At 63.0% G+C, this 112,150-nt stretch carries 109 protein-coding genes and 1 tRNA gene (2 of these 110 only partly in view); 36 read left to right on the top strand and 74 right to left on the bottom strand.

Annotated features, from left to right (window positions below; all coding sequences use genetic code 11):
- From OCA5_RS09285 to OCA5_RS09275, 3 genes are all read right to left on the bottom strand, one after another.
- Positions 1-271, bottom strand: the 5' portion of a protein-coding gene (locus OCA5_RS09285; RefSeq protein ID WP_012563329.1) for a Crp/Fnr family transcriptional regulator. It extends 395 nt beyond the left edge of the window; the window shows 271 of its 666 coding nt (coding positions 1-271); it begins with the start codon at positions 269-271; its stop codon lies beyond the left edge, outside the window.
- 97 nt (positions 272-368) lie between these two features.
- Entirely contained in the window at positions 369-1,193 is an 825-nt protein-coding gene (locus OCA5_RS09280; RefSeq protein ID WP_012563330.1) for an MBL fold metallo-hydrolase, read from the bottom strand.
- Between the two features lie 187 nt (positions 1,194-1,380).
- Positions 1,381-1,578: a hypothetical protein gene (locus OCA5_RS09275; protein ID WP_012563332.1), complete on the bottom strand. Its 198-nt coding sequence runs from the start codon at positions 1,576-1,578 to the stop codon at positions 1,381-1,383.
- 150 nt (positions 1,579-1,728) lie between these two features.
- Between OCA5_RS09275 and OCA5_RS09270 the strand changes: the two genes are divergently transcribed.
- Positions 1,729-1,953: a hypothetical protein gene (locus tag OCA5_RS09270; protein ID WP_012563333.1), complete on the top strand. Its 225-nt coding sequence runs from the start codon at positions 1,729-1,731 to the stop codon at positions 1,951-1,953.
- Positions 1,954-1,999: 46 nt separating this feature from the next.
- Here OCA5_RS09270 and OCA5_RS09265 read toward each other — a convergent pair whose 3' ends face one another.
- Positions 2,000-2,707 (bottom strand): ribonuclease activity regulator RraA, encoded by a 708-nt coding sequence (locus OCA5_RS09265; RefSeq protein ID WP_012563334.1) that lies wholly within the window; start codon positions 2,705-2,707, stop codon positions 2,000-2,002.
- Positions 2,708-2,863: 156 nt separating this feature from the next.
- Here OCA5_RS09265 and pxpB point away from each other — a divergent pair, with 156 nt between their 5' ends.
- From pxpB to rimO, 4 genes are all read left to right on the top strand, one after another.
- Positions 2,864-3,595 (top strand): 5-oxoprolinase subunit PxpB, encoded by a 732-nt coding sequence (pxpB, locus tag OCA5_RS09260; RefSeq protein ID WP_012563335.1) that lies wholly within the window; start codon positions 2,864-2,866, stop codon positions 3,593-3,595.
- On the top strand, positions 3,592-4,533 hold the full coding sequence (locus tag OCA5_RS09255) for a 5-oxoprolinase subunit C family protein (RefSeq protein WP_012563336.1): 942 nt from the start codon (positions 3,592-3,594) through the stop codon (positions 4,531-4,533). The genes pxpB and OCA5_RS09255 overlap by 4 nt, the downstream gene beginning before the upstream one ends.
- Positions 4,530-5,300 (top strand): LamB/YcsF family protein, encoded by a 771-nt coding sequence (locus OCA5_RS09250; RefSeq protein WP_012563337.1) that lies wholly within the window; start codon positions 4,530-4,532, stop codon positions 5,298-5,300. Before OCA5_RS09255 ends, OCA5_RS09250 begins: the two co-directional genes overlap by 4 nt.
- 131 nt (positions 5,301-5,431) lie before the next feature.
- Positions 5,432-6,754, top strand: a complete 1,323-nt coding sequence (gene rimO / locus OCA5_RS09245; RefSeq protein ID WP_012563338.1) for a 30S ribosomal protein S12 methylthiotransferase RimO — start codon at positions 5,432-5,434, stop codon at positions 6,752-6,754.
- Between the two features lie 116 nt (positions 6,755-6,870).
- Here the strand turns inward: rimO and OCA5_RS09240 are convergent, their stop codons facing one another.
- From OCA5_RS09240 to pcsA, 3 genes are read right to left on the bottom strand one after another with little or no spacing between them, the layout of a single operon-like run.
- Positions 6,871-7,845, bottom strand: coding sequence for a quinone oxidoreductase family protein (locus OCA5_RS09240; RefSeq protein ID WP_012563339.1), 975 nt, complete (start codon positions 7,843-7,845; stop codon positions 6,871-6,873).
- Positions 7,846-7,897: 52 nt separating this feature from the next.
- Positions 7,898-8,653, bottom strand: coding sequence for a TerC family protein (locus tag OCA5_RS09235; RefSeq protein ID WP_012563340.1), 756 nt, complete (start codon positions 8,651-8,653; stop codon positions 7,898-7,900).
- The gene (pcsA, locus tag OCA5_RS09230; RefSeq protein ID WP_013913084.1) at positions 8,650-9,390 is read right to left on the bottom strand and encodes a phosphatidylcholine synthase; all 741 of its coding nucleotides are present in this window, start codon (positions 9,388-9,390) and stop codon (positions 8,650-8,652) included. Before pcsA ends, OCA5_RS09235 begins: the two co-directional genes overlap by 4 nt.
- 110 nt (positions 9,391-9,500) lie before the next feature.
- Between pcsA and OCA5_RS09225 the strand changes: the two genes are divergently transcribed.
- Positions 9,501-10,694, top strand: a complete 1,194-nt coding sequence (locus OCA5_RS09225) for a UbiH/UbiF family hydroxylase (RefSeq protein ID WP_193372381.1) — start codon at positions 9,501-9,503, stop codon at positions 10,692-10,694.
- Positions 10,695-10,764: 70 nt separating this feature from the next.
- Positions 10,765-11,094: a heat shock protein HspQ gene (gene hspQ, locus OCA5_RS09220; RefSeq protein WP_012563343.1), complete on the top strand. Its 330-nt coding sequence runs from the start codon at positions 10,765-10,767 to the stop codon at positions 11,092-11,094.
- Positions 11,095-11,133: 39 nt separating this feature from the next.
- Here the strand turns inward: hspQ and OCA5_RS09215 are convergent, their stop codons facing one another.
- Together OCA5_RS09215 and OCA5_RS09210 are read right to left on the bottom strand one after the other, a co-directional pair.
- Complete coding sequence (locus tag OCA5_RS09215) at positions 11,134-13,401, bottom strand: TonB-dependent receptor (RefSeq protein ID WP_012563344.1); 2,268 nt, start codon at positions 13,399-13,401, stop codon at positions 11,134-11,136.
- 271 nt (positions 13,402-13,672) lie between these two features.
- Entirely contained in the window at positions 13,673-14,440 is a 768-nt protein-coding gene (locus OCA5_RS09210) for an invasion associated locus B family protein (protein ID WP_013913081.1), read from the bottom strand.
- 253 nt (positions 14,441-14,693) lie between these two features.
- On the opposite strand from OCA5_RS09210, the gene OCA5_RS09205 reads away from it, so the two are divergent.
- The 4 genes from OCA5_RS09205 (at position 14,694) to OCA5_RS09190 (ending at position 19,870) form a co-directional block, all read left to right on the top strand.
- Complete coding sequence (locus OCA5_RS09205) at positions 14,694-16,493, top strand: extracellular solute-binding protein (protein WP_012563346.1); 1,800 nt, start codon at positions 14,694-14,696, stop codon at positions 16,491-16,493.
- 49 nt (positions 16,494-16,542) lie between these two features.
- The gene (locus tag OCA5_RS09200) at positions 16,543-18,024 is read left to right on the top strand and encodes a class I adenylate-forming enzyme family protein (RefSeq protein WP_013913080.1); all 1,482 of its coding nucleotides are present in this window, start codon (positions 16,543-16,545) and stop codon (positions 18,022-18,024) included.
- Between the two features lie 98 nt (positions 18,025-18,122).
- Positions 18,123-19,358 (top strand): GGDEF domain-containing protein, encoded by a 1,236-nt coding sequence (locus OCA5_RS09195; RefSeq protein WP_012563348.1) that lies wholly within the window; start codon positions 18,123-18,125, stop codon positions 19,356-19,358.
- 77 nt (positions 19,359-19,435) lie between these two features.
- A complete protein-coding gene (locus OCA5_RS09190; protein ID WP_012563349.1) occupies positions 19,436-19,870 on the top strand; it encodes a PRC-barrel domain-containing protein in 435 nt (144 codons plus the stop codon).
- A gap of 54 nt (positions 19,871-19,924) precedes the next feature.
- Here OCA5_RS09190 and mfd read toward each other — a convergent pair whose 3' ends face one another.
- Together mfd and OCA5_RS09180 are read right to left on the bottom strand one after the other, a co-directional pair.
- The gene (gene mfd, locus OCA5_RS09185) at positions 19,925-23,440 is read right to left on the bottom strand and encodes a transcription-repair coupling factor (RefSeq protein WP_012563350.1); all 3,516 of its coding nucleotides are present in this window, start codon (positions 23,438-23,440) and stop codon (positions 19,925-19,927) included.
- Entirely contained in the window at positions 23,437-23,727 is a 291-nt protein-coding gene (locus tag OCA5_RS09180; RefSeq protein ID WP_013913078.1) for an FAD assembly factor SdhE, read from the bottom strand. The genes mfd and OCA5_RS09180 overlap by 4 nt, the downstream gene beginning before the upstream one ends.
- Positions 23,728-24,008: 281 nt before the next feature.
- On the opposite strand from OCA5_RS09180, the gene recG reads away from it, so the two are divergent.
- Entirely contained in the window at positions 24,009-26,123 is a 2,115-nt protein-coding gene (gene recG, locus OCA5_RS09175; RefSeq protein ID WP_012563353.1) for an ATP-dependent DNA helicase RecG, read from the top strand.
- A 6-nt stretch (positions 26,124-26,129) separates the two neighbouring features.
- Here recG and OCA5_RS09170 read toward each other — a convergent pair whose 3' ends face one another.
- The 4 genes from OCA5_RS09170 to glmU all read right to left on the bottom strand — a co-directional run bounded on the left by OCA5_RS09170 (position 26,130) and on the right by glmU (position 30,684).
- Positions 26,130-26,489 (bottom strand): hypothetical protein, encoded by a 360-nt coding sequence (locus tag OCA5_RS09170; protein WP_012563354.1) that lies wholly within the window; start codon positions 26,487-26,489, stop codon positions 26,130-26,132.
- Positions 26,490-27,257, bottom strand: coding sequence for a DUF502 domain-containing protein (locus OCA5_RS09165; protein WP_012563355.1), 768 nt, complete (start codon positions 27,255-27,257; stop codon positions 26,490-26,492).
- Positions 27,258-27,363: 106 nt separating this feature from the next.
- Positions 27,364-29,190: a glutamine--fructose-6-phosphate transaminase (isomerizing) gene (glmS, locus tag OCA5_RS09160; RefSeq protein ID WP_012563356.1), complete on the bottom strand. Its 1,827-nt coding sequence runs from the start codon at positions 29,188-29,190 to the stop codon at positions 27,364-27,366.
- 138 nt (positions 29,191-29,328) lie between these two features.
- Positions 29,329-30,684 carry a bifunctional UDP-N-acetylglucosamine diphosphorylase/glucosamine-1-phosphate N-acetyltransferase GlmU gene (gene glmU / locus OCA5_RS09155; protein ID WP_012563357.1) on the bottom strand — a complete coding sequence of 452 codons (1,356 nt, stop codon included), beginning with the start codon at positions 30,682-30,684 and terminating at the stop codon, positions 29,329-29,331.
- Positions 30,685-30,874: 190 nt separating this feature from the next.
- Between glmU and OCA5_RS09150 the strand changes: the two genes are divergently transcribed.
- Both OCA5_RS09150 and OCA5_RS09145 read left to right on the top strand, forming a co-directional pair.
- Positions 30,875-32,032: a hypothetical protein gene (locus OCA5_RS09150; protein WP_012563358.1), complete on the top strand. Its 1,158-nt coding sequence runs from the start codon at positions 30,875-30,877 to the stop codon at positions 32,030-32,032.
- Between the two features lie 73 nt (positions 32,033-32,105).
- Positions 32,106-32,561, top strand: a complete 456-nt coding sequence (locus OCA5_RS09145; protein WP_013913076.1) for a hypothetical protein — start codon at positions 32,106-32,108, stop codon at positions 32,559-32,561.
- Here OCA5_RS09145 and OCA5_RS09140 read toward each other — a convergent pair.
- Positions 32,509-34,137, bottom strand: a complete 1,629-nt coding sequence (locus OCA5_RS09140) for a glycoside hydrolase family 17 protein (protein WP_012563359.1) — start codon at positions 34,135-34,137, stop codon at positions 32,509-32,511. The genes OCA5_RS09145 and OCA5_RS09140 overlap by 53 nt on opposite strands.
- Before the next feature lie 277 nt (positions 34,138-34,414).
- Here OCA5_RS09140 and OCA5_RS09135 point away from each other — a divergent pair, with 277 nt between their 5' ends.
- A complete protein-coding gene (locus OCA5_RS09135; protein WP_012563360.1) occupies positions 34,415-34,957 on the top strand; it encodes a hypothetical protein in 543 nt (180 codons plus the stop codon).
- A gap of 175 nt (positions 34,958-35,132) precedes the next feature.
- Positions 35,133-37,787 (top strand): glycosyltransferase, encoded by a 2,655-nt coding sequence (locus OCA5_RS09130; protein ID WP_012563361.1) that lies wholly within the window; start codon positions 35,133-35,135, stop codon positions 37,785-37,787.
- A 75-nt stretch (positions 37,788-37,862) separates the two neighbouring features.
- Here OCA5_RS09130 and OCA5_RS09125 read toward each other — a convergent pair whose 3' ends face one another.
- The 4 genes from OCA5_RS09125 to cysK all read right to left on the bottom strand — a co-directional run bounded on the left by OCA5_RS09125 (position 37,863) and on the right by cysK (position 41,281).
- On the bottom strand, positions 37,863-38,132 hold the full coding sequence (locus OCA5_RS09125) for a hypothetical protein (protein WP_012563362.1): 270 nt from the start codon (positions 38,130-38,132) through the stop codon (positions 37,863-37,865).
- A 286-nt stretch (positions 38,133-38,418) separates the two neighbouring features.
- Positions 38,419-38,494, bottom strand: a tRNA-Lys gene (locus OCA5_RS09120).
- A gap of 140 nt (positions 38,495-38,634) precedes the next feature.
- A complete protein-coding gene (locus tag OCA5_RS09115) occupies positions 38,635-40,050 on the bottom strand; it encodes a methyl-accepting chemotaxis protein (protein ID WP_012563363.1) in 1,416 nt (471 codons plus the stop codon).
- A gap of 250 nt (positions 40,051-40,300) precedes the next feature.
- Complete coding sequence (gene cysK / locus OCA5_RS09110) at positions 40,301-41,281, bottom strand: cysteine synthase A (RefSeq protein ID WP_012563364.1); 981 nt, start codon at positions 41,279-41,281, stop codon at positions 40,301-40,303.
- 197 nt (positions 41,282-41,478) lie between these two features.
- Between cysK and OCA5_RS18770 the strand changes: the two genes are divergently transcribed.
- Positions 41,479-41,724 carry a hypothetical protein gene (locus OCA5_RS18770; protein ID WP_013913075.1) on the top strand — a complete coding sequence of 82 codons (246 nt, stop codon included), beginning with the start codon at positions 41,479-41,481 and terminating at the stop codon, positions 41,722-41,724.
- Here the strand turns inward: OCA5_RS18770 and tgt are convergent.
- The 5 genes from tgt to coaD form a co-directional block, all read right to left on the bottom strand.
- Positions 41,721-42,854 carry a tRNA guanosine(34) transglycosylase Tgt gene (gene tgt / locus OCA5_RS09105; RefSeq protein ID WP_012563366.1) on the bottom strand — a complete coding sequence of 378 codons (1,134 nt, stop codon included), beginning with the start codon at positions 42,852-42,854 and terminating at the stop codon, positions 41,721-41,723. The genes OCA5_RS18770 and tgt overlap by 4 nt on opposite strands.
- Entirely contained in the window at positions 42,851-43,936 is a 1,086-nt protein-coding gene (gene queA, locus OCA5_RS09100; protein ID WP_012563367.1) for a tRNA preQ1(34) S-adenosylmethionine ribosyltransferase-isomerase QueA, read from the bottom strand. The genes tgt and queA overlap by 4 nt, the downstream gene beginning before the upstream one ends.
- 115 nt (positions 43,937-44,051) lie before the next feature.
- Complete coding sequence (locus tag OCA5_RS09095; protein ID WP_012563368.1) at positions 44,052-44,516, bottom strand: peptidylprolyl isomerase; 465 nt, start codon at positions 44,514-44,516, stop codon at positions 44,052-44,054.
- 60 nt (positions 44,517-44,576) lie between these two features.
- A complete protein-coding gene (locus tag OCA5_RS09090; RefSeq protein ID WP_013913074.1) occupies positions 44,577-45,119 on the bottom strand; it encodes a peptidylprolyl isomerase in 543 nt (180 codons plus the stop codon).
- Positions 45,120-45,214: 95 nt separating this feature from the next.
- Complete coding sequence (coaD, locus tag OCA5_RS09085; RefSeq protein ID WP_012563370.1) at positions 45,215-45,712, bottom strand: pantetheine-phosphate adenylyltransferase; 498 nt, start codon at positions 45,710-45,712, stop codon at positions 45,215-45,217.
- A 169-nt stretch (positions 45,713-45,881) separates the two neighbouring features.
- Between coaD and OCA5_RS09080 the strand changes: the two genes are divergently transcribed.
- Entirely contained in the window at positions 45,882-46,157 is a 276-nt protein-coding gene (locus tag OCA5_RS09080; protein WP_012563371.1) for a hypothetical protein, read from the top strand.
- A 3-nt stretch (positions 46,158-46,160) separates the two neighbouring features.
- Here the strand turns inward: OCA5_RS09080 and gyrA are convergent, their stop codons facing one another.
- Entirely contained in the window at positions 46,161-48,878 is a 2,718-nt protein-coding gene (gene gyrA / locus OCA5_RS09075) for a DNA gyrase subunit A (RefSeq protein WP_012563372.1), read from the bottom strand.
- A gap of 282 nt (positions 48,879-49,160) precedes the next feature.
- On the opposite strand from gyrA, the gene OCA5_RS09070 reads away from it, so the two are divergent.
- The gene (locus OCA5_RS09070; protein WP_012563373.1) at positions 49,161-49,784 is read left to right on the top strand and encodes a MarC family protein; all 624 of its coding nucleotides are present in this window, start codon (positions 49,161-49,163) and stop codon (positions 49,782-49,784) included.
- A 20-nt stretch (positions 49,785-49,804) separates the two neighbouring features.
- On the opposite strand, the gene OCA5_RS09065 is transcribed toward OCA5_RS09070, so the two are convergent.
- The gene (locus OCA5_RS09065) at positions 49,805-50,287 is read right to left on the bottom strand and encodes a single-stranded DNA-binding protein (RefSeq protein ID WP_012563374.1); all 483 of its coding nucleotides are present in this window, start codon (positions 50,285-50,287) and stop codon (positions 49,805-49,807) included.
- Between the two features lie 471 nt (positions 50,288-50,758).
- Between OCA5_RS09065 and OCA5_RS09060 the strand changes: the two genes are divergently transcribed.
- Together OCA5_RS09060 and uvrA are read left to right on the top strand one after the other, a co-directional pair.
- Positions 50,759-51,469, top strand: coding sequence for an outer membrane protein (locus OCA5_RS09060; protein ID WP_013913073.1), 711 nt, complete (start codon positions 50,759-50,761; stop codon positions 51,467-51,469).
- 275 nt (positions 51,470-51,744) lie between these two features.
- Positions 51,745-54,723 (top strand): excinuclease ABC subunit UvrA, encoded by a 2,979-nt coding sequence (gene uvrA, locus OCA5_RS09055; protein WP_012563377.1) that lies wholly within the window; start codon positions 51,745-51,747, stop codon positions 54,721-54,723.
- Between the two features lie 84 nt (positions 54,724-54,807).
- Here uvrA and OCA5_RS09050 read toward each other — a convergent pair whose 3' ends face one another.
- Complete coding sequence (locus tag OCA5_RS09050; RefSeq protein ID WP_013913072.1) at positions 54,808-55,215, bottom strand: SPW repeat domain-containing protein; 408 nt, start codon at positions 55,213-55,215, stop codon at positions 54,808-54,810.
- A 226-nt stretch (positions 55,216-55,441) separates the two neighbouring features.
- Here OCA5_RS09050 and OCA5_RS09045 point away from each other — a divergent pair, with 226 nt between their 5' ends.
- The gene (locus tag OCA5_RS09045; protein ID WP_012563379.1) at positions 55,442-55,720 is read left to right on the top strand and encodes a GNAT family N-acetyltransferase; all 279 of its coding nucleotides are present in this window, start codon (positions 55,442-55,444) and stop codon (positions 55,718-55,720) included.
- 136 nt (positions 55,721-55,856) lie between these two features.
- Positions 55,857-56,141 carry a GNAT family N-acetyltransferase gene (locus OCA5_RS09040; protein WP_013913071.1) on the top strand — a complete coding sequence of 95 codons (285 nt, stop codon included), beginning with the start codon at positions 55,857-55,859 and terminating at the stop codon, positions 56,139-56,141.
- A gap of 173 nt (positions 56,142-56,314) precedes the next feature.
- Here the strand turns inward: OCA5_RS09040 and OCA5_RS09035 are convergent, their stop codons facing one another.
- The 3 genes from OCA5_RS09035 to OCA5_RS09025 all read right to left on the bottom strand — a co-directional run bounded on the left by OCA5_RS09035 (position 56,315) and on the right by OCA5_RS09025 (position 58,516).
- Positions 56,315-57,100: a fumarylacetoacetate hydrolase family protein gene (locus OCA5_RS09035; RefSeq protein WP_012563381.1), complete on the bottom strand. Its 786-nt coding sequence runs from the start codon at positions 57,098-57,100 to the stop codon at positions 56,315-56,317.
- Between the two features lie 253 nt (positions 57,101-57,353).
- A complete protein-coding gene (locus OCA5_RS09030) occupies positions 57,354-57,887 on the bottom strand; it encodes an isochorismatase family protein (protein WP_012563382.1) in 534 nt (177 codons plus the stop codon).
- Entirely contained in the window at positions 57,881-58,516 is a 636-nt protein-coding gene (locus OCA5_RS09025) for a TetR/AcrR family transcriptional regulator (protein ID WP_012563383.1), read from the bottom strand. Before OCA5_RS09025 ends, OCA5_RS09030 begins: the two co-directional genes overlap by 7 nt.
- Before the next feature lie 136 nt (positions 58,517-58,652).
- On the opposite strand from OCA5_RS09025, the gene OCA5_RS09020 reads away from it, so the two are divergent.
- A complete protein-coding gene (locus tag OCA5_RS09020) occupies positions 58,653-60,203 on the top strand; it encodes a 4-hydroxyphenylacetate 3-hydroxylase family protein (protein WP_012563384.1) in 1,551 nt (516 codons plus the stop codon).
- Positions 60,204-60,447: 244 nt separating this feature from the next.
- Here the strand turns inward: OCA5_RS09020 and OCA5_RS09015 are convergent, their stop codons facing one another.
- Positions 60,448-60,813 carry a DUF3597 domain-containing protein gene (locus tag OCA5_RS09015; RefSeq protein WP_012563385.1) on the bottom strand — a complete coding sequence of 122 codons (366 nt, stop codon included), beginning with the start codon at positions 60,811-60,813 and terminating at the stop codon, positions 60,448-60,450.
- 306 nt (positions 60,814-61,119) lie between these two features.
- Here OCA5_RS09015 and OCA5_RS09010 point away from each other — a divergent pair, with 306 nt between their 5' ends.
- The 4 genes from OCA5_RS09010 (at position 61,120) to trmFO (ending at position 65,028) form a co-directional block, all read left to right on the top strand.
- On the top strand, positions 61,120-62,025 hold the full coding sequence (locus tag OCA5_RS09010) for a DUF2189 domain-containing protein (RefSeq protein WP_012563386.1): 906 nt from the start codon (positions 61,120-61,122) through the stop codon (positions 62,023-62,025).
- Between the two features lie 92 nt (positions 62,026-62,117).
- The gene (locus OCA5_RS09005; protein WP_012563387.1) at positions 62,118-62,678 is read left to right on the top strand and encodes a type 1 glutamine amidotransferase domain-containing protein; all 561 of its coding nucleotides are present in this window, start codon (positions 62,118-62,120) and stop codon (positions 62,676-62,678) included.
- Between the two features lie 602 nt (positions 62,679-63,280).
- The gene (locus tag OCA5_RS18765; RefSeq protein WP_012563388.1) at positions 63,281-63,451 is read left to right on the top strand and encodes a DUF1127 domain-containing protein; all 171 of its coding nucleotides are present in this window, start codon (positions 63,281-63,283) and stop codon (positions 63,449-63,451) included.
- A 143-nt stretch (positions 63,452-63,594) separates the two neighbouring features.
- A complete protein-coding gene (trmFO, locus tag OCA5_RS09000; protein ID WP_012563389.1) occupies positions 63,595-65,028 on the top strand; it encodes a methylenetetrahydrofolate--tRNA-(uracil(54)-C(5))-methyltransferase (FADH(2)-oxidizing) TrmFO in 1,434 nt (477 codons plus the stop codon).
- 121 nt (positions 65,029-65,149) lie between these two features.
- On the opposite strand, the gene OCA5_RS08995 is transcribed toward trmFO, so the two are convergent.
- Genes OCA5_RS08995 through yajC form a run of 5 tightly spaced genes read right to left on the bottom strand, consistent with a single transcriptional unit; the run spans position 65,150 to position 69,411 of the window.
- Positions 65,150-66,016: a phytoene/squalene synthase family protein gene (locus OCA5_RS08995; protein ID WP_012563390.1), complete on the bottom strand. Its 867-nt coding sequence runs from the start codon at positions 66,014-66,016 to the stop codon at positions 65,150-65,152.
- The gene (locus OCA5_RS08990; protein ID WP_012563391.1) at positions 66,013-66,396 is read right to left on the bottom strand and encodes an Mth938-like domain-containing protein; all 384 of its coding nucleotides are present in this window, start codon (positions 66,394-66,396) and stop codon (positions 66,013-66,015) included. Before OCA5_RS08990 ends, OCA5_RS08995 begins: the two co-directional genes overlap by 4 nt.
- Entirely contained in the window at positions 66,393-67,415 is a 1,023-nt protein-coding gene (gene secF, locus OCA5_RS08985; protein ID WP_012563392.1) for a protein translocase subunit SecF, read from the bottom strand. Before secF ends, OCA5_RS08990 begins: the two co-directional genes overlap by 4 nt.
- A gap of 12 nt (positions 67,416-67,427) precedes the next feature.
- Positions 67,428-69,026, bottom strand: coding sequence for a protein translocase subunit SecD (secD, locus tag OCA5_RS08980; protein ID WP_012563393.1), 1,599 nt, complete (start codon positions 69,024-69,026; stop codon positions 67,428-67,430).
- A 43-nt stretch (positions 69,027-69,069) separates the two neighbouring features.
- Positions 69,070-69,411 (bottom strand): preprotein translocase subunit YajC, encoded by a 342-nt coding sequence (gene yajC / locus OCA5_RS08975; RefSeq protein ID WP_012563394.1) that lies wholly within the window; start codon positions 69,409-69,411, stop codon positions 69,070-69,072.
- Positions 69,412-69,602: 191 nt separating this feature from the next.
- Here yajC and OCA5_RS08970 point away from each other — a divergent pair, with 191 nt between their 5' ends.
- The gene (locus OCA5_RS08970) at positions 69,603-70,598 is read left to right on the top strand and encodes an ATP-binding protein (protein ID WP_012563395.1); all 996 of its coding nucleotides are present in this window, start codon (positions 69,603-69,605) and stop codon (positions 70,596-70,598) included.
- Positions 70,599-70,656: 58 nt separating this feature from the next.
- Here OCA5_RS08970 and OCA5_RS08965 read toward each other — a convergent pair whose 3' ends face one another.
- Positions 70,657-70,899, bottom strand: coding sequence for a hypothetical protein (locus OCA5_RS08965; protein WP_012563396.1), 243 nt, complete (start codon positions 70,897-70,899; stop codon positions 70,657-70,659).
- Between OCA5_RS08965 and OCA5_RS19385 the strand changes: the two genes are divergently transcribed.
- Entirely contained in the window at positions 70,898-71,119 is a 222-nt protein-coding gene (locus tag OCA5_RS19385; protein ID WP_193372354.1) for a hypothetical protein, read from the top strand. The two genes, OCA5_RS08965 and OCA5_RS19385, sit on opposite strands and share 2 nt — an antisense overlap.
- Before the next feature lie 120 nt (positions 71,120-71,239).
- On the opposite strand, the gene OCA5_RS08955 is transcribed toward OCA5_RS19385, so the two are convergent.
- Together OCA5_RS08955 and OCA5_RS08950 are read right to left on the bottom strand one after the other, a co-directional pair.
- A complete protein-coding gene (locus OCA5_RS08955) occupies positions 71,240-72,568 on the bottom strand; it encodes a peptidoglycan DD-metalloendopeptidase family protein (protein ID WP_012563399.1) in 1,329 nt (442 codons plus the stop codon).
- A gap of 186 nt (positions 72,569-72,754) precedes the next feature.
- Positions 72,755-73,408, bottom strand: a complete 654-nt coding sequence (locus OCA5_RS08950; protein WP_012563400.1) for a protein-L-isoaspartate(D-aspartate) O-methyltransferase — start codon at positions 73,406-73,408, stop codon at positions 72,755-72,757.
- Between the two features lie 162 nt (positions 73,409-73,570).
- Here OCA5_RS08950 and OCA5_RS08945 point away from each other — a divergent pair, with 162 nt between their 5' ends.
- A complete protein-coding gene (locus tag OCA5_RS08945) occupies positions 73,571-73,948 on the top strand; it encodes a response regulator (RefSeq protein ID WP_012563401.1) in 378 nt (125 codons plus the stop codon).
- 27 nt (positions 73,949-73,975) lie between these two features.
- Here OCA5_RS08945 and surE read toward each other — a convergent pair whose 3' ends face one another.
- From surE to OCA5_RS08885, 12 genes are all read right to left on the bottom strand, one after another.
- On the bottom strand, positions 73,976-74,752 hold the full coding sequence (gene surE / locus OCA5_RS08940; RefSeq protein ID WP_012563402.1) for a 5'/3'-nucleotidase SurE: 777 nt from the start codon (positions 74,750-74,752) through the stop codon (positions 73,976-73,978).
- 123 nt (positions 74,753-74,875) lie between these two features.
- Positions 74,876-76,195, bottom strand: coding sequence for a serine--tRNA ligase (gene serS, locus OCA5_RS08935; RefSeq protein ID WP_012563403.1), 1,320 nt, complete (start codon positions 76,193-76,195; stop codon positions 74,876-74,878).
- A gap of 236 nt (positions 76,196-76,431) precedes the next feature.
- Entirely contained in the window at positions 76,432-77,280 is an 849-nt protein-coding gene (gene tatC / locus OCA5_RS08930) for a twin-arginine translocase subunit TatC (RefSeq protein WP_012563404.1), read from the bottom strand.
- Complete coding sequence (gene tatB / locus OCA5_RS08925; protein ID WP_012563405.1) at positions 77,277-77,786, bottom strand: Sec-independent protein translocase protein TatB; 510 nt, start codon at positions 77,784-77,786, stop codon at positions 77,277-77,279. The genes tatC and tatB overlap by 4 nt, the downstream gene beginning before the upstream one ends.
- Positions 77,787-77,838: 52 nt before the next feature.
- Positions 77,839-78,075 (bottom strand): twin-arginine translocase TatA/TatE family subunit, encoded by a 237-nt coding sequence (locus tag OCA5_RS08920; RefSeq protein ID WP_012563406.1) that lies wholly within the window; start codon positions 78,073-78,075, stop codon positions 77,839-77,841.
- A gap of 172 nt (positions 78,076-78,247) precedes the next feature.
- Positions 78,248-80,026 (bottom strand): redoxin family protein, encoded by a 1,779-nt coding sequence (locus OCA5_RS08915; protein WP_012563407.1) that lies wholly within the window; start codon positions 80,024-80,026, stop codon positions 78,248-78,250.
- 145 nt (positions 80,027-80,171) lie between these two features.
- On the bottom strand, positions 80,172-81,029 hold the full coding sequence (gene scpB / locus OCA5_RS08910) for an SMC-Scp complex subunit ScpB (RefSeq protein ID WP_012563408.1): 858 nt from the start codon (positions 81,027-81,029) through the stop codon (positions 80,172-80,174).
- Between the two features lie 21 nt (positions 81,030-81,050).
- Positions 81,051-81,884: a segregation and condensation protein A gene (locus OCA5_RS08905; RefSeq protein ID WP_012563409.1), complete on the bottom strand. Its 834-nt coding sequence runs from the start codon at positions 81,882-81,884 to the stop codon at positions 81,051-81,053.
- Positions 81,881-82,903: a beta-N-acetylhexosaminidase gene (nagZ, locus tag OCA5_RS08900; RefSeq protein ID WP_012563410.1), complete on the bottom strand. Its 1,023-nt coding sequence runs from the start codon at positions 82,901-82,903 to the stop codon at positions 81,881-81,883. Before nagZ ends, OCA5_RS08905 begins: the two co-directional genes overlap by 4 nt.
- Positions 82,904-82,950: 47 nt before the next feature.
- Positions 82,951-84,561 carry an SPOR domain-containing protein gene (locus OCA5_RS08895; protein ID WP_012563411.1) on the bottom strand — a complete coding sequence of 537 codons (1,611 nt, stop codon included), beginning with the start codon at positions 84,559-84,561 and terminating at the stop codon, positions 82,951-82,953.
- Between the two features lie 107 nt (positions 84,562-84,668).
- Complete coding sequence (gene argS, locus OCA5_RS08890) at positions 84,669-86,462, bottom strand: arginine--tRNA ligase (protein WP_012563412.1); 1,794 nt, start codon at positions 86,460-86,462, stop codon at positions 84,669-84,671.
- Between the two features lie 50 nt (positions 86,463-86,512).
- A complete protein-coding gene (locus tag OCA5_RS08885) occupies positions 86,513-87,721 on the bottom strand; it encodes a deoxyguanosinetriphosphate triphosphohydrolase (protein WP_012563413.1) in 1,209 nt (402 codons plus the stop codon).
- A 93-nt stretch (positions 87,722-87,814) separates the two neighbouring features.
- Here OCA5_RS08885 and erpA point away from each other — a divergent pair, with 93 nt between their 5' ends.
- Both erpA and xth read left to right on the top strand, forming a co-directional pair.
- Positions 87,815-88,144: an iron-sulfur cluster insertion protein ErpA gene (gene erpA / locus OCA5_RS08880; RefSeq protein ID WP_012563414.1), complete on the top strand. Its 330-nt coding sequence runs from the start codon at positions 87,815-87,817 to the stop codon at positions 88,142-88,144.
- 8 nt (positions 88,145-88,152) lie between these two features.
- Positions 88,153-88,935 (top strand): exodeoxyribonuclease III, encoded by a 783-nt coding sequence (xth, locus tag OCA5_RS08875; protein ID WP_012563415.1) that lies wholly within the window; start codon positions 88,153-88,155, stop codon positions 88,933-88,935.
- A gap of 84 nt (positions 88,936-89,019) precedes the next feature.
- Here the strand turns inward: xth and OCA5_RS08870 are convergent, their stop codons facing one another.
- Together OCA5_RS08870 and ilvD are read right to left on the bottom strand one after the other, a co-directional pair.
- On the bottom strand, positions 89,020-89,847 hold the full coding sequence (locus OCA5_RS08870; protein WP_012563416.1) for a tetratricopeptide repeat protein: 828 nt from the start codon (positions 89,845-89,847) through the stop codon (positions 89,020-89,022).
- Complete coding sequence (gene ilvD / locus OCA5_RS08865; RefSeq protein WP_012563417.1) at positions 89,834-91,558, bottom strand: dihydroxy-acid dehydratase; 1,725 nt, start codon at positions 91,556-91,558, stop codon at positions 89,834-89,836. Before ilvD ends, OCA5_RS08870 begins: the two co-directional genes overlap by 14 nt.
- 365 nt (positions 91,559-91,923) lie before the next feature.
- Between ilvD and OCA5_RS19135 the strand changes: the two genes are divergently transcribed.
- Positions 91,924-92,208, top strand: coding sequence for a hypothetical protein (locus OCA5_RS19135; protein ID WP_151202190.1), 285 nt, complete (start codon positions 91,924-91,926; stop codon positions 92,206-92,208).
- Complete coding sequence (locus tag OCA5_RS08860) at positions 92,102-92,749, top strand: outer membrane protein (protein WP_013913068.1); 648 nt, start codon at positions 92,102-92,104, stop codon at positions 92,747-92,749. The genes OCA5_RS19135 and OCA5_RS08860 overlap by 107 nt, the downstream gene beginning before the upstream one ends.
- A 207-nt stretch (positions 92,750-92,956) precedes the next feature.
- On the opposite strand, the gene lpdA is transcribed toward OCA5_RS08860, so the two are convergent.
- The 11 genes from lpdA to eno all read right to left on the bottom strand — a co-directional run bounded on the left by lpdA (position 92,957) and on the right by eno (position 104,781).
- On the bottom strand, positions 92,957-94,378 hold the full coding sequence (gene lpdA, locus OCA5_RS08855) for a dihydrolipoyl dehydrogenase (RefSeq protein ID WP_012563420.1): 1,422 nt from the start codon (positions 94,376-94,378) through the stop codon (positions 92,957-92,959).
- A 91-nt stretch (positions 94,379-94,469) separates the two neighbouring features.
- Entirely contained in the window at positions 94,470-95,312 is an 843-nt protein-coding gene (locus OCA5_RS08850) for an SGNH/GDSL hydrolase family protein (protein ID WP_012563421.1), read from the bottom strand.
- A 34-nt stretch (positions 95,313-95,346) separates the two neighbouring features.
- Positions 95,347-95,760: a hypothetical protein gene (locus OCA5_RS08845; RefSeq protein ID WP_012563422.1), complete on the bottom strand. Its 414-nt coding sequence runs from the start codon at positions 95,758-95,760 to the stop codon at positions 95,347-95,349.
- Between the two features lie 38 nt (positions 95,761-95,798).
- Positions 95,799-97,172, bottom strand: coding sequence for a pyruvate dehydrogenase complex dihydrolipoamide acetyltransferase (locus tag OCA5_RS08840; protein WP_012563423.1), 1,374 nt, complete (start codon positions 97,170-97,172; stop codon positions 95,799-95,801).
- 169 nt (positions 97,173-97,341) lie between these two features.
- Complete coding sequence (locus OCA5_RS08835; protein WP_012563424.1) at positions 97,342-98,745, bottom strand: pyruvate dehydrogenase complex E1 component subunit beta; 1,404 nt, start codon at positions 98,743-98,745, stop codon at positions 97,342-97,344.
- Positions 98,746-98,761: 16 nt separating this feature from the next.
- On the bottom strand, positions 98,762-99,781 hold the full coding sequence (gene pdhA, locus OCA5_RS08830; RefSeq protein ID WP_012563425.1) for a pyruvate dehydrogenase (acetyl-transferring) E1 component subunit alpha: 1,020 nt from the start codon (positions 99,779-99,781) through the stop codon (positions 98,762-98,764).
- Positions 99,782-100,113: 332 nt separating this feature from the next.
- Positions 100,114-100,503, bottom strand: coding sequence for a hypothetical protein (locus tag OCA5_RS08825; protein ID WP_012563426.1), 390 nt, complete (start codon positions 100,501-100,503; stop codon positions 100,114-100,116).
- A complete protein-coding gene (locus tag OCA5_RS08820; protein WP_012563427.1) occupies positions 100,503-101,888 on the bottom strand; it encodes a sulfite oxidase in 1,386 nt (461 codons plus the stop codon). The genes OCA5_RS08825 and OCA5_RS08820 overlap by 1 nt, the downstream gene beginning before the upstream one ends.
- Before the next feature lie 259 nt (positions 101,889-102,147).
- Complete coding sequence (locus OCA5_RS08815; protein ID WP_013913067.1) at positions 102,148-102,462, bottom strand: FtsB family cell division protein; 315 nt, start codon at positions 102,460-102,462, stop codon at positions 102,148-102,150.
- Between the two features lie 42 nt (positions 102,463-102,504).
- On the bottom strand, positions 102,505-103,065 hold the full coding sequence (locus OCA5_RS08810) for an NADPH-dependent FMN reductase (RefSeq protein ID WP_012563430.1): 561 nt from the start codon (positions 103,063-103,065) through the stop codon (positions 102,505-102,507).
- A 432-nt stretch (positions 103,066-103,497) separates the two neighbouring features.
- The gene (gene eno, locus OCA5_RS08805; RefSeq protein WP_012563431.1) at positions 103,498-104,781 is read right to left on the bottom strand and encodes a phosphopyruvate hydratase; all 1,284 of its coding nucleotides are present in this window, start codon (positions 104,779-104,781) and stop codon (positions 103,498-103,500) included.
- Positions 104,782-104,933: 152 nt separating this feature from the next.
- On the opposite strand from eno, the gene queF reads away from it, so the two are divergent.
- Positions 104,934-105,410: a preQ(1) synthase gene (queF, locus tag OCA5_RS08800; RefSeq protein WP_012563432.1), complete on the top strand. Its 477-nt coding sequence runs from the start codon at positions 104,934-104,936 to the stop codon at positions 105,408-105,410.
- Between the two features lie 6 nt (positions 105,411-105,416).
- Here queF and OCA5_RS08795 read toward each other — a convergent pair whose 3' ends face one another.
- The 9 genes from OCA5_RS08795 to tpiA all read right to left on the bottom strand — a co-directional run.
- Positions 105,417-105,686 carry a BrnA antitoxin family protein gene (locus OCA5_RS08795; RefSeq protein ID WP_012563433.1) on the bottom strand — a complete coding sequence of 90 codons (270 nt, stop codon included), beginning with the start codon at positions 105,684-105,686 and terminating at the stop codon, positions 105,417-105,419.
- Positions 105,646-105,915, bottom strand: coding sequence for a BrnT family toxin (locus OCA5_RS08790; protein ID WP_012563434.1), 270 nt, complete (start codon positions 105,913-105,915; stop codon positions 105,646-105,648). Before OCA5_RS08790 ends, OCA5_RS08795 begins: the two co-directional genes overlap by 41 nt.
- Positions 105,916-106,006: 91 nt before the next feature.
- Entirely contained in the window at positions 106,007-106,846 is an 840-nt protein-coding gene (gene kdsA / locus OCA5_RS08785) for a 3-deoxy-8-phosphooctulonate synthase (RefSeq protein WP_012563435.1), read from the bottom strand.
- Between the two features lie 258 nt (positions 106,847-107,104).
- Positions 107,105-108,013 (bottom strand): VOC family protein, encoded by a 909-nt coding sequence (locus tag OCA5_RS08780; protein WP_012563436.1) that lies wholly within the window; start codon positions 108,011-108,013, stop codon positions 107,105-107,107.
- Positions 108,010-108,342, bottom strand: coding sequence for an NIPSNAP family protein (locus OCA5_RS08775; protein ID WP_012563437.1), 333 nt, complete (start codon positions 108,340-108,342; stop codon positions 108,010-108,012). Before OCA5_RS08775 ends, OCA5_RS08780 begins: the two co-directional genes overlap by 4 nt.
- 105 nt (positions 108,343-108,447) lie before the next feature.
- Positions 108,448-109,269, bottom strand: coding sequence for a COG3904 family protein (locus tag OCA5_RS08770; protein ID WP_012563438.1), 822 nt, complete (start codon positions 109,267-109,269; stop codon positions 108,448-108,450).
- 81 nt (positions 109,270-109,350) lie between these two features.
- Positions 109,351-110,979, bottom strand: coding sequence for a CTP synthase (locus tag OCA5_RS08765; protein ID WP_012563439.1), 1,629 nt, complete (start codon positions 110,977-110,979; stop codon positions 109,351-109,353).
- A gap of 173 nt (positions 110,980-111,152) precedes the next feature.
- Positions 111,153-111,521: a preprotein translocase subunit SecG gene (gene secG / locus OCA5_RS08760; RefSeq protein WP_012563440.1), complete on the bottom strand. Its 369-nt coding sequence runs from the start codon at positions 111,519-111,521 to the stop codon at positions 111,153-111,155.
- A gap of 259 nt (positions 111,522-111,780) precedes the next feature.
- Positions 111,781-112,150 carry the final stretch of a triose-phosphate isomerase gene (tpiA, locus tag OCA5_RS08755; protein WP_012563441.1) on the bottom strand. The gene runs 386 nt beyond the window's last position, so only the last 370 of its 756 coding nucleotides appear in the window; its start codon lies beyond the right edge, outside the window; it ends in the stop codon at positions 111,781-111,783.

Below are 112,150 nucleotides of genomic sequence, written 5' to 3'. Positions count from 1 at the left end.
TGATCGAGCGCTTGACGTTGCGTACCAGCACCAACATCTCGCGCAGACGATATATATTCAATGGCAGAAGAATGACGTGCAGCGCGACGATCGGATAGTTGTGGTGCACCATCGCGAAGAAGATGAAGACGATGTTGGTAATGATGCCGACGATGCGCAGCGGGATCATCGTGCGCATCGTGTAGCCGGCGACGACGAACGCCGATGCAATCAGGCCGCCTGCGCCTGAGGCAATGCCCGACATATCCCCGGCGATACCTGAGAAATCCATGAGACACCAACCCCCGTTGCGATCGATGACAGGCAGTTATCGCTTCAGCATCGATCCCGTTCGTCAGAGCTTATTGCACCTCGCGCGCGCGGCGAGCTCAAAATGTCAGAGACAGTCCTTCGTGCGCGACGATCGTGCCGCGCCGCGCGCGGTCGGCCTCCTGCGCGATCCGATCCATCGCCGCGTCGTCATGCTCCGGCGCATGATGAAACAGGCAGAGCGTCTTGACCGCAGCCGCATTGGCGAACGCCACGTTCTGCTGCCAGCTCGCATGGCCCCAGCCTGCAAACTGCACCAGCTCCGCGTCGGTATAGGTCGCATCCATCACGAGACAATCTGCGCCTCTTGCGAGCGCCAGAATCGCGGGCATGGTCTCCGGGCTCATGGCGGTATCGGTGATGTAGCAGATCGCACGCCCGCCGAATTCCAGACGATAGCCCGTCGCGCCGCCGGGATGATCGAGAGCGGCCGTGCGCAGCGTGAGACCTGGGCGCGGCGTCAGCGTCTCGCCGCGTGTGAAATCGTTGAACGTGATATTCGCATGCAGCGCATCGAGACCGATCGGAAACAGCGGAAAGCTCATGTAGCAGCCGATCGCGGCCCGCAGCCCGCCCGCTTCCTCAAGGCCCGCGGCCCATAGCCTGAGCCGGCGGCCTGGCTCGAAGGCCGGCTGGAAGAACGGCAGCCCGATCAGATGATCGATATGCAGATGGCTCAAGAACAGATCGATCTCGTCCATCTTGCCCGCAAGCGCTTCGCCAAGGCCGCGCAGGCCCGAGCCGGCATCGAAGATCAGGGTATGGCCGCCGCAGCGCACTTCCACGCACGATGTATTTCCCCCGAACCGCGCGGTGTCAGGCCCCGGGCAGGCGATGCTTCCACGCACGCCCCAGAACGTCATCGAGATCGAATCCGGCATCATCCAACCATTACGGAATGAAACAGGCCGCGAGCGTAATGCCCCGGCGGCGCGGGAGCGAATTCTTTAAGTCGATTTCACCAGTCTTGTAAAACACCGCACCGCTGAAAGCGACTGCTGCCCGCGCGCGAGTTCGGCATCGCGACCGCGGCCCTGTGCGCCGCTCACGCCTTGAGGTCGAGCCTCAACGTCAGGCTTTCGCCATGCTGCGGATCATCGCGATCCCGATCGCAACTCCGGCGGCGATCAGAAGCCAGTGCGGATGATCGCACAGCGGCGCGCCCTGCCGGCAAAGTTCATGCGACCAGGCCCAGCCCGAATAGCGCATCGCGCTTGCGAGATAGAACAGACCGCACGCGCCCAACAAACCGAGGATCAGCGGAAACATCGGCCTTCTCCCTGTTGCTGCGCGCATCTCCGCACCGAGACGTAAATCAAGGCTTGCGGCGATCCGCGAAACACGGGGATATCCCGGTGCTTTAATGAAAAGCCTACGGAACCGGAACCGCCGCGCGGCGTTTTTCCGCGGGAGATATGCATGACGACGCGTGCGCAACGCCTTGCCCAGTTTGATGGGCAGGGCACCCCGCCGGCGGGTGAGCCGGTCGAGGTTCTCTGCGAGGACAAGAGCGGAACCTATCAGCTTCCCTTCCCCTGCCGATGGATCGGCAGCGGGTGGGAGAACTGCGATTCCGGGCAGGCTCTCGAGGCCACAGTGGTGGGCTGGCGCAGGCCGTCGGATACCGACGCCCGCGAAGACTGAGGCTGCTCAGGCCGTCAGCCGGCGCGATGACCCTCAATTACCCTCATTACCCCTGGCTCTTCTTCCAGGCCTCGTAGCGCGCCTTGGTGTCGGCGTTCATGGGGTAAAGCCCCGGCAGCGCCGCACCGCGATTGACCTCGCCGACGATCCACGCCTCCATCCGCTCCTGTTCCTCGCCCTGCTCCAGAATGACCGGCAGGAACGCCTGCGGAATGACGACCGCGCCATCCTCGTCGGCCACGATCACGTCATCGGGAAACACCGCGACGCCGCCGCAGCCGATCGGCTCGCCCCAGTTCACGAAGGTGAGACCTGCAACTGAGGGCGGCGCTGCCGCACCATCGCACCACACCGGCAGGCCGGTGCCGAGCACGCCCTCGACATCGCGCATCACGCCGTCGGTGACGAGCGCGGTGACGCCGCGCTTCATCATCCGCATACACAGGATATCGCCGAAGATCCCGGCATCGGTGATCCCCATGGCATCCACCACGGCGATGCAGCCTTCCGGCATCGCCTCGATGGCGGTGCGGGTGGAAATCGGCTTCGACCACGATTCCGGCGTCGCCAAGTCTTCGCGCGCGGGCACGAAGCGCAGCGTGAAGGCCGGGCCGACAAGCCGCTTCTGACCGGGCCGCAGCGGGCGGGTGCCGCGCATCCAGACGTTACGCAGGCCTTTCTTCAAAAGCACGGTAGTGATGGTGGCGGTGGAAATGCGTTGCAGCAGCTGAACGGTCTCGGCGGAGAGGGCCATCGGGGATTCCTTGGGCAGGATTTCTTGGGGCGGGATGTCTTGCAGGAGCGTGGCGACATGATGCGAAGCCGCCCGCTTGCGTCAAGCGCGCCTCTCGGCGAATAAGACCGCCAGAACCATCTGGACGCCCCTCGCGCGCATCGGCATCGTTGCTCCATGACTGCTCACGCCACCCGGCCCCCTCGCATTCTGCCCTGCGGCGACAGCGCGCTCGCGGTCGAATTCGGCACCGGCATGGAGGTTGAGAGCAACCGCCGTGTGCTCGCGCTGGACCGTGCGTTGAAGCAGGCCGCGATTACGGGCGTCAGCGAGGCGGTGCCGACCTATCGTTCGCTGCTCGTCCATTACGATCCTTTGACTCTTGGGTTCTCGGAATTGAGCGACCGCCTCTCCGCGCTGCTCGACGAGGCGCAACCGGTTGAAGGCATCGGCCGCCACTGGCGCATTCCCGTGGTCTATGGCGGCGCGTTCGGCCTCGACCTCGAGACCGTCGCGGCGGCGCATGGCATCACGCCGGACGAATTGATCCGCCGCCACAGCGCGCCACGCTACGAGGTGGCGATGCTCGGGTTCACGCCGGGCTTCTCCTATCTGCGCGGGCTCGACCCCACGATCGCGACGCCGCGCCGGAGCGAACCGCGCCTTGAAACACCCGCCGGCACGATCTCCATCGGCGGCGCGCAGGCCGCGCTGCAATGCCTCGCCGGTCCGAGTGGCTGGCACCTGCTGGGCCGGACGCCGGTGCGAACCTTCCAGCCGCAGCGCGATCCGGTATTCCTGATCGAGCCCGGCGACACTGTGACCTTCATGCAGATCGATGCAGCCGAGTTCGAGCGGCTTGAACGTATGGCGGAGCGCGGCGACATCGTTGCGGAGAAACTCGCGTGAGCGCGCTCGAGATCATCACTGCGGGGCCGCTCACCTCCGTGCAGGATTTCGGCCGGTTCGGCGCACAGCGTTACGGCCTCGCGCCGAGCGGGGCGATGGACCGCCTGTCGCTCGCCGCCGCCAACGCGCTGGTCGGCAATCCGTTGTCCGCACCCGCGATTGAGATCGGCCCGATCAAGACCGTTCTGAAGGCGCATGGCGGCTCACTCTGTGTTGCGCTCGCCGGCGCGCTGCGCTTTGCGCACAGAGGCGACGACCTCTGTCCGCTTTACCGAACCTTTCTGCTTCGCGATGGCGAGGTGCTGACGCTCGACGCCGCGCGCAAGGGCGTGTTCAGCTACCTCGCGATTGCGGGAGCGCTGCAAGGCGAAGCCGTGTTCGGCAGCTTCTCCGTCAATGCCCGCGCCGGCCTCGGCAGTCCGGTCCCTCGTTCGCTGCAAAGCGGCAACCGGCTGGAATTCGAGAATGCGGAAGCGTCTCGCGAGCTATCGCGAAGTATGGTCCCGCCGGTGTTCGGTGAAGGCGCGATCCGTACTGTGGCGGGCCCGCAGTTCGACGAGTTCGGTGCCTCGGCCAAGACCTTTTTCGACAGCCCCTGGCAGATCTCGCCCGCGAGCGACCGGATGGGCTATCGCCTCGAAGGGCCGCGCCTGACCCATGCGGGCAACTTCAATATCGTATCGGACGGCACGGTCGACGGCAGCATTCAGATCGTCGGCAACGGCCAGCCGATCGTGCTGATGAAGGATCGCGGCACCACGGGCGGCTATCCGAAGATCGCCACCATCATCTCCGCCGACTTTGGCCGGTTTGCGCAAACCCGCCCGCGGCATACACTGCGCTTCGAGATGATCGATGTGACAACCGCCCAGCAGGAAGCGCGCGCATTTCATGCGCTGCTGCACTCCCTGCTCGAGAGTATCCGGACCGACGCATGACGATTGAAGTCGATATCAACTCCGACATCGGCGAAGGTTTTGGCGCCTGGACCATGGGCGATGACGAGGCGATGCTGGACGTTGCCACCAGCGTCAACGTCGCCTGCGGTTTTCATGCCGGTGATCCGGACATCATGCGGCGGATCGCATTACGCGCCCGCGAACGTGGCGTGACCATCGGCGCGCATCCGGGCTATCGCGACCTCGCAGGCTTCGGACGGCGGCAGATCACCGGCCTCAACGCAAACGAGATCGAGAATCTCGTCGCCTATCAGATCGGCGCGCTGTGCGCAGTCGCTTCGCTTGCCGGCCACAAGGTGACGCACGTCAAGGCGCATGGTGCGCTCTCCAACGCCGCCTGCACCGATACGATGATTGCGAACGCCATTGCCGCGGCGATCAAGGCGGTCGATCGCAACCTTGCCTTCATGGTGCTGCCGTTGACCGAGCTTGCGCGCGCGGCCGAGTGGATTGGTCTGCGCCCGATCAACGAAATCTACGCCGACCGCGCCTATCAGGACGACGCCCAACTCATCTCACGCAGTCAGCCCGGCGCGGTGCTGCACGATGCCGATGAAATCGCCGCCCGGGCCATCCGCATGGTGACGGAACAGGCGATCATCACAGCCTCCGGCAAAACGATCGCCACGTCAGTCGACAGCATCTGCGTCCATGGCGACACCCCGGGTGCCGTCGCCATCGCCATGGCGGTCCGGACGGCGTTTGCGGCCGCCGGCGTCACCGTCCGTCCGTTTTCCGCCGCTTAAGCCCGAAAACACAATTCTGCCACATTATCTGAGGGTTCGGCGGATCGCGCGAAAACCCGTCGCTAACGCCCTATTCCGCCTTGTCTTTTGCCCGCAACGGCGATAGCTCCTCCGCTTTCCCGGACAAACCGATGAATCAAGGCGTTCCTCCGAAAATCAGCTTCGTGTCGCTCGGCTGCCCCAAGGCGCTGGTGGATTCCGAGCGCATCATCACGCGCCTGCGCGCGGAAGGCTATGAGCTTGCCCGCAAGCACGACGGCGCCGACATCGTTATCGTCAGCACCTGCGGTTTTCTCGACAGCGCCAAGCAGGAATCGCTCGGTGCCATCGGCGAGGCGATGGCCGAGAACGGCAAGGTCATCGTCACCGGCTGCATGGGCGCGGAGCCCGAGCAGATCGAGAAGGAATATCCGAACCTCCTCTCCATCACCGGCCCGCAGCAATACGAGAGCGTGCTCGATGCCGTACATCGTGCGCTGCCGCCGCTGCATAACCCGCATCTCGATCTGCTACCGCCGCAAGGCATCAAGCTGACGCCACGGCACTACGCGTATTTGAAGATTTCCGAAGGCTGCAACAACCGCTGCACCTTCTGCATCATCCCGAAGCTGCGGGGCGATCTTGTCTCACGCCCGGCCGACGATGTGCTGCGCGAGGCGGAAAAGCTCGTCGTTGCCGGCGTGAAGGAATTGCTCGTCGTTTCGCAGGATACGTCTGCTTATGGGATCGACATCAAATACGCACCGAGTGCGTGGAAGGATCGCGAGGTGCGTGCGCGCTTCGTCGATCTTGCGCGCGAACTCGGTGAACTCGGCGCATGGGTGCGGCTGCAATACGTCTATCCCTACCCGCATGTCGATGATGTCATTCCGCTGATGGGCGGCAACATCCTTCCCTATCTCGACATTCCCTTCCAGCACGCCAACACCGAAGTGCTAAAGCGCATGCGCCGCCCGGCCGCGCAGGACAAGACGCTCGCACGCATCCACAAATGGCGCGAGCAATGCCCCGACCTCACGCTGCGCTCGACCTTCATCGTCGGCTTTCCGGGCGAGACGGAATCCGAATTTCAGGATCTGCTCGACTGGCTCGACGAAGCGCAGATCGATCGCCTCGGCTGCTTCAAGTACGAGCCGGTCGCAGGCGCGACCTCGAATGCGCTTGAAAATCCGGTGCCGGATGAGATCAAGACTGCGCGCTGGAATGCGCTGATGGCCCGCCAGCAGAAGATTTCCGCGCAGCGACTGAAGCGCAAGGTCGGCACGCGTCAGCAGGTCATCATCGACGAGGTCGGCCCGAGCGTTGCGAAGGGGCGCTCCAAGGCCGATGCGCCGCAGATCGACGGTTCGGTTTATGTCGCAAGCCGCCGTCCCTTGAAGGTCGGCGACATCGTCACCGTGAAGATCGAGCGCGCCGACGAATACGACCTGCACGGCAGCGTGGCGGGATTTTGAGGCACACGATTACCAACAGGAATATTCGTCATTGCCGGGCTTGACCCGGCAATCCATCATTTTTCAAGAAAGATGGATGCGCGGATCAAGTCCGCGCATGACGATTTAACGAGTTCTTACGGCTTCAGCACCGACGCTCCCGTCGTCACGCGACTCTCCAGATCGATGTGCGCCTTGGCAGCATCCTTCAGTGCATAGGCACGATTGATCGGCACACGCAGCGTGCCGTCGATCACGGCGGCAAACAGTGCGTCCGCCCCTTCCATCAGTTCTTTTCGCGTGCTGATGTGATCGGCGAGCTTCGGGCGGGTGACGAACAGCGAGCCGTGCGCGTTGAGTTCGCTCAGCGAGAACGGTGGCACCGCACCGGAGGCATTGCCGAAGCTCACCAACAGACCGCGTTTCTTCAGCGAGCGCAGCGATCCCTGGAACGTATCCTTGCCGACACCGTCATAGACGACATCACAGAGTTCGCCCCGGCTGATCTGTTTCACGCGCTCGGCGAAATTCTCTTCCTTGTAGAGAATGACATGATCGCACCCGTTGGCGAGCGCGAGGTCGGCCTTCTCCTTCGAGCCCGCGGTGCCGATCACCGTCGCGCCAAGCGCCTTGGCCCATTGGCAGGCCAAAAGGCCAACGCCACCCGCCGCCGCATGGATCAACACGCGATTCCCGGGCTGAACATGAAACGTCTTGTGCAACAGATACCACGTTGTGAGGCCCTTGAGCATCAGGACAGCGCCCTGCTCGTAGGTGATATGATCGGGCAGCTTCACAAGCCGATCGGCCGGCGCGTTGCGTTCCGTCGCGTAGGCACCGAGGTTGAGGTAATAGGCAACCCGGTCGCCGGGATGGAAGTTCGTCACGCCGGGGCCGACCGCGGTGACCTCGCCCGATGCCTCATGGCCAACGATGAACGGCAGGCCGGGCGCCTTGTAAAGGCCGGTGCGGAAATAGCAGTCGGTAAAGTTGAGGCCGATAGCGTGGTTCAGGATACGCACCTCGCCCTGCCCCGGCGGCGGCAGATCGATATCCTCGTAGGTCAGAACCTCCGGTCCCCCGAGTTGGTGCACACGTACAGCTTTGACCATTGTTCACTCCGTGATCTCTTTCCCGAGACGGAAATAGATCGCGCCGCACTTGTCAACGTGGTGGTTCGGTGAGTTGCGCCGCAACCTTGCGTTTGCGCTGGTTGCGTTTGGCAAGGACGTTGAACGTCTCAACCGCACCGGAGAACACGATGGCGGTGTAGATGTAGGCGCGCGGGATGTGGAAGCTGAAACCGTCGGCCACGAGTGCGACGCCGATCAGCACCAGAAACGCGAGCGCAAGCATCTTCGTGGTGGGATATTCCGCGACGAAAGCCGACACCGGGCCGGATGACAAATACATCACCGCACAGGCGATAACGACGGCCGCAACCATGATCCGCAGATCCTGCGCCATGCCGATCGCGGTGATGACGGAATCGAGCGAGAAGATCACGTCGATCACGATGATCTGGAAGATCACCCAGGCGAAGGCGTTGGAGGAGCGCGAAGCGACCACCTCTCCGTCGGTTGGCCCTTCCACCTCGGCGTGAATCTCGTGCGTCGCCTTGGCGATCAGGAACAGACCACCGCCGATCAGGATCAGGTCGCGCCACGACAGGTCGAGGCCTTTGATCGTGATGACAGGCGCCGTAAGCCCGATCAGCCACACCAGCATGCTGAGCAGCAGGATGCGGAAGATCAGCGCCAGCGCGAGGCCGATCTGCCGGGCGCGCTTGGCCTGCTCCGCTGGAATTCGTGAGACGATCACCGAGAGGAAAATGACGTTGTCGATGCCGAGAACGACTTCAAGCGCCGTCAAAGTCAGCAGTGCGGCCCAGGCTTCGGGGCTCGTCAATAAATCCATCATGGTTTGATCCGTTGCAAAACGCGGATGACAGTATCGGAGAATAGAACGTAGGCCGAAATCGCACAGAGTGTGATCTTGACTTCCAGCGGTACGTTGAAATCACGGAGCACCGCGAAGACCGCGAGCGCTGCGCCGATGCCAATCAGAATAAACGTGAACGGCCGCCCGCGACGCGTCCGCAACGGATGCAACGTGCGGAATGGCACGAAAGTCAAGACGACGAGCACTGCGAGCGCGCCGGTCGCCAACATGGGCGATGGCTTCAACAAGAAAAGAAAGAATGCAGCCGCATTCCACAGCGCGGGAAAGCCCCGGAAGCAATTGTCCTCGGTCTTCATTCGGCGGTCGGCAAAATAAAGCGCGCCGGACATGACGATGGCAATGCCGATGAGAGGTGCCGCCAGCGGCAGCAACAGCTTGCTCGCCGCAATCATGTAGGCTGGAACGAAAACGTAAGTGAGGAAATCGACGACGAGATCGAGCGTCTCGCCGGACCAGTTCGGCAATTCGTCCGCGATTCGGAAGCGCCGGGCGAGCGGGCCATCGATTCCGTCGATGGCAAGGGCGAGGCCGAGCCAGACGAACGCCATCGACCAGTGCTCCCGCACAGCCTCCAGCAAGGCCAGCAAGGCAAGCGCGGTGCCCGACGCCGTCAGCAGATGAACGGCAAACCCTCGCATCGGCGACGATGCGGCAGAGCGTCTAGCGGCTGGGTGCGAGTCGGCCATCCAACTCATGACTAGCAGCATTGCGCGCCGCGCGCACGGCTGCTCTTGCGCCTGTGGTAATCCCGATCCAGGGTTCTAGCCGCATCGACCCCTACGGAAAAAGCTGCTATCGCACCAACATGAGTGCTTCCGGTTCCTCAGACGTTACAGCCGCCATCATCGGTGGTGGCCCGGTCGGCCTCGCCGCCGCCATCGGTCTCGCGCAGAACGGTGCCCCGACCGCTCTGGTCGCCCGCAAGGTCGCCTATGCCGACAATCGCACCACGGCCCTCCTCGGCGGCTCGGTCGACTTCCTGATTCAACTCGGGGTCTGGCGGCATTGCGAGGACAAGGCAGCCGCGCTGCAGGTGATGCGGCTGATCGACGATACCGGGCGGCTGGTGCGCGCACCGGAAGTGCGGCTTTCCGCCGAGGAAATCGGCGAGGAGGCGTTCGGCTACAACATCAAGAACCGTATGCTCGTCGAGGCGCTCGAAGCACGCGCTGCGGAGTTGCCGAACCTCATTCGCCACGATGACGATGCGCGCGCGATCCGCGATGAAGGAACGTCGGTCATTGTCGAGACCGCCAGCGGCACGCAGTTCGGCGCGGCGATCGTCGGCGGTGCGGACGGCCGCAATTCGCTGACGCGGCAAAGCGCGGGCATCACGCTACGCACCCGCACGCTCAATCAGGCTGCGGTCACCTTCAACACGGCGCACACCCGGCCCCATCACAACATCTCGACGGAATTTCACACGCCCCACGGGCCGCGCGTATTCGTGCCGCTGCCGGGCGATCATTCGAGTGTGGTGTGGGTGACGACGCCGGATGAGGCCGCCACGTTGAAATCTCTTTCTGACGAAGAGTTGGGATTGCGCGCCGAGCGGCAGGCGCATTCCATTCTCGGCAAAATGCGTGCCGAGGGCGAGCGCCATGTCTTTCCGCTGACGATGCAAAGTCCGTCTCAGCTTACCGCCGGTCGCGTCGCCCTGCTCGGTGAGGCCGCGCACGTGTTCCCGCCGATTGGTGCGCAGGGACTCAATCTCGGGTTGCGCGACGCCGCCGATTTCGTGCGGATCGTCAGTTCCGCCTACGAGGTGGAAGGCGATGCCAGTTCAAATCAGGTGATGGCGCAATATGCACAGGCGCGCCGCGCCGACATCTTCAGCCGCAGCGCCGTGATCGATTTTGCCAATCGCTCGCTGTTGAGCGATTTCCTGCCCACCCAGGCGCTGCGCGCCGCCGGGCTTCATTTGCTCAATATCGCTAATCCGGTGCGCCGCTTTGCCATGCGGGAAGGCCTCGCGCCGTGGTGGCGCCGTCAGGCTTGATCGGGAAGCAACATTACGCTTAACCAACCTCCCCGCAACTGCCACAATTCTCGACTATCGCGGAATCACGATGAAGGTTCGCAGCACCAAGTTTCACATCGGCCAGATCGTCCGCCACCGGGTGTTTTCATTTCGGGGGGTGATCTTCGATATCGATGGGGAATTCAACAACACCGAGGAATGGTGGCTCTCCATTCCCGAGGAACTGCGCCCGGAGAAAGACCAGCCGTTCTACCATCTGCTCGCGGAGAACGCGGAGTCCGAATACATTGCCTATGTCTCCGAGCAGAACCTGCTGCCCGACGAGACTGGCGATCCCGTCGGCCACTCACAGGTGTCGGAAATCTTCATCAAGGACAAGACAGGCAGCTATCGCCAGCGCAATCTGTCGCTGAACTAGGCGTAGCCGCCGGGATGGCGACCACGCCTCATGCCCATCTCAAAAATTGAACGTCGTCGACACGAGATAGGTGCGAGGAGCACCAAGCGTGATGACGCCGCTGTAGGCCGACGCCCAGTACGCCTCGTTGAAGAGGTTTTCGATGCTGGCGCGAACCACAATCGGCTTTCCATTCCACGGCGAAGCAAACGTATATCGCGCGCCGATATCCGAACGTGTCCATGACGGGATCGAGAGCGTATTCGTCGCGTTCACGTACTGCCGCCCGGTGTGGATCACCCTGCCCGTCAACGTCAGGCCACGTACAAACGGCGTATCCCATTCGGCTCCGATATTGGTCGTGACAACGGGAACACCGATCGCAACACGCCCATCCGTAGCGCCGTTTTGAGTTCTGGTCTGCTCGCCATCTATCAGGGCAAGACCGCCAAGCAACCGGAAGCCCGGAGCGACTTCACCGAAGACATTCAGTTCCATGCCACGATTGCGCTGTTCACCATTGAGTTGCTGGGACGGTGGCGTTCCAGGCACAGTGATGACATTCGGCCGTGTAATATCGAAGGCGCTCAGGGTGGTCGTGAAGCGGCCTGTGTCGATCTTTACACCCACTTCGGCCTGCTTGGTCCGGGTCGGCGGAAAAACCGTTCCAGCGTTGGAGAAATTACCAGATACAACAACCGGCGTCTGAAGACCTTCGATGTAGTTCGCGTAGAGCGAAATATTCTCAAACGGCTTGACGACAACGGCGTAAGCGGGGCTCCAGACAGACGTCTCATCGTTGGGCCGGCTTGATACAGATGGAAGGTAAGTATCGACACCGACGCCCGCCGTCTGCCGCCGCACGCCCACCGTTACCTGAACGCGCTTGTCCCACATCGACATCGTATCGGACACACCGACGCTCCACAGATTCGCATTCGTGGTCTGTGCCAGGGCCGGACTCAATGAAGGCTGAAGAACGCTCGTCGGCGGCGTGTAGAGATTCCAGGAAATAAGGCCTGATGAGGCCGAGAGTTTCTGATCGTAGGTCCGATGATTGATCGAGTAATTCACGTTGAGCGCGTGATTGATCGGTCCGGTATCGACCGTTGCCCGTAATCCCGCTTCTCCGGCAAACGTCTCAAAGGTTTCATGGCCAAGGCCCGGACGTCCGATCAAGGCGCCGGCGCTGCTCTGAATGTTGGGCGACGGATAAAGATAATCGATCTTGCTGTCGTGATAGCCGAACGCAGCATAAGCGGTGACCCAGTCTGTCAGGTCAACCTCGCCTCTCGCGGTCAGGAAGGTGTCGGTCGGCTTGTAGTAGGCCCACGGGACCTGAAAGTTCGTACCCGGTTTCGGAGGCTCCGGAATAACCGTTGAAACACCGAAGAAACGCAGCGGCGGGTTCAGATTATCGGTCTGATGTCCGACATCGATCGCCAATCGTGCCCGCTCGCCTCGATAGTCGACCCCGAGCACGACGTTACCAAATTCATCGGTTTGACGGTCCCATGGGGTGCTGCCGTTTGAATAAGCACCATTCAAACGAACACCCCACTCCTTGTGCTCGCCGTAGCGGCGGCTCACATCAACTTGCGCGCCAAACTGACCGCGAGAGACATAGGTGCCGGTCAACTGCGTGATATCGATATCAGGGGCGTGCTTGGTCACGAGATTGACGCTGCCACCAACAGCGCCGCCGCTCGAAGCGCCAGTACCCCCGACCGTCATGCCGTTCAGCAAGGCGCTCGGCCCTTTGAGGACTTCGACGCGTTCGACGAAATTGGCGGCGGTCGAATAATACGGAGCGATGCCGTAAAGGCCGTTCAGGCCGTAATCACCGCTGTCATAATAGAAACCGCGAATAAACAGGCCGTCTGCACCACCGCCAGCCGCCTGAATTGTCCGTACAGAAGGGTCGTTGATAAGGACGTCACGGATCGTGCGTGCCTGCTGGTTCTGGATGAGCTCCGCCGTATAGCTCGTCATGTTGAAGGGCGTGTCCATCACGCTGCGGTTGCCCAGCAGTCCGAGGCTGGCGCCACTCGCCACCTGCCCGCCAGCATAAGGTGCGGGTGGAGTTCCCAGCGCACCGGTCGAAGGCACGAGATAACGGACAGGCTCGACCGCTCTTGGCGCTGCCGCGGCACGGCGCGGAGCCGCGCGGCTCGCCGTCGAACGCCTTGCAGGCGTTACGCGACGGGCGGACGGCCTGGGCTGATCCACCGTGATTGAAGGAAGCGTCGAAGACTGCGCTTCAGCCTGCGTCGAAATTTCAACGGAAAATGCGATATAACTGACCGCGCCCAACAATATCGCACGCATCATCTTTTTCGAACAAAGCTTCGACTGCACCGGTCGGCCCCCACGAGAAAACGATCCCCATGGGGTCCTCTACAACAGACCATCGAGCTCGGTCTTAGAACACATCTAGGTGGGCGCTTGTATGAGAAGCTGTTGCATTCTGGCCGCAGACTCCATGGCGTGCGACAATCTGGTCGTATTGCGACCTGAAATGCCGGCTGCCTGATGCAGCTAATGCCCAATAAAAAAGCGCGCATCGCTGCGCGCTTTTTTGTGTCCCATGCCTGCGGCGTTACTTGTTGTTCGCTGGCGGCGTGGTGTTGGTCTGGCTCTCGAGCCGCTGGCGGGCTTCCGCCGCACGCTTCTGCAACTCGTCCTGCAGCTTCTTCTGGTTCTCCTCGAACACCTTCGGATCGGTCGGAGGACCGTCATAGGCCTTGGCGAACTCGGCGAGCGGCAGCGGCAGCGTCAACGGCGCGCCGTTGGAGTTGATAGCCTGCACGACCAGGTTCTGGCCCTTCTTCATGTGATTGAGAAGGTCGGCAGTGACTTCGTAATCGGACATGCAGCCGTTGGCGAAGCAGATCACATACGGGCTCTGCTGCGGCGGGTTGCTGTCGACGACGATACGGGTGCCGTAAGCCAACTGCATACCGAGCGGCAGCGTGACACGCAGGATCTTCTTCGGCTCGCCTTCGGGCTCGATGATGACCGCGGCGATCACCGGCTGGCCGGATTCAATGCGGCCGTCCTTGCCGGTGAAGCACACCTGCTTGGCATTGGCATCCTGCCCCTTGAGACAAAACTTCGTCCACTGGCCGTAAATGAGCTGGACCTGCTGCTCAGGCGGCTGTTGCTGAGCCTGCGCCGGTTGCTGTGGCTGGGCGGGGGCGGCTTTAGGCGTCGCCTTGGGAGCGGCCTTGCCCTTCGGCGCCGGCTGCTGCTGAGCCTGCGCGCTCGCGTCCGTCGCCGGCAGCGCGGCCAGTGCGAAAGCGGCGAAACATGCTACGGCGAACCTCCGTCCGCGCACGGCCTGCGCGGCCAAGTTCCGGAAATTCATAGTGAAAACCCTTTCTGACTAAGCGCTGCCACCCTCACTGAGAGCGTCGCCGGTCGGCGCTGTCTCGGAGCCAAATGAGGCAGATGCGTGACAGCGCACGCAACTGATCGGAATCGCCCGCCTTCTTACAACGGCAGACGAAAAGATCAATGCCGACAACGATTTTTGGTTTTCCATCCCGTTCCCGAAATTGCCCAGGCGTCCATGGTAGCGTCCCTTTGCCGCCTGCGAATCGCAAGGACTACGGGACCAGATGATTTCTCCCTCGCCCCGCCGTTTTCTGAGCCTGCTTGCCATTGCAGCCTTCCTTGCATGCCCGCAGGCGTGGGCAGAACCTGCCCCGGCGATCGCCATGCATGGCACCCCGGCACTTCCAAACGACTTTAAGAATCTGGCCTATGCCAATCCAGATGCTCCGAAAGGCGGGCGTCTGATCTTCGGCCTGCTCGGCAGCTTCGACAGCCTGAACCCGTTCATCGTCAAAGGTATCGCGGTGCAGCAAGTCCGCGGCTACGTCGTCGAGAGCCTGATGGCGCGCAACAACGACGAGCCGTTCTCGCTCTACGGGCTGCTCGCCGATCGCATCGATACCGACGATACCCGCAGCTTCGCCACTTTCCACATCAATCCGGCGGCCCGGTTCTCCGACGGCACGCTGGTGCGGGCGCAGGATGTCGCCTTCTCCTGGCAGCTTCTGCGCGATCGGGGCCGCCCCAACCACCGGCTCTACTACGCCAAGGTGAAGGAAGCGCGCGTCGTCGACGAGCAAACCATCCGCTTCGATTTCGGTGGCGAGGCCGACCGGGAACTGCCGCTGATCCTTGGGCTGATGCCGATCTTTTCCGAGCGCGCCGTCAACCCGGAGACGTTCGAGGAAACCTCGATGACTGCACCGCTCGGCTCGGGGCCCTACCGCGTCACCGAGGTCCGGCCCGGCGCCAGCGTCACGCTGACGCGCAACCCGGACTATTGGGGGCGCGACCTGCCGGTGAACAGGGGCCTATGGAATTTCGATGAGGTGAGGCTCGACTTCTACCGCGAGGCCAATGGCGCCTTCGAGGCGTTCAAGCGCGGGCTCTACGACTTCCGGGTCGAGAATGAGCCTTTGCGCTGGCACGAGGGCTACGATTTCACAGCGGCACGCTCGGGCGAGGTGATCCGCGACACCATCGTGCCGGGCACGCCGCGCCCCTCCGAATTTCTGGTGTTCAACACCCGCCGCCCGGTGTTTGCCGATATCCGCGTTCGGCAGGCCCTGACGCTCTTGTTCGATTTCGAGTGGGTCAACCGCAACTACTTCTTCGGTCTCTACACCCGCTCGCCGAGCTTCTTCGCGGGCTCGGAGCTCTCCGCCGAAGGTCGCCCCGCCTCCGCGCGTGAGCGCGAGATTCTCGCGCCCTATGCCACAAGCGTCCGGCCCGAGGTCATGGAAGGGCGCTACCACCTCCCCGTCAGTGACGGCTCCGGCCGCGACCGGGAGACACTGCGCACGGCACTCAAGCTTCTCAAGGAGGCCGGCTTCACCCTCAAGGGAACGCATCTGCGACGGGAGGCGACCGGCGAGCCGCTGACCTTTGAAATTCTCGCCAGCACCCGCGATCAGGAGCGGATTGCACTTGCCTATGCCCGCGATCTCAAGCGTGCCGGGATCGAGGTCACGGTGCGGGTCGTCGATGCCGTGCAGTTCGACCAGCGCCGTCTCGGCTACGACTTCGACATGCTGCAGAACCGCTGGGACCAGTCGCTTTCGCCCGGCAACGAGCAGGCATTCTACTGGGGCTCGCAGGCCGCCGAGACGCCCGGCACCCGCAATTACATGGGCGCACGCGATCCCGCGATCGACGCCACCATTCAGGCCATGCTGGAGGCACGCGAGCGGCCAGGCTTTGTCGATGCGGTGCGTGCGCTCGACCGCGCCCTGATGTCCGGGGCCTACGCAATTCCACTGTACAACGCGCCCGCACAATGGATCGCGCGGTGGAATCGTATAAAGTCTCCTTCTCGTGCCTCGCTTTCCGGTTATCTTCCGGAAACATGGTGGTCCAACCCGTAGAAGCGTACCCGTGACCGACACGACGGACACTCCCGACAGCAACGGATCGATGCCGGACAGGTCGCCGACGCTGTACGACTTGTTCGCGCGCACCGCCGAGCGGACGCCCGACGCGCTTGCGCTCGCCGACCCTCCGAACAAGCGCCGCATCACCGGGGATGAGCCTGTCGAACTCACCTACGCGCAGGCCGAGATCGCGGTTGCCTCGCTGTCCTCGCAGTTCATCCGCTCGGGCCTGCCGGCAGGTTCAATCGTTGCCGTTCAGCTCGCCAACACGGTCGAATTTCCGCTGACGTTGCTCGCGGCCTGGCGCGCCGGCCTCGTGGTGGCGTTGCTGCCGCAGCTCTGGCGTCAGGCGGAGCTTGCGGAGGCTCTGAACCGCATCGGCGCCCGCGCCATCGTCACGACAGGCCGTATTGAACTGATCGATCACGCCGATCTCGCCATGCACGCCGCGGCCGAGGCTTTCTCGATCCGGCATGTGATGGGGTTCGGCAGCGACCTGCCCGACGGCATGACGCCGCTCGACTGGCGGCAGCGCGAGGCGTTCGCGCCCAACCTCTCGATCAACGCACGCAAGGCGGCGATCGCATCGTTCGACATCACCAAGGCTGGCATGACTGCGGTGCCGCGCAGCCACGTCAATCTGATCGCTGGCGGTCTCGCGATCTTCATGGAAAGCGCGCTGCCGCCGGGCGCACAGATCGTCACCACTGCACTGCTGTCTTCCTTCGCGGGCCTCGCCTCGTCGATCGTGCTGTGGCTGCTCACCGGCGGCGCGTTGCGGCTGCACCATCCGTTCGATCCGCAGGTGCTGGCCGAGCAAATCCGCGCGGGCGAGTGCGACACGCTGATCGCACCGGCCGAACTGGCGCTCCGCGCGCAATCCGCATTGATCGACGCGCAGCCCTCGCTGCGTCACGTCATTGGGCTGTGGCGCACGCCCGAGCGCGTGGCATCGAGCCCTGAATGGAAAACCGCTTCAGCGAAACTGACGGACGTCTATCTGTTTTCCGAAATGGGCCTGCTGGCGCTCAACCGACAGGACGACGGCACGCCCGCACCGATGACGCTCACCGCCGCCAAGTCCCATCAGGACACGTCGCGCGCGGGCGAACTACTGCTGACGCCAAAAGGAACGCTCGGCCTGCGCGGACCGATGGTGGCGCTCGCCGCCTATCGCCCGCCGCACAAGACGGAAACCTCGCTGTTGCCGCCCGAGATGCCTCCCGACTATGTCGACACCGGCTATCCTGCCAAGCGCACGGGGCAGGACGGCGAGATCATGCTGACCGGCACGCCGGCCGGCATCGCCAATGTCGGCGGCTACCGCTTCCGCGAAGACGACCTCGAACAATGGGCGCGCCGGCTTGCACCGGGCACCGTGATGATGGCCCTCCCCGATCCGCTCAACGGTTTCCGCCTTGCCGGCCGCTCAAACGAAAACGCGCGCGCCCGCGGCGCGCTGGCCGAGCTTGGCCTCAACCCGTTGATGACTGAGGCATTTCGTCAGCGCGAACGGCAAGCCTAAGAATTCATTACGTTTTCCGGATTCATGAACGCTGGCGTTGACGGCCCATTAAGGCCGCATCGGTAGGATGATGGTTGTGTTCGTGACCTGAGTTCAAGATGTCCCAGCCCGGCCCCATCGTTGTTATCGCCGACAAAACATCGGCACCGCTTTACAAGGCTCTCTCCAAAGCAAAGCTCTTTCCTGTGGTCGACAGCGACTGGCAGGAAGCGGCCACTGCGATTGCACGAGTGAAACCGTGCGCGGTGCTGGCTGTTGGCCCACGTGACGAAGTGGCATTCGAGGACATCGCCCGCCGCGTCGAAATCCTGAGCCCTTACGTTCCGCTGATCGCACTCGATCCGACGCTGCCTTTGCCGAACAATGCACTACCGCTCACCGACATCGGCGGCCGCGGCGCACATCGTGTTGCCGATCGCCTCAACGCTGCACTCAGGGTGCGCTCCCTCCATTCAACCGTGTTGCGTCGCGCACGCGACACGCGCCTCACAGAATTGCAGATGCCGACCGATGATCCGCTGCAGGATGCGAGCGTGCTTCTCGTCGGGCGCGGCAACTCTTTCCCCGCGCTTTCCGTTGCACTTGGCGAACGGATGGGCGTGATCGGCGCACTCAGCATCGAACAGGCTGCAAAGCATCTCAATGCGCGCTCGCTTGACGGCATCATCATCGGCGGCGGCTTCACGCCGCGCGTGGTCGACGCTTTCCTGCTCGTACTCTCGGAGGACTCGCGCTACCGCAACCTGCCTGTCGTCGTTTCGAGCACGCCAATTTCACCCGAGCCTTACGACCTGCCCAACCTCGAGATTGTCCCCGAAGCGGCTGACGTCGTCGCCATTGCCGCGCCGCTGATCCGGCAGAAGGCATTCGAGGCACGGCTCAATCGTGCTTCACGCTCAATCGAAGCTGGAGGGATGCTAGACCCGCGCACGGGGCTTCTCACCGAGGCGGCGTTCCTGCGCGACCTCTCGCGCCTCGTCGAGGATGCACAGGCGCAAGGAGCTGGATTGTCCGTTGCACGTTTCACCTTCACGACACGACAGGATCGCTCACGTTACGACGCCGCCCGTATCATCGGCCAGTTGATGCGGCGGATGGATATCGCGACCTTGCAAGGCGATGGCTCCATCGTCGTCGTGTTCCAGGGAACCAGCCTCGACAACGCGCGCATGATCTCACGCCGTCTCGCGAGCGTGCTCAAGCAGACAGCGGTGGGCCCCAAGGCAACCGGCCGTCTCGCGGCCGATGTTTCGCTGAGCACGCTGATGCCGAACGACACCGGCGATTCGATCCTTGCACGGCTACATCTCGCCGACGCGCAGGCCGCATCATAAAAACGCCGGAGTTCGGCAAGGAACGAACACAACTCCTCCGCATTGGGCCCTCGTCAAAGCCATTGAGGAGGTTTCCCATGAAGAAAGCTGTATTGCTTGGTTTGTCCGCGGCCCTGATCGCTGCACCGGCCTTCGCCCAATCGACGACGAGCCCTGCGACGACCGCGCCCGCGCCTGCCGCAACCACGGGCAGCGCACCGTCTGCTGTGACGTTTGCGCGCGTCTCGAACGACGAGATGTTCACATCCAAGCTGAAAGGCTTGAACGTCTACAACCAGAACAATGAATCGGTCGGCGAGATCTCCGACATCGCCATCAGCAAGGGCGATCAGGTGCAGGCGCTAATCCTGTCGGTCGGCGGCTTCCTCGGCGTCGGTGAGCGTTACGTTGCGGTTTCGCCTTCTGCTGTGCAGGTCACCTACGACCAGGCCAGCAAGAAGTGGAAGGCCACGATGAACACCACCAAGGAAGCGATGAAGAGCGCGCCGGAATTCAAGTATCCGGACAGCTAAGCCTTACCTATGGGGCGGCTTGTGGAAGCAAGCCGCCCTGCTTGCTGACTGATCTCACGCTGCCTTGCGGCCTTCCGCAAGGTCGGCGAGTTGATGCAGGATATCCGTCACACCTTCCATGCGCGCCTCCGGCGTATCCCAATCCTGCAGGAATACCACCTTCATGTCGGGCCGCACCTTTGCCGCCTGCCCATATTGCCGGATGAAATAGACAAGCCGCTCGGGCTCGGCGAACTTGTTGTCGCGGAAGCTGATCGAAGCTCCCTTCGGTCCGGCATCGAGTTTCTCGATGTTGGCGCGACGACAGTAGTTCTTGATCGATGCAAGCTTGAAGAGGAAGCGCACTTCGTCCGGCAGCGGGCCAAAACGATCGCGCATCTCCGCGCCGAAATCGGCGATCTCCTCGTCGGTTTCGAAATCCGCCAGACGGCGATAGAGCGACAGCCGCACCGCAAGGTCGGACACATAGTCTTCGGGAATAAGCACCGGCATGCCGAGCATGATCTGCGGCGACCAGCGATCTTCCGCAGGTGCGGACACGCCGGCCTTGAGATTGAGAATCTCCTCCTCCAGCATCTGCTGGTAGAGCTCGAAGCCAACTTCCTTGATGTGACCTGACTGCTCTTCGCCGAGAAGATTGCCTGCCCCACGAATGTCGAGATCGTGCGAAGCCAACTGGAATCCGGCACCAAGGTTTTCCAGCGACTGCAGCACCTTCAACCGCCGCTCCGCCTGCGCCGTGATCTTGCGCTGCGCAGGCAGCGTGAACAGCGCATAGGCCCGCAGCTTCGAGCGCCCGACACGGCCCCGCAGCTGATAAAGCTGCGCGAGGCCGAACATATCGGCACGATGCACAATCAGGGTGTTGGCGTTCGGAATGTCGAGGCCGGATTCTACGATGGTGGTCGAGAGCAGAATGTCGAACTTGCCGTCGTAGAACGCGGACATGATGTCCTCGATGACACCCGGCGCCATCTGACCATGCGCGACTGCGACCTTCATTTCCGGCACGTTCTTGTCGAGGAAGTCCTTGGCTTCCGCGAGGTCCTCGATACGCGGACAGACATAGAACGCCTGACCACCGCGATAACGCTCGCGCAACAGCGCCTCACGGATCATCAGCGGATCGAATGGCGCAACGAAGGTGCGCACCGCGAGACGGTCAACCGGTGGCGAAGCGATGATCGAAAGATCGCGCACACCGGTCAGTGCCAGTTGCAGCGTCCGCGGGATCGGCGTTGCCGACAGCGTCAGCACATGCACCTCGGCGCGCAACTGCTTCAGCCGCTCCTTATGCGACACGCCGAAATGCTGCTCCTCATCGACGATGATGAGGCCAAGATTCTTGAACTTGATGGTTTTGCCGAGAAGCGCGTGGGTACCGACGACGATGTCGATATTTCCTTCTGCAAGCCCCTTCTTGGTCTCGCGCAACTCCTTGGCGCTGACGAGGCGCGAGGCTTGCGCGATCTTGACCGGGAAACCTCGAAATCGGTCGGTGAAGTTCTTCGCATGCTGGCGCGCAAGCAGCGTCGTCGGCACCACCACGGCGACCTGACGACCTTCCATCGCAACAGCAAAAGCCGCGCGCAACGCCACTTCGGTCTTGCCGAAACCGACGTCGCCGCAGATCAGGCGATCCATCGGCTTGCCGGCATTGAGATCATCGAGCGAAGCATTGATCGCGGTGAGCTGGTCCTCCGTCTCGTCATGCGGGAAGCGTGCGCAGAATTCGTCGTAAAGTCCCTGATGCAGCGGAAATTTCGGCGCCTCGTGCAATTGCCGTTCGGCCGCGATTTTGATGAGGTCGCCCGCAATCTCACGAATGCGGTTCTTGAGCTTCGCCTTGCGTGCCTGCCAACCGCCGCCACCGAGCCTGTCGAGTTCGACGCCGGCACCTTCCGCGCCGTAGCGCGACAACAGCTCGATGTTCTCGACCGGCAGATAAAGCTTCGCGTTGTTGGCGTAGTGCAGTTCGAGGCAATCGTGCGGCGCTCCGGAGACTTCAAGCGTCTGCAGGCCGATGTAACGGCCGATGCCGTGCTCGACGTGGACAACGAGATCGCCGGTCGCAAGCGACGTGACCTCGGAAATGAAGTTCTCGACCTTGCGGCTCGCCTTGCGCGCACGGACCAAGCGGTCGCCGAGAATGTCCTGCTCGGTGATGAGCGCGACGCCGTCGGTCTCAAATCCGGAGTCGAGGCCGAGCACCGCGAGCATCGTTTCGTTGCGGGGCGTCGCCTGCACCATCCGCCAGGTATTGACGTTGGTGAGCGGGACCAGCTTGTGGTCCTTCAGCATGCTCGCCATGCGCTCGCGCGAGCCTTCGCTCCACAGCGCCACCACGACCTTCTTGCGCGCAGCGTGCAACTGATTGACGTGGGAAACCACGGCCGCAAACACATTGACAGACGTGTCGGCGCGCTCGGGAGCAAAATCGCGACCGGCCTTTGCTCCGACGTCGATAACGCCCTCACCTTCCGGCATCGCGAACGGCGTCATGCGCGCAAGCGGTTGCGTGGTGAGCCGCTCGCTCCATTCGTTCTCGGACAGATAGAGCTTGTCGGGCGGCAGAGGCTTGTAGATCGCGCCGCCACCGGGTTGCTCCATCGCCTCGCGCCGGGCTTCGTAATAGTCATTGATCTGGGAGAAGCGTTCGCGCACGGCATCTTCAGCCTGCGCCTCGATTGCAAACGGCGTGCCCCCGAGATAGTCGAACAGCGTATCCATCCGCTCGGTGAACAGCGGCTGCCAATGCTCCATGCCGGGATGGCGGCGGCCTTCGCTGACCGCTTCGTAAAGCTGATCGTCGCGGTCCGGTGCCCCGAACTGCGCAACGTAACCCATCCGGAAGCGGCGGATGGTTTCGGTCGTCAACTGGAATTCCGACACCGGCACAAGATCGAGCGCACGCATGTCGAGCAGCGTGCGCTGCGTCTCGGCATCGAAGGTGCGGATCGACTCCAGCGTGTCGCCGAAGAAATCAAACCGCACCGGCTGGTCGAGGCCCGCCGGAAAAAGGTCCAGAATGCCGCCACGCACGGCATACTCGCCCGGCTCACGCACCGTCGAGGTGCGGCTGTAGCCATTGTGCTCGAGCCAGGCCGTAATGGAGTCCATCGGCACGCGGTGTCCGGGTGCAACCGAGAGTGCCTGCGCCGCCATGGCGTCGCGCGAGGGCACGCGCTGCACGATGGCGTTGACGCTGGTCAGCACCACGAGCGGCTTGTCCCCGCCTCTAAGGCGAGAAAGACGTGCGAGCGTGGTCAGCCGCTGCGCGAGAATCCCGCCATGCGGCGAGACGCGGTCATAAGGTTGGCAGTCCCACGCGGGAAACTGCATCACCGCCACATCGGGCGCGAAGAATTCGAGCGCACGGGTCAGCTGCGCCATCCGCGCGGTATGGCGGCACAGCACCGCAAGACTGACGGGCGGCGCTTCCTTCCGCGCGGCAACCGCACGGGCGAGATCAGCGACGATCAGCCCCTCCGCACCTTCCGCGGTGTTGGCGAGCGTGATGGCGCGGCCGGGCGTCAGCAGCGCGGCCGGCGATTGGACGGGCGACTTCATGCCGGCGTTCCGCTACCGGTGAAGGCCTTGATGCGCCGGAAAATTCCGTCGGCGTAGACAGGATCAAGTACGATCTTGTCGTTGAAGGCGTTGTAGAGGTCCGGATCGGCCAACTCGATCAAGCGCTCCAGATCCACGACCTCGTCTTCACTCAAATCCGCGATATGCGCATCCGCGAATCGGCCGAGGATGAAATCCATCTCCTTGGTGCCCCGGTGCCAGCAGCGGAACAACAGCCGCTTGCGCCGATCGTCGAGACCATGGCTGGAGCGCGTGGAAGCGGACATGTCTTGCCTTTCGTGAACGCCAAAAGCCCGGACGTGCCGGGCGAGGCTGATATAGCGATGATGCGACCAAATGTCAGCACTCTTCGCGGCTCTCGTTGGGAAGAAGGAATGGGCGTTTTGTCATTGGGAGGAGTACCGGGATCGGCGCCCCACGCGGTCGGCACAGGCTCTCGCGACGGAGCAATCCGGCCAATCCTGCTGTATAGAAGGAACTGGATTGCTTCGCTTCGCTCGCAATGACGAAAAGAGCAGTCGATCGAAATCACCAATGCCGGGTTTTGATGCGCCCTCCGATCCTCAATCCTCTGTTTGCGCCGATCACAAGCCTTCCGGGGGTCGGGCCGAAGCAGGACAAGCTGTTCCGCTATCTGCTCGACCGCAGCGAGACGCCGCGCATCGTCGATCTGTTGTTGCACCTGCCCTCGAACGTGATCGACCGCCGCGCGCAACCGAAAATCCGCGACGCCACTCCCGGTACGGTAGTCACGCTGAAAGTGACAGTGGATCGCCATCGCCCGGCTCCGCCCGGCCGCTCGCGTGCGCCCTATACGATCTATGCGAGCGACGAGACCGGCACGGTGATGCTGACCTATTTCCGTCCGCAGGGCGGCTATCTCGACAAGCTGCTGCCGGTCGGCGAGGTGCGCTACGTCTCCGGCACCGCGCAGATGTTCGACGGCATGCTGCAGATGGTGCATCCCGAGCGCGTGGTCGATGAAGAAGGCTTTGCAAAGCTCTCCGGCATCGATCCGGTCTATCCGCTCACTGAGGGGCTTGCGATCGGCTCGATGCGGCGGGCGATGGCACAGGCGCTGACGAAGCTGCCGCAACTGCCGGAATGGATCGGCCCGGAGGTGGTACGCCGCTGCAGCTTCCCCGGTTTTGCGACAGCGCTTCACCACCTGCACCAGCCCGACGAGATCACCGACATTCTTCCGTCCGGGCCATTCTGGTCGCGGTTGGCTTATGACGAGCTGCTCGCCAATCAACTTGCGCTGGCGTTGGTGCGCGCGCAACTGCGTCGCCCCGCTGGCACGCGCCACGCGGGCGACGGGCATTTGCGGCGAAAGATCATCGATGCTCTTCCTTACGCGCTTACATCCTCACAACAGGAGGCGGTGCGCGCTATCGCCGAAGACCTCGGCAAGCCGCTTCGCATGTTGCGGCTCCTGCAAGGCGATGTCGGCTCCGGCAAGACGGTGGTGGCGTTACTTGCCGCCGCGGCCGTCGCCGAAGAAGGCCGCCAGTCCGCGCTGATGGCACCAACGGAAATTCTTGCGCGCCAGCATATCGCGACCATCGCGCCGCTTGCGGAGCGCGCGGGCCTTCGCGTCGCGATCCTCACCGGCCGTGACAAGGGCAAGGATCGCCGCGACATTCTCGAACAGTTGGCAAACGGAGAGATCGACCTGCTCGTTGGCACGCATGCGTTGATCCAGGATGAAGTGATTTTCAAATCGCTCGCGCTTGCGATTGTCGACGAGCAGCATCGCTTTGGCGTGCGCGAACGCCTGCTGTTGACCGATAAGGGCGAGGCCGTTGACATGCTGGTTCTGAGCGCGACGCCGATCCCGCGCACGCTGGTCATGACCTATTTCGGCGACATGGATATCTCGGAACTGCGCGAGAAACCCGCCGGGCGGCAACCGATCGATACTCGCGTCGTGCCAGTGAGCCGCCTCGGCGAGATCATCGAGGCCCTCGGGCGCGCGCTGAAGGCAGGCAAGCGCGTCTACTGGATCTGCCCGCTGGTCGAGGAATCCGATAACGGGCTCGGCACAGATATGGGCCTTATCGATGCCACCCAGCGCTTCGAGAGTCTTCAGAAGACATTTGGCGATGTCGTCGGCCTCGTCCACGGCAAGATGAAGCCGAAGGAGAAGGACGCAGCGATGGCGCGCTTCGCCGCCGGCGAGACGCAGCTTTTGGTCGCCACCACGGTCGTCGAAGTCGGTGTCGATGTGCCGGAAGCAACGATCATGGTGATCGAGAACGCCGAGCGTTTCGGCCTGTCGCAACTTCATCAGTTACGCGGACGTGTCGGGCGTGGGCGCGAAGCATCGACCTGCATCCTGCTTTACCGCGAGCCGGCCGGCGAAACCGCAACAGCGCGGCTGCGCGTCATTCGCGAAACGACCGATGGTTTTCGCATCGCGGAGGAGGATCTGCGCCTGCGCGGCGAAGGCGACGTGCTCGGCACTCGCCAGAGCGGTCTGCCCGGATTCCGCATCGCGCGGCCGGAGATTCACGGCAGCCTGGTCGCGCAAGCCCGAGACGAGGCGCTGCGGATTTTGCAGGACGATCCAAAGCTTGCCGGAGAACGTAGCGAGGCGCTGCGCTGCCTGCTCTATCTGTTCGAACGCGATGAAGCGATCCCGTTGATCGGCGCGGGATAATCTTCCCTACGCTGCAAATCGCGCGAACAGAACGCGACCTGCCGTCCACAGCGTGCTCGGGATCGTCGGCGTGCCGATGAAGCTCATGGTGAGGACGCCGACAATGATGTTGCCGATCCACCATATCCGCTCGCGCGTCTGGAAGCCGAGCGCGGAGCACGCGATGTTGATGACGAACGCAGTGTAGGCCACGATCACTGACAACCCAGCATCGCCGTAGCCCGCAATTCGAAGTTCAGTCACGACCGTAACGACAACACTGACAAGAACAATCACCCAGATGAGCCGCGGCGTGGTGCTGATTGCGTTCTTCTGCTCCGGCTTCTCGCTGCGAGATACCGCCGTCGTTTTGTCCGTGCGAGGCAACTACTCGACCTTCGCCGGGCTTGAAGCAGGTGTCGCATTCGCAGCGTTTGCCGCCTTCATCACCTCACCGAGCGCAGCCGCCCTCCGGTTGGCATCGCCACCCGGCTGCACCACACCCGCCGACATGATGAGCGTCGCCGCATCCTCGGCGCTGATGTCGATCTCGATCACCCGGCTCTTCGGCACATAGAAGAAGAAGCCGGTTGTCGGGTTCGGTGCGCATGGCAGGAACACCGCGACGTGCTCCTCTTCACCCGGCAGGCTTGACGACATCTGCTCGTTCGGTGCGTGCGAGATCAGCACCACAGACCACATGCCGGGCTGCGGAAACTCGACGAGGCCCACTTTACGCAGGCCCGAGCCGTTGCTGGAAAAGATCGTCTCGAACACCTGCTTGAGGCCGCGATAGATCGCGCGCACCACCGGCATGTGGCCGAGAATGGTTTCGCCGAGCGCAACGAGTTGGCGGCCGATCAGGTTTGCCGTGAGAAAACCAAGCAAGGTGAGCGCGAACACCGCGACGATCAGGCCCGAACCCGGAATGCCCCACGGCAGATAGGTCTCGGGGCGATACGCGGCCGGCACGAACGGGCGGACCATGTTGTCCACCCAGGTGATGAACCACCACGTCAGATAGAAGGTGATCGCGATCGGACCAGCGACGATCAAACCCGTCAGAAAATAGTTACGCAGCCGCGCCATCACTCCGCGCGGGGCATCCGGATTGGTAATCAGATCGTCCGGAAGCTTCGGTGTATTCTGTGCCATGATCTATCCGTATCGCCCCAAGCGCGCGGCATGCAAGGGTTTGCCGCCGGAAAGCGTCCGCGACCATGGTCGCAAGGCCCTTCCCTAGCCTGCCTGCGTCAGTTTGTCATTCGACCGTGACGGATTTGGCAAGGTTCCGCGGCTGATCGACGTCGGTGCCCATAATGACTGCTGTGTGATAGGCAAGAAGCTGCACGGGAACGGCATAGACGAGTGGTGTCACCGTGGCCGGCATATCGGGCAGGACGATGGTTTCGAGCGATTCGACCGTTGCTTCGCGCGCGCCATGCGCATCCGTCATCAGCACGATGCGGCCGCCGCGCGCCGCGACCTCCTGCATGTTGGAAACCGTCTTCTCGAACACGCGGTCGTAAGGCGCGATCACCACCACGGGCATTGTCTCGTCGATCAACGCGATCGGGCCGTGCTTCAGTTCGCCGGCGGCATAGCCCTCGGCGTGAATATAGGAAATTTCTTTCAGCTTCAGTGCACCTTCGAGCGCGAGCGGATAGCTCGTGCCGCGACCGAGATAGAGCACGTCGCGCGACTTCGCGATATCGCGCGCGAGCTTTTCGATCTGCGGCTCGAGCGCGAGCGCGGCGCTCATCAGGCGCGGCACCTCAACGAGTGCCTGCACGAGTTTCGTCTCGTCCTCGTCGCTCAATTCGCCACGCGCCTTGCCGGCGGCAATGGCGATGGCCGCGAGCACCATCAACTGACAAGTGAATGCCTTGGTGGAGGCAACGCCGATCTCAGGACCCGCCAGCGTCGGCAATACAGTTTCGCTCTCACGCGCGATGGTCGACGTGGTGACGTTGACGACGGAGATTGTGTGCAGCCCCTGCGCCTTGGCGTAGCGCAGTGCGGCAAGCGTGTCGGCGGTCTCACCCGACTGCGAAATGAAGATCGCAAGGTCGCCCTTGCGCAGCGGCGCTTCGCGGTAGCGGAATTCTGACGCCACATCGATTTCGACCGGCAGCCGCGCAAAGCGCTCGAACCAGTATTTGGCAACGAAGCCCGCATAGCTCGCGGTGCCGCAAGCGGTGATGGAGACGCGGCCGATCTTGGAGAAATCAAACGGCAGTTCGGCGGGCAGTGCGACCTGATCGGTCGCCATATTGACGTAGCGCGCGAGCGTGTGACCCACGACCTCGGGCTGTTCGTGGATTTCCTTCGCCATGAAGTGGCGGTAGTTCGCCTTGTCGACCATGAAGGTCGAGGCGCCGGACTTCAGCACCTCGCGGGTGACCGGCGCATTCGCTTCGTTGAAGATGGTCGCGCGCTCACGCGTCAGCACCACCCAGTCGCCGTCTTCCAGATAGCTGATGTCGTCGGTGAACGGCGCAAGCGCGATCGCGTCGGAGCCGAGATACATCTCGCCATCACCATAACCGATCGCGAGCGGCGAGCCCTTGCGTGCACCGATCATCAGATCGTCCTCACCCTCGAACACGAAGGCGAGCGCGAACGCACCGCGCAGTCGCGGCAGCGCTTCCTTCACCGCGTCCTGCGGCGTGAAGCCTTTTGCGAGATAGGAATTAACGAGATGCGCAACGACTTCGGTGTCGGTCTCGCTGTCGAATTTCGCACCTTCACGCTCAAGCGCGGCACGCAGCTCGCGATAATTCTCGATAATGCCGTTATGGACGACGGCGACGTTGCCGCTCGCATGCGGATGCGCGTTGTTTTCCGTCGGCTTGCCATGCGTGGCCCAGCGGGTATGGCCGATGCCGACGCGGCCGAGCAGCGGCGAGGCTTTCAGCCGGGACTCGAGATTCCGGAGCTTGCCCTCGGCGCGGCGACGCTCGATATGCGAGCCTTCCAGCGTGGCGACGCCTGCGGAATCATAACCGCGATATTCCAGCCGCTTCAACGCATCCACCAGAAGGTCCGCCACCGGCTGGCGACCCAGAATTCCGACAATGCCGCACATGCGGTTTATGCCTCTCAACGATCAATAAAGTGGAAATCTCATAGCCAAGTATCGCACGAACCGCGGCTCAAGAATTGTTGCGGATTCGCACATCGCATTCATGCTTAACGCCCATTGACGCAGGACGGCGGCCGGGCGTCACGTCTTGGGCTTCTTCATCTCGGCCTTGCGCTCGCGGTAACGTTTGGCCCAACCTGGCCGCGTCACCTGCTCGTTGCGCTCGACCACCAGCGCATCTTCCGGCACCTCGCGAGTGATGACGGAGCCGGAGCCGATATAGGAGCCTGCGCCGATCTTCACCGGCGCGACCAGCGAGGAGTTCGAGCCGACGAACGCGCCCGCTCCCACCTCTGTGCGGTGTTTGTCGAAGCCGTCATAGTTGCACATGATTGTGCCCGCACCGATGTTGGCGTTGGTGCCGACATGGGCGTCGCCGACATAAGAGAGGTGATTGACCTTCACGCCGCTCTCGAGCACGGCGGCCTTGGTCTCCACGAAATTGCCGATTCGCACGCCCTCGCCGAGCGAGGTGCCGGGACGGATGCGCGCGTAGGGTCCGATCGAAACCTTCTTGCCGATCGACGATTGCGTCACATGGGAGAACGAGTGGATCACCGCGCCGTCGTCGATGCTGACGCCGGGGCCGATCACCACGAACGGTTCGATCACCACATCGCGGCCGAAGGTCGTGTCGGCAGAGAGAAACACCGTCTCCGGTGCAACCAGCGTGACGCCCGCCTCCATCGCCTGCCGCCGCAACCGTGCCTGCATCACGGTTTCGGCTTCGGCCAGTTGAGCCTTGGTGTTGATGCCGCGCACTTCATCCTCATCGGTTTCGATAACGGCCGCGCGCAATCCCATCTCGCGCGCAATGCCGATTGCATCCGTCAGATAGTACTCGCCCTTGCTGTTGGCATTGCCGATCCGCTCAAGAATCGTGAGTGCGGACTTGCCCGCGAACGCCATCATGCCCGCGTTGCAGAGATCGACCTTGCGTTCAGCCTCGCTCGCATCGGCCTGCTCACGAATGGCAATGAGCTCATTGCCCTGCACCAGCAGTCGCCCGTAGCCGGCCGGGTCCTTGGCACGGAAGCCGAGCACCACGATGGCCACATCACCTGTAAGCGCGGCCTGCAAACGCGCGAATGTCTCGGCCGTCACGAGCGGGGTATCGCCAAACACGACCAGAAGATCATCAGCGCCGCCGGCGATCGCCTCTCGCGCGGCCAGCACCGCATGGGCGGTCCCCTTGCGCTCGCTCTGGACAAACATCTGAGCCTCCGGGCGCAGCTTGCGCGCCTCGTCGGCGACCGCCTGATGATCCGGCCCGACCACAACCGCAAGACGATCTTGCTTGCCTGCGGGTGCGGCGAGCAGCACATTGGCGAGCAGAGACCGGCCCGCAACCTCATGCAGGACCTTCGGCCGCGAGGAGCGCATCCGCGTTCCCTCGCCGGCGGCAAGGACAAGGGTGAGGCTCGATCGGTCGGTCATGGGCTCTGGCTCGCGAAGGGGGCGCCGGCCGGATTCGGACGGACGCAAGTGCGGTTGTCATAAAGCCTTTCGGCACGGGAGGGAATCTGAAGGCAGCCCAAATCAGCCGAATCGAGGGCGATCGGCGCGATTACGGCGTTTCTGTTAAAGTTATGAGGGTGATTCGGGGGAATCGGGGGCTCACCTAGGCATGCGGAAGGACCGCGCGAGGCTCGACCAGATCGACGAGGACGCCCGTTCAGGCGGCCTGCTGTCGCGCCTTTTTGCGGAGGAGGACGAGCACGACCGCGGGGCCTTCTGGCGGCTCGGCTCCTGGGGCGCGGCAACTGTCGGTGCCGTCGCGGCGGCGATGCTCGTGGCCCATTACTCAAGCGGCGTGCAGCGCGACCGGCAGGCGTTTGCTGAGATGACCCGCGAAAACCAGCAATTGCAGGTCGTCGAGAAGGAAGTGCGGATCGAGAACCGTCGCCTCTCGGCTGCGGTCGAGACGCTGAACACTGACCGCGACCGCCTGTTTGCGCGGGTGACGAGTGTCGAACAAAATCTGGAGTCCATTACCGGCGCGCTGGCGAAGCCTTCCGCAGCTGCCTCCCACGCCTGGCCGAAAACAGCCGTGCCATTCTTTCAGACACCTCCCATCGCAAACCCGGTTCCCGTGCTTGCGAGTGCGCCACCAGTGAAGCCGGCCGCACCGCCATCATCTCAAGCACCCCCCGCGGTGGATCTGCCGACCCTGCCGGTGAAGAAGGTTACGCCTGCGCCGGAGCCTGAGACTCATCATTCTCCACCACAGGCGGCTACATCCCATGCGCCATCGCACGAGGCCGCACCGGAAACGGTCGCGGCCCTTGCGCCACCCGCCGAGGCTGCCGCAAGCGAAGAGCCGGTCCAGGAAAAAACAGTTCGCCCGACCGAGTTCGGTGTCGATCTCGGCTCGGCCAATTCGGTTGAGGGGCTGCGCGCGGTATGGCGTGGCGCCTTGAAGCGGGGGCCGGATCTCGTCGGCGCGCTGCAGCCCTTGATCGTGGTTCGCGAGGGTCACAACGGACTCGGGATGCGACTTCACCTCGTAGCGGGCCCGTTGAACGACGCGGCCGCCGCGGCAAAGCTCTGCGCCGCCGTGCTGGCTCACCGCCATCGCTGCGAAACCGCGCTGTTCGACGGCCAGCGTCTCGCACTCGAATCGCCGCTCGGCGCCAAGGTTTCGCAGGAGAAACCCCGCCGGCAGGCTCGCAGCCGCACTGAAAAGCGAGTAGAAGAACCGGCACCGCAACCGCAGCCGGCACAGGCTCCGCCACCCGCCGAGGAACCTCCGAGCCGCGGTCTCTCCTCGCTGTTCGGCCGCTGACCGGAGCGCGGCTCCGCCGGTCAAGAAATCGCCAGACCCGTTTGTCAGAAGAGTTCAGTTTCTCAGGAAGACCATGGCAGATACCCCTCCCTCAGACAGGCCTGCGACCGAGCCTCGCCCGACCGGTGACCCGGCTCAGCTTCGCGAAGACAGGAAGCGTCCGTTCCGCCCGAGTGCGGTGCAGGTCCAGTGGCTTCTGGTCGTTGGTTTCTGCAGCGTCGGCTATGCGCTCTACCTGCGCTATTTCGCGATCGAATATTCGACGACGGCCCTCGCCTGTGACGGCGGCCTGCAGACAATGCTCTGCAAGACCCGGAGTCTAATGACCTATCTGTTCAAGAACAATGTGTTCGGCCTGACCGCGCTGATCATCGCGGTACTGCACGTCATCCGCCCGTCGATGGTCACCCTCACCGCCGGACTGGTCGCCGCGGGGTTCGGTATCGTACTCTACAATATTGGATTATCAGGCGTCGCTATCGCTTTGATGGTCTTGGGTTTTGCGCGACCCGCGCCAGCGACAGCGTGAACGCGAGCGCCAGATAGGCACCGCACGTCCACAGCGACTGCCAGTTCGCTGAGCCTTCATTGAAGCCGATATAGACCACGCAGAGCGTCAGCATCACGGCAAAGGCCGTCTCTGCGACCGGGCGCCGCCCGTTGAGCGTCGGGCCGTTCAGCAGCATCAAAAATAGCGCGGGCACGGCCGCAATCGTCAGCGCAGCAAACTGGAAGTCGCGGTAACGGGGGTCGAAGACGAAGCCAAGCGCCGTCTCGGTCGCGAACACCACCACGACGATAAGCGCCAGCCCGAGCGCGCGCATGACCTTGGAATCGGTGCGCGCCTCCGGCGGACCCATCATCTGAACGAAGGTCGGCAGGCAGCGCCCCGTCACGGCCGCCATTGCGGCGAACACCGTGACCGCCAGAGCTCCCGCGAGCAGGCCGCCGTTTGCGATCCAACCGCCGGTACCAAAACTTTCGATCTGGACCTTTTCGACGCCCCACCCCGCAAGTACGCCGCCGACGGTGGCGCCGACAGCCACCACGAACCAAGCCGCCCAGCGCGGCGGCCAGGGCCTGCGGCGCGAGGCCATCATGGCAGCCGCATAGACGAGGACGCAGAAGCCAAGACCTCCGCCCATCTGCCAACGCCACATCGGATGGTTGGTGATCGTCTCGCCCGTCGCGTATTTGGCCTGCCGCGGTTCACTGCCGAACAGCCCCCAATAGCCGCCGACAGTGCCCTCGAGCTGGCGCTTCCACGGCTGGTCGTAAGCCTCGATCAGGTTGACGCGAAACTTCTCGCTCCGCGCCAAAGCCAGAATCTGCGACACCACCATCGCCTGATTGGCAAGCGAGGGCAGCGCGCCGTCGCGCATCCGGCCCGCGCTCGGCCAGCCGGTTTCGCCGATCAGGATTTCCTTATTCGGAAACGCGACCGCGACGCGCTTGCGGATCTGGTCGACGTGCCCCGCCGCATATTTCGCCCGTACCGGGAAGTCCTCCCAGTACGGCAGAATATGGATGGTGACGAAATCGACCGCGGGCGCGAGCTCCCGATTGCGCAGCCAGAATTCCCAGACGTCCGCATAGGTCACCGGCGTCGTCTCGGCACGGGATTTGACGTAGCGAATCGTCGTCAGCAAATCGGCGGCCGTCATCTCGCCGCGCAGCAACACCTCATTGCCGACAACGAGCGCCTCGATCGTCGCGGGATAGCGCTTGGCGAGCGCGACGGCGGTATCGATCTGGATGCTGTTCTTGAACCGGTTGCTGCCGAGCCAGATGCCCTGAATGACCTTGAGGCCGACCTTTGCTGCCTCGCCCGGCACTTGGTCGAGGCCGCTGTCGATCGAATAGGTGCGAATGCAGTCGGTGATTTTCGCGAGCTGGGCGAGGTCCTGCGCGATCTGCTGCACCGGCACATGGAGCGAGGGTTCGAGCGGGCTCTGTGCGCCGCGGAACGGGGTGTAGGAGACGCATTCGAGCTTATGCGCGGGGTCGAGCGGCGCGCGCGCCTGCGGCACCGGCTGTCCGAGCCAGGTCCAGGTCCCGGCGATCACGCAAAGCGAGAGGACCAGGAATGCTAGCGGCGTTCGCAACGAAATGTGTTCTTCCTCCGAGAATGTCGATTAGCCGCTCGGCCCCCCGCTGCCAAGGCCTCGCGGTCTTTGCCCACCAACTTTGGTGACATTCCAGCCTTGCCTGCGTCTCCTGCGCGACGTGCTGGACAAAATCATGATTGTGCTTCATGGGATTCTGGCGCGCAAAAATGGGGTGTGCCGCATTGGAGGCTCATTTGCACGTCAACAGAAGGCCTGCCTTCAAGACCTGCCTTCAGCACAAAGGCCCGCGCGAACGGGCTCGATCGGGGAAACCATGGGTTATTCTGCTCTCCTGACAAAGACGCTGTTTCATGGCGCAACTGCGGCGGCACTCGTTCTGACCGCCAGCCTCGGTGTCGCATCTGCCCAAACCAACGAAAAACAGCAGGATCAGAACAAGGCGCCCCCGGCGGCCGCGCAGCAGCAGGACAATCGCGACGCGCAGAAGCGGGCCGATGAATTCGCCGAAGCCGCCAAGGCCATTAATGGCCCGGCCGGCAACCCGGAATGCGTCTGGCTCGGCCGGCGCGTCGTCAACCTGATGTGGCGCGACGATCTCGACACCGCCTTCCGCCACCTCGATCTCTATGATCGTTTCGGCTGCCCCGGCGGGCATGTGCAGGCGACGTTCCGCTGCCTCGTCCGGTTCAGTGCGACCATCGACAACAAGGTTGCCGACACACTGAACACCCGGATTCAGGCTTGCTGGATCAACCCGGGCGCACAGCCGCAGAACAGTAATTTCCCGCCGCCGGCTCCTCCGCCTGCGGCCACACCTGCCCCTGCTCCGGCACAGCCGCCCGCGCAGCAAAAATAAGCTGAAAAAGGACGCGCGGATCGTCATCCGATGTCCGCGCGCGCCCTGAAAACGCCACGGCGCCATACCAGATGTAAAGCGCCTCGACTAAAAGCATGATGGAATAGATTCTCGTGTTTACGATGGCCGGACGGAGTGATCCGGTGCATTGTCACGTCGGTCCCCTGGGGGTGAGATGCGCGCGGTCATCGCCGTTCTGATCTGTGTAGCTGCGGCCCATGCCGCGCTCTGGGGCGTTCTCGAACGGAAGGAGACCGCACCCGACTTCCGCGGCCTGTTGCCGAGCGTTTCCTACGCGCCGTTTGAGGGTTCGGCCCATCCCGACGTCGACAACATCCCGACCGTCGAGAAAATCAGGGACGACCTCAGGAAGCTCTCCAAGCTCACCAAAGCGATCCGTCTCTACTCCTCGACCGGAGGCGTGGAGCTGGTTCCACCGATCGCCAACGAGTTCGGCCTCAAGGTCACGGTCGGCGCCTGGCTTGACAAGAACGTCGACCGCAACGAGCGCGAGATCGCCGCTGCCGTAGATCTCGCCAAGCACAATCCCAACGTCATCGGCATCGTCGTCGGCAACGAAACGCTCTACCGCGACGACCTGAAAATTGACGAGCTGATCGAGTACGTCCAGCGTGTAAAGCGGCAGGTCAATCTTCCCGTCACGACAGGCGAAATCTGGAGCATATGGCGCGACGAGCCGAAGCTATCCTCGTCCGTCGATTTCATCGCCGCGCACATCCTGCCTTACTGGAACAACATTCCCGCCCACGCTGCCGTCGACTACGCCATGACGATCTCCAAGCTGCTGCGGGACAATTTCCCCGGCAAGCGCGTCGTGGTCGCGGAGTTCGGCTGGCCGAGCCAGGGCTACAACCTGCAACTCGCCGAGCCCGGCCCGTTCGAGCAGGCTTCGATCCTGCGGGACTTCGTGACGCGCGCCGAGTCGATCGGGCTCGACTACAACATCGTCGAAGCCATCGACCAGCCATGGAAGTTTTTCGAAGGTGGTGTCGGCCCTTACTGGGGCGTTCTCAATGCATCGCGTGAACCGAAATTCTCATGGACCGGCGCGATCGTCGACCCCGACTACTGGAAGATCGCCTCGATCGCGGTGCTGATCGGCATCCTGATGTCGTTGCCGATCTTCCGCCTGGTGCAACCGACCATCCCGCAGACCTTTGTCCTGACGGTTGCCGCAAACGGCGTGGGCGCATGGTTTGCGACCGTATTCGCCTACTGGAACACGCATTACTTCGTCTTCGGCTCGGCCCTCGCGCTGACGCTCGGCATGATCCTTCTGGTGCCGCTTGTCCTCATCGCCATGGCACGTATCGAGGAAATCGCCACGGTGGCCTTCGGGCGGCGTCCGCAGCGCCTGATCGACAAACCACTCCCTGCCCCCGCCGACGGCAAATTCCCGAAAGTGTCGATCCACATCCCGGCCTATTTCGAGCCGCCGGAGATGCTGAAACAGACGCTCGATGCCGTCGCCCGGCTCGACTACCCGAACTTCGAGTGCGTCGTCATCATCAACAACACGCCGGACCCGACGTTCTGGCAGCCGATCCAGGATCATTGCCGCACGCTCGGCGAGCGCTTCATCTTCATCAACGCCGAGAAGGTAATCGGCTTCAAAGCGGGCGCGTTGCGCATCGCCATGGCGCGCACCGCGCCCGACGCCGAGATCATCGGCATCATCGACGCCGACTATGTCGTCACGCCGAACTGGCTGAAGGACCTCGTCCCCGCCTTTTCCGATCCGCATGTCGGCCTTGTGCAGGCACCGCAGGATCATCGCGACGGCAACCAATCGCTGATGCATTACGCGATGAACGGCGAATATGCCGGCTTCTTCGACATCGGCATGGTCCAGCGTAACGAGCAGAACGCGATCATCGTTCATGGCACCATGTGCCTGATCCGCCGCGCGGCGATGGATATGGCGGGCGGCTGGGCCGGCGACACAATCTGCGAGGATACCGACCTCGGCCTCGCCATCATCGAGCGCGGCTGGACCACCCATTACACCAACACGCGCTACGGCTTTGGGCTGTTGCCCGACACTTATGAGGCGTTCCGCAAACAGCGGCACCGCTGGGCCTATGGCGGCTTCCAGATCGTCAAGAAGCATTGGCGGCGCTTCCTGCCGGGCGCGAGCCTCTTGTCACCGGCGCAGAAACGCGAGTTCACGCTCGGCTGGCTGAACTGGCTCGGTGCGGAAAGCATCGGCGTCGTGGTTGCGATCCTGAACCTGATCTGGGTGCCAGTGGTCTCGTTCGCCGACATCGCCATTCCCGACAAGATTCTCACGCTGCCGATCATTGCCAGTTTCGTGGTCTCGCTCGTGCATTTCGTCGCGCTCTATCGGCTGCGTGTGAAAATCAAGCTCGGCCAGTTGCTCGGCGCGATGATCGCGGCGATGTCGGTGCAGTGGACGGTATCGCGCGCTGTCGCGAACGGCCTGATTACAGAGCATCTGCCGTTCGCGCGCACCTCAAAGGGCGGCCTGTCGCGGATGTCGGTGGAATTCCAGGCGTTCTGGGAAGCAGTGATCGGCGCCCTGCTATTGGTAGGCGCGGCGGTGCTCGTTGCCTTCAATGTGAAGGAAGTGCGCGAGATCTACATCTTCGCCGGCGTGCTGGTACTGCAGAGCCTGCCGTTCCTCTCGGCGGTCGGCATCGCGATCCTGGAGAATTCGCGCGCGAACCAGTTCGGGTTCTGGAAGCAGTCTGCCATCCGCGCAGCCGAACTGATCGGCTTGCGCCGGGAGGCGATGCCGATGGTCACGGCCCCTGCCAGGGTTTCCACCGACACAGCACCGAATGCGTGACGGGCTGGAGCCGGTCACGTTCTTTGGAAAATTGAGGTTTGGGGTCTGACGACCGAGTGAGTTCGCTGCAGCGGATTATTCAGACCGCGGCGACTCGTCCTTGTCGCGAAGAGGATCAGCGGCATCGTCGTAGCCCATACGACTGCTGAAGAACATCAACGCCATCAGTCCGCAGCCGATCACCAGCGAAAACAGGGTGCCGAGGATCAGCGCGATCCAGCCGTGCTTGCCCATCGCGACATCGCCGCTGGCGTTCCAGACCGTAACGGCCCACACGCCCGAGACGATCAGCAAGGCCACCAAAACGGCAACCATCACCACTCTGCCTACGCTGAAGCCTTGCATTATTGATCCTGTTCCTGCGCTCGAAGCCCGTCATAACCGACAGATGAAGACCGTCGATGTTCCGTTGAAAAAGATAACTTTAATTTGCACCTTTTCGGTACCGGGCACAAGCCAACCCCAAGCTGCCGATCAGGGATCGGGAGGAAATGATCGGCCTGTGTTCGCGTTCCCCGGCCAGACATCTGCACGCATCGGCGCTTTTCTGAGCGCTCGGGGGCGGCGCGATGGCTTCCCTTAAACAGACAGCCAATACCCTGCGACCTAGATCGCTGCCAGCACATGCAAATGGTGAGCGCGGAGGGACTCGAACCCTCGACCCCATGATTAAAAGTCACGTGCTCTACCACCTGAGCTACGCGCTCACTCGTCGCGGTGTGTAGGGGGCGACACCCCACGGGTCAAGTCATGACGGGCCGGAAAAGGGCATCGGGGCCCCTTCCCTCAACGGCTTTTTCACCAGCGCGATCAACCCGCTAGACACCATCAAGCCATCCGGCCCCGATCAGGCCTGACGAAATCCGATCCGGAACATGCCCCAGCGGCGGCCACGAATATAGATCGGGGCCGAAACGTCCTTGAGCAACACGAACTGGCCGTTGCCCATGTCGCGCCGGTAGGTCTGCAGCAGGAACGGATCGTTGCTCGCCGTGGCCTTCTCGATGGCGCGGTCGGTGAAAAACCGCCGGTTCCGGCAATTGGCGGCGTTCCAGACCGGATCGTCCCCCTGCGGATGACTGTAATTCGGATTGTGGGTCGGCAGGTAGCCATCAGTGGCAAACGACACGCCGAAGATTACACGCGGATCGACCTTCAGCACCGGGTCCTGAATCGGCGGCAGGATATTGTCGGCCAGTTCGAGATAGGCGCTCGCATGCTGCGCTGGATTGGAGCCCGGAATCTCGCGGTAGCCCCGATCGAACATCTGCGCCTCGGTGATCTCACCGCGCGCGATCGCGGCCTCGAAGGCTTCGCCGACCTTTGCCGCGGCATCGACCGCGGCCGTGATGATGACCGTATCCGACGTCTCCACCCCGCTCTCGGCAATCGTCCTGATCAACGCCTCGGATGCGCCAAGCAGGCCCTCGACCCGATCATCGGCCAACTTCAGGTCGCTCGATGACAGATCGACGCCCTTGGCGAGGTCGCTCAACTCGGCCAGCACGACATCGCAATGCTCCATGTTGGCGGCCGCCGCCGTCGCGATCGCAGTGATGTCGCGCTCGACCGTCGCAAACCCTTCATGGACGCGATTGATCGTTCCCTGAATGTGGTTGGCGCCCTCGCCCGCCTGCCGCGCATAGCGCGTGGCGACGCCGCTATCCTCGATCAGGTGGCTCACTTCACCATCAAGGTTCTGCACGGTCTGGCCGATCTGCAGCGTCGCCTGCCGGGTTGCTTCCGCAAGGCTCTTCACCTCGTTGGCGACAACCGCAAAGCCGCGACCGGCATCGCCGGCGCGCGCTGCCTCGATGGTGGCATTGAGCGCCAGCAGGTTCGTCTGCTTGGCGATGTTCTCGATCGTGCCGGAGACTTTGCCAACCTGCGACAGCACCTGGCTGATGGCGCTCAGCCTGTCCTCGATCCGGCTGACGGCACTGACAAGATCAGTGATGTGCTGGACGGCTGTTGTGACCACATCGCGCGACTGCGTGATCTCGGCGGCGGCGTTAGCTGTGAACGACTGCACGGTGCGTGCTGCGCCATCGATGTTGCGATTCGCCGCGACCATCGTATCGGCGGTTTCTTGCAGATGACCGAACTGCTCGGACTGGCGCGAGACGCGGCTCGCGACGTCGTGCAGATTACCCAAAATATCGGCGAGCTCGACGCCGAGATTGCCGAGCCCGTTTCCAAGTTCGTCGACCAGCTTCTCCGGAGCGATCCGACTTTGTTCAACAAGCGGCAGCGAATGTGTCATCGCGGTTAGCCCATCAGGTCAATTGATCCTTGAAAAAAAGCAGCGCACGCGTAGCCGAATCGGCTGCGTAAAAACGCACATAAATTTTATGTTAGACGGAAACGGTAAACATCTACTTGGCGCAGATGTTAGCCTAAGGACTGATGCAAAACGCTGGAGCAGCGCAGCAAAGCGCCGCTCTTGCATTGCACCAAGGTGCTTTGGCACCGCGCGAATGGTAGCACCGCAACATAAACGGCGCAGACAGACGTCAGATGTCCTCGAACAATACGGTCGAGAGATAGCGCTCGGCGAATGAAGGAACGACCGTGAGGATGGTCTTGCCTGCATTCTCGGGCCGCTTGCCAAGCTCAATCGCAGCCGCGACGGCGGCGCCTGAAGAAATGCCGCCTGCAATGCCTTCAGTGCGTGCAAGCGCGCGCGACATCTCGAGCGCCTTGGCACTGCTCACGGTGACAACCTCATCAATCACCGAGCGATCGAGAATGTCCGGCACGAAACCTGCACCCAGCCCCTGAATCTTGTGCGGCGAATGCTTGCCGCCGGAGAGTACAGGACTCTCCTCCGGTTCGACCGCTACGACGCGCAGCGAGGGCTTGCGCGGCTTCAACGCCTGACCGACACCGGTGATGGTGCCGCCAGTGCCGACACCAGCCACGAAGATGTCGAGATTGCCGGCGGTGTCGTTCCAGATTTCCTCCGCCGTGGTGCGACGATGAATGTCCGGGTTCGCGGGATTCTTGAACTGCTGCGGCATCACCGCATTCGGCGTGGTGCGCACGAGTTCTTCCGCCGTTGCAATCGCGCCGTTCATGCCTTGCGAAGCAGGCGTCAGTATGAGTTCGGCGCCGAGAAACGCCAGCATTTTGCGCCGCTCCATCGACATCGAATCCGGCATCACGAGCTTCAGTCGATAACCGCGCGACGCAGCAACAAACGCCAGCGCGATTCCGGTATTGCCTGACGTCGGCTCGATCAACACGGTATCCTTGTTGATGGCGCCGGAATCTTCCATCGCCTTCACCATCGCAGCACCGATACGATCTTTTACGCTCGTTGCCGGATTGAAATACTCGAGCTTGGCTAAAATTGTCGCCTTGGCCCCATGCTGCTCCGGCAGACGCCTCAGCCGCACGATCGGCGTGCAGCCCGCCGCATCCACAATACTGTCATAGATGCCGCCACGTCCGACATTGCACTTGGAAACAGTCTTGTCCGGCGACGAATTCATGGAAGGGCTCCCGCACATGAGTTTCAAAGGCGACTATTAAATCTGTCTCCCCGCAAAGATGCAAAAGGCCACAAAACGCCAATGTGTGCATTGCGATAGAACAATTCTCAAAACAAACGCATTTGTGTTGTCGCTTTTTCAAAATGCCGGTGTAGCGTCAGGCTAGTTGATGGAGATGCCTGCCGAGGGAGGCTCGCATGCAAGCTCGCGCTGAATTCCGACCGACCTATCCGACGTCCACGCCACTCTCGTTTTCGCGCGGGGCCGGACGCATGATCTGCCCAATCTGCGCCGACAGCATGGTGGCGGCGGAAGCCTCTGCGTTCGTCTCCGACAATGTTGTTGGCTATTTGTGGACTTGCGATACCTGCGGTCACGGCTTCGTCACAAAACATACGCTGCCGGACTGTCCCGACGCGCCGTCGTCACAGGCTGACGTCTAACGCGGCGGCAGATCGCCTGCCGCCCAGCCCGCCTTCGTTGCCGCACGAAAATCCGCGAACTGACCGGCCGCGATAGCCTCGCGCACTCCAGCCATCAGCGACTGGAAATAGGCAATGTTGATCTCGGAGAGCAGCATCGCGCCGAGCGCTTCGCCTGCCTTCACGAGATGATGCAGATAGGCGCGCGAATAGCTGCGCGCAGGCGGCCAGGAGCTTTCCTCGTCGAGCGGACGCGGATCGTCGGCGTGGCGCGCGTTTCGTAAGTTGATCACACCACGGCGCGTAAATGCATGCCCGTGACGGCCGTTCCGGGTCGGCAGCACGCAATCGAACATATCGATGCCGCGCTTAACCGCTTCGATCATATCGTCCGGCGTGCCAACACCCATCAGGTAACGCGGGCGATCCTGCGGCAGAAGCGGCGCAGCTTCCTCGATCATCGCCAGCATCACGTCCTGCGGCTCACCGACCGCAAGACCGCCGATCGCGTAGCCGTGAAAACCGATCTCTCCGAGGCCGGCCGCACTCTGCCGCCGTAATTTCGCAACATCGCCGCCCTGCACAATGCCGAACAGCATGTGGCCCTGCGGGGCACCTTCAAACGCGCGCTTGCAGCGCTCAGCCCAGCGCAGCGACAGTTGCATCGCGCGATCGACCTCGTCGCGCGATGCAGGCAGCCGCACGCATTCGTCGAGCTGCATGGCGATGTCCGAGCCGAACAACCGCTGCACTTCGATCGCACGCTCGGGCGAAAGATCGAGCACCGCGCCATCGATATGCGATTTGAAGCGAACACCTTGCTCCGTTACCTTGCGCAGCTTCGCAAGCGACATCACCTGGAAGCCGCCGGAATCGGTCAGCATCGGGCCATTCCAGCCGGTGAATTTCTGCAGCCCGCCCAGCGCTGCAATGCGTTCGGCAGTGGGGCGCAGCATCAGATGATAGGTGTTGCCGAGCACGATGTCAGCGCCGCTCTCGCGGATCTCGCGCCAATGGATACCTTTCATCGCACCCGCGGTGCCGACCGGCATGAAGGCCGGCGTCCGCACCACGCCATGCGGGGTCTCCAGCACGCCGGTGCGTGCCGTGCCATCAGCCGCAAGCAGGCGGAAGGAATTGGGAAGGCTCATGAAGCCGCGCCCGCATTGCGGAACAGAAGGCAGGCGTCGCCATACGAATAAAAGCGATAGCCCTTCGCAATGGCATGCGCATAAGCCGCGCGCATCGTATCGAGCCCGCTGAAGGCCGACACCAGCATGAACAGCGTCGAACGCGGCAGATGAAAATTCGTCATCATCACATCGACCGCGCGAAACTTATAGCCAGGCGTGATGAAGATCGCAGTCTCTCCCGTGAACGGTTGGATGATGCCGTCCTCCGTCGCAGCGCTTTCCAGAAGCCGCATCGAGGTCGAGCCGACAGCGACGACGCGGCCGCCCTTGGCGCGGGCCTCGTTTAGCGTCTTCGCCGTTTCCTCAGAGACGGTGCCCCACTCCGAATGCATCTTGTGGTCGTCGGTATCGTCTGCCTTCACCGGCAGGAAGGTGCCCGCGCCGACATGCAGCGTCAGACGCTGGATGCCGATGCCGCGCGCAGCCAGCGCTGCCTCGAGCGCGGGCGTGAAATGCAGGCCCGCCGTCGGCGCAGCGACCGCTCCCTCGTTCTTTGCGAACATCGTCTGATAGTCGCCGACGTCCTTGTCGTCGGGCGCACGGCGCGAGGCGATATAGGGCGGCAGCGGCGGCGCACCAAGATCGGCAATCGCCTGATCGAGCACCGGGCCGTGAAACGCAAACGCGAGCGTCACCTCGCCCGCCTCGCCCTTGGCCTCGACGCTGGCATCGAGATTGCCGAGAAGGCACACCCGCCCCTCATTGCCGAAGCGAAGTACATCGCCTTCCGAAAGCTTGCGTGCCGGCCGCACCAGCGCCTGCCAGCGCGAGCCATCGATGCGCTTGATCAGCGTGACGTCGATATGCGGCTCGCTGGTGCCGCCGATCCGTCGCCCCGAAAGCTGTGCGGCGATCACCTTGGTATCGTTGACGACGATCTGATCGCCGGGCGCAAGCAGGCCCGGCAGATCCCGCACGCTGTGGTCCTCGACGCCCACATTAGGCCGCACCAGAAGAAGTCGCGCGCTGTCGCGCGGCTCAGCCGGGCGCAAGGCAATGCATTCGGGGGGAAGGTCGAAATCGAAAAGGTCGGTACGCATGACGGCCCGTTATGACCGGCCTGCCGCGCCCGGGCAACGGCAATGTTGGTCTTTAAACGACCATGCCCGGCGCAAGGCCGGGCATGGGACGCAAATGCTTGAGCGAAGCGCCGGCTTATGCGGCGTCGGCCGCCATACGCGCTTTGACGATCTTGTCGGGGTTCTGCACCGGCTCGCCGCGCTTGATCTTGTCGACGTTCTCCATGCCAGAGGTCACCTTGCCCCACACGGTGTACTGCTTGTCGAGGAAGCGGGCATCGTCGAAGCAGATGAAGAACTGGCTGTCGCCGGAATCCGGATTGGCGGCGCGCGCCATCGACACCGTCCCACGGACATGCGGCTCGGCATTGAACTCGGCCTTCAGCTTCTGGCCCGAGCCGCCGGTGCCGGTGCCGTGCGGGCAGCCGGTCTGCGCCATGAAGCCATCGATGACGCGATGGAAGACGATGCCGTCGTAGAAACCTTCCCGCACCAGCTCCTTGATGCGTGCGACATGGCCCGGCGCAAGGTCGGGACGCATTTCGATGGTCACCTCGCCCTGTGTGGTTTCGAGGATGAGGGTGTTGTCGTTGTCAGCCATGATGGTGTCCTTACTGCTTACTTGAAGAGATGAGGCTGCGGCGCGAGGCACCGGCAGCGGTTACTTGATGTCGGATGCGACCTGCACCTTGACCATCTTGTCGGGGTTCTGCACCGGCTCGCCGCGCTTGAGCTTGTCGACATTCTCCATGCCCGACACGACCTGACCGATCACGGTGTATTTGCCGTTCAGTGAGGGATAGTCGTTGTACATGATGAAGAACTGCGAGTTCGCCGAATCCGGATTTGCCGAGCGCGCCATGCCGACAACGCCGCGCGTATACGGCACGTTCGAGAACTCGGCCTTCAGGTTCGGATATTTCGAGCCGCCGGTGCCGTTGAAGTTGGCGCCATCGCCGGTCTGCGCCATGAAGCCATCAATGACGCGATGGAACGGGACGTTGTTGTAATAGCCCTCGCGCGCGAGTTGCTTGATGCGCTCGGCGTGGTGCGGCGCGAGGTCGGTGCGCAACTGCACCACGACGCGGCCCTTGGTGGTGTCGATGACGATGGCATTCGCCTTGTCGAGGTTCGCAGGCAGCGTCTGCGCGAGCGCCGGCGTCGCCAGCATCAAGGCTCCGAGGACGGCGAGCAGTCTGATCATGGAAACTCCATAAGTGAGATTTGGAAAAGGAATGGAAAGATTGTTCGAGAGCCCATGCGATGACGCGCCCGTCATGGGCCGGCGACGCGCATAGGCTATTGTGAGAACTTTGCCTTCAGCCGGGCCGCGACCGCCTTCGGGACGAAAGCCGACACATCGCCGCCCATGCTGGCAATTTGGCGCACAAGCGTGGCGGTGATCGGGCGAACCGTGGGGGACGCCGGAATAAAGATCGTCTGCACACTTGGCACCAGGGTCTGGTTCATCCCGGCAATCTGCATCTCGTAATCGAGGTCGGTACCGTCGCGCAGACCGCGGATCAGGATGGTCGCACCCGACTTCTCCGCAGCCGCCACGGTGAGGTTGTCGAAGGTGACGCACTCGATGGCACAGCCCGTGGTCGCGGCAAGCGGCGAGAACACCTCGACAATCATCGCCCGGCGCTCATCGACGGAGAACAATGGCGCCTTGCCGGGGTGGACACCGATCGCGACGATCAGCCGGTCCACCAGCGTGCAGGCCTGCCGCACGACATCGACGTGACCGTTGGTGACGGGATCGAACGAGCCCGGATAGAGCGCAACGTGAGCCATTTTCTCTCCTAGCCCGGATTTTCCCTCCTAGCCCGCCCGGCGGGAGGCCGCAAGCGAGCCGGTTCCCTTACGGTTACCGATATTTTTCCGCATCCGCTCCCAATTGTCGGCGAACCTTTTGGACCGGGCCGCGTCATCTCCCAAAGCCAGGCGTGGCGGGAGGCGCAGAATGCGGGTCCAGACCGATTTTCTCAAGGCACCGAAGGTGATGGCCGCTTTTGCGCTAGTGGTGTTTTCCGCGCTCGCCCTGACCCTGCTACCAGGCTTTGCGCCCTCGCTGGAGGCCAGTGAGCCGGCTGCACTCGCGCGCGGGGACAAGCTCATGGTGACGAGCCGCGCCTGCGCCGAGCAGGACTGGCCGAATATCTCATCGGCCTGCCTGCGGCGCACCGGCAAGGTGCCCGCGCCGGCCTCGGTCCACGTCCGGGTGGTGAGCACCCGGTAAGGTCTACTCCTCGTCGGAGGGATGTTCGCCCTCGTCGGTGAGGCGTTCGACCGAGACCACGCGTTCGTCATCCGCCGTATTGAAGACGGTCACGCCCTGCGTCGAGCGGCCGACGATGCGGATGTCCTCGACCGGACAGCGGATAAGCTGGCCCTTGTCGGTGACGAGCATGATCTGGTCACTGTCATCGACCGGGAAGGAGCCAATGAGCTTGCCGTTCCGGTCATTGACCGACATCGCGACGATGCCTTTGCCGCCGCGTCCCGTGGTCCGGTATTCGTAGGACGACGAGCGTTTGCCGTAGCCGTTCTCGCTGATGGTCAGCACGAACTGTTCGTTTGCCGACATCTCGACATAGCGCTGCTCGCCGAGTTCGATCGCACCGGTGGCTTCCTCGTGGTCGGTCCCCGCCTCGTCATCCGCGCCGCCACGGCGTACCGCATTGGCACGGCGCAGATACGCCGCGCGCTCATCGGCACTAACATCCATATGGCGCAGAATGGTGAGCGAGATCAGCCTGTCACCCTCGCCAAGCGTGATACCGCGCACACCCATCGAGGTGCGACCCTGGAATACGCGGACATCGGTGATGGGGAAGCGAATGCACTGCCCGCCTGCGGCGGTGAGCAGGACGTCGTCGTTCTCCTTGCAGATCTGCACGTCAACAATGGCCTCGCCCTCGCCGAGCTTCATCGCGATGATGCCGGAGCGACGCACATCGACGAAATCCGACAGCTTGTTGCGGCGGACATTGCCGCCGGTGGTGGCGAACATCACATCGAGCTCGCCCCATGAGGACTCATCCTCCGGCAGCGGCATGATGGTGGTGATGCGCTCGCCCTGCTCCATCGGCAGAATGTTGATGAGTGCCTTACCGCGCGCGCTCGGCGCCGCCATCGGCAGCCGCCAGACCTTTTCCTTGTAGACCTGTCCGCGCGAGGAGAAGAACAGCACTGGCGTATGGGTCGAGGCCACGAACAGCCGCGCGACGAAATCCTCCTCGCGGGTCTGCATGCCGGAACGACCCTTGCCGCCACGCTTCTGCGCGCGATAGGTCGAAAGCGGCACGCGCTTGACGTAACCCGCGTGCGACACGGTGACGACCATATCCTCGCGCTGGATCAGGTCCTCGTCCTCGACCTCGCCTTCCTGATCGATAATCATCGTGCGCCGCGGCGTCGCGAACTCTTCCTTGATCGCGTTGAGTTCATTGCGGACGATGTCCTGCACACGGGCGCGCGAGCGCAGGATGTCGAGATAGTCGGCAATCTCGACCGCGAGCTTGTCGAGCTCTTCGGAAATCTCGTCGCGACCCAGCGCGGTGAGGCGCTGCAGACGCAGATCGAGGATCGCCTTCGCCTGCTCCATCGACAGCCGCGCCGTGCCGTCCTCGGCAATGCGATGGCGCGGATCATCGATCAACATCATCATGGTTTCGACGTCACGCGCAGGCCAGTCGCGCGACATCAGTGTATCGCGTGCGGTCGCCGGATCGGGCGACGTACGGATCACGCGGATCACTTCGTCGATATTGGCAACGGCAATCGCGAGGCCGACCAAGATGTGGGCACGGTCTCGCGCCTTGTTGAGCAGGAATTTCGTGCGCCGCGATACGACGTTTTCGCGGAAGGCGACGAACACCGTCAGTAGGTCCTTGAGGTTCATCACCTGCGGCCGGCCGCCGTCGAGCGCCACCATGTTGGCGCCGAAGCTCGTCTGCAACGGCGTGAACTTGTAGAGCTGGTTCAGCACCACGTCCGGCACCGCGTCGCGCTTCAACTCGACGACGACGCGATAGCCCTCGCGGTCGGACTCGTCGCGCAGGTCGGAGACGCCTTCGATCTTCTTATCGCGCACGAGCTCGGCAATGCGCTCGACCATCGTCGCCTTGTTCACCTGATAGGGAATTTCGGAAACGACGATCGCTTCGCGATCCTTGCGGATGGTCTCGATCGAAACCTTGCCGCGCATCACGATCGAGCCGCGGCCGAGATGATAGGCCGAACGGATGCCCTGGCGTCCGAGAATGATGCCGCCGGTCGGAAAATCCGGTCCCGGCACGATGTTGATCAGATCGTCGATGCCGAGCGCTGGATTGTCGATCAGTGCGATGCAGGCGTCGATCACCTCGCCGAGATTATGCGGCGGAATGTTGGTCGCCATGCCGACAGCGATGCCGCCCGCGCCGTTGACCAGCAAGTTCGGAAACTTTGCCGGCAGCACCTTCGGCTCGCGCTCGGAGGCGTCGTAGTTCGGCTGGAAGTCGACGGTGTCCTTGTCGATATCGTCGAGCAGCGAATGCGCGATCTTCTGCAGACGCGACTCGGTGTAACGCATTGCCGCCGGCATATCGCCATCGACCGAGCCGAAATTGCCCTGACCATCGATCAGCGGCACGCGCATTGAAAAGTCCTGCGCCATACGCACCAAGGCGTCGTAGACCGACTGGTCGCCGTGCGGATGATACTTACCGATGACGTCGCCGACCGTACGCGCCGACTTCCGGTACGGCTTGTTCCACTCAAAACCGTTCTCGTACATGCCGTAGAGAATGCGTCGATGCACCGGCTTCAGGCCGTCGCGCGCATCGGGCAGCGCGCGCGACACGATCACGCTCATCGCGTAATCGAGATACGAGCGCTTCATTTCATCGGAAATGGAAACGGGTTTGATATCGACGGGGCCGGAGCCGCTCTCCGTCGGATCTTTCGGGTCGGTCAAAGTGCGAATCCTGAGGTGCGAAATGCCATGCCTATATAGGCTGAATCGGGGTTTGCCGCCAATCGTTTCGAGCTTTCTGAGGCGATAAATAAAGGCGTTATATCATAGGGTTAGAAGGCGCTTCAGGCGCTCATCCGGCTATGATTGAACGACCTTGCCAAATCGGCTCCGATAGCTCCGAATCCACGCCTCGGACAGTCGAAAAACGGGAGTTGAACGACCTCATACGGTGCCGCACGTCAGCCGTAGCAGCGCCAAACAAACGGGCTTTGCGGAGAGACCATGCTTGTCGACTTCACGCTCAATGCACTGGTGACACTGTTCGTGGTAGTCGACCCGATCGGGATCGCACCCGCGTTCCTGTCGCTCACGCATGGCCTGCCTGCCGCCACGCGCCGCAATGTCGGCTATCGGGCAGCGGCAATCGCAGCGCTCATCCTGATCGGAACTGCACTCGGCGGAAACTGGCTGCTGACGCGGCTTGGCATCGGCCTGCCGGCTTTTCGCATTTCCGGCGGCGTCCTGCTGTTCTTCATCGCCTTCGAGATGGTGCTCGGCATCCGCCCGACACGCGAGGCGCGTCAGGCCGAACAGGCGATCGAGGAGCATGTCCGCAACATCGCCGCCTTTCCGCTCGCGATCCCGTTGATCGCCGGCCCCGGCGCCATCACCGCGACGCTGCTGCTCGCCGGGCAAGGCGGCGGCAGTGCCGTGTCGCTTGCCGCGCTGGTGGCGATCATCATCGTGATCGCAGCGGCCTGTGCTGTGGCATTCCTGTTTGCAGGCAGCGTCGCACGCTTTCTCGGTGTCACCGGCAATATCGTGCTGTCACGGCTGCTCGGCGTGGTGCTGGCCGCCCTCGCCGTGCAGTTCGTTATCGACGGCGGCCGAGCCGCCTTCGGTTAAAGCTGTTCGGAAATGTCTCTTTAGAACGGAATGTCGTCGTTCATGTCGTCGCGGCCACCTGACGGCGGAAGCGAGCGGCGCTGGGAGGAGCCGCTGGAGCCGAACGAGGAGCCAGCATCATCGCCGGCGAAGGAGCCACCGCCGCCTCCGCTGCGGCCGTCGAGCATCGTCAGCGTCGAGTTGAAGCCCTGCAGCACGACCTCGGTGGAATACTTGTCCTTACCGTCCTTGTCCTGCCACTTCCGGGTCTGCAGCGCGCCTTCAATGTAAACCTTGGCGCCCTTCTTCAGGTACTGCTCGGCGACCCTGCACAGACCTTCATTGAAAATGACGACCCGGTGCCACTCGGTCTTTTCCTTGCGCTCGCCGGTCGCCTTGTCGCGCCAGGTGTCGGAGGTCGCGATGCTGAGGTTGACGATCGGCCGCCCGTCCTGGGTACGCCGGACATCCGGGTCTGCCCCGAGATTGCCCACCAGAATGACCTTGTTGACGCTGCCTGCCATCTCTTCCTCTCCACCTGAGGCGCCAATCCTGCGCCCGCCCGGCACCTAAGCCTAGTCGGGGACGGACCGAAACGCCGCAATGCCGGCCCGTGCCGTTATCCACACGATACCGGACCATAGTCCGCGGCCGGGTTTATGGCAGACGTTATATGTACTCTTTTTGTTCACTACAAGCGTACGTTGCGCTACGGGTTTTCCCGCAGCGCAATAAGTAACACATTCGTGATCAGATTTGATGGAACCAGAATTGGGGAATAATTAGCGTTTCCAGTTCGTTAAATGGAACTTCGCATCCGCCCAACTTCACTTTCCACTGTGATATTTGCGACACGGCTTTTTCGCGGAATCCGAGTTATACGTCGGGGCATCAAGGAATTCGTATTCCGGTGCGTGACCCACAAGCGAACGCAATTGAACACCTCCGCGGGCTCGGGACCAAAACTTGGGGCGCGGTTTTTGGAGATGAAGAACATGAACAAAATTCTCGTTGCAGCAGCGGTTGTGGCCCTGAGCTCGACGTCAGTGTTTGCTGCGGACCTGGCGGCACGGCCCTATACGAAGGCTCCGCCGGCTCCGGTCGCGCCGATCTACAACTGGACCGGCCTCTACATCGGTGCTCAGGTTGGCGGTGCCTTCCAGGGCAGCAGCGGCTTCGTCACTGACGATCCGCTCGTGACCGGTAACCGTGACGACTCCTCGTTCCTCGGCGGCGGCGTGCTCGGCGCCAACTACCAGTTCTCGCCGAACTGGGTGCTCGGCATCGAGGGTGAGTTCAACGGCCTGTCGAACAACCGCTACACCTTCACGGATGGCTTTGACGGCATCCGCGTCAAGAACGACTGGCTGGCTTCGGTCACCGGCCGTCTCGGCTACACCTGGGGTCCTGGCATGATCTACGCCAAGGGCGGTGTCGCGTTCCGCGACAACGGCGGTATTGCTGCCACCACGCCGTTCCTGGTCAGCCGCGACACCACCGGCTACACCGTCGGTGCGGGCCTCGAGTACATGTTCGCTCCGGCCTGGTCGGCGAAGATCGAGTACCAGTACTACGACTTCGACCGCACCGCGCTCACCTTCGGCACGCTGCCGAGCACGGTCAGCTACCGCGACGACCTTCACACTGTGAAGGCTGGCATCAACTACCACTTCAATTGGGGTGGTCCGGTTGTGGCCCGCTACTAAGACACGCTGATCGCATCCGCGATCTGACGGAAAGGCCGGCTCTCGCAGCCGGCCTTTTGCGTTGGGGGAGCACTCTACAGGAGCTTGAAGTTCCTCTCGGGGAAACCTCCCTCCAATCCTGCAAAATGATTCCGGTGATCTTCCCTTTCCGACACTGGAAATTCGCACCCGTTCTGCCTACGTTCCGAACACGGCCATTTTTCCAAGCCTGACGCGCGATCCGGTTGTCCGGCCCACGAGCGTTGTTGTTGCGCGGCGTGCGCGGGAACCGATCCATGGACGAAGTCATCAAGGCCAAGCAACGCGCCCAGACGAGCGCCTCGCGTGCCATCACCATTCGCGGTGCGCGCGAACACAATCTCAAGAACGTCGATCTCGAAGTGCCGCGCGACAAACTCGTGGTGTTCACGGGCCTCTCGGGTTCCGGTAAGTCCTCGCTCGCGTTTGACACGATCTATGCCGAAGGCCAGCGCCGCTACGTCGAATCGCTGTCGGCCTATGCGCGGCAATTCCTCGAGATGATGCAGAAGCCGGACGTCGATCAGATCGACGGCCTGTCGCCGGCGATCTCGATCGAGCAGAAGACCACCTCGAAGAACCCGCGCTCGACGGTGGGCACCGTCACCGAAATCTACGACTATATGCGCCTGCTGTGGGCGCGCGTGGGCGTGCCCTATTCGCCCGCGACGGGACTGCCGATCGAGAGCCAGACCGTTTCGCAGATGGTCGATCGCGTACTGGCGCTGCCGGAAGGCACGCGGCTCTATCTGCTCGCGCCGGTCGTGCGCGGCCGCAAGGGTGAGTACCGCAAGGAACTGGCCGAGTATCTCAAGAAGGGTTTTCAGCGCGTCAAGATCGACGGTGCATTCCATGAGCTTGCCGATGCACCTACGCTCGACAAGAAATTTCCGCACGATATCGACGTCGTCGTCGACCGCATCGTGGTCCGACCCGACATCGCACAGCGGCTTGCAGAAAGTTTCGAGACCGCACTGAAGCTTGCCGAAGGCCTCGCTGTCGTCGAGTTTGCCGATGCGCCTGCGACGCCGGCTGCCGACACCAAAAAGTCCGAAAAGAAGACCGCAAAAATCCACGACAAGAGCGGTCCCGAACGGCTGTTGTTCTCGGAAAAATTCGCCTGCCCCGTCTCCGGTTTCACGCTACCGGAGATCGAACCGCGGCTGTTCTCGTTCAACAATCCCTATGGCGCCTGCCCGGAGTGCGGCGGCCTCGGCGTTGAGCAGCACATCGATCCCGACCTCATCATCCCGGATAAGGACCTGAGCTTGCGGAAGGGTGCGATCGCGCCGTGGGCGAAGTCGTCCTCGCCCTATTACATCCAGACGCTGCAGGCGCTCGGCAAGTTCTACAAGTTCACGCTCGATACCAAGTGGAAGGACCTGCCGAAGAAGACGCAGACCGCGCTGCTCTACGGTTCGGGCGAGGATGCGATTAAATTCTCCTACGAGGACGGCACGCGCTCTTACGATACCAAGAAGCCGTTCGAGGGCATCGTCACCAACATTGAGCGTCGCTTCGCGGAAACCGAAAGCGAGTGGGCACGCGAGGAACTCGGTAAATATTTTGCCGACGTGCCTTGCGCAGGCTGTCACGGCTATCGGCTGAAGCCCGAGGCGCTATGCGTGAAAGTCGGCGGCAAGCACATCGGCGAAATCTCCGAACTCTCGGTCAAGAAAGCCGGCGAGTGGTTCGAGACCGTGCCTGACCTGCTGACGACCCAGCAGAACGAGATCGCGGTTCGTATCCTGAAAGAGATCCGCGAGCGGCTGTCGTTCCTGCTCGATGTCGGCCTCAACTATCTGACACTGTCGCGTGCGTCCGGCACACTATCAGGCGGCGAGAGCCAGCGTATCCGCCTTGCTTCGCAGATCGGCTCGGGCCTCACCGGCGTTCTCTACGTTCTCGATGAGCCCTCGATCGGCCTGCATCAGCGCGACAACGCGCGCCTGCTCGATACGCTGAAGCGGCTACGCGATCTCGGCAACACCGTGATCGTGGTCGAACATGACGAGGACGCCATCCGTCTCGCCGATCATGTGGTCGACGTCGGCCCCGGCGCCGGCATTCATGGCGGCCACATCGTCGCGCGCGGCACGCCCGACGACGTCATGAAAAATCCGAAGTCGCTCACCGGAAAATATCTGACCGGCGAAAAATTTGTGCCGATTCCCGAGCGCCGTCCGCCGAACCATCGCCGGACGATGAAGGTCATCAACGCGCGCGGAAATAACCTCAAGAACATCTCGGCGGAAATTCCACTCGGCCTGTTCACTTGTGTCACCGGTGTGTCCGGCGGCGGCAAGTCGACGCTCTTGATCGATACGCTCTACAAGGCAATCGCGCGCAAGCTCAACGGCGCGGCCGACGCGCCCGCACCGCATGATCGCATCGAGGGGCTGGAGCATATCGACAAGATCATCGATATCGACCAGTCGCCGATCGGGCGCACGCCGCGCTCGAACCCCGCGACCTACACCGGCGCATTCACACCGATCCGCGAGTGGTTCGCAGGGCTGCCGGAAGCGAAGGCGCGCGGCTACGAGCCGGGGCGCTTCTCCTTCAACGTCAAGGGCGGGCGCTGCGAAGCCTGTCAGGGCGACGGCGTCATCAAGATCGAGATGCACTTCCTGCCGGACGTCTACGTCACCTGCGATACCTGCAAGGGCAAGCGCTACAATCGTGAAACGCTCGAGGTGACGTTCAAGAGCAAGACCATTGCCGACGTGCTCGACATGACGGTCGATGAGGCGGAAGACTTCTTCAAGGCGGTGCCGCGCATCCGCGAGACATTCCGCACCCTGCAGCGCGTCGGCCTCGGCTACATCCGCGTCGGCCAGCAGGCAACGACGCTGTCGGGCGGCGAGGCGCAGCGCGTCAAGCTCGCCAAGGAACTCTCGAAGCGCGCGACCGGCCGCACGCTCTACATTCTCGACGAGCCGACCACGGGCCTGCATTTCCACGACGTCGCAAAGCTTCTCGAGGTGCTGCATGAACTGGTGGCACAGGGCAACACCGTGGTGGTGATCGAGCACAATCTCGAAGTCATCAAGACGGCCGACTGGGTGATCGACCTCGGCCCCGAGGGCGGCGATGGCGGCGGCGAGATCGTTGCCTGGGGCCCGCCAGAGGATATCGTCCAGGCGCCGCGCAGCTACACCGGCAAATTCCTTGCGCCCGTGCTGGCGAAGGGCCAATCCGGCCATCTCGCCACCAGCGAGGAAGCCGCGGAGTAAACGGCGGCCACAGATTCGGTCAGGCGGCCGGCAGACCGGTCGCCCGACCATCGCATCTTTAAAACCTTGTCAGATGACAAGGTTTTATTGTCCGTGCTGGGCCAACTCCCGATCGGACAGATCCCAGTCCTGCCAGAGCTTCAGCGCAGCCAGCAGGAGCACGGCTCCACCAAGCGCGGCGTGCCAGAACCTCAGCATGCCATCCGTCGAATATCCGAAGACGTAAGGCGACATGATGAGCCAGATCGCAAGCGCGATCTCGCAGACTTCTTCCCAGCGCCGCAAGGCGACATATTCAAGTTGGGAAAGGCCGATGATGAGAATGCCCACGATGGCGGTGTTGATCATTGCCAGACCCGGCAGCGATAACGACCCGAACCCGTGGTTCACATCGCCGTTCAGCCAGGGAGAAAGGGCGATCAGGAGACCGAGCAGCATCCCGCCCCAGTCCTCCCACGTGCGATGTGTGTCGAAGAACCGAGCGCCAGACATGGTAACCTCCTTCATAAAGAGGCATACGGCGGCGGCCGGAACGAGGTCGACTTCCAAACCAATACGACCCTTTGGCCGCAGGGGTATGTCTGCAGAAGACCTATGAAACCCCCATGCCTTTACAAGAGCCCCCGGCCCGGCTTTGTTGTCACAGGATAGGCCGATCCAGATCATTGCCATCCGGCAAACACCTTCCGGCGCAAGCTCCGAAATGCGAGGAGACGATATGACGACAGGCACCGTTCAGGACAATCCTGCTGAAAGCCGCTACGAGTTGACCGTCGATGGCCATCTCGCCGCCGCCTATTACAAGCTGTCGGATGGTGTCATCACCTTCACGCACACCGAGGTGCCGAAAGAGCTTGGCGGTCGCGGCATCGGCTCGCAACTGGTGAAAGGCGCACTCGATGACGTTCGCGCGAGAAGCCTGAAGGTCGTGGCGCGGTGCCCATTCGTAAAGGGCTACATCGAAAAGCACGCGAATTATGCCGACCTTCTGAGCTGAGACTTCGCGTGCACCCAGACGACAACAAGCAACTCAATCATTCTGGATTGCTTCGCTTCGCTCGCAATGACAAGAGGCCTCATTGCAAGGAGCACTTGCGACGAAGCAATCCAGAAATCGGCGACCGATTGACGATATGAATGAACCATCTCCTACCGTTCGCGACAATGTAGAGCTTAGCCGCTACGAGATGGATATCGGCAGCGACGTCGCCTTCGCGCGTTATCGCCGCGAAGGCGCGACGGTCACCATCAATCATGTCGAGACGCCGGCGGCGTTGCGCGGACAAGGCGTCGCCTCACGACTGATGGGCGGCATTCTGGAGACGATCCGGCATAATGACGAAAAGGTCGTTGCGGCCTGCAGTTTCGCGCGTGCTTATCTGGCGGACCATCCGGAGCATGACGACCTACGCGGGTAGATACAAAAGCATAGTCCTTCATGCCCGCTTATTGCGGGCATCACATCTTTTATAGCAGCGACGATAAGGCGTGGATGGCCGGGACAAGCCCGGCCATGACGAGTGTTATTTCCATTAAAACCAAATCACTCTGAAGAGCTTGCCCCGCCCTCGCGGGGCGACACGTTTGCCCTTCAGACGATCTTGATCGACATATCGGGGAAGCCCGCGATCTTGGCGAGCAACACATCACCCTTCACCACCGGACCGACATTCTCGGGCGTGCCCGAATAGATGATGTCGCCGGCCTTCAGCTCGAACGCCTCCGACAGTTTCGAGATCTGCTCGGCGACGCTCCAGATCATCTTGCTAAGATCGGAATCCTGCCGAACCTTGCCGTTGATCGCGAGCGAGATTTCGCCCTTTGTCGGATGGCCGACTTTGGCGGCCGGCTGCAGCGGGCCAAGCACCGCGGCATGGTCAAAACTCTTGCCGATCTCCCACGGCTTTTTCATCGATGCCATCTGGTTCTGCAGATCGCGCCGCGTCATGTCGAGGCCGACCGTGTAGCCGAACACGCAGTCGAGCGCCTTCTCGGGCGGGATGTTGGTGCCGCCGGATTTCAGTGCGGCAACCAGTTCGACCTCGTGATGATAATTCTGCGTCAGCGACGGGTACGGATGGTCGGCAACGGTCCCGTTCTTCACGTTCTGGATCGCATCGGTCGGCTTCTGGAAGAAGAACGGCGGCTCCCGGTTCGGATCGGAGCCGCGCTCGATCGCATGGGCGGCATAATTGCGGCCGATGCAATAGATGCGCCGCACGGGAAACACCTCGCTCTGCCCCTCGATCGGGATCGTCACCTGGGCAACCTCGAACACTGTCTTCGTGCCACTCTGCGCTGCCGCAGGTGTTGCTGCCGTGCCCGCGAGCACCACTGCGCCTGCCGCCAGAACCGAGCGGCGATTGATCTCTGCCATGGATTTCCCCTTGGTTTCCTCGTTGACCGTAGCTTTCGGCCTTTGAATGCAATCCTGTTTACGGCTGGACCGGTCCGCCGTCATTTCACAAATCCGATAACGGCAGAGGTCAGCCTTCTCGCAAGGCGACACAAATATGCTGCAGTGCCGGACGGATTGCGCGACGCAAATCCGCCGACGGCATGGACTGCCGTGCGATGAAGGGTTGCTTAGGAATGGGACAGGATGAGCGCGCTCGCCGTGAGCGGCAGTCTCATTTGACCAGTGCGATCGCATCGCGGAAGCGAGGATGCTCCGCCGTCTGTAGCCACTCGAACACGACCATCTCGGACGTCACGATTTCCGCACCATGGCGCTCCATGCGCCGGATCGCGGTTTCCTTGTCCTCGGGGCGGCGGGAGCCAAGCGCATCGCGCACGATATAAACCTTGCGGGACGCCGCGAGCAGACCGAGCACGGTCTGCTGTACGCAGACATGAGACTCGCATCCGACAACCACGATATGGCCATCCGCCGGCACATGGTCGAGAAAGCCGCTTTCCCTGCAGGCATCGAAGAACTGCTTGTGGATCAGCCGTCCCTTCTCGACCGGCAAATCCGTCACGGTCGGCCCAAGCCCCTTGGCGTTCTGCTCGGTGAAGATGCAGGGAATGTCGACCAGCTCCGCCATCTCGATCAGGCGGCGCGCATTCCGGACGGCCGTTTCACCGTCATGGATGGCCGGCATCAGACGCGACTGAAAATCGATAACCAGAAGCAGCGAGCGCTTGGGATCGATGGTCAGCATGATGTCACCTCTTCCGACAGATGGGCAATGCGGTCCTTGACGTAGGTCTCCATCAGATCAGGCGCCGAGGCACCGAACATCCGGATACGCCCAGTGTGCAGCAACAGGAGAAGCCCGGTGGCATGGGCAAAGCAATCGACCATCAGGAGGTTGGCCTTCTGCCGTGATGCGCCGAGACTCACCGCAGCTTCCGCGATTGGCCGCAGCGCCGCTTCCAGCGCCGCATTCAGCTTCTCGTCGCGCGCGCGACCCAAGCCGGCCGGCTTCATACCACCGCGAAACAGATAGAATCCGAGATCGAGATCGCGCGGGTTCTCCGCATAGAACCGGAAGAACGCCGTCGCCGCCGCTTTCAGCTTCTGCGCCGGCGTACTCGCCTTCGCAACGGCCAGATCAACCGCCGCGCCGAGCGAGGCCAGCGAGGCCTCCAGGACTTCGGCGTAGATGTCTTCCTTGGATTCGAAATGGAAATAGAGCGCGGCCGGCGTATAGCCCGCGCGTACCGCAATCGCCCGCAGGCTCGCGCCCTCCAGCCCCTCCTCCGCGAACACTTGTCCGGCGGCGGCGAGGATCAGGTCACGCTTGTGCTCGTTCACCGCCTCACGCCGGCTTTGCCGCTTTTCGACCATGTGACGTCCAAGGGTTCGGTTGTGCAGGGTTCGCTTGTGAAAGGCTCTAGCTCGCGAGGGCTCTCGCTTGACAGAAAATCCAGCAGGATTAAAATCTAACACTGTTCGATTTTTTGAACAAGAGGGAGAGACACCAATGCTGATGTCAGCCGCCGACTACAGGGAGTCTCTCCGCGCCTACAAGCCGAAGGTCTTTATCAACGGCAACGTTGTAGAGAGCGTCGCCGACGAGCCATTGCTTGCGCCGGGCATTGCCGGCGTCGGCGTCACCTATGATTTCGCGTTGCGCGAGGAACACGCGCCGCTGATGACGGCGCGGCAAGGCACGTCCGGCAAGATCGTCAACCGGATGCTGCACATCAACGAGACCTCGCAGGACCTCCTCTATAAGCTCGAAGCCGTGCGCCTCGTCTGCAAGACGTCCGGCTGCGCGCAGCGCTACCTCGCGCACGATGCTCTGAACGGCCTCTATCAATCGACGCGGCTCACCGACGAGCGCCACGGCACCGACTACAGCCAACGCTTCCTCGCCTATCTGCACCACGTTCAGGATAACGACCTCACGCTCGGCATCGCGATGACCGACGCCAAGGGCGACCGCTCCAAGCGTCCCAGCCAGCAGGTGAACCCGGACGTCTATGTCCACATCACGGAGCGCCGCAAGGACGGCATCGTCATCCGCGGCACCAAGGCGATCGTGACCGGCGCGCCCTACATGCACGAATTTCTCGTCATGCCGTGCCGCACGCACGCGCCGGAGGACAAGGATTGCGCGGTGTGCTGCGCCGTGCCCTGCGACGCGCCCGGCGTCACCATCATCGCGCGCCCGGCGGGACGCCCGGGCGAAGCGGCGGCGAAATTCTCGGCCAAATACGGCCAGTCGGTCGGCGTCGTGATCTTCGATGACGTCTTCGTTCCGCACGATCGCGTTTTCCTGGCCGGCGAGACCGAGGAAGGCGGCTTCCTTACGACCTCCTACGCCACCCATCACCGGCATTCGTGCATCGGCGCACGCGCAGGCTTTGGCGATCTCCTGATCGGCGCAGGCGCGCTGATGATCGAGGCCAATGGCCTCGATGCCGAACGCCACTCCCACATCCGCGAGGCGATGGTGGAACTCATCACCATCACCGAGAGCTTTTATGCCTGCGGCGTGGCCTCATCGGTTTACTGCACCAAGGACCCGGCCGGATCGGTGATGCCGGATGCGGTATTCTCCAACATCGGCAAGCTACTGCTCGCCACCAAGATCTACGACATGCATCGTGTGGCGCATTATGTCTCGGGCGGCCTGATCGTCGCACTCCCCGGCCCCGACGAGGACCACAATCCCGAGACCCGCGCCTCGCTCGCAGCCGTGATGGGCGGCCGGCCGGATATTCCCGCCGATCAGCGAGCCGAGGTGGCGCGTTTCATCGAAGACCTGACGGTGTCGCACGAGGCGGGCTGGTACTCGGTGATTTCGCTGCACGGCGGCGGTTCGCCGGAAGCAATGAAGCGCGAGATCTGGCGCAACTATCCAGTCATGGAGAAAATCGAACTGGTGGAAAGCCTGCTCGACCGCGGCGTTCTCAACGAAGGCCAGCGTGTCTCGAAGCAACCCGGCCGCTGCTGTGCTACGGGCTGCGAGGTGCCGGAGCCGCTTCAGCGGACGGACGTCCCTGCTCTCACGCGCGCTGCAGAATAGATTTGCAAACAAGCAACTAGAACCAGTCATTGCCGGGCTTGACCCGGCAATCCATCATCGAAACGACTCTTATTTTCTAGATGCGCGGGTCCATAGGCGAGCGGAAGCGACGCCGCTCTTCGAACGGTTATGCCCGCGCATGACAATTCCGAGTAAACTTAGGCTCTTCCAACCGAGCCACGCAAAAGCCCGCCGCAACGATTGCAGCGGGCTTTCATAATGACGGGAGCTTAAAGCGCCGTGCTTAGCGCTTGATGTCCGGCGGCAGTTTGCCGCCGTTGGCTTCCAGCTTCGAGATCACCTGCTTGTGCAGCCAGATGTTCATCGAGGCGGAATCGCTGGTATCGCCGGTGTAGTTGAGCTCCTTGGCGAGTTCCTTGCGGGCGGCCAGGCTGGAATCGATGTCCAGCGCCTTCATCAGGTCCACGATCGAGGTGCGCCACTCGAGCTTTTCGCCCTTGGCCTTCACGGCGGCGTCGAGGATCGGCGCGACGTCGACGCTCTGCGCCGGAGCGCCGGCGCTTCCTGCAGCCGCGCCGCCTGCGGCTTCCGCTGCCTGTGCGCTGCTCGTCCCGAAAATTGCACCCATAATCTTGGAGAAGATGCCCATGCTGAACTCCTTAAAGCAATTGGATCTGTAACCGGCGCCGCAAGCGTCACCTGGCGCGAAGTCTGCCTGAAGGCTCGCCCCTTGCCAATAAGCAAGCTATCGCCCGACGGCATGACCGGGCGATGACGGAAGCGCTGCCGGATCAAAATACCAGCCCCGCCCGCAGCCCACGCCGGAACAATTTCACACAAGGGTGAGTTGGCTTTCGATGGCGAAGGTCTCACCCTTCCCATCCGACGCGCGTCTGCTTCCGCGTGGTCAGGTTGCGGGCAGTGCGCCAACCGCCATCGAACGGGAGCCTCTGCCATGTCTTCCAGCTACCCCCATTCCGGCAATACCCTACCCATCGTTGTCCGCTCGGCCCACGACGGCATGCCGACCGTGCGGCGTATCCAGATGTCCGATCTCACCGCCAGCCTGAGGGCCGGCTGGGAAGACTTCATGGCGCTGCCCTCGCACGCGATCATTCTCGCGCTGATCTATCCTGTGATCGGCCTCATCGTGGCGCGACTCGTCCATGGCTATGACATCTTGCCGCTCCTGTTCCCGCTGGCCGCAGGCTTTGCCCTGCTCGGCCCGTTTGCTGCGGTCGGTCTCTACGAACTCAGCCGCCGCCGTGAAGCGGGCGAAAGCCCGTCCGCCTCCGACGCACTGGGCGTGCTGTCCTCGCCCTCGCTTGGAGCGATGCTCGCAATCGGCGTGCTGCTGATGATTCTGTTCGCGGTATGGATTGCGACCGCGCAGGCGATCTATGTCGCAACGTTCGGGTATATCCCAGCCGCGCGTATTCCCGATTTCCTCGGCGTGGTGCTGACGACCTCTCAAGGCTGGACGCTGATCCTTGTCGGTTGCGGTGTCGGGCTTCTGTTCGCGATCGTCGCGCTGTGCATCAGCGTTGTCGCATTCCCCCTGATCCTCGATCGCCACGCCAGCGCGACACAGGCCATGACCGTATCGATGAAGGCGGTTGCGCAAAACCCGGTGCCGATGGCCGCATGGGGCCTCATCGTGGCGGCGCTTCTGGTGCTCGGCTCGCTGCCTTTGTTCCTGGGGCTTGCAGTCGTCGTGCCGGTGCTCGGCCATGCGACGTGGCATCTCTACCGCGCCGTCGTAGAGCCCGCGACCGAGACCTATCACCAACCCGTGCAACCGCCGAAGCCGAAGCGCTATGCGGCCGATTTCCCGGTCAATCTCATGCCGTGGATCAAATAACCTCCGCGTCTTCCACGGAACGTGGCATGGCGTCCATCGTTGACGGCACGGGCTGAAGCCAACTTCTGCACATGCTGGATACGGAGGACGCCATGCTTCTGTCTGGAAAGAAAATCGCCATTCTTGCCACCCATGGCTTCGAGCAATCCGAGCTCGAGGTTCCGCTCGCCAAGCTGAAAGCCGCTGGCGCGCAGGTCGACGTCGTTTCACTCGCGCCCGGCGAGATCAAAGGCTGGGACAAAAAGGATTGGGGTCAGCCGGTCAAGGTGGACAAGACTCTCGATCAGGTCTCGGCCGCCGACTACGATGCGCTGGTGCTGCCCGGCGGCCAAATCAATCCCGATCTGCTGCGCGTCGAGCCCAAGGCGCTCGCCTTCATCAAGGACATCTACAATCAGAAGAAGGTGCTGGCGGCGGTGTGCCACGCGCCCTGGCTTCTGATCGAGACCGGCATCATCAAGGGCAAGAAGGCGACGTCGTACAAGTCGATCAAGACCGACGTCATGAATGCGGGCGGCAAGTGGGAGGATTCGGAGGTGGTGAACGACCTCGGCCTCATCACCTCGCGCAATCCCGGCGACCTCGAAGCGTTCGTCACGAAGATCATCGAGGAAGTGCGCGAAGGCCAGCACGCGCAGCGAAGCGCGGCCTGAGCAGGGCACGGGCGGCAGTTCCCGCGCTGCCGCCTTGCCCCGCTTCCTGCGGACCGACGCCTCCCGAAAGGCGCATTCCCTGTTCTTTGCAATGGGGTATCGAGGCACCTCTGCCTTGCACGGTCATTTCCGGGGCTCCACGGGCTGGCGTCCGCCTTCCCCGACGCCGCAATCAATCCCGCGCCCGGGAACTGAGCCTGGAACAAGCCATAGGCGGCCGGCAAGCTTAAGGAATGCGGCTGAATACTGATTCTCAAGCGGCCCCAAAGTCTGGAACCGCCACGCCCGCATGGTTCAATCCTGCAAATCTTACCTCTTGAAACAAGATTTTAAATTCATATCTTGAGGATGCGAGAATATGCATAACGTGCATATCACTGGAGTAATTTTGTTTCGACATGCGTAAACCGGCCCCTCCCCCGTTCACAGATTCGTAATAAATTCGAACTGGAAAGAACAAAGGGGGGTGATACAGGTCAATAGCTATGCATTTATCGTCTAGCTGCACCGCACCATTGAGGCTGGTATGCCAGGAAAAAGAGATTATTACAGTGTGCAAGCAGTCACGAAGGACTGAACCAAAACTCTGAAGGGTGAATATCATGATCCTCTCTCTCGTCCGCATCATCAAGGCGTTCCGCGACTACAACCGCGCTTACCGTGAGCTCTCCTCGCTCAGCGAGCGCGAACTGGCCGACATCGGCATCGACCGCAGCGAAATCGAGCGCGTCGCAGCTGGTGCTTATCGCCCGAACGTCGTCTCCGCCCGCTAAGACGGAACTTTTAGAACGACCACCACGAACGCCCGCCTTGTGCGGGCGTTTGTCGTTTCAACCCAATGGTTTGCCGAGAGCGCCTGTTCAGGGATTCTCCTGCGGGCGTTGCGCCGTCCCCGAACTCGCCTTAGTGCTGGGGCATGGCTGATTTCTCTTCGATCAAAGACCCTATCCACGTCATCGGCGGCGGCCTCGCGGGCTCCGAAGCGGCCTGGCAGATCGCGCGCCTTGGTCATCCGGTCGTGCTGCACGAGATGCGCCCCGTCCGCACGACCGAGGCACACCGCACTGACGGCTTGGCCGAGCTTGTCTGCTCGAACTCCTTCCGCTCAGACGATGCCGCAAACAATGCTGTCGGCCTGCTCCATGCCGAGCTGCGCAGGCTCAACTCGCTGATCATGGCCTCGGCCGATGCCCATCAGGTCCCGGCGGGCGGCGCGCTCGCGGTCGATCGCGAGGGATTTTCCGCCGCCGTCAGCGCCGCGCTGGCGCAGCACCCGCTGATCGAGATTCACCGCGAGGAAATCGCGGGACTGCCGCCGGCCGACTGGAGCAACGTCGTGGTGGCGACCGGGCCCCTCACCTCGCCCGCGCTGGCTGACGCCATCCGCACGCGCAGCGGCGAGGACTCGCTCGCCTTCTTCGACGCGATTGCGCCGATCGTGCATCGCGACTCCATCGATATGTCGAAGGCGTGGTTTCAGTCGCGCTACGACAAGGTCGGCCCGGGCGGCAACGGCGCGGACTACATCAACTGTCCGCTGTCGCGCGAGCAGTATGAGGCGTTCATCGCAGCGCTGATTGCGGGCGAAAAGACCGACTTCAAGGACTGGGAAAGCAACACGCCCTATTTCGACGGCTGCTTGCCGATCGAGGTGATGGCCGAGCGCGGGCCCGAGACGCTGCGCCATGGCCCGATGAAACCGGTCGGCCTCACAAACGCGCACAACCCGACCGTGAAGCCTTACGCCATTGTGCAGCTCCGTCAGGACAACAAGCTCGGCACGCTCTACAACATCGTCGGCTTCCAGACGAAGTTGAAGTACGGCGCGCAGACGCAAGTGCTGCGGATGATCCCCGGCCTCGAGCATGCGGAGTTCGCCCGTCTCGGCGGCCTGCATCGCAACACCTTCCTCAACTCGCCGAAGTTGCTCGATGCACAGTTGCGGCTGCGCGCGGAGCCTCGGCTGCGCTTCGCAGGCCAGATGACGGGCTGCGAAGGCTATGTGGAATCGGCGGGCATCGGGCTTCTCGCCGGCCTGTTCGCCGCATACGATGCGCTGGCCCGCACAATCGCTCCGCCGCCGCCGACAACGGCGCTCGGCGCGCTCCTCAATCACATCACTGGCGGCCACATCGAGACGACCGACGCGGGACCCCGCTCATTCCAGCCGATGAACATCAATTTCGGGCTATTTCCGCCACTCGCCTCGCCGCCGATCAAGAAGGCCGACGGCACGCGCCTGCGCGGCAATGAAAAGACCATTGCGAAGAAGCAGGCGATGAGTGCCCGTGCCCTTGCCGATCTCAACGGCTGGATCGCCGCGCATCTGCGCGTGGCGGATGCGGCGTAAGCTGTCTTCATCATCACTGTGACGAAGACAGCCTGTGTCCTTTCCGTTATTACGAGCGGAGCAATCCAGAGTTTAGTGCTGGATTGCTTCGTCGCGTTCGCTCCTCACAATGACGAAGTAATTACCCCCGAAACGCTTCCGATTTTGTCACGCGCCACATCGTCCACAGCATCCGCAGCCGCGATATCGATTGCGGCGTGAATGGATTGCCGGTGGCGAGGCTGTCGTGGCTCAACGCCCGCCGCACGACGGCGAGCGGCAGAAAAGCACGCGCTGCCTCGCCTTTCTGCTCGCGCAGCAAGAACAGCGCCTTGCCAAGATGCTCGCGCGCGACAACGGCAAGGCCGCCGATCGCCGCTGTCAGTTGCGGCGTGGGGCGCCCGGCAAAGATATCGGCCTCCATCGCGCCCGCTTCGGCCAGCACGTCCTGCGGTAGATAAAGCTGCTTGCGCGCAGCATGGAGCGACAGATTTTCAATCGCCTCTGCAATCCCTTGCGCAACACCCGCATGATGCACGGCGTCTGCGACGGCGTCTGGCGCCGCGCCGAGAATTTGCGCGCTCAATGCAAACAGCCGTCCCGCAGTATCGTCGCAATAGCGCTCGAACACCGCGAGCGACGGCATCGGATCGTCATAGAGATCGAACACCCGCGCATCGGCGAGCCGCGAAAGATCGCGACGCGGCAGATCGTATTCTGCCACTGCGGCCATCAGCTCGGCAGCAACGGGGCTCGCCTCGACACTGCCGCGCGCGACATCGTCGATCAGATCGCGCCACCATTGCAGGCGGATTTCGCCGGTCAACGGCTGGCTGACGTGATCGCGGATACGGCTCAGTTCGACATTGAAAGCAGCAAGTGCAAGCAGCGGTCGCCGCAGATGCTGTGAGACGAACAGCGTCGTAGCATAGCGCTCGAAATCGTGGTCGCGCACAAGCTGCGCGCAATAGGCGGCGTTGTCGGCGGCCTTGCTGTGACTTTCGCTCATACCGCGATCAGCGCCGCCGCGACCCGGCGTCCCTCACCCATCATGATGTTGTAGGTGGTGATCGCGGGGCCGGTCTGCATCGGGTCGATCACGATCCGCACCGCCCGCAACGCCTCGCGCAACGCGGGTTCCGGCCGCCAGACATCAAGCCCGGTGCCGACAATCAGCGTGTCGATCGCATCGGCATTGGCAAATACCCGCGCCAGCGCAGCCTGGTCAACCTCGGCGGCACGCGTGAGCTCCCAACCCCAAATGCCATCCGGCAGGCATAACAGCGAGCCGCGATGCGACATCTCGGCAAAACGGAATCCGCCCTGCCCGTAGGCATCGATCGGCGCAGGGCGCGGGAAATGCGGGACGGTGGGCGTGCCGCCGCTCACGGCTTGGCGGGCTTTTCGTCGGGCTCGCCGGTGATCCCCTTCCGGTGGGTGCCGACACCGAGATAGATCAGCATCGGCGCGGCGATGAAGATCGAGGTGTAGGTGCCGACCAGCACCACGCCGAACATCATGGTCGCGGTGAAGGAATGGATCGCCTTGCCGCCGAACAGGAAGAGCGCGAGCAACGCCAGCGTCACCGTGACGTGGGTGATGATCGAGCGCGACAGCGTCGAGTTGATCGACTGGTTCAGCAGATCTTCCATCGGCATCTTCTTGTAGCGCCGCAGCAGTTCGCGGATGCGGTCATAGATGACGACCGTATCGTTCAGCGAATAGCCGAGAATAGTGAGCAGCGCCGCGATACTGGTGAGGTCGAAATCGATCTGCGTGATCGACATGAAGCCGATGGTCAGCACGATATCGTGCACGTTCGCGACCATAGCGCCGAGCGCGAACTGCCACTCGAACCGAAACCAGAGATAAATCAGGATGCCGCAGATCGCGAGCATCAGGCCGAGAGTGCCGTAAGCCAGAAGCTCGCCGGATACGCGCGGGCCGACCACTTCGACGCGGCGATACTCCACTCCGTCGCCGAGCGTCGCGCGCACTTTCTGCACCGCTTCCTGCTGCGCGGCATCGCCGCCCGGCTGCTCCGCGATGCGGATCAGAACGTTGGAGGGGCCGCCAAACTGCTGAAGTTGCACGTCGCCGAGTCCGAGATTGCCAAGATCGGCGCGCAGTTTTGCAATATCGGCAGGGCCTGATTTCTCCTGAATTTCAACGAGCGTGCCGCCCTTGAAGTCGATGCCGAAATTAAGCCCGTGCGTGAAGTACAGCGTGATCGCGGCGATCGACAACACGGCCGAGATCGGAAAGCTGAACCGGCGGAAGTTCATGAAGTGGAATGTCGTCTCGTCCGGCACAACCCGCAGTGCCGGGATGACGCCATAGACCGACAGCACCGTCAGGAGGACGATGAAAACCGCGAGCGAAATAATGACGATATGGGCCGTGGTCAAAGCAGCTAATCCTCAAATCGGCACGGTTTGCGGCCGCTTCCATCGCACCCAGGTGGCGACGATCAGGCGCGTCACGGTGAAGGCAGTGAACACGGTGGTGATGATACCGATGCCGAGCGTCACGGCGAAGCCGCGCACTGGGCCGCTACCGATGTAGAACAACACCGCGGCAGCGATGAAGGTCGTGATGTTGGCGTCGAGAATGGTGGCAAGCGCGCGGGCAAAGCCGGCGTCGATTGCGGAGATCGCATTGCGGCCGTGGCGCAATTCTTCCCGGATACGTTCATAGACCAGCACGTTGGAGTCGACCGCGATGCCGACCGTGAGCACGATGCCCGCGATGCCGGGCAGCGTCAGCGTCGCATTGAGAAGCGACAGCACGCCGAAGATCATCGCGACGTTGATCGCAACCGCGATGTTCGCGAACAGGCCGAACAGGCGGTAGGTCAGCGTCATGAACACGATGACAAGTACCGAGCCGACATAAGAGGCAAGCTCGCCTGCGGCAATCGAGTCCTGGCCGAGGCCGGGACCGACGGTGCGCTCTTCAATAATGGTGAGCGGCGCGGGCAACGCGCCGGCGCGCAGCAGGATCGCGAGGTCATTCGCCTGCTGCACCGTGAAGTTACCGGAGATCTGGCCGGAGCCACCGGTGATCGGCTCCTGAATGACCGGCGCGGAGATCACCTCGTTATCGAGAACGATTGCGAACGGTTGCTTGACGTTCTCGGTGGTCGCCTGCGCGAACTTGCGCGCGCCGGTACCATTGAAGCGGAACGATACGACCGGCTGGCCGGTACGCTGATCGAAGCTCGGCTGCGCGTCGGTCAGGTCGGCGCCCGACACCAGCACCTGTTTCTTGATGACATAAGGAACATGCGGCGGCTCGGAGCCCTTCAGAAGCTCCGAATCCGGCGGCACCCGGCCCTGCTGCGCCTGCTCCGGCGAGATGCTGGTATCGACCATCCGGAAATCCATCTTGGCGGTCTTGCCGAGGATTTCCTTCAGCCGCGTCGGGTCCTGTAGACCCGGCACCTGCACCAGCACTCGGTCCATACCCTGACGCTGGATCAACGGCTCGACGGTGCCGAGTTCGTTGACGCGCTTTTCGATAATCTGGATCGACTGATCGACCGCCTGCCGTACGCGATCAAGGATCGCGGCCTGCGGCACGGCGAGCCTTATCAGGCCGCCGCCGAGGTCGGTGACGTCAACGGTGCGTTGGCCGCTGCTGCCGAGAATGCCGCCGATCGGCTGCGACAGCTCGCGCAGCTTCGACAATGCGGTCGGAAGGTCGGCTTCCTTGACGCGAACTTCGACGTTGTCGCCCTTGATGCCGAGGCCGGTGTAGCCGAGCTTGGCCTCACGCAGCGCGCGGCGAACGTCGTCGCGCACCTGCTCGAGCTTGTCCTTCTTGACCGACTTGGCATCGACTTCGAGGAGAAGGTGCGAGCCGCCCTGCAGGTCGAGGCCGAGCACGAGGCGGCGCTGCGCCCAGTTTGGCCAGGTCTTGACGGTCGCTTCCGAGAAGAAGTTCGGAACTGCGCAGAGACACACGACCAACGCCGTGAGGATGACCGCGAGGGCACGCCATCGGGTAAAATAAAGCATCGGTCAGCTCGTCACGTCATGAAGGGCAAGCAGGCGGCGGGAATCAGCTTCCCGAGGCCTCGGAAGCGGGCTCGCCCTTGGAGCGGACGCCGGCAATCATCTGCCGCATCTGGCGGATGCGCACGCCGTCCGACACTTCCATTTCGATCTGCTCGTCGTCGACCACCTTGGTGACCTTGCCGACAAGGCCGCCATTGGTGACGACCGTGTCGCCGCGGCGGATATTCTTCACGAGGTTCGTATGCTCCTTCGCCTTGCGCTGCTGGGGGCGCAAAATCAGGAAGTACATGATGACGAAGATCATCACGAACGGCAGCAGCGACATCAGCATCGAGTTGGTGTCGCCGCCTGCGGCAGCCTGGGCGTAGGCGGGGGTAATGAGCATGCGCTGTCTTCCTTGATCGGGCTGGCCGGCGCAGGGGCCGGGCTGAAACCGTGCGGAGGGGTAAATTCGCGCGGACTATAGCGGCCAGCGCCTCAATTGCAACGCTGACCACCCCGTCATTTCCATGGGTTGCGGGGCCTGCCACGGCTCGCTTAGGGTGCCGCCACACCTAGCAGAATCACCCTGGAATCATGGCCAAAACCACTCGCAAGGCGCCCGCTCGCCGCACCCGCTCCGCCCGCAATCCCGCCCCTGCCCGAACCGGCGTTCGCAGCAAGCCTGCCGCGGCACGAAAGCGCGCTCCCGCCGCCGCCAAACCTGAGGAAATCGAGGAGCGGATCGCCCGTGCGCTGGAGGCGATCGCCGCGGGCCTGCCGAAATCGACCGAGCCTGTCTCGACGCCGGAGACGCTGCGCACGGCCGAGGCCTTCGTCTGGCAGCCGAACGGCCGCCTGATCCCGGTGCCGAAGGTGTCCCGGGTCGAACTCGGCCTTCTCAAGGGTGTCGACCGGATGCGTGACATCCTGATCGAGAACACCGAACGCTTCGCCAAGGGCCTGCCCGCCAACAACGCGCTGCTGTGGGGCGCGCGCGGCATGGGCAAGTCCTCGCTCGTCAAGGCAGCGCACGCAACCGTCAATGCCATGGACGGGGTGCGTGGCACGCTGAAACTGATCGAAATCCATCGCGAAGACATCGAGAGCCTGCCGATGCTGATGGCGCTGCTGCGCCAGTCCGAATTCCACATCATCGTGTTCTGCGACGATCTTTCCTTCGACGGGCAGGACGCCTCCTACAAATCGCTCAAGGCGGTGCTCGAAGGCGGCATCGAGGGGCGGCCCGAGAACGTCATCCTCTACGCGACGTCCAACCGCCGCCACCTGCTCGCCCGCGACATGATCGAGAACGAGCGCTCGACCGCGATCAATCCCGGCGAGGCGGTGGAGGAAAAGGTCTCATTGTCGGACCGCTTCGGCCTCTGGCTCGGCTTCCATCGGTGCAGCCAGGACGAATATCTGGAGATGGTGAAGGGCTACTGCGCCCATTTCGGCATCGACATGCCGGCGGACGACCTCGAGCGCGAGGCGCTCGAATGGTCCACCACCCGCGGCTCCCGCTCTGGCCGCGTCGCCTGGCAGTTCGTGCAGGAAATGGCGGGACGCCATGGCGTCCGGCTGGGGAAGTAACGGCCGCTTCCCCGGAACGCTCGGCTCCGGAGCCATCAGGCCAAACTGAAAACCTGCCTTACAGCAGGTCGCCGCTCCGCGCCTGGGCGGTTTTGCCCGTCGGCACGCAGGTACGCTGACGCTCCCGTCCGGCAACGGCCCCGCGCACCCGCATCACCATACCGGCGCCGCAGGTCTTGCTATGGACCAGCACCGAGACGTAGGGCGGCAGAACCAGCGGTTCGCGTTTCAGGAAGGTGGTTTCGGCGGATGCAGGTGAGGCGAACGCCCCTGCTAGAATGAGTAAAGCCACGATACGCATGACATTTTCCTCAACTGGCAAGCGCAACAATCACGCCTGTCAGAACTCTTTCCGAGCGATGCGAAATAAATCTCAGGTCGGAGAAATAGGCAACAGCGCCGTCATGACGCAGCCGGGCGGCAGCGTTTCGCATTTTGCTTTGCAGCGGATGCGCGACGGCACAGGCGATATAGCGCCGAGCAGTGAAGAAACAGTGACGGTTCATTGCGCGGACGAATGAGGCCGACAAGATTTTTTGCCTTGATTCAGATCAGCCGCCCTGCCCGCATATGGCACGACCCATAAAAAAACCGGCGAAGCCAAAACTTCGCCGGTTCAAAGAGAGAGCGTTGCAGCGCGCTCAGGCGCCGTTGAGGAACTGAAGCGGGTCGACGGGTGAAGACCCTTTGCGGATTTCAAAGTGAAGCTGCGGCGACCCCACCTCTCCCGTCTGACCCGATTTGGCAATGATCTGGCCGCGCTTGATTGAATCTCCGCGCTTCACCATCAGTTCACTCGCGTGGGCATACGCGGTGACATAACCGTTGGCGTGCCGCACCAGGATCAGATTGCCATACCCTTTGAGCTCGTTGCCCGAATAGGCCACGACGCCGTCTTCCGCCGCTTTCACAGGCGTGCCTTCCGGCACCGCAACGTTGATGCCGTCATTCTGCTTGCCGTTGGTCTTGGCGCCGTAGGACGTGATCACACGGCCACGCACCGGCCAGCGGAACGTCGGCAGCGCGTTCGTGGCTTCCGCCGCCTTCACCGGCGAATGGGTCCGTTCGATTTCCTTGGTCTCGGTCGCCATGCGCACCTTCTGCGCGGGCTCAGCCGAGGCGGTCACGACAGGCTTTGCGGCAACCGGCTGCGGCTTCGGAGGTGCTGCAGCCGCAACAGGTTGTGCGGGAGCGGCCGGAGCCGGCGCGGGCTGAGCCGCAGCCAGCGTCTTGGACGACGACGGCACCGTGATGCGATCGCCGACCTTGAGCTGTGCCGTCACCGGCAGGTTGTTGGCGCGCGCGAGTTCGCTGACCGAAATGTGGTTGCGGCGCGAGATGTTCATCAGCGTATCGCCGGGCGCGGCGACATGAACGCTCGAAGGCATCGTGGCGCCACGGGTGGCCGGCGCAGGAGCCTGCGCCTGTGCGGCACGCTTCGGAATGATGAGCGACTGCCCGGGCGACAGCGCGCGCGGGCCGCGATAGCCGTTGGCGCGTACGATGTCCGCGACCGAGACGTTATAGCGGCGGGCGAGTATTTCCATCGTGTCGCTGGTGCCGACAATGATCTTGGTGCCGCCTTCCGGACGGGTCGCCGCAACCGAGCGAGGCGCGTTGACGCTGCCGGTGTGCTGGATCGGGTTCGAGGCCGGCGGCGTGTAGGACGCCATGCCGTGTCCGCCGCCCGAATTCCCCTGCGCTGCCGGGTACGACAGCGGCGCGGAGACGACCGGCGCATGGCTGGCCGGGCGTGAATACTGCGGAAGCTCGCGCTGCGCGTAGTGATTGTTCTGGCGTACCGAGCCGGTTGCGTCAGAACGCTGCGAGGCAAACGGGTTCTGGAAGGAGTTGTCCGAGAAGCGCGAGTCGTAATCCGCGCTGCATCCGCCAAAGCTGACGGAGACCAAGGCCATCACCGCCAGCGACGGAACGCGGCGCGTGCCCAACAATTCGAGAAGACGGGACATGGTTACTCACTGGTACGCAACTGGCACTAAATTGAGTAAACATCCGTGCAGTAAACAACCCTTTAAGGGTGCGGCATCCCATTGGACTCAAAGGCCTAGCGGGAATTTATGGTTACCGTTTTCATAGCGGGAACCTTGTGGCCGATAATGCGCGACGACGAGGCACGCGCGCCTGCTCCCACCGCATCACAGCTCTTTAGCGAGCCCCACGAGCGCCGGAACGAAGCGCACCGGGATCAAATCTTCCTGCTCGACGCCGTCCGCGCCTTTACGCAGCCGCACGAGTTGCTGCACGCCCTCCGGCGGGCCTACCGGCACGAGCATGATGCCGTCCGGCTCAAGCCGCTCCATCAAACTGTCCGGGATCGTCTCCATCGCCGCGGTGACGATGATGCGGTCAAACGTGCCGAGCGTGTCCGGCACGTCATAACCGTCGCCCACCACCACCTCGACATTGCGGCAGCCGAGCGCGGCGAGACGCGCGCGCGCCGTATCGGCAAGCGTGCGATAACGCTCGACCGTCACGACCTGCCGGCACAACCGCGACAACACCGCCGCCTGATAGCCCGAGCCGGTGCCGATCTCGAGTGCGCGGTGGCGCGGGTGCGTGCGCAACTGCTCCGTCATGTAAGCGACAACGTAAGGCTGGCTGATGGTCTGGCCGCAGGCGATGCCGAGCGCGGTGTCGGCATAGGCCACTTCTTTATCGTGGGGCTCGACAAACTGCTCGCGCGGCACATCCTCCAGCGCGCGCAGCACGGCCTGATCGCTGATGCCGCGCCGCCGCAAACCCAACTGGAAATTCAGCTTCTCACGTGCCGATCGTCCTGATGCCGACATTCATTTTCCATCCGATAAACATAGGTTAGTTCGGATTCGCGAGAAGGACAGGTTTTTCGAGCTTTTCAGTTCCAGCTCCCGGAACAAGAACAGATGACGCGCCCGCCAAACCCTCATATGATCCCGTCCGCGGATCGTACCGGTCCGGCCAATGAGGGTGGGATGGCGAACAACGGCGAACGGCGTCGATCGGTATTCCTGGTCGAAGACGAAGTCATGATCCGCATGATGGTCTCCGACATGCTGGAGGACCTTGGCTATCATGTCGCGGCCGAGGCTGGCGACATCGACGAAGCCATCCGTCTCGTTCAGTGCACCAATTTCGACATCGCGATCCTCGACGTCAACGTCAACGGCAAGGTGATCTCACCGGTTGCCGAGGCGGTGCACAAGCGCAACCGGCCATTCGTGTTCGCAACGGGTTATGGCGTGCAGGGCCTGCCGGAGAAATATCGCGACCGCCCGGCGCTGCAGAAGCCATTTCAGATGGACACGCTCGCGAAGATGATCGAGTCCATCCTGCGCGGCGAAGCGGCCTGAGCGTAGCTACGCAGCCGGCGTTTCGCGCTACGGCGTATTGAAGAGATTTGCGAGTTGCTCGGAGAACCGCATGTCGGTGCGGTCAAGCCGCAGCGGCGTGACCGAGACGTAATTGCCTTCGAGCGCCGCGAGGTCAGTGCCCTCACCCGGAATATCCGGCACCGGAAATTTCTCGAAGCCGATCCAGTAATACGGATTGCCGCGGCCATCGTAATGGCCGTCGATGCGCAGGAAGCCCTGATTGCGCTTGCCCTGCCGCGTGACGACAACACCCTTCACCTCCTCCGGCGCACAGGCCGGAAAGTTGATGTTGATCACCGTATCGGTCGGCACGCCGACGCTCATCACCTTGCGGATGACATCGGCACCGAATGCGCGCGCAACGTCCCACATCGGCTTGTCGCGATTTTGCGGGCCGCCGAATTCCTGCGACAGCGCAAACGACGGCAGCCCGAGGATGGTGCCTTCCAGCGCACCGGCAATGGTGCCGGAATAAACAACGTCCTCCGCGACGTTGCGGCCCTTGTTGACGCCGGAGAGCACAAGGTTCGGCTGCTTGTCACCGAGCACATGCCGCGATCCCATGATGACACAATCGGTCGGCGTGCCGCGCACCGCGAAAAGGCGCGGGCCGATTTCGCGCAGGCGCAGCGGATCGTTCAGCGACAGTGAATGCGAGACGCCGGACTGATCGAGTTCCGGCGCCACGATCCAGACGTCATCGGACAACTGATCGGCGATCTCCTCGATCACTTTGAGGCCCGGCGCATTTACGCCATCGTCGTTGGTGCAAAGAACGCGCATATCCTGGCCTTATTCTCTTCGTCATGACCGGGCTTGTCCCGGCCATCCACGTCTTCTTATGTCCCGAGCGATTTATCAAGACGTGGATGCCCGGCATAAAGCCGGGCATGACGCCGTTTTTTATCAGCGGTCCCGCTCAATCACTTTCAGACCGCCCATGTAAGGCTGCAGCACATCCGGCACCGCGATCGACCCGTCTTCCTGCTGATAGGTTTCCATCACCGCGATCAGCGCGCGGCCAACCGCCGTACCCGAACCGTTTAACGTATGCACGAAGTGCGGCTTGTTGTCGGGTCCGCGATAGCGCGCATCCATGCGCCGCGCCTGGAAGTCGCCGCACACTGAGCACGATGAAATTTCGCGGTACATACCGCCTTCGCCCTGACTCGATATTTGTCCCGGCATCCATACTTCGATGTCGTAGGTCTTTTGTGACGCGAAGCCCATATCGCCGGTGCACAGCGTCATCACGCGATAATGCAGGCCGAGCCGCTTCAGCACTTCTTCCGCGCAGGAGAGCATGCGCTCGTGCTCGTTCCTGGATTCATCAGGCGTCGTGATCGAAACGAGTTCGACCTTGGTGAACTGATGCTGGCGGATCATGCCACGCGTATCGCGCCCGGCTGCACCTGCTTCCGCACGGAAGCACGGCGTCAGCGCGGTCAAGCGCATCGGCAATTCTTTCTCGTCGAGGATCGATTCACGCACAAGGTTCGTCAGCGGGACCTCAGCGGTGGGAATGAGCCAATAGCCTTGCCCTTCGGCGTCCAGCGATCCGGCCGCGAATTGATCTTCCCGAAACTTCGGCAACTGCGCGGTGCCAAACATCGCATCGTCGCGCACCAGCAGCGGCGGGTTCACTTCAGTGTAGCCGTGTTCGCCGGTATGCACGTCGAGGAAAAATTGACCGATGGCGCGCTCGAGCCGCGCCAGTCCGCTCTTCAGCACGACAAAGCGCGCCCCGGAGAGTTTCGCGGCCCGTTCGAAATCCATGAAGCCGAGACCTTCGCCGAGCGCGACATGCTCCTTCGGCTTGAACGCATAGCTGCGCGGCTCACCATAGACGTGATGCTGCACGTTGCCGTGCTCGTCGGCGCCCTCCGGTACTTCGGCGAGCGGAAGGTTCGGAATCTGTGCAAGCTCCTTGCGCAGATCTTCCTCAAGCCTTTTTGCTGCCGCGTCCATCTCCGGCAGCTTGGTCTTGAGCTCACCCACTTCCGCCATCAGCGCATCGGCGCGAGCGTTCTCCTTCGCCTTCTTGGCTTCCCCGATTTCCTTCGAGGCTGCGTTGCGTCGCGCCTGCGCCTGCTCGAAAGCGGCAATCGCACCGCGCCGCTTCTCGTCGAGCGCGATCAGCGCGGCCGCCTGAGGCTCAAGTCCGCGCCGGCCCAGCGCGGCGTCGAAAGCCTCCGGGTTGTCGCGAATCCAGCGAATGTCATGCATTGGAAATCATCCCGTCATGGCCGGGTGTCGTCCGGCCATCCGCGTCGTTACGCGCGTTAAAACAAGGCGTGGGTGCCATCGCAAGCAAATCTATGCGGCTTTCTGCAACAAAACCCAAGCCCGCGCACCCAAGCCTGAAGCCCAAATCCCGGCAGGACCAATCCCGATTCGTCGCGTCATGGCGAGACGCATTTGCGGCAACATCGTCCGGAAATACCAGCGCAGCCGGCGGTACGCTATTCGGTGGCGGCGGGCGGCAATGCGGGCGGCGTCTCGGCAGGAGGCTCGGCCGAGGCTTTCGCGGCCTCCTCCTGAACCTTGTGCTTGGCGGCGTTCTTTTTCTCGACGATGGCGACCGCGTAGATCGAGCCCTCGTAGAGGAACAGAAGCGGGATCGCGAGCGACATCTGGCTCAGCACGTCGGGCGGCGTCAGCACCGCCGCGATCGCAAACGCGCCGACGATGAAATAGCGCCGCTTGTCGCGCAACTGCTTCGACGTCAGCACGCCGATGCGGCCGAGCAGCGTCAGGATCACCGGAAGCTGAAACGCGATGCCGAACGCGAAGACGAGCGACATCATCAGCGACAGGTATTCGCCGACCTTGGGCAGAAGCGCGATCTGCACGCTGTCGTCGCCGCCCAGCTGCTGCATGCCAAGCGAGAAGCGGATCAGCATCGGCAGCACGACGAAATAGACGAGCACGGTGCCGAGCAGGAAGAACACCGGCGTCGCGATGAGATAAGGCAGGAAGGCGTGGCGCTCGTGCTTGTAAAGGCCGGGCGCGACGAACTTGTAGATCTGCGCCGCGATGATCGGGAACGAGATGAAGCCCGCGCCGAACAAGGCGAGCTTGATCTGGGTGATGAAGTATTCGAGGAGCGCGGTGTAGATGAACTTCGCGTTCTCCGGACCCGCGACCCACACGAACGGCCACACCAGCACGTTGTAGATCTGCTTGGCGAAGGCGAAGCACAACGCGAACGCAATCGCGAATCCGATCAGCGCCTTGATGAGCCGCGAACGCAGCTCGATCAGGTGCTCCATCAATGGCGCCTTGCTGGCTTCGATGTCGTCGGCGCTCATGAGGGTTTGGAGTCCGGCGCGGTCGGAGGGGCGTCCTGGGTTTGCGTCATCAGCGCGGAGGCCTGTCCCTCGACAGGCTCCGTCTGGGTCTGCGTCGGAGGAACGGGCTCAGTGGGCGTGGCCGATGATTCAACGGCCGGTGCGGATGGTGTTTCAACCGCGGGTGCTTCGACAGAAGGCGTCTCGGCCGCAGACTTTGCGGCTTCCGCGCTCTCCACCTTGGGTTGGCTGCTCCCGACGGCATGCTCCTCGAGCGTGGCGAGCAGCTTTGTCGGATTGAGGTCGCGCGAGGCGGAGCTGATATCGTCGAACGACTTCTTGATGTCGGCCATTTCGGCTTCGCGCATCGCCTCGTTGAACTGGCCCTGGAATTCAGCCGCCATGCGCCGCACCTTGCCGAGCGACTGACCGATCATGCGTAACACGCTCGGCAGTTCTTTCGGCCCGATGACGATCAGCGCGACCACGCCGATCACGACCAGCTCACTCCACCCGATATCGAACATCAATCATTCCGCTTCGTGCAGGGGCGGCGACGCTGCTGCAACAAGCTTTAGGTCAGACGGTGCTATCCTGACGCTGCGGATTCGCCTGCACGTTCGTCGGCTTGCCGGTGTTGTCGATGGTCTTGATCGAGTCCGACTTGGCGGTCTCCACCTCGTCATCCGACATGCCCTTCTTGAAGGCTTTGATGCCCTTGGCGAAGTCGCCCATCAGGTCGGATATCTTGTTACGCCCGAACAGCAGGAGGACGACCACCAGCAGGATCAGGATATGTTGAAAACTCAGGCCCATGAGACTTCTCCAGAACGCGCGGCCAGCATCTCCGGCCAAATCTGCCTGAAAAGGTAGGCTGCGGGAATGTCGAAAACAAGGACTTAAGCCAGGTTGCGGCATTCAGGCCACAGCCGAGACGCCTCTCGTTCCCCGCATCGTTAACGCCGCAGGCCAATTGGCCCCGCCGTCTTCAACCAAAGGTGAAGGCGAAGGCCTGCACCCCGGGATCGAGGAACTCGATCTCGAAGGTCCGCTCCTTCACTGCGCCCTGCTGGCGGACAAGCTGGTAAAGCCGCTGCTCGCTCACCGTTCCCACGCCCCCGGCATCGATGTCGACGCCATGATCCGTGCCCGGTGCGGCCCCGTCGATCGTCACTTTGAAGCGCACCGGCCGTCCATCCATGGCGGGGCCGAGCACAAGATGCAGGTCGCGGGCGTGGAAGCGGTAGCGGATCGCCCCACCCGCCTTGTCGAGCGCGGCGTGCTCGGGATCGACCGTCCATGTTCCCGACAGCGACCAATCGTTCAGCTTGAGCCGGCCTGCGACATAATCGTGGCTGCCGTCACGGGTAAAGCCACCCGGCGACATGAAGTTCTCCGCACGGTCATAGCCAAGGTAGGTCTCCGGCGACTTGATGTTCTCCATATCCGGCGCGGCCTGGGCGCCGGTGCCCTCGACATCCGCAAGCCCTTGCGCAGCGACGGTCTTCCCGGCTTCGCGCAGCAACTGCCGGATCACCTGCTCGGACTTGTCATATTCACCCTCACCGAAATGGTGGTGGCGGATGTGTCCCTGTGCGTCGATGAAATAATGCGCGGGCCAGTACATGTTGTTGAACGCGCGCCAGATCGCATAGTTGTTGTCGATGGCGACCGGGTAATCGATCTTGAGATCGCCCAGCGCCTTCTTCACGTTGGCGGGCCTTTTCTCGAATGCGAATTCCGGCGTGTGCACGCCGATCACCACGAGGCCATCGTCCTTGTACTTCTCCGCCCAGGCGCGGACATACGGAATGGCGCGCAGGCAGTTGATGCAGGAGTAGGTCCAGAAATCGACCAGCACCACCTTGCCGCGCAGCGCTTCCGCACTGAGCGGCGCTGAGTTCAGCCATTCGACCGCACCATCGAGCGGCGGCAGCGTGCCTTCAACCGGCAGCGCCAGCGCATCTTCCTGCGGCGCGGCGCCCTTCATCATCATCGAAGGGTTGGCCTGCATTGCGCCGCCCGCAGGCGCCATCGCGGTTTTGTCTTGCCCGCGCAGCCTGTCGATCAGCCCCTGCTCGATCGCCGAGGTCTGCGTCAGCGAGAGGTTCGTCAAATAATTGGTGTCGACGCCGAGCGCGATGGCCACAACCGCAACCAGCACCAGCGCACCGAGGCCGCGCCGCACCCATTCACCCGCACCGAGCGAACGCTTCATCGCCGCGAATACGCGCCCGCCGACGAGCAACGCAAGCGCCAGCGAGGTCGCGGCACCCGCTGCATAGGCAAACAGCAGAACCGTCGTCTCGACATTGGCGCCGTTGAGCGCCGCGCCGGTCAGGATCAGGCCGAGCACCGGCCCCGCGCACGGCGCCCACAACAGGCCCGTCGCGACGCCGAGCAACAGCGACGGCACGATGTTGCCGGTCTGCGCGTCTGCCTGTTCGGAGAGCCGCCCGCCGAGCGCGACCAGAGGCTGCGTCACACGCTCCGCGACTGCGGGAAACAGCAGCGCGATGCCGAACAGCGCGAGCAGCGCCAATGCAAGGAAGCGGCCGTATTCGTTGGCCGCGACCGCCCATCCGCCCGCAACTGCCGCGAGCGTCGCCACCGCCGCGAAGGTTGCCGCCATGCCGATCAGCATCGGCAGGCCGCTTGTCAGAAACGGCCGGTCGGCGCGCGCGAACACAAACGGCAAAACCGGGAGAATGCAGGGGCTGACGATGGTCAGCACGCCGCCAAGATAAGCCAGAATGAAAAGAAGCATCGGTCAGAACTCGCGTTGATCGCATCGGCCCATGACAGGTTGGCGTCAGAGGAAGCGCACCGCAAAGCTGCCCGCTCCCACATCATCCCATCAAGGGTGTCGACAGGTCTACGCGCCACCGCCTGCAAGCGTTACGCGAGGCCGATCACGCTTCCGTGGATTCCCCGGAATTGGGCTCCTCTGGGTCCGGCACCGGCGCCAGCGTGAGCTGCAGGTCGTCGTCCGGCGCGAGCGGCTCCTCATCCTCGTGCAGCATCGGATCGTCGGACGGCGCCGGCACGCTGAAGCCCGTCGGCAGACGGGTATCAAGCAGGCCCGAGCCCTTCAGCTCGTCGAGTCCCGGCAAGTCGCCCAACTGCTCCAGACTGAACTGCGAGAGGAAGGCTTCCGTGGTGCCGAAGGTGAGCGGCCGGCCCGGCGTCTTGCGACGGCCGCGCGGGCGGATCCAGCCTGTCTCCAGCAGCACGTCGAGCGTGCCCTTCGAGGTGATGACGCCGCGGATTTCCTCGATCTCGGCACGCGTCACCGGTTGGTGATAGGCGATGATCGCAAGCGTCTCGATCGCCGCGCGCGACAGGCGGCGCGTCTCGGTGCTCTCGCGCGTCATCAGCCAGGCGAGGTCAGAGGCGGTGCGGAACGTCCACTTGTTGCCAACGCGCACGAGATTGACGCCGCGCATCGCGTAATCGACCCGCAACTGTTCGAGCAGCCCCTTCACGTCCGCGCCGTCCGGCAGGCGCTTGGCAAGCGAGGGCACGTCGAGCGGTTCGGTCGAGGCGAACAGCATCGCTTCCAGAAGGCGCAGTTCTTCGGGACGTTGCGCCGCTGCGGGCTCGGAGGCTTCCGCCTCATCCAAAGATTCAACCGCTACCTGTTCAGCCACGTCTTGCGACGGCTCTCCCGCCTGATGCGACGTCTCAGCCGTCTCGTGCGAAGTCTCGACCGTCTCGTCGTGCGAGGGATCGTGCTCCTCGACGTGCTTGGTAGCCAGATTGGTGGCCATGACGGGCTCTCCTTCTTCCACTTACTCGACCGGAGCCTGCGGCGCAGGCGCACCCGGCCCTGCCGTCACATGCTTCCGAAAATAAATCGGTGCGAACGCTTCCTGCTGGTGCACGTCGGCGATGCCCTCGCGCACCAGTTCAAGCGTGGCCGCGAAGCTCGAGGCCATCACCGTTGCGCGCTGCGTCGGGTCCATCACATAGGCGATGAGATATTCGTCGAGCCGGCTCCAGTCGTCGGCAATGCCGGCGAACCGTTCCAGCGAAGCGCGCGCCTCGGCAAGCGACCACACCGTACGCTTGGCCAGATGCACGCTCGCAAGCACACGCTGCTGGCGCTGCGTGGCATAGGCCGACAGCAGGTCGTAGAGCGTCGCCGTCCATTGTGGATGCTTGATCTGCGCGATCTGCTCCGGCAGTCCGCGCGGGAAAATATCGCGGTTGAGCTGCGGGCGTGTCATCAGCCGCTTGGAGGCTTCGCGGATCTGCTCGAGCCGGCGCAGACGGTTGGCGAGCGCGCTCGCCATGTCCTCGGCGCTCGGACCATCGGGCGTCGGCGGCTCGGGCAGCAGCAGGCGCGATTTCAGGTAAGCAAGCCACGCCGCCATCACGAGATAGTCGGCGGCAAGCTCAAGCCGCAGCTTGCGCGCGGCCTCGATGAACACGAGGTACTGGTCGGCCAGCGCCAGAATGGAAATCTTCGCGAGATCGACCTTCTGCTGCCGCGCGAGCGCAAGCAGGAGGTCGAGCGGGCCTTCGTAACCCTCGACGTCGACGACAAGCGCCGGTTCGTCCTGCGCCCGTTCCGCCTCGACGGCAGGCTGCCCGGTCTCGAAGGATAAAATCTCGGCGCTCATGCGATCCCCGCCTGTGCGATCAGTTCATCAAGCTCCGCGCGGCCGGCCTCGCGGTCGAACGGCTGCGGCGCCTTGCGGGCGGCCAGCGCCCGCTCGGCGCGCTTCAACGCCTCGCCGGCCAGTTCCGGCGTTTCGCTCGCCACCGCGCGCATCTCGTCCATCTTGCCATTGCAATGAAGCGCCACGTCGCAACCCGCTTTGAGGCTCGCCCGCGTGCGCTCGGCCAGCGTGCCGCTCAGCGCATTCATCGAGACGTCATCGCTCATCAGCAAACCTTGGAAATTCATCGCGCCGCGAATCACTTGAGAAATGATTGTCGCAGAAGTGGTCGCCGGTTGGGCGGCATCGAGGCCGCTAAACACAACATGTGCGGTCATCGCCATCGGCAGATCCGCGAGCTGCGTGAACGGCACGAAATCGGTGCGCTCCAGTTCCGCGCGCGGCGTATCGACGGTCGGCAGCCGCAAATGGCTGTCGGCGGTGGCCCGTCCGTGGCCGGGGATATGTTTCAAGACCGGTATAATACCACCGTCCTGCAGGCCATTCGCCACGGCTCGCGCCAGCGCCACGACCTTGTCCGGCGTGGTGCCATAGGCTCGATCGCCGATCACGGCATCGGCCCCCTCGACCGGCAGGTCGGCGAGCGGTAGACAATCGACGCTGATGCCGAGCCCCGCCAGATCGGACGCGATGAGGCGCGAGGAGAGCCATGCCGCGCGCAGGCCCTGCTCCGGGTTCCGGTCATACAGCGCCCCGAACACTGCCCCGGCCGGATAGCGTGCCCAATGCGGCGGCCCGAGCCGCTGGACCCGCCCGCCTTCCTGATCGATCAGGACCGGGGCATTCGGTCGACCCACAGTCGCACGCAAATCGTCAATTAACGCAGCAACTTGCAGCGGCGTCTCAACATTGCGCTTGAACAGGATGAAGCCCCAGGGCTGTTCCTCGCGCAAAAATGCGCGCTCCCCGTCGGTCAGGACGGGGCCGGAGACGCCAGTGATGAAAGCGCGGACGGCCATTAAGGGCGATTAGCCCGCCCTCGCCGCCAGGGTCAAGGAATCGGCCATTAATTCCTCTGGACGATGCACTTACCCCCTGCCGATTGTAGGTTCACGCAGAACTGGGTGGCTTCGTCGGTCGAGGCGAAGGGGCCGACCAGCGCCCGGTAGTACACGCCTTTGGACCCGAGATCGGCCCGGCGGACGGTTGCCTGCCGCGAACCGAGGATGCCGGGGTACTTGCCCTGCAGCACCCGGTAGGAGGTCATGGCATCGGCCTCCGAGCGCTGAGAGGAAAGCTGGACGTAGGAACCCGCTGCGGCCGGTGCTGCTGCAGGCGCCAGCGCGGCAACGCGCGACTGTGCGGGCTCATGAGCCGGCTGGGGGGCAAGCGCGAGCGGTGCGTTCGACGGCGCCGCCGGTGCACGCGCAGGCGCGCTCTGGACCGGAGCAGGCGCCGGCGCCACCGGAACTGCCGACGCCGTCTGCGAGGTCATGTCAGACTGATCGGGGCGGATGCTGACAGTGCGGATACGCCGGGGCACCTCCCCACTCATAGTTCCATTGGCGACACCGGGGCCGGTCGGGCGCGCGGCGGGCGACACCGACGCGCCGGAGGGGGGCGACGGGTTCTGCGTCAACGGCGGAAACACGACACGCGGGCCGCCGGAGCGGGCATCGACCTCGACCGGCTGTTCCTCGCGCGACACCATACGCTCGGCCGACTTGTCGCCGACGCGGTCGTAAATCTGCTTGTTCTCGGCCGACTGGTTCGCCGGGACGATCTTGTTCGGGCTCGCGTCCGCCTTGATGACCGGCGGCTCGCCGCTGCGAGGGGAGCCTACGATGGAGCGATAGGCATAAGCACCCGCAGTACCGAGCACGGCCAGCGCGAGCACGGCCGCGACGGTCGCGAAGCCACCACGGCGGCGATGGCGCTCAGGCTCGGGGGCATAGGTCTCGTTGTAACCGTCCTCGTAATAGCCCTGATCGTAGCCGCCGGCATAAGGCGCTTCGCCACGCTCGCGCGGCGCAGCACCGTAAAGGACCTGGTCGTAGCGGCCTTGCTGATCGTAGGCATTCGAGTCGTAGGCGCCTTGCTGGTAGGCGTTCTGGCCGTACTGGCCCTGCGCTCCCTGCCCGTAACCGTCCTGCCCGTAGCCCTGCTGACCATAAGCCTGACCATCGTCGGCATAGCCTTGCTGCTGCGGGGACTCGAACTGCGAGACCTCGTAGCCGAGCCGATAGCCGGTGTGGCGGTTGTAGGTCTGCTCGCGCGTCTCGTCGAGCAGCGGATAGGAATAATCCTCGTGCGCAGGCTGAGAATACGCAGGCTCGGCCGGTGCGGGATCGCGCGGCCGCATCCATGACGGTAAGGGCGGCGGCTCGTTTGCGTAGGACTGCGGCTCACCCTCGTATTGCGCGTGGGAATATGGCTCAGCCGAATATTGCGAGCTGCTGTACTGCTGCGGCGCGGGCGCTTCCTCGTAGGCAGGCGCCTCGTCGTGCGGCTGCTGCGCGCTCGCCGTCTGGCTGCGGCCGAAGCTGGAATAAGGGTCGGTCTGGCCGATCAGGCGGGCGAGTTCCGCCAACGGATCGCCCTCGTCCTGCTGCTGCCCACGATTTGCATAATCGCGATCGGCGGGCGGAAACGGCCTGTCACTGTATCGATCTGACATGGTGATCTCGCATCCCCTGCGGATACGGCAGACTCACGCAACCTCAACGAGTTCGCCGTTCCTGGCTGCGGCCACGTCATCCCCTACGCAGGCCGACAGTCCTAATCCTATCGCATCTCGTTCGGGGCATGAACGCCAAGGACGGCGAGGCCTGATGCCAGAACAGAGACGACGCCTTGCACCAAGGCCAGTCGCGCAACCGTCATTTCTGCATCATTCTCGATAATGAAGCGTAAATGAGGCGCGTCGCGGCCCTTGGTCCAGAGGGCGTGAAACTCGCTCGCGAGATCATAGAGATAAAAAGCGATTCGGTGCGGCTCATGTGCGGCCGCAGCCGCCTCGAGCGTGCGCGGGAACAAGGCAAGCTGCCGGATCAGCGACAGCTCCACCGGGTCGGTGAGCCGTTCCACCGGCGCGCCCGCGAGAAAAGCGAGCCGCTTGCCGTTATCCTCGGGCAGATCGGGAACCGTGACGCGCGCGTTCTTGAACACCGAGTGCCCGCGCGCGTGACCGTACTGCACATAGAACACCGGATTGTCCTTCGACTGCTCCAGCACCTTGGCAAGATCGAAGTCGAGCACCGCGTCGTTCTTGCGGAACAGCATCATGAAGCGCACGGCGTCGGAGCCGACTTCATCAACGACTTCGCGCAGCGTGACGAAATCGCCGGCGCGCTTCGACATCTTCACCGGTTCGCCAGCGCGCAACAGCCGCACGAGCTGCACGATCTTGACGTCGAGCGTGCCCTCGCCCGCCGTCACCGCCTTGATCGCCGCCTGCACGCGCTTGATGTAGCCGCCATGGTCGGCGCCCCAGACGTCCACCATGTTGCGGAAGCCGCGGTCGAACTTGTTCTTGTGATAGGCGATGTCGGAGGCGAAGTAAGTGTAGGAGCCGTCCGACTTCTTCAGCGGACGATCGACATCGTCGCCGAACGCAGTGGCGCGGAACAGCGTCTGCTCGCGATCCTCGTAATCCTCGACCGGCGCCCCCTTCGGCGGCGGCAGACGGCCTTCGTAGACGTCGCCCTTTGCGCGCAGGCCCGCAATCGTTGCGCCGACCTGATCGGTGCCGCCGACAATCAGCGAGCGCTCCGAGAAGAACACATCGTGCTTGATGTTGAGCGCCGCGAGATCGCCGCGGATCATCTCCATCATCATCGCGATGGCTTTCTCGCGCACCAGCGGCAGCCATTCGGCTTCCGGCTGCTTGACGAGCTTGTCGCCATACTCTTTCGCAAGCGCCTCTCCGACCGGCTTGAGATAATCGCCGGGATAAAGCCCGTCCGGAATCTCGCCGATGGCTTCGCCCAACGCCTCGCGGTACCGCAGGAATGCCGAGCGCGCGAGCACGTCGACCTGCGCACCGGCGTCGTTGATGTAATATTCCTTGGTGACGTCGTAGCCCGCGAACGCCAGCAGCGTCGCCAGCGCATCGCCGAACACCGCGCCGCGGCAGTGGCCGACATGCATCGGCCCAGTCGGATTGGCGGAGACGTATTCGACGTTGACCTTCTCGCCCGCGCCGATCTCCGAGCGGCCGTAAGCGGCGCCCGTGTTGAGTACCGCGCGCAGCGCATCGAACCAGGCCTCGTTCTTCAGCGTGAGATTGATAAACCCCGGCCCCGCGACGCTCACCGAGGCCACCTGCGGGTCGGCGCCAAGCTTCGCGGCGATCTTGTCCGCGAGATCGCGCGGCTTCGTCTTGGCTTCCTTCGCCAGCACCATCGCGGCGTTGGTCGCCATGTCGCCGTGGCTCGCATCCTTCGGCGGCTCGACCACGATCCGTGACAGGTCGATGCCCTCCGGCAACGTGCCGTCCGCGATCAGTGCACGGCATACACCCTGAACCCGCCCGAGAATATCCGCGAAAATATGGGCCGGCTGGGTCGGGACGGACAACGGAAGTCTCCTGAAAACGGGTGTAGAATGGGGCGAACGCCCCCGCGCGCCTAACGCAATTCCGGGGTCGAGTCAAAGAGCCGCTGGTGCTCGGTCATGGCGTAAAGGTCGGTCATTCCGGCGATGAAATTGCCGATCCGGCGCACCGCCTCCTCCTCGCCGTCCTCACCCCAATGGGCAGCCCAGTCGGGCGGCAGGTCCTCGGGGTGGCGGCTGTAGCGGTCGAACAGGTCGGCGACGATGCCCTCCGCCTCCGTCATCACCCGCATCACCCGCTCGTGGCGGTACATCCGCCCCCACAGGAATTCCTTGATCTCTTTATCGGCCGCCGCAGCGCGGGGGTTGAAGACGACGAGCGGACCGTCCGCATTGCGCACGTCCGCAACACTCTGCGGCGCCCTCGCCGCGATCCGGCGCAATGCCTCGGAGAATGCGGACTCGATCCAGTACGAAATCAGCTCGCGCACCAGTTCGGCGCCGTGGCGCGCCTCATCGATGCCCGGGAAACGCGAGGCGATGCGGCCGTTGATGTCGGCCACAAGCGGAACGGCGTTGAGGTCCGCGATAGTGAACAACCCGGCACGCAGACCGTCATCGATGTCGTGGGCATTGTAGGCGATGTCGTCGGAGATTGCCGCGACCTGCGCCTCCAGCGAGGCATAGGACCCCAGTTCGAGATCGTGCACTCCGTTGTAGCTGGTGATCCCGACCGGCAGGCCCTGCTCCGCATAGCGCCCGAGCGGACGGCCATCGCGGCCGAGCAGCGGGCCGTTGTGCTTGACGATGCCCTCAAGTGACTCCCAGGTCAGGTTCAGGCCGTCGAAAGCCGGATAGCGGCGCTCGAGAGAGGTGACGACGCGCAGCGACTGCGCATTGTGGTCGAAGCCGCCGTGATCCTTCAGGCAGGCGTCAAGCGCGCGCTCGCCGGCATGGCCGAATGGCGGATGGCCGAGATCATGGGCCAGCGCCAGCGTCTCGGTCAGGTCCTCATCGAGGCCAAGCTGGCGCGCCAGCGCACGGGCGATCTGCGCCACCTCCAGGCTGTGGGTCAGCCGGGTGCGGTAATGGTCGCCCTCATGGAAGATGAAGACCTGCGTCTTGTGCTTGAGCCGGCGGAACGCGGTCGAATGGATCACCCGGTCGCAATCGCGGCGAAAGGCGCTGCGGTGACGGCTCGGCGGCTCGTCAAAGCGGCGGCCACGGCTCTGGTCGGGGTCGCAGCGGTAAGGCGCGGCAGGCGCCGCCCGTCCCACGGACATGGGGGACGCTCCTTTGGCGTTTGATTCTGGCGTGGCGAGTACTTAACTACTGTCCGGAACAGATTCAAACTTCCGGATTCGAGGAGAGCGGACGTGACCGCCAATGTGACCATTTCCGAGCGGGCTGCGCGACGGATCGGCGAAATCCTCAAAAGCGAAGGCGAAGGCGCCAAGCTTCGCATCAGCGTCGAGGGCGGCGGTTGCTCGGGCTTCCAATACAAATTCGACATCGACAAGACCCAGGCCGAGGACGACCTCGTAATCGTGCGCGATAACGCCGTGGTGCTGGTCGACTCCTCCTCCGCGCCCTTCCTTGCGGACTCCGAGCTCGACTTCGTCGACGACCTGATCGGCGCCTCCTTCCGCGTCGTCAACCCGAACGCCACCGCCTCCTGCGGCTGCGGCACCAGCTTCTCGATCTGACGCCGCCCATGCGCATCGCGACCTGGAACGTCAACTCGGTGCGCCAGCGCCTCGACCATCTCGTGACATGGCTGAAGGAGCGCGAGCCCGACCTCGTCTGCCTGCAGGAGATCAAGTGCCTCGACGAGGCGTTTCCGCGCGAGCCGCTGGAAGCGCTCGGCTACAACGTGGTGACGCACGGGCAGAAGACATTCAACGGCGTCGCGCTGCTGTCGAAGTATCGCTTCGAGGAAACCCGGCCGCAGCTTGCGGGCGACCCGGACGATCTACACGCACGCTTTCTCGAAGGCGTGGTGTCGCACAAGGACGGCACCTTCCGCCTCGCCTGCCTGTATCTGCCGAACGGCAATCCGGTGAACACGGAAAAATATCCGTACAAGCTGAGCTGGATGGACCGGCTGATCACTTACGCGCGCGAGCGGATCAAGAGCGAGGAGCCGTTTGTGCTCGCGGGCGACTTCAACGTGATCCCGACGCCGGCCGACGTCTACAATCCGCAGGCGTGGCTCGGCGACGCGCTGTTCCTGCCGCAGACCCGCGACAAGTTCCAGACGCTGCTCAATCTCGGCCTCACCGATGCGCTACGCGCCACGACCGACGCTCCGCAACAATACACGTTCTGGGATTATCAGGCCGGCGCCTGGCAGAAGAACAACGGCATCCGCATCGACCATCTTCTGATGTCGCCGCCCGCCGCAGATCGGCTGCAGGCCGTGGGCATCGACAAGCACGTCCGCGGCTGGGAAAAAGCCTCGGACCACGTGCCTGTGTGGGCGGATCTGGATTTTTGAGCTTCCCCGTCATTGCGAGCGAAGCTCGGGTCTTACCTCTCCCGTGGGGAGAGGTGAAGGAAGAAGGAGCCGCCGTGGAGTTGATCAATCCCGCCGGCCCTGCACCCAGCGCTGCAGCATCTGGAGCGCCATGGCGCGGTCGTCTTCCGAGGCTTTCGCGAGCGCCTCGTTGTAGCTCTGGTGAATCCACTTCTCGCTCGGCGTCGCGCTTTCCTGCGCGAGCGTGAGCCACATCAGGCCGCGCGCGGCCTGGCGCTGGAGATGGTCGCCGTTGAACAGCATCTGGCCGAGCAGCGCCTGCGCTTCGTGCTGGCCCTTATGCGCGGCGAGGCCGAGCCAGCGCACGCCGTACTTCACGTCGCGCTGGATGCCTTTGCCATCGAGATACATCCGCGCAAGGCTGTACTGCGCCTCGGCGCTGCCGAAATAGGACGCCGCATAGGAGAGCATCTCGCGCGCCCGCTCCGGGTCGCGCTTGACGCGGGTGTTGGCGATGCCGGTCGCGTAGTACCGGCCGAGCGCCACGAAGGCGTTGGCGACGATATTGGCCTGCGGCGCGCCGGGGCTGTCCTCGGCATGCTGGTTGGCGATCCGGCTGAAATAATCGAAGGCGCGCAGATCATCGCGCTCGACGCCGCCGCCATCGGCGAACATCTTGCCGAGCTTCCACTGTGCGATCGCGTGGCCATCTTCGGCGGCGTATTGCAGCGCGCTCAGCGAATTGTTGTTGGCGGCCGCCGGCGCGGTCACGGTCTTGCGGACCACCGCAACGCCGGAGGGCGCGGTGACGACCGCAAGCGGCGCGGCGGCGCTATCGGCATCCGGCGTACCGTCGAAAGCATTCGCTGGCGTCATCGCAAAGGCTACGACGCTCGCACACGCAACAATGACGCAACCCTTAAATATCCGCATAGCAACTCTTCTCACCCGCCTTGCCGGGGTGCGTCACCGCTCCCCTGACCGCAGGGCCGACCTGCTGGGCATATTTCCAGAGCGCACCGGAGCCAGTGCCCGTCTCGCGCGGTTTCCACACCTTGCGCCGCTCGGCCAGTTCGGCCTCGCTCAGCCTGACATTGAGCGTGCCGGCTTCGGCATCAAGTTCGATGATGTCTCCGTCCCGGAGAAGGCCAATCGGGCCGCCGATCGCCGCTTCCGGGCCGACATGGCCGATGCAGAAGCCGCGCGTGGCGCCGGAGAAGCGCCCGTCGGTGATAAGCGCAACCTTCGCGCCCATGCCCTGGCCATAAAGAGCAGCAGTGGTGGCGAGCATCTCGCGCATGCCCGGGCCGCCCCTGGGGCCCTCGTAGCGGATCACGAGAACGTCGCCTTCCTTGTAGGTGCGTTTTTCCACGGCCTCGAACGCGTCTTCCTCGCAGTCGAACACGCGCGCGGGGCCCGTGAACTTCAGGACGGACATGCCAGCCACCTTCACGATCGCGCCCTCCGGCGCGAGGTTGCCCTTCATGCCCACGACGCCGCCGGTCGCCGTGATCGGCCGATCCGCCGGACGCACCACATCCTGGTGCGGGTTCCATTTCACGCTCTGGAGGTTCTCGGCAATGGTACGGCCCGTCACTGTCAGGCAGTCGCCGTGCAGATAACCGTTGTCCAGCAGCGTCTTCATCAGCAGCGGAATGCCACCAGCTTCGAACATGTCTTTGGCCACATAACGGCCACCCGGCTTCAAATCTGCGACATAAGGCGTCTTTTTGAAGATTTCGGCGACGTCGAACAGATCGAATTCGATCCCGCATTCATGTGCAATCGCAGGCAGATGCAGCGCCGCGTTGGTCGAGCCGCCGGAGGCCGCAACCACAGCCGCGGCATTTTCCAGCGCCTTGCGGGTGACGATGTCGCGCGGACGGATGTTCCTGGCGATCAGCTCCATCACCTTCTCGCCCGCCGCCGCGCAGAAGGAGTCGCGGATTTCATAAGGCGCTGGCGCGCCGGCCGAATACGGCAGCGCAAGCCCGATCGCCTCGGAGACGGTCGCCATGGTGTTGGCGGTGAACTGCGCGCCGCAGGCGCCCGCCGAGGGACACGCCACGCGCTCGATTTCGTCGAGGTCGGCGTCGGACATTTCGCCGACCGAATGCTTGCCGACCGCCTCGAACATATCCTGCACGGTGATCTGCTGGCCGCGGAAATTGCCGGGCAGGATCGAGCCGCCATAGATGAAGATCGAGGGCACGTTGAGGCGACACATCGCCATCATCATACCGGGCAAGGACTTGTCGCAGCCGGCGAGCCCGATCAGGGCGTCATAGGAATGGCCGCGGATGGTGAGTTCGACGGAATCCGCGATCACCTCGCGGGACGGCAGCGAGGAGCGCATGCCCTCGTGGCCCATGGCGATGCCGTCGGTGACGGTGATGGTGCAGAACTCGCGGGGGGTGCCGCCCGCCGAGGCGACGCCCTTCTTCACGGCCTGCGCCTGGCGCATCAGCGAAATATTGCAGGGAGCAGCCTCATTCCAGCAGGTCGCCACGCCGACGAACGGCTGATGGATCTGCTCGGTGGTGAGACCCATGGCGTAGAGATAGGAGCGGTGCGGAGCGCGGGCCGGGCCTTCCGTGACATGGCGGCTCGGCAATCTCGACTTGATGTTGGTCTTGGCGTCCATCTCACACCCTCGCCGCGCCAACTTTCTCCTGCAAATAACAGGCTTCAGGCGCATTCACGCGGCGGTCGCGGCATCCACGCTACATGAACACGATTTCATTGAGGCGTGTGGCCAAATCGCGGCGCGCGCAAGAGCTTCCTACGGCAAGGGTTAAATGTTCAAAAACTGTGGCGGCTTCGCAACATCTGCGGTGTGTATCTGCGGTCAATGACGGGCTTGCTGGCGCGCAGCGGCATCGCAGCGCAGCGTGAATACTCCCGTCTGCTTTCCCCTATGCACCGAAATGCCGCCCCCAAACTGTGCGAGAAACGAGCGGCGTACGCTTGGAAGGGCCGTCAAGTCCATCCATTTCCTTTGGGTTTTTGATGAAACACACCGCGCTGGCCGCGCTCATCGCCGTCACCTTTGCCGGATCGGCCCATGCGGCGGATTTCCCTGTCAAAGCCGCTGCTGCTCCCGCCATGAACTGGACCGGATTCTACGCCGGCGTGAACGCGGGCGGCGGCTGGTTCAATGGTGGAGCCGAGTATCCAAAGGACGATCTTGTCGTTTCCGAGTACGCGCGTCAGATCGGCTTGCTGGCCAACCGGGACGCACTCCGGGGCGCTGGGCGGCTTTCAGATCGGGTACAATTATCAGGTACGCCCTGATTGGGTTATCGGACTGGAGGGAGACTTCCAGCTTGCGGATATCGGCGGCTCGGGATCGACGAGTCACATCGTCCCCGGCGTAGCGACCTCCGCGAGCCAGACCGTCCGCTCGTTCGGTACCATCCGCGCCCGCCTCGGCCATGTCGCCGCTGAAAACCTGCTTGTCTACGCCACCGGCGGATTTGCCTTTGCGAAGATCAACAGTTCTGCACGATTTGACGTCGAACCGGGCACAAGTGGTTCCGGAATTTTCGACATCAATGGCGTCAGATACACGTCCCTTTGCGGTGGTCCCAACCCGAATGTCTGTTATGCCGGTTCGTCCCGAGGCATGGCTCCGGGCTGGACGATCGGTGGCGGGTTCGAATACGCGCTCGGGCCACGATGGTCGCTGAAAGGCGAGTATCTTTACGCGCGCTTTGACAGAGGCCTGACCGAGGTGGCGGTCACGACGATGCCCGGAACCTTGCCGATTACGTATCCCGTGAAATTCGCAACCGACCTCAACATCGTCCGCGCCGGCCTGAACTACAGGTTTTAAATCTTCGCGCGATGCGATGCAGAATTAACGCCGCGCGCGGCCGCCCGTCTGCGTCGCGTTCGATTGCTTCTAAACATCGGTTTCCCGAAAGAGCTGGGACGGCGTTACGCCTCCGAAGGCAAAGGCGCGTTCGCGATAACGCAGACACGGCTTGCCGGACGCGATCTGAAAGCCCGCCTGTTACGGCGGGCTTTGTTTTGGCTTCCCTTACATATTCAGCACGCGCCCGTAGGCGTCGAGCACCGCTTCCTTCATCATTTCCGACAGCGTCGGATGCGGGAAGATGGTGTGCATCAGCTCTTCCTCGGTGGTCTCCAGGTTCATCGCCACCACATAGCCCTGGATCAACTCGGTGACCTCCGCGCCGACCATGTGCGCGCCGAGCAATTGTCCGGTCTTCTTGTCGAAGATCACCTTGATCAGGCCCTGATCCTCACCGAGCGCGATCGCCTTGCCGTTGCCGGCGAACGGGAAGCGGCCGACACGGATATCCTTGCCCGCCTCTTTCGCCTTGGCCTCGGTGAGGCCGACGGAAGCGATCTGTGGATGGCAGTAAGTGCAGCCCGGGATCATCTGCTTGTTCATCGGGTGCACGTGCAGCCCCTTGATCGCCTCGATGCAGATCACGCCTTCATGCTCGGCCTTGTGAGCGAGCATCGGCGGGCCCGCGACGTCGCCGATGGCGTAGATGCCCGGCACATTGGTCTTGCCATAGCCGTCGATGACGATGCAACCGCGATCGGTCTTCACCCCTAACTTCTCCAGCCCGAGGTTCTCGATATTGCCGACGACGCCCACCGCCGAGATCACGCGGTCGGCGGTGATCTGCTCGGTCTTGCCGCCGCCGAGATCGACGGTCGCGGTGACGCTGTCGGCCTTCTTGTCGAGCTTGGTGACTTTCGCGCCGGTGAGGATACGGATGCCCTGCTTCTCGAACTGCTTGCGCGCGAGGCCGGCGATCTCGGCGTCCTCGACCGGCAGAATCTGCGGCAGCACCTCGACCACCGTCACCTCCGCACCCATGGTGCGGTAGAACGAGGCGAATTCGATGCCGATCGCACCGGAGCCGACCACGAGCAGCGACTTCGGCATCTTCTCCGGCACCATCGCCTCGAAATAGGTCCAGACGAGCTTCTTGTCCGGCTCGAGCCCCGGCAGTACGCGCGGGCGTGCGCCGGTCGCGACGATGATGTGCTTGGCCTGATAGCTGCCCGCCCCCAGCACGCCCTTCGGCGCATCGGCGCTGCCCGCCTTCACCGTGATCTTGCCGGGCGCGTCGATGGTCGCATCGCCCCAGATCACGGTGATCTTGTTCTTCTTCATCAGGAAGCCGACGCCGTCATTGAGGCGCTTGGAAACGCCGCGCGAGCGCTGCACCACGGCTTTCGCGTCATAGCCGACCTTCTCGGCGGTGAGGCCGTAGTCCTTGGCGTGCTGCATGTAGTGATAGATCTCGGCCGAGCGCAGCAGCGCCTTGGTCGGGATACAGCCCCAGTTGAGGCAGATGCCGCCGAGATGCTGCTTCTCGACAATCGCCGTCTTGAAGCCGAGCTGCGCCGCGCGGATCGCGGTGACATAGCCGCCCGGGCCTGCGCCAATCACAACGACGTCGAAAGATGTATCAGCCATGTTCGCTAACCTGCTTCAGTTGTTTTCTCCCTTTCCCCCTGTGGGAGAGGGACAGCGTCCCGCGCCGTTGCTGACCCGCTCGGGCCAAAATCTACTTCCTGTAATAGTCCTGAACCGTCTCCCACGCCACGTTCTGCAGGAACGTGGCGGTCTTCTCGTCGAGACCCGCATGGTAGCTGTTGCCGACCGGCGAACGCCGATAGACCGACGCCAGCACCGTGCACGCCGCGAGATAGGTCCCCGCGAGCGTCGGGTGACGCTTGTCCTCGACGTTCAGCACCAGATCAGGCTGCTGTTTCTTGGCACGCGCAAACGCTAGCCCCGCCGGAATGACCAGCATGCCACTTGCGTTGCCGGCGGTGGTGTAGGCCTCCGCAAGCTGCTCGGTCATCTCGGGCTTGTCGGCATAGGCCCACGACATGAACAGCACCGGATCGGCGCCATGCTTGCGTACGATCTCGGCATCCTTTGCCGCGGTCTCGGCGAACAGGCCCTTGAGCTGCGGATGCACCGGGCACTGGCTGCAATCCATCATGATGGCCGCGTCGTACTTCTTGTTGCGGGTGGTCATCACCACCTTGTTGCCCGGCGCGAACGAATAGGACGCCATGCCGTCGGTCGAGAACAGCGCCTCAACATTATGCCAGTTGAGCCCGGAGCCGCTGATGGTGGCCGAGGTCGCGTAGTAATGCGTCCCCGGATCGGCCGCGTGCGCGAGCTTCAGCACATGGTTATGCAGACTGTTATTGTAATAGAAAAAGCTGTTGCCGATGTAGAGGACCGCTTTCGGCACCTCGTCGAGCTGCGCGACCTTCGGCTTCATTTCCGCCCGCGCCGCGCCGGCGGAGAACGCGATCGTTGCGGCCGCCAGCCAGATTGCCGTCCGCGAGGCGCCGCGCCCCGCCATCAATCGCACCGCCGATATCGACCCCATAGGCATCTCTCCTGCCCTCCGCACGAACGCGCGGTTACGAGCGCACCGCCTCCCGCGGCAGCAGCGTGCGCCGGATAAGCGCGTATTGCGTCAGCACCACGGCCCAGAACGGCACCGCAAGCTGCAGCGCATCGGTGACGACGAACTTCTTCTCCGCGCCCGGCGCCGCATCCGCCGCAAGGCCCGCGACGATCAGCACGGCCGGCGCAAGCACCAGAAGCCGCAGCACCGACGAAATCGCCTCGCGCTTCTTCACCCGCGTCGCGGCGAAGGAAAACACCGCCATCGCGACTGCCGCAAAGATCGCAACGAGCACGAGCTTCTGCTGGAAAGTGGCGGCACAGCCCGCGCCCTTGCAGGCGACGAGAAAGGGCCAGGCCGCGGCAAAGATCACGCCGACGACAAGCGAGGCAATGCCGGCCAGCAGAATAACACCGAGGAGTTTCATGGGCGTCTCATGATGGGTGACGGCGTGAGGCTCGCGCCTCACACCACCATCATCACCGGGTTTTCGATCAGGAGCTTGAAGGCGCTGAGAAGCTGCGCACCGAGCGCGCCGTCCATCGCGCGGTGATCGCATGTAAGCGTCACCGTCATGATGGTCGCGATCTCGATCTTGCCGTTCCGCACCACCGGCCGCTCCTCGCTCATGCCAACCGCGAGAATGGTCGACTGCGGCGGGTTGATGACGGCGGTGAACTGCTTCATGCCGTACATGCCGAGGTTCGACACCGCCGTGCTCGCGCCCTGATATTCCTCGGGCTTGAGCTTGCGTGCCTTGGCGCGCGCGGCGAGGTCCTTCATCTCGTTGGAGATCGTCGACACCGACTTCGCATGCGCGCTGCGGATGATCGGCGTGATCAGCCCGGTCGGGATCGACACCGCGACCGAGACGTCGGAGACCTTGTGGCGCAGCATCGCCTCGTCGGTCCAGGTGACGTTGGCATCCGGCACGCGCTGCAACGCCAGCGCCAGCGCCTTGATGACGAAGTCGTTGACCGAGAGCTTGTAGGCGGGCTTGCCGTCCTTGTCCTTCGGGGCGCGGCCGTTGATGTCCTCGCGCGCGGCGACGAGATTGCCGATGTCGCAATCGCAGGTGAGATAATATTGCGGCACGTCGCGGTCGGAGGCCGACAGACGCTGCGCAATCACCTTGCGCATCTGGTCGTGCGGCACCGCCTCGTAATTGTCCGCATTGAACAGCGACATGATCTGCGCGTCGCTCGGACCCGGCGCGAAGGTCGGCGCAGCCGCGCCGCCAGCAGCGGCAGGCTTCAGACCACGCCCCGCCTTCGCCTCGTCGACGTCGCGGGCGATGATGCGGCCGTGTGGACCGGTGCCGCTGACGCGGGAAATATCGATGCCAGCTTCCTTGGCGAGACGCCGGGCGAGCGGCGAGGCAAAGGTGCGCGCGCCGTTGCTGGGAGCCTGTGCGGGCTGCGGCGCAGCCGGTGCCGCAGATGCGGTCGGTTTTGCAGCCGGAGCCGGTGCGGACGCAGCGGCAGCAGGCTTCGGAGCCTCTGCAGCCTTGGCCGGTTCAGCAGCTTTCGGAGCTTCAGCAGGCTTGGGAGCCGGCGCAGATGCACCGCCACCGCTTGCAGCCGCTTTCACATCCTCGCCATCGGCGGCGAGCACGGCGATGACTTGATTGACCGGCACGTCGGCGGTGCCTTCCGGTACCAGAATTTTCGCGATGGTGCCCTCGTCCACCGCCTCGACTTCCATCGTCGCCTTGTCGGTCTCGATCTCGGCGATGACATCGCCGGATGAAACCTTGTCGCCCTCTTTCTTGAGCCACTTGGCGAGGTTGCCCTTTTCCATCGTGGGCGACAGCGCGGGCATCAGAATGTTGATCGGCATGATTAAGCCTCGCCGCAAGTAGTTTGCATCCCGTGCGCAGCGCGGCACGAAGTGATGCGCTGCAGACCCGGGATCGTTACGTTCCGTGACGGTCCCGGCTCTGCGACGCAACGCTCACGCGCTGCATCGCGACCGGGGCACTGAAGAAATTGCCTGACCATCGCGTCACTCACCGATAGCTGACCGCTTTGGCGGCGGCGACAACGTCCTCGACAGACGGCAGCGCAAGCTTTTCGAGGTTGGCCGCATACGGCATCGGCACGTCCTTGCCCGAGACGCGCGCAACCGGCGCATCAAGATAATCGAACGCATGCTCCATCAACCGCGCGGCGACCTCGGAGCCGACGCCCGACTGCTGCCAGCCTTCCTCGATGACGACGGCGCGGCCGGTCTTCTGCACCGAAGCGATAAGCGTTTCGGTGTCCATCGGCCGGATGGTGCGCAGGTCGATCACCTCGGCCTCGATGCCTTCCTTGGCGAGTTCTTCGGCGGCCTTCAGCGTCCACGTCATGGCATGCGACCACGAGATCAGCGTGACATGCTGACCGGTGCGGGCGATGCGCGCCTTGCCGATCGGCAGCACATAATCGTCGAGCTTCGGCACTTCGAAGCTGTGGCCGTAGAGAATTTCGTGCTCGAGGAAGATCACCGGGTTCGGATCGCGAATCGCCGCTTTCAGAAGCCCCTTGGCGTCGGCCGCGGTGTAAGGCGCAATCACCTTGAGGCCCGGGATCTGCGAGTACCACGCCGCATAATCCTGGCTGTGCTGGGCGGCGACGCGCGCGGCCGAACCGTTCGGGCCGCGGAAGACGATCGAACAGCCCATCTGCCCGCCGGACATATAGAGCGTCTTGGCGGCGGAGTTGATGATCTGGTCCATCGCCTGCATGGCGAAGTTGAACGTCATGAACTCGACGATCGGCTTCAGGCCCGCCATTGCCGCGCCGATGCCGACGCCCGCGAAGCCATGCTCGGTGATCGGCGTGTCGATTACGCGGCGCGCGGAGAATTCCTGCAGGATGCCCTGGGTGATCTTGTAGGCGCCCTGATACTCGGCGACCTCCTCGCCCATGATGAAGACGTCTTCATCGCGGCGCATCTCTTCGGCGATGGCGTCGCGCAACGCATCGCGCACCGTCATCGTCACCATCTCGGTACCGGGCGGAATATCGGGATCGGGCGCTGCCTGACTGGCGGGCGCAGCGGGGACCGCTTCAGCCTTCGATGCGGGCACGGGGACTGCAGCCGGCGCAGCGGCGGGCGGCGCGGATTCGGCGGCTTTCGGCTGGGCTGCCGGTGCAGCCGCCTTGTCGAGGTCGGCGGCGCTTTCGCCGTCAGCAAGGATGGTTGCGATCGGCGTGTTCACGGCAACATCGGCGGTGCCTTCCGGCACCAGAATCTTGCCGAGGGTGCCTTCGTCGGTCGCCTCGACTTCCATCGTCGCCTTGTCGGTCTCGATCTCGGCGATGACGTCGCCGGACCTGATGGCATCGCCTTCCTTCTTCAGCCACTTGGCAAGGTTGCCCTTTTCCATCGTGGGCGAGAGCGCGGGCATCAATACTTGAATCGGCATGGTCGTTGGCTCGCGCTTAGCGGTAAACGTCGGTGTAGAGTTCGGACACGTCCGGCTCGGGATCGTGCTGGGCGAAGTCGGCAGCGTCGTTGACGATCTCGCGCACCTCGGCGTCGATCTTCTTCAACTCGGCTTCATCGACCTTGGCCGCCAACAGGCGCTTGCGCACCTGCTCGATCGGGTCCTGATCGTGACGGACCTTCTCGACTTCCTCGCGTGTACGATATTTTGCGGGATCGGACATCGAGTGGCCGCGATAGCGATAGGTCTGCATCTCGAGAATGAAAGGCCCCTTCCCTTCGCGACACCAGCCGACAGCGCGCTCGCCGGCGGCGCGCACCGCGCGCACGTCCATGCCGTCGACCTGCTCGCCGGGAATGTTGAACGAGGCGCCGCGCTTGGAGAAATCGGTCTGCGCCGATGCGCGCGTCACCGCAGTGCCCATGGCATAGCGGTTGTTCTCGATCACATACACGACCGGCAGCTTCCACAGCTCGGCCATGTTGAAGCTTTCATAGACCTGGCCCTGATTGGCCGCGCCGTCGCCGAAATAGGCGATCGCGACATTGTCGTTGCCGCGATAACGGTTGGCGAAGGCCAAGCCGGTGCCGAGCGGCACCTGCGCGCCCACGATGCCATGGCCGCCGTAGAAGTGCTTCTCCTTGCTGAACATGTGCATGGAGCCGCCCTTGCCTTTGGAATAGCCGGAGCGGCGGCCGGTCAATTCCGCCATCACGCCCTTCGGGTCCATGCCGGTCGCGAGCATGTGGCCGTGGTCGCGATAACCGGTGATGACCTGATCGCCTTCCTTCAACACCATCTGCATGCCGACGACGACCGCTTCCTGTCCGATATAAAGATGGCAGAAGCCGCCGATCGCACCCATGCCGTAAAGCTGACCCGCCTTCTCTTCGAAACGGCGGATCAGCAGCATGTCGCGCAGTGCTGTCAGTTCCTGCTCTTTGGTGAATTCCAGTTTGGTGGCGTTCGCCGTCGCGCCTTTGGTTGCGGCTGCCGAAGGTTTTCCAGAGGGCATGAGATGTCCGGGTAAAAGAGGTGATGAATCCTCTCTACTCCAACTCTCTCCGACGGGGAAGGATCGCGTAACGTCGCAGGAATACAAAACATTTTGCACCGCAACGAGACGCAATTAATGGCATCGCCCGCGCGGGATTTTGAAATTTGTGTTGTCTGTTTTGCGTGCACGATGCACGGAGCGGTATCACCGCCTGCGCGGACACGTGCCGCCCTCGACTTATGCACCGGTGCGAACGGCTCTCCATCACAGAGAGCGGTTCGATTCCCGCAGAAAGCGCCAATCCAACCGGCTCGTTTGTCGTTGGATTGGCGCCTCCCTTTTCACATCGGCTATTTCATGAACGGATTGCGAAAGCCGCCGCCGCTGCTGCCGCCACTCGGCGCCGTCCGCGGCGGGAATGTCCGTTCGAGATAGTTGAGGATGACCTCGCGATCCTTCGCCTCCGGCTCTGGCATGCCATGCCGCGCGATCATCAGGTTGATCGATTCATCCCATTGGCGGCGGTTCATGCCCTGCTGCGCCACAAGCTTGAAGCCGTGACAGGCGGTGCAGGCATAGAAAGTGTCATCGCGTCCGGGACCATCCGGATAATCCTCCGGCGTCTCCTCCGTTTGGGCCGCGACTGTCGCGGTCGCAGCGATACTCACGACAAGGGCGAACCCAAGCCGCCGCGCAAAACGCGCGGCGGACAGGGGGAAGTGGTGGTGAGACGTCGACATCAACCAACCAGCACCGCGATACGATGCATGGCGTTGCCGCCATAGCCCTGCGGGTTCCAGAACCCGGCCATATGCGGCTGCATCACGCCTCTGGAATCCGTACCGCGGGTCCAGATCTCGTAATAGCCGTCGGTCGGCAGCTTGACAGTCGCGGTCCAGCGTTGCCAGTCGTACTTGTTCTTTGGCTTGCTGACTTTCGCCTTGGTCCATGTCGCACCGAAATCGGTGGAAACATCGACCTCCTGCACCGTCAGATCGCCGGCCCAGGCCGCACCGCGCAGCTTGATCTCCTTGGTGCCGGCGGCGATCTTGTCGCCGTTCGCCGGACTGGTGATGATCGAGCGCACCGGCATCGACTCCAGAATCTTGAAGTTCTTCGGGTCGCCCTTGTCGCCCGGCACCATCGGCTTGATGGGCACGCGATAGGAGAAGTTGGTCATGCCCGGTCCGTCATGCTCCTTGTCGCGAAGCCAGATTCGGTTGAGCCACTTTGCCGACAACGAGCCCGGCCAGCCGGGAATGAGAAGCCGCACTGGACCACCATTGATGTTGGGAAGCGGTTCACCATTGACCTGCCAGACGATCAGGTTGTTTTCGTCCATCAGCTTCTTGACCGGCACGCCGCGCGACACCGTCGCCTTCGACGCATCGCCGGAGAGATGCTGGTCGCTGCCGTAGTGCGCAGAGAAAACCGCAGAAGGTTTAAGTCCCGCGGTTTTGAGCACGTCGGCCAGCCGCACGCCGGTCCATTCCGGACAACCCGCGCCGCCGTTGGTCCACTGATTGCCGCGCGCTTGCGGCGTGAAGAACGAACGGCCGTTGCCGCCGCACTCCAGCACCATGCGGCGCGTCACCGGCTTGTACTTCGATTTCAACTCGCCGAGCGTCAGCGTCAGCTTCTTGTTGACCTCGCCGTCGATCTCGAACGACCACTTGTCCGGATCTTTCGCCTCGTCCGGCGTCTGGCCGTTGTTGCGCACGAACAGCTTGTTGGTCGGCGTCGTATCGTCATTGAGCTGATCTTCCGGCGTTTCCGCAACCAGCGGCCGATCACCGAGGACGACGAGCTTGTCGCTCTTGCCGGGGAAGTTGAGATGTTGCGGCCCCTTCGGCGCGGCAGGCGCCGCAGGCGAAGTACCAACAGTTGGCGTTGGCGGAGTGGACTGCGCAAACGCTGCCGGAATTAATCCGCCGGGCATATTGGCAGCGAATGGAATGGCGCCGCCGACGGCCGCACTCATGGCCGCGAGTCCAGCGCCGCCCAGAAAGCCGCGACGTCCAACGTCGGTTTTGCGGCCGAAAACATTCGCATCCGCTCTTTCCGGGTCCTCCTGATAAAGTTCGTCGATAGAACGCTCGCGCGCGTACTCCTTGACCTGTTTCATGGTCGCTCTCCTTGTCGTTGGTTTCGCTCCCGAAACCGACTAGCCGACACTCGCGTCCCGAGTGCCGTTATGCTGCTGTGAGCGTAATCTGGAGAAAATTATTGCGCAACGCGGCTATTGCCGCGGATGAATATATCGCGCGGTGTGGTCGGAATTTACGAACGATCCAATCGAAAATTTGAAGAGAGCACGACAAAGACGCGCGACTTTGCCGACGTCATGCGTGGCGTACGATATTCCAGATGAAAGTATTTCAGCCTTAGCGCGACAGCACACGCACGAGATCGCGCGGATGCGCATAGTCGAGCTGATAGCGCGCACGCTCGTCGAGCATGTCGGGATCGACTTTGTCGGAGCGCAGCAGCGCAACGCGCTTTTCTTCCTCCGCACGATCCGCCTTGAGCCGCGCAAGTTCAGCGGACAGCGTCGCCGCCTCCTTCTCGAGCTCGATGCGGGCATTGATACCGTAACGGCCGGTATAGGCGTTGACACCGAAATAGGTGATGAAGCCGGCCGCGATCGCGTAGAGCGCGAGGCCGGTCAGGAACGCCTTGAATCGTGCACGAGAAACCATCACGGCACGATGCGCCGTCACGGTTAATTCGGCGCTAACGGCTTACGCCATCGCCTTCTTCTGCCGCTCCACGAAGGCGGCAAACGCCTCGACGTATTGCTGGATCACCTTGGTGAAGCCCTCGTTCGTCACCTCGCCCTGCTCGTTGAACGAGTTCCCGACCTGCGTCAGGTAGATTTCCGGCTGGCCCAGAATCGGCCCGCAGATGCCGGACATCGAGCGCTTCAGCTCCATCGCCGCGCTGACGCCGCCGAGCGGTCCCGGCGAATTGCCGACGATGCCGACCGGCTTGCCTAGGAACGAGCTCTTTCCGGGCGGCCGCGAGGCAACGTCGATGGCGTTGCGCAAGACGCCCGGAATCGAACGGTTGTATTCCGGCGTGACGAAGATCACCGCGTCCGACGCCTTGATCTTGTCGCGAAAGGCGAGCCAGTCCGCCGGCGGATTGGCTTCCAGGTCCTGATTGAAGAACGACAGCCCCTGCAGCGTTTCGACCGAGAGCTTCAGCGAAGCCGGGGCCGCTTTCGCGAGCGCATGCGCGACCTTGAGCGAATAGGCCTCTTTCCGGAGGCTGCCGACAATAACCAGAACCTGATGGGGCATGAAACGTCCTCAATGCAAACGTGGGGAGCGCAGCTTACCCTGCCGGGATAATCATGCAAGTGCATGAATATGGGGCAATTGGGAGTGACTTACCTTCGGCGGGGGCGAAAGGTGCGCACACACTGGCAGCGCTATGCTCCCTTTCCCATGGGGAGAAGGATTGGGATGAAGGGTTCGAGACCCCAATAGGTTATGGAGTCTCCCTCACCCGCTTTGCTAACGCAAAGCGACCTCTCCCATCTCCCGTCAAAGACGGGCGTGAACGCCCTTTTTTGGGAAGAGCTGAAGGGAAAGTTCGCACCCGGGATCGGTGCAGCGTGTCACGCTGCACTGCCAAGCCGGGGCCGTTCCAGCTGTGCACTCGCGACGGTCCCGGTTCAGCGCCGCACCACGTCGTGATGCGACGCGCCCAGTACAGGGCCGCGCTTTAGCTTACGCCAGCGCCTTGAGCGCCGAGCGGCCGGCGTAAAGCGCCTGATCGTCAAGCTGCTGCTCGATGCGCAGGAGCTGGTTGTACTTCGAGGTACGATCCGAGCGCGCGAGCGAGCCAGTCTTGATCTGCCCGCAATTGGTCGCGACCGCGAGGTCGGCAATGGTGGAATCCTCGGTCTCACCCGAGCGATGCGACATCACGGCGGTATAAGCCGCCTTGTGCGCCATCTCGACCGCGGCAAGCGTCTCGGTCAGCGTGCCGATCTGGTTGACCTTGACGAGGATCGAGTTGCCGATGCCGCGCTTGATACCGTCGGCAAGCCGCGTGACGTTGGTGACGAACAGATCGTCGCCGACAAGCTGGACCTTGCCACCGATCAGGTCGGTCAGTTCCTTCCAGCCGTCCATGTCGTCCTCGGCCATGCCGTCCTCGATCGAGACGATCGGGTAGCGGCTGGTGAGGTCGGCGAGATACTTCGCCTGCTCGGAGCGCGAGCGGGTCTTCTTCTCGCCTTCATAGACGTACTTGCCGTCCTTGAAGAACTCGGTCGAGGCGCAGTCGAGCGCCAGCATCACGTCGTCGCCGGCCTTGTAGCCCGCCTTGCCGATCGCGCTCATGACGAAGTCGAGCGCGGCGTCGGCCGACGGCAGGTTCGGCGCGAAGCCGCCCTCGTCGCCGACATTGGTGTTGTGGCCGGCCTTCTTCAGTTCGCCCTTCAGCGTGTGGAAGATCTCCGCACCGCAGCGCAGGGCTTCCGCGAAGCTTTGCGCGCCGACCGGCATCACCATGATTTCCTGGAAATCGATCGGGTTGTCGGCGTGGACGCCGCCATTGACGATGTTCATCATCGGCACCGGCAGCACGCGCGCCGAGGTGCCGCCGACATACCGATAAAGCGGCATGTCGCAGGACTCGGCCGCGGCCTTCGCCACCGCGAGCGAGACGCCGAGGATGGCGTTGGCCCCCAAGCGGCTCTTGTTGGGCGTGCCGTCGAGCGCGATCATTGCGTTGTCGATCTGCACCTGGTTCTCGGCATCCATGCCGCCGATGGCATCGAAAATCTCGCCGCTGACGGCTTCGACCGCCTTCTCGACGCCCTTGCCGCCATAGCGACCCTTGTCGCCGTCGCGCAGTTCCACTGCCTCATGCGCGCCGGTCGAGGCGCCCGAGGGCACTGCGGCGCGGCCCATCGAGCCATCCTCCAGCACCACATCGACCTCGACCGTCGGATTGCCACGGCTGTCCAGGATTTCGCGGCCAATGATATCGACGATGGCAGTCATGTGCGCCTCTTTGGGATTCGAAGGAAAACAGGGATGGCTGCTTCTACAGCAAGGATTCCGGCGGGAAAAGCCGCAACGGCGCATGGACCGATGCGAACCCGGTGACGCGCCGCGCCGATTTCGCTATCACCGCCCGCAAACGGAGAAACCCGATGTCCCGAAAGCCGCGCCCGGCCGCCACAAAAGCCCCGCTTCAGCTCGGCCGCCCGGTCACGCTGCCCGCCTCGCCCGAGGAGGCAAAGCTCGACCGCGTCCCCAATCCGCACGCAGGCACAGATTACCTCGTGCGCTTCGCCGCACCTGAATTCACCAGCCTGTGCCCGATCACCGGCCAGCCCGACTTCGCCCACCTCGTGATCGACTACGTGCCCGGCAACTGGCTGGTGGAATCGAAGGCGCTGAAGCTCTATCTCGCGAGCTTCCGCAACCACGGCGCATTCCACGAGGACTGCACAGTCGCGATCGGCCAGCGCCTCGTCCGCGAGATCAAACCGCGCTGGTTGCGCATCGGCGGCTACTGGTATCCGCGCGGCGGCATCCCGATCGACGTGTTCTGGCAAAGCGGCCGGCTGCCGAAGAATGTCTGGGTACCGGACCAGGGCGTGCCGCCGTACAGGGGGCGGGGTTAAGAGCCATCAAACCTTCCCGAGCTTGCGCGCCTTGCGCAAGTCGGCGTTGATGCGCGACTGCCAGCCCGCGCCGGTTTCGCGATAGGCCGCGATCACATCGTCGTCGAGCCGCAACGTCACCGATTTCTTAGCAACAAGACCCAGCGGGGGCCGGCCGCGGCGGATGATCTTGTCGCCTTCACGGATTTCGGCACGATCAAAGAAGTCGTCATCGAGCTCCGGCGCGTCGTCCGGATCAACCCATACGCTCGTGCCACTTTTTTTCTTCTTTGGCATGGCAATGCCTCATCGAGATGATGTGCCGCGCCTCTTCACGCGGCGTCCAGACAACAACGACCAATCGTCCTCGCAGAAATCCGGCGGTACGGTAGCGGATCTCGCCATAGTCAAATCGCGCGTCCTCAACCGTTGCAGTGCGGGCCGAGAAAACCAGTTCTGCGTCGGCAAAATCCAGCCCACGCATCTTCAGCGTCAATTCCCGCTTTGCCGGATCGAAGGTGATCATCGCGTCGCCAGATAATGTAACTACATAAATAGACTGCCGTCAATATTTACGTCACTACAAAATTGTGCGCAGGCGGCGGTGGATAAGCCTCTTACCGCCCCGCCTTTGCCACCGCGTCGAATGCCATCAGGGTCTGAAGAAGTCCCTCGAAGTCCTTGAGTGGCACCATGTTCGGTCCGTCGGACGGCGCATGGTCGGGATCGGGATGGGTCTCGATGAACACACCCGCGACGCCGACCGCAACAGCCGCGCGTGCCAGCACCGGCACAAACTCGCGCTCGCCGCCGGACGAGGTGCCCTTGCCGCCCGGCTGCTGCACCGAATGGGTCGCATCGAAAACTACCGGCGCGCCGGTGGTGCGCGCCATGATCGGCAGCGCGCGCATGTCGGAGACGAGCGTGTTGTAGCCGAACGAAGCGCCGCGCTCCGTCACCAGCACGTTGGCGTTGCCGCCGTTCGTGATCTTCGAGACGACGTTCTGCATGTCCCACGGCGCCAGAAACTGCCCCTTCTTGACGTTGACCACCTTGCCGGTCGCAGCGGCCGCCAGCAGAAGGTCGGTCTGCCGGCACAGGAACGCCGGGATCTGCAACACGTCGACCGCCTGCGCCACCTCCGCGCATTGCTCCACTTCATGCACGTCGGTCAGCACCGGCAGGCCGAGGCTGTCGCGGATTTCGGCGAAGATCGGCAGTGCTTTCGCGAGCCCGATGCCGCGCTCGGCGGAGGCACTGGTGCGGTTCGCCTTGTCGAACGAGGTCTTGAAGACGAGGCCAATCTTGAGCCGCGCCGCGATCTCCTTCAGAGCACCGGCCACCTCAAGCGCGTGCGCGCGGCTTTCCAACTGGCACGGCCCGGCAATCACCGCGAGCGGCAGGTCGTTGCCGAAGGTGACGTTGCCGGCCGATACGGTTTTTGAGGCTGAAACCAAAGGGATGCTCCGCGTTGGGCTCCCCTTTTGCCGGGAGCCCGGGTCAAGATCAAGGCGGGTTCAGAGCTGGAAATGTGCTTGAACCCCACCTCTTCTGTGGGCGAGGTGAAGATTCTTATCGCAGCCGCGCATGTCCCGGGCGCAACGCAGCGTGGAACGCTGCCTTGCAGAACCGGGACCGTGACAGATTCCGCCTCTGGAATGGCCCCGGCTCAGCAGCGCACCGCTGCGCGCTGCGCAGCATCCGGGGCACATGGATCAGCTTCGCACTTCCTCGAAAATCAACGTCGCCCCGAACGCAGCCTCGGGGCCGATCACGATACGCCCCATTCGCCGGACGTAAGGCACGCCGCCTTCGCGCAGCAGCGCCTCGAGATGGCCAGCATCGCCCACCGAGAACCGCAGGCCCGCAACGATGGTACCTTCATCTTCGGTGGTGAGCGCCACGCCGAACTGATCGCGGAAGCTTGCCGCCGCGAGAATTTCGAGATTGCCGCGCGGCGTCTGCGAGACTACACCTATCGAACTCGAATGCAGCACCCGCACGCCGGTGAAGGCAGAGAGGAAGATATGATGGTCGGCCGGATGATCGGCGATCATCGTTACGGCGCGAATGCCGCGCGTGCCATTGGCATGGCACTGCCGGGAGGCCTGCCAGAAATTCTGCGGATGGTGTTGCGCGCAGACGGCAAAGCCCGTGTGCGGCGAGCGCTCGTCGCGGGCAAACGCAAGCGAGAAGCCGACCTTCACCGGCGCGCCATCCTCGCCCTCACCATCGCGTTCGAAATCGAACACCTCAAAGCCGCCGATGCCCGCCGCATCGAACAGGCGCTGGTCGGCGCGCGCATCGGTGCTCTCGAGCAGCACCATGCTGAGCCCCTGCCGCGTCTTGAGATAATCGCGCTGGAAGGCGCCGAACGAAAAACGCCCGGGTGCGTGCGGCACGATCTTGTCCGGCTCCTCCACGGCCAAAAGCTCGATGAAGAATCCGGGCAGTTGCACGATGCGGTTATGCGTGCCCCAGGGATGGCGATTGCGGGTGCCGACCTGAAAGCCGGCGCTCGCATAGAACGCCGCTGCCGCCTCAAGGTTATGGACGGCATGCACCACATGGTCGAGCCCGCGCGGGCGCGACCATGTGCCCGGAGAATCCGTCGTACCCGTCACTGTACCGCGGAGAACGACGTTGGCGTGAGGAACGAGCTTGCGATGTTGGCGACGAGAGGACCGTCCTTCTCGCTCTCGGCACGCTCGGCGATCCATTCCGGGTCAACCTGAAACGCACCCCAGCGCTGCTCGCGCGCCGCCATGGAATCCCACTCCAGAAGGTAGGTCAGGTCCATGTTGGAGGGCCCGATCAGCGTGGTAAAGAAACCGGCCTGCTTGATGCCGTGCTTCTCCCAGATCTTCAGCGTCTTGGTTTCAAACCGCTTCGCCAGCGCAGGCAGCTTGCCCGGGACGCAGCGGTACACGCGCAACTCGTAGATCTTGCTCATCAGCTTCTTGGGTCCTTGTGAGGTGTGAACCGGGACGGCATCCGCCCGCCAAATAACAAACTTCTTCGCATAGTGCGGCCCGCAAAGCTACGGATCAAGCCATGCTCAATTCGCCGCAAACCGTTGCGTCGAAAGCCGGAGATCGAGCGCTTCACGCTCCGTCAGCCAGCGCATGTCGCGCGACGCGGACATGGCCTGAAGGATCGTCGGCGAAACACCCATCCGAGTCACGTACTCAAAGATCATCCCGGTCGTGCGCTGAGTATCAGCCACGATATCGCGCCGGGAATCGTCGCGTGCGAGGTCGGTGGTGAACTGATGAACGCCGAGCGCGGAGCCGGGGAAGGCTTCACGCACCGCGCCGCCCGCATAGACCAGAACGCAGGCGCTGGCGCAGTAGGACGGGCGGATGCGCCCTTCCCCATCGAGCGTGCCGACCATGGTGGTCAGCCCGCGGGCGCGGATCACCTCGCCCATAATGAGACCCTGATCGAGACGCCCGCCGGGAGACGACAGCAACACCACATCGCCGGACGCGAGCTTGGCGTCATCGAGCCGCTCGCGAAACCACGTGGTCGCCGCGGCGCCGATCGGACCCCTGATCGCAAGCACGCGCCGCGAACGTCCGTTCGCCTCGATCATGCCGGTCGACGAGGAAAGCGACGGGGAGAAATAAAGGTCCTTCCAATAAGCCCATGCCGCAGGCTGCGACAGATCCTGCCAGGCATGGCCGGTCCACAACGCGAAGATGAGAACCACGAACAGGATCGACCCCAGTGTTCCGCGACCGAACCAGCGGCGGCGGCGACGCGGACCAGGTGGCGCGTCGTAATCCGCAGGCGGAGGTGCGCCATCGGCGGATTTTCCCCACGGCCCCGCCGCACCATTCGGCGACGAACCTGAGGGCGGTTTGATCTTGGGAATCATGAGCGGTCCAGCAGTGTCTCCCGGAAGAATCCAGCGACAGCTTATCTGGCGACGGTGAGAGTCAAATGGAAGTCTGAACGATTACACCAGACGGCTCTGCACCACCGCTGCCTCGATGAAGGAGGCAAACAGCGGATGCGGGTCCAGCGGGCGCGACTTCAATTCGGGATGGTATTGAACGCCGACGAACCACGGGTGGTCTTCGTATTCGACGATCTCGGGCAATACGCCGTCCGGTGACATGCCCGAGAACCGCAAGCCGTGCTGCTCGAGGCGGTCCTTGTAGGCGGTATTGACCTCGTAGCGGTGGCGGTGGCGCTCGGAAATCTCCAGCGCGTTGCCGTAAATCTTCGACACGCGGCTGCCGGGGCGCAGCGCCGCCGGAAAAGCACCGAGCCGCATGGTGCCGCCAAGGTCGCCAGCCTTCGAGCGCTTCTCGAGTTCGTTGCCGCGCAGCCACTCGGTCATCAGGCCGACCAGCGGTTCCTTGGTCTCGCCGAATTCGGTCGAGTTCGCGCCTTCGATGCCGACAAGATTCCGCGCGGCCTCGATCACCGCCATCTGCATACCGAAGCAGATGCCGAAATACGGCACGCGGCGTTCGCGCGCGAACCGCACCGCCTTGATCTTGCCTTCCGCACCGCGCTGGCCGAAGCCGCCCGGCACCAGAATGCCGTTGACGTGTTCGAGGAACGGCGCAGGGTCCTCGCGCTCGAACACCTCGCTCTCGATCCAGTCGAGGTTGACCTTCACCTTGTTGGCGATGCCGCCATGGGACAGCGCCTCGATCAACGATTTGTAGGCGTCCTTCATGCCGGTGTACTTGCCGACGACGGCGATTGTCACCTGCCCTTCCGGGTTGCGCACCCGGGCGTTGATCTCGTGCCAGCGCTCCAGCGCGGGCGGCGGCGCTTCGATACCGAAGGCGGCCAGCACTTCGTCGTCGAGCCCTGCCATGTGGTAGGCCTCGGGCACCGCGTAGATGTTGTCGGCGTCGCGCGCCTCGATCACCGCGCTTTCGCGGACGTTGCAGAACAGGCCGAGCTTGCGGCGTTCTTCCTTCGGGATCGGCCGGTCGGTCCGGCAGAGCAGGATGTCGGGCTGGATACCGATCGAGCGCAGTTCCTTCACCGAATGCTGGGTCGGCTTGGTCTTCAGCTCGCCCGCGCTCGGAATGTAGGGCAGCAGCGTGAGGTGGATGTAGATCACCTCACCGCGCGGCAGATCGTTCTTGATCTGGCGGATCGCCTCGAAGAACGGCAGGCCCTCGATATCGCCCACCGTGCCGCCGACCTCGCAGAGCACGAAGTCAAAGCCCTCGTTGCCGGTGAGAACGAAATCCTTGATGGCGTTGGTGACGTGCGGGATCACCTGCACGGTCGCGCCGAGATAGTCGCCGCGGCGCTCCTTGGCGAGGATCTCCTGATAGATGCGGCCGGTGGTGATGTTGTCGGCCTTGCACGCCGGGCGGCCGGTGAAGCGCTCGTAGTGGCCGAGATCGAGGTCGGTCTCCGCGCCGTCGTCGGTGACGAACACCTCGCCGTGCTGATACGGCGACATCGTGCCGGGATCGACGTTGAGATAGGGATCGAGCTTGCGAAGGCGGACCTTGTAGCCTCGCGCCTGCAGGACGGCCCCGAGAGCCGCCGATGCCAGACCTTTGCCGAGCGAGGAAACCACGCCGCCGGTGATGAAGATATACCGCGCCATGGGAGCCTACCTTTATCGCCGCGGGCGAGATTCGCAAAACGAATCGCCCTCACCCACGGAAAAAATCCGCTCCTGTGGGTGGTGTTGAATTTCAAGCAAACACAAAGGCTTCTGTCCCGCCGTTGAAGTCGGACGGGAACGCGAAGCCGGATGTGTCCACCGCTATGTGGTGCTTATTTGGACTGCGGCGCTGCGGGGGCCGCAGGCGCTGCCGGCTCGGCCGGCTTGAGCGAGTCCAAAAGGTTCTTCTCCGGCGCCGCCTGACCCGACTGGGTCGCGGGCGTCGTATTGATCAGCGACCGCGGCGCCTGCTCGTAGCCGGCAAGCCAGGACAGGATCAGGCTGGTGATGAAGAAGGCCGTGCCCAGAATCGCGGTCGTGCGGGTCAGGAGGTTCGTGGTGCCGCGGCTCGACATGAAGCCGCCCGCGCCGCCGCCCCCACCGCCGATGCCAAGTCCACCGCCCTCGGAGCGCTGCACCAGCACGACGCCGGTGAGCGCGATGACGATGATCAGATGAATGATGATAATGACGGTATGCATAATCGATGTCCGTCACAAACCGGCGCGACCGGCAATCCGGTGCAGCTCATGTCTGCGGGGTTGAAGTTGGCGCGTCTGTACACGATCGGGGCGGCGAGCGCCACCCCTGGCTCGTCCTCGGGCTGTGTCCCGGACGCGGCGCAGCGCCCTCTTGGTGATGCGCCGCAGAGCCGGGACCATTCCGGCCCTGAGTTCCGAACGACCCCGGATCAGCGAAGCAATACTGCGTATTGCATCGCATCCGGGGCGCACGCATCAGTTAAGGACAGGCCTCCGCGATCGCAAGGAAGTCGGCCGCCTTGAGGCTCGCCCCACCAATCAGGCCGCCATTGACGTTGGCCAGCGCGAGGATTTCGGCGGCGTTGGCAGGCTTCAGCGACCCGCCATAAAGAAGGCGCACACCCTCGCCTTCCGCCTTAAACCGGCCTGTCAGGTTTTGCCGGATAACGGCATGGATTTCTTCAATATCCTGCGAGGTCGGCGTGAGCCCGGTTCCGATCGCCCAGACCGGCTCGTAGGCCACGACCAGATTGGCCGCACGCGCCCCGTCGGGAACCGAACCATCAAGCTGGCGGCCGACTACCTCGGCGGCCCGGCCCGCATCGCGCTCGGCCCGCGTCTCGCCGACA

This window comes from Afipia carboxidovorans OM5 (assembly GCF_000218565.1).
In the GTDB taxonomy this organism is placed as follows: Bacteria; Pseudomonadota; Alphaproteobacteria; order Rhizobiales; family Xanthobacteraceae; genus Afipia; species Afipia carboxidovorans.
The sequence above is the reverse complement of the archived record's forward strand: the minus strand, read 5'-3'. Positions and strand labels throughout refer to the sequence as shown.

Excerpts from the sequence above, each read along its gene's own strand:
- OCA5_RS09195 (WP_012563348.1), top strand. The coding sequence starts at position 18,123 with ATGTCCCAGCCCGGCCCCATCGTTGTTATCGCCGACAAAACATCGGCA.
- nagZ (WP_012563410.1), bottom strand. The coding sequence starts at position 82,903 with ATGGCCGTCCGCGCTTTCATCACTGGCGTCTCCGGCCCCGTCCTGACC.
- OCA5_RS09145 (WP_013913076.1), top strand. The coding sequence starts at position 32,106 with ATGGCAGATACCCCTCCCTCAGACAGGCCTGCGACCGAGCCTCGCCCG.
- tatC (WP_012563404.1), bottom strand. The coding sequence starts at position 77,280 with ATGAGCGCCGACGACATCGAAGCCAGCAAGGCGCCATTGATGGAGCAC.
- OCA5_RS09165 (WP_012563355.1), bottom strand. The coding sequence starts at position 27,257 with ATGGCACAGAATACACCGAAGCTTCCGGACGATCTGATTACCAATCCG.
- glmS (WP_012563356.1), bottom strand. The coding sequence starts at position 29,190 with ATGTGCGGCATTGTCGGAATTCTGGGTCGCCAGCCGGTGGCGGACCTT.
- scpB (WP_012563408.1), bottom strand. The coding sequence starts at position 81,029 with ATGGCCACCAATCTGGCTACCAAGCACGTCGAGGAGCACGATCCCTCG.
- serS (WP_012563403.1), bottom strand. The coding sequence starts at position 76,195 with ATGCATGACATTCGCTGGATTCGCGACAACCCGGAGGCTTTCGACGCC.
- OCA5_RS18765 (WP_012563388.1), top strand. The coding sequence starts at position 63,281 with ATGATCCTCTCTCTCGTCCGCATCATCAAGGCGTTCCGCGACTACAAC.
- coaD (WP_012563370.1), bottom strand. The coding sequence starts at position 45,712 with ATGGCTCACGTTGCGCTCTATCCGGGCTCGTTCGATCCCGTCACCAAC.
- eno (WP_012563431.1), bottom strand. The coding sequence starts at position 104,781 with ATGACTGCCATCGTCGATATCATTGGCCGCGAAATCCTGGACAGCCGT.
- OCA5_RS08770 (WP_012563438.1), bottom strand. The coding sequence starts at position 109,269 with ATGATTCCCAAGATCAAACCGCCCTCAGGTTCGTCGCCGAATGGTGCG.
- glmU (WP_012563357.1), bottom strand. The coding sequence starts at position 30,684 with ATGACCGACCGATCGAGCCTCACCCTTGTCCTTGCCGCCGGCGAGGGA.
- OCA5_RS09250 (WP_012563337.1), top strand. The coding sequence starts at position 4,530 with ATGACGATTGAAGTCGATATCAACTCCGACATCGGCGAAGGTTTTGGC.
- OCA5_RS08795 (WP_012563433.1), bottom strand. The coding sequence starts at position 105,686 with ATGCCAAAGAAGAAAAAAAGTGGCACGAGCGTATGGGTTGATCCGGAC.
- mfd (WP_012563350.1), bottom strand. The coding sequence starts at position 23,440 with ATGAAGTCGCCCGTCCAATCGCCGGCCGCGCTGCTGACGCCCGGCCGC.
- queF (WP_012563432.1), top strand. The coding sequence starts at position 104,934 with ATGTCCCGAAAGCCGCGCCCGGCCGCCACAAAAGCCCCGCTTCAGCTC.
- OCA5_RS18770 (WP_013913075.1), top strand. The coding sequence starts at position 41,479 with ATGCAAGCTCGCGCTGAATTCCGACCGACCTATCCGACGTCCACGCCA.
- OCA5_RS09065 (WP_012563374.1), bottom strand. The coding sequence starts at position 50,287 with ATGGCAGGCAGCGTCAACAAGGTCATTCTGGTGGGCAATCTCGGGGCA.
- pdhA (WP_012563425.1), bottom strand. The coding sequence starts at position 99,781 with ATGCCCTCTGGAAAACCTTCGGCAGCCGCAACCAAAGGCGCGACGGCG.
- OCA5_RS08820 (WP_012563427.1), bottom strand. The coding sequence starts at position 101,888 with ATGAAACAGGTCAAGGAGTACGCGCGCGAGCGTTCTATCGACGAACTT.
- secD (WP_012563393.1), bottom strand. The coding sequence starts at position 69,026 with ATGCTTTATTTTACCCGATGGCGTGCCCTCGCGGTCATCCTCACGGCG.
- OCA5_RS09060 (WP_013913073.1), top strand. The coding sequence starts at position 50,759 with ATGAACAAAATTCTCGTTGCAGCAGCGGTTGTGGCCCTGAGCTCGACG.
- OCA5_RS09010 (WP_012563386.1), top strand. The coding sequence starts at position 61,120 with ATGTCTTCCAGCTACCCCCATTCCGGCAATACCCTACCCATCGTTGTC.
- OCA5_RS09150 (WP_012563358.1), top strand. The coding sequence starts at position 30,875 with ATGCGGAAGGACCGCGCGAGGCTCGACCAGATCGACGAGGACGCCCGT.
- OCA5_RS08965 (WP_012563396.1), bottom strand. The coding sequence starts at position 70,899 with ATGCGTATCGTGGCTTTACTCATTCTAGCAGGGGCGTTCGCCTCACCT.
- uvrA (WP_012563377.1), top strand. The coding sequence starts at position 51,745 with ATGGACGAAGTCATCAAGGCCAAGCAACGCGCCCAGACGAGCGCCTCG.
- OCA5_RS09270 (WP_012563333.1), top strand. The coding sequence starts at position 1,729 with ATGACGACGCGTGCGCAACGCCTTGCCCAGTTTGATGGGCAGGGCACC.
- tatB (WP_012563405.1), bottom strand. The coding sequence starts at position 77,786 with ATGTTCGATATCGGGTGGAGTGAGCTGGTCGTGATCGGCGTGGTCGCG.
- OCA5_RS09015 (WP_012563385.1), bottom strand. The coding sequence starts at position 60,813 with ATGGGCATCTTCTCCAAGATTATGGGTGCAATTTTCGGGACGAGCAGC.
- OCA5_RS08995 (WP_012563390.1), bottom strand. The coding sequence starts at position 66,016 with ATGAGCGAAAGTCACAGCAAGGCCGCCGACAACGCCGCCTATTGCGCG.
- OCA5_RS09050 (WP_013913072.1), bottom strand. The coding sequence starts at position 55,215 with ATGTCTGGCGCTCGGTTCTTCGACACACATCGCACGTGGGAGGACTGG.
- OCA5_RS09180 (WP_013913078.1), bottom strand. The coding sequence starts at position 23,727 with ATGTCCGCTTCCACGCGCTCCAGCCATGGTCTCGACGATCGGCGCAAG.
- OCA5_RS08845 (WP_012563422.1), bottom strand. The coding sequence starts at position 95,760 with ATGAAACTCCTCGGTGTTATTCTGCTGGCCGGCATTGCCTCGCTTGTC.
- cysK (WP_012563364.1), bottom strand. The coding sequence starts at position 41,281 with ATGAATTCGTCGCCGGACAAGACTGTTTCCAAGTGCAATGTCGGACGT.
- OCA5_RS09115 (WP_012563363.1), bottom strand. The coding sequence starts at position 40,050 with ATGACACATTCGCTGCCGCTTGTTGAACAAAGTCGGATCGCTCCGGAG.
- OCA5_RS08810 (WP_012563430.1), bottom strand. The coding sequence starts at position 103,065 with ATGCCCCATCAGGTTCTGGTTATTGTCGGCAGCCTCCGGAAAGAGGCC.
- OCA5_RS08790 (WP_012563434.1), bottom strand. The coding sequence starts at position 105,915 with ATGATCACCTTCGATCCGGCAAAGCGGGAATTGACGCTGAAGATGCGT.
- queA (WP_012563367.1), bottom strand. The coding sequence starts at position 43,936 with ATGCGTACCGACCTTTTCGATTTCGACCTTCCCCCCGAATGCATTGCC.
- OCA5_RS08920 (WP_012563406.1), bottom strand. The coding sequence starts at position 78,075 with ATGGGCCTGAGTTTTCAACATATCCTGATCCTGCTGGTGGTCGTCCTC.
- OCA5_RS09025 (WP_012563383.1), bottom strand. The coding sequence starts at position 58,516 with ATGGTCGAAAAGCGGCAAAGCCGGCGTGAGGCGGTGAACGAGCACAAG.
- OCA5_RS08815 (WP_013913067.1), bottom strand. The coding sequence starts at position 102,462 with ATGGTTTCTCGTGCACGATTCAAGGCGTTCCTGACCGGCCTCGCGCTC.
- OCA5_RS09190 (WP_012563349.1), top strand. The coding sequence starts at position 19,436 with ATGAAGAAAGCTGTATTGCTTGGTTTGTCCGCGGCCCTGATCGCTGCA.
- OCA5_RS19135 (WP_151202190.1), top strand. The coding sequence starts at position 91,924 with ATGAAACACACCGCGCTGGCCGCGCTCATCGCCGTCACCTTTGCCGGA.
- OCA5_RS09030 (WP_012563382.1), bottom strand. The coding sequence starts at position 57,887 with ATGCTGACCATCGATCCCAAGCGCTCGCTGCTTCTGGTTATCGATTTT.
- OCA5_RS08970 (WP_012563395.1), top strand. The coding sequence starts at position 69,603 with ATGGCCAAAACCACTCGCAAGGCGCCCGCTCGCCGCACCCGCTCCGCC.
- OCA5_RS08840 (WP_012563423.1), bottom strand. The coding sequence starts at position 97,172 with ATGCCGATCAACATTCTGATGCCCGCGCTGTCGCCCACGATGGAAAAG.
- OCA5_RS09275 (WP_012563332.1), bottom strand. The coding sequence starts at position 1,578 with ATGTTTCCGCTGATCCTCGGTTTGTTGGGCGCGTGCGGTCTGTTCTAT.
- OCA5_RS08945 (WP_012563401.1), top strand. The coding sequence starts at position 73,571 with ATGGCGAACAACGGCGAACGGCGTCGATCGGTATTCCTGGTCGAAGAC.
- yajC (WP_012563394.1), bottom strand. The coding sequence starts at position 69,411 with ATGCTCATTACCCCCGCCTACGCCCAGGCTGCCGCAGGCGGCGACACC.
- OCA5_RS08870 (WP_012563416.1), bottom strand. The coding sequence starts at position 89,847 with ATGCGGATATTTAAGGGTTGCGTCATTGTTGCGTGTGCGAGCGTCGTA.
- hspQ (WP_012563343.1), top strand. The coding sequence starts at position 10,765 with ATGAAGGTTCGCAGCACCAAGTTTCACATCGGCCAGATCGTCCGCCAC.
- OCA5_RS08950 (WP_012563400.1), bottom strand. The coding sequence starts at position 73,408 with ATGTCGGCATCAGGACGATCGGCACGTGAGAAGCTGAATTTCCAGTTG.
- recG (WP_012563353.1), top strand. The coding sequence starts at position 24,009 with ATGCGCCCTCCGATCCTCAATCCTCTGTTTGCGCCGATCACAAGCCTT.
- OCA5_RS09215 (WP_012563344.1), bottom strand. The coding sequence starts at position 13,401 with ATGCGTGCGATATTGTTGGGCGCGGTCAGTTATATCGCATTTTCCGTT.
- trmFO (WP_012563389.1), top strand. The coding sequence starts at position 63,595 with ATGGCTGATTTCTCTTCGATCAAAGACCCTATCCACGTCATCGGCGGC.
- OCA5_RS09240 (WP_012563339.1), bottom strand. The coding sequence starts at position 7,845 with ATGGTCAAAGCTGTACGTGTGCACCAACTCGGGGGACCGGAGGTTCTG.
- OCA5_RS08850 (WP_012563421.1), bottom strand. The coding sequence starts at position 95,312 with ATGGGGTCGATATCGGCGGTGCGATTGATGGCGGGGCGCGGCGCCTCG.
- OCA5_RS09225 (WP_193372381.1), top strand. The coding sequence starts at position 9,501 with ATGAGTGCTTCCGGTTCCTCAGACGTTACAGCCGCCATCATCGGTGGT.
- OCA5_RS09125 (WP_012563362.1), bottom strand. The coding sequence starts at position 38,132 with ATGCAAGGCTTCAGCGTAGGCAGAGTGGTGATGGTTGCCGTTTTGGTG.
- OCA5_RS09035 (WP_012563381.1), bottom strand. The coding sequence starts at position 57,100 with ATGGCAGAGATCAATCGCCGCTCGGTTCTGGCGGCAGGCGCAGTGGTG.
- OCA5_RS09130 (WP_012563361.1), top strand. The coding sequence starts at position 35,133 with ATGCGCGCGGTCATCGCCGTTCTGATCTGTGTAGCTGCGGCCCATGCC.
- pcsA (WP_013913084.1), bottom strand. The coding sequence starts at position 9,390 with ATGAGTTGGATGGCCGACTCGCACCCAGCCGCTAGACGCTCTGCCGCA.
- OCA5_RS09045 (WP_012563379.1), top strand. The coding sequence starts at position 55,442 with ATGACGACAGGCACCGTTCAGGACAATCCTGCTGAAAGCCGCTACGAG.
- OCA5_RS09135 (WP_012563360.1), top strand. The coding sequence starts at position 34,415 with ATGGGTTATTCTGCTCTCCTGACAAAGACGCTGTTTCATGGCGCAACT.
- tgt (WP_012563366.1), bottom strand. The coding sequence starts at position 42,854 with ATGAGCCTTCCCAATTCCTTCCGCCTGCTTGCGGCTGATGGCACGGCA.
- OCA5_RS09210 (WP_013913081.1), bottom strand. The coding sequence starts at position 14,440 with ATGAATTTCCGGAACTTGGCCGCGCAGGCCGTGCGCGGACGGAGGTTC.
- lpdA (WP_012563420.1), bottom strand. The coding sequence starts at position 94,378 with ATGGCTGATACATCTTTCGACGTCGTTGTGATTGGCGCAGGCCCGGGC.
- OCA5_RS19385 (WP_193372354.1), top strand. The coding sequence starts at position 70,898 with ATGACATTTTCCTCAACTGGCAAGCGCAACAATCACGCCTGTCAGAAC.
- OCA5_RS09095 (WP_012563368.1), bottom strand. The coding sequence starts at position 44,516 with ATGGCTGACAACGACAACACCCTCATCCTCGAAACCACACAGGGCGAG.
- OCA5_RS08765 (WP_012563439.1), bottom strand. The coding sequence starts at position 110,979 with ATGGCGCGGTATATCTTCATCACCGGCGGCGTGGTTTCCTCGCTCGGC.
- ilvD (WP_012563417.1), bottom strand. The coding sequence starts at position 91,558 with ATGGACGCCAAGACCAACATCAAGTCGAGATTGCCGAGCCGCCATGTC.
- OCA5_RS09205 (WP_012563346.1), top strand. The coding sequence starts at position 14,694 with ATGATTTCTCCCTCGCCCCGCCGTTTTCTGAGCCTGCTTGCCATTGCA.
- OCA5_RS08885 (WP_012563413.1), bottom strand. The coding sequence starts at position 87,721 with ATGTCCGTGGGACGGGCGGCGCCTGCCGCGCCTTACCGCTGCGACCCC.
- OCA5_RS08915 (WP_012563407.1), bottom strand. The coding sequence starts at position 80,026 with ATGCTTCTTTTCATTCTGGCTTATCTTGGCGGCGTGCTGACCATCGTC.
- OCA5_RS08895 (WP_012563411.1), bottom strand. The coding sequence starts at position 84,561 with ATGTCAGATCGATACAGTGACAGGCCGTTTCCGCCCGCCGATCGCGAT.
- OCA5_RS09280 (WP_012563330.1), bottom strand. The coding sequence starts at position 1,193 with ATGATGCCGGATTCGATCTCGATGACGTTCTGGGGCGTGCGTGGAAGC.
- surE (WP_012563402.1), bottom strand. The coding sequence starts at position 74,752 with ATGCGCGTTCTTTGCACCAACGACGATGGCGTAAATGCGCCGGGCCTC.
- OCA5_RS08835 (WP_012563424.1), bottom strand. The coding sequence starts at position 98,745 with ATGCCGATTCAAGTATTGATGCCCGCGCTCTCGCCCACGATGGAAAAG.
- rimO (WP_012563338.1), top strand. The coding sequence starts at position 5,432 with ATGAATCAAGGCGTTCCTCCGAAAATCAGCTTCGTGTCGCTCGGCTGC.
- OCA5_RS09090 (WP_013913074.1), bottom strand. The coding sequence starts at position 45,119 with ATGATCAGACTGCTCGCCGTCCTCGGAGCCTTGATGCTGGCGACGCCG.
- OCA5_RS08905 (WP_012563409.1), bottom strand. The coding sequence starts at position 81,884 with ATGAGCGCCGAGATTTTATCCTTCGAGACCGGGCAGCCTGCCGTCGAG.
- OCA5_RS09235 (WP_012563340.1), bottom strand. The coding sequence starts at position 8,653 with ATGATGGATTTATTGACGAGCCCCGAAGCCTGGGCCGCACTGCTGACT.
- OCA5_RS09265 (WP_012563334.1), bottom strand. The coding sequence starts at position 2,707 with ATGGCCCTCTCCGCCGAGACCGTTCAGCTGCTGCAACGCATTTCCACC.
- OCA5_RS08955 (WP_012563399.1), bottom strand. The coding sequence starts at position 72,568 with ATGTCCCGTCTTCTCGAATTGTTGGGCACGCGCCGCGTTCCGTCGCTG.
- xth (WP_012563415.1), top strand. The coding sequence starts at position 88,153 with ATGCGCATCGCGACCTGGAACGTCAACTCGGTGCGCCAGCGCCTCGAC.
- OCA5_RS08775 (WP_012563437.1), bottom strand. The coding sequence starts at position 108,342 with ATGAGCAAGATCTACGAGTTGCGCGTGTACCGCTGCGTCCCGGGCAAG.
- OCA5_RS09020 (WP_012563384.1), top strand. The coding sequence starts at position 58,653 with ATGCTGATGTCAGCCGCCGACTACAGGGAGTCTCTCCGCGCCTACAAG.
- OCA5_RS09070 (WP_012563373.1), top strand. The coding sequence starts at position 49,161 with ATGCTTGTCGACTTCACGCTCAATGCACTGGTGACACTGTTCGTGGTA.
- OCA5_RS09005 (WP_012563387.1), top strand. The coding sequence starts at position 62,118 with ATGCTTCTGTCTGGAAAGAAAATCGCCATTCTTGCCACCCATGGCTTC.
- pxpB (WP_012563335.1), top strand. The coding sequence starts at position 2,864 with ATGACTGCTCACGCCACCCGGCCCCCTCGCATTCTGCCCTGCGGCGAC.
- secG (WP_012563440.1), bottom strand. The coding sequence starts at position 111,521 with ATGCATACCGTCATTATCATCATTCATCTGATCATCGTCATCGCGCTC.
- OCA5_RS08825 (WP_012563426.1), bottom strand. The coding sequence starts at position 100,503 with ATGTCGACGTCTCACCACCACTTCCCCCTGTCCGCCGCGCGTTTTGCG.
- OCA5_RS09200 (WP_013913080.1), top strand. The coding sequence starts at position 16,543 with ATGCCGGACAGGTCGCCGACGCTGTACGACTTGTTCGCGCGCACCGCC.
- OCA5_RS09080 (WP_012563371.1), top strand. The coding sequence starts at position 45,882 with ATGCGGGTCCAGACCGATTTTCTCAAGGCACCGAAGGTGATGGCCGCT.
- OCA5_RS09040 (WP_013913071.1), top strand. The coding sequence starts at position 55,857 with ATGAATGAACCATCTCCTACCGTTCGCGACAATGTAGAGCTTAGCCGC.